Origin of the sequence: Streptomyces sp. NPDC003023, from assembly GCF_042888225.1 — a bacterium.
GTDB lineage: Bacteria > Actinomycetota > Actinomycetes > Streptomycetales > Streptomycetaceae > Streptomyces.
Genome location: NZ_JBIAPL010000002.1, coordinates 280671 through 394386 on the forward strand (window position 1 = coordinate 280671; position 113716 = coordinate 394386).

The 113716-nt window shown below is 70.9% G+C and carries 101 protein-coding genes, 4 pseudogenes and 1 riboswitch (1 of these 106 running past the window's edge); of the genes and pseudogenes, 41 read left to right on the plus strand and 64 right to left on the minus strand.

The genetic code is table 11. From position 1 onward, the window contains the following. Window positions 1-2630, minus strand: partial view of a dsDNA nuclease domain-containing protein gene (locus tag ACFYV1_RS09520; RefSeq protein ID WP_389395272.1) — the 5' portion only. It extends 691 nt beyond the left edge of the window; only the first 2630 of its 3321 coding nucleotides appear in the window; the start codon lies at window positions 2628-2630; its stop codon lies off the left edge, out of view. 559 nt (window positions 2631-3189) lie between these two features. Between ACFYV1_RS09520 and ACFYV1_RS09525 the strand changes: the two are divergent. Continuing rightward, window positions 3190-3276, plus strand: a pseudogene (locus ACFYV1_RS09525) (glutamine synthetase); the annotation flags it as partial. Window positions 3277-3450: 174 nt separating this feature from the next. Here the strand turns inward: ACFYV1_RS09525 and ACFYV1_RS09530 are convergent. Beyond that, window positions 3451-4023: an RICIN domain-containing protein gene (locus ACFYV1_RS09530; RefSeq protein WP_389394853.1), complete on the minus strand. Its 573-nt coding sequence runs from the start codon at window positions 4021-4023 to the stop codon at window positions 3451-3453. A 170-nt stretch (window positions 4024-4193) separates the two neighbouring features. Here ACFYV1_RS09530 and ACFYV1_RS09535 point away from each other — a divergent pair, with 170 nt between their 5' ends. The 3 genes from ACFYV1_RS09535 to ACFYV1_RS09545 all read left to right on the plus strand — a co-directional run bounded on the left by ACFYV1_RS09535 (window position 4194) and on the right by ACFYV1_RS09545 (window position 6324). Further along, window positions 4194-5324 (plus strand): sensor histidine kinase, encoded by a 1131-nt coding sequence (locus tag ACFYV1_RS09535; protein ID WP_389394854.1) that lies wholly within the window; start codon window positions 4194-4196, stop codon window positions 5322-5324. Continuing rightward, entirely contained in the window at window positions 5312-5941 is a 630-nt protein-coding gene (locus ACFYV1_RS09540) for a response regulator (RefSeq protein ID WP_389394855.1), read from the plus strand. Before ACFYV1_RS09535 ends, ACFYV1_RS09540 begins: the two co-directional genes overlap by 13 nt. Before the next feature lie 173 nt (window positions 5942-6114). After that, a complete protein-coding gene (locus ACFYV1_RS09545; protein WP_389394856.1) occupies window positions 6115-6324 on the plus strand; it encodes an antitoxin in 210 nt (69 codons plus the stop codon). A 121-nt stretch (window positions 6325-6445) separates the two neighbouring features. Here ACFYV1_RS09545 and ACFYV1_RS09550 read toward each other — a convergent pair whose 3' ends face one another. After that, a complete protein-coding gene (locus tag ACFYV1_RS09550; protein ID WP_389394857.1) occupies window positions 6446-7333 on the minus strand; it encodes an alpha/beta fold hydrolase in 888 nt (295 codons plus the stop codon). 86 nt (window positions 7334-7419) lie between these two features. On the opposite strand from ACFYV1_RS09550, the gene ACFYV1_RS09555 reads away from it, so the two are divergent. Further along, a complete protein-coding gene (locus ACFYV1_RS09555) occupies window positions 7420-7989 on the plus strand; it encodes a CGNR zinc finger domain-containing protein (RefSeq protein ID WP_389394858.1) in 570 nt (189 codons plus the stop codon). Window positions 7990-8102: 113 nt separating this feature from the next. Here the strand turns inward: ACFYV1_RS09555 and ACFYV1_RS09560 are convergent, their stop codons facing one another. Both ACFYV1_RS09560 and ACFYV1_RS09565 read right to left on the minus strand, forming a co-directional pair. Next, window positions 8103-8297 (minus strand): DUF397 domain-containing protein, encoded by a 195-nt coding sequence (locus tag ACFYV1_RS09560; protein ID WP_389394859.1) that lies wholly within the window; start codon window positions 8295-8297, stop codon window positions 8103-8105. After that, complete coding sequence (locus ACFYV1_RS09565) at window positions 8294-9127, minus strand: helix-turn-helix transcriptional regulator (protein WP_389394860.1); 834 nt, start codon at window positions 9125-9127, stop codon at window positions 8294-8296. Before ACFYV1_RS09565 ends, ACFYV1_RS09560 begins: the two co-directional genes overlap by 4 nt. Window positions 9128-9257: 130 nt before the next feature. Between ACFYV1_RS09565 and ACFYV1_RS09570 the strand changes: the two are divergent. Beyond that, a pseudogene (locus tag ACFYV1_RS09570) lies at window positions 9258-9668 on the plus strand (ATP-binding protein); the annotation flags it as partial. Window positions 9669-9792: 124 nt separating this feature from the next. Here ACFYV1_RS09570 and ACFYV1_RS09575 read toward each other — a convergent pair. The 4 genes and pseudogenes from ACFYV1_RS09575 to ACFYV1_RS09590 form a co-directional block, all read right to left on the minus strand. Further along, window positions 9793-10425 carry an FG-GAP repeat domain-containing protein gene (locus ACFYV1_RS09575; protein ID WP_389394861.1) on the minus strand — a complete coding sequence of 211 codons (633 nt, stop codon included), beginning with the start codon at window positions 10423-10425 and terminating at the stop codon, window positions 9793-9795. Then, on the minus strand, window positions 10418-11464 hold the full coding sequence (locus ACFYV1_RS09580; protein WP_389394862.1) for a DNRLRE domain-containing protein: 1047 nt from the start codon (window positions 11462-11464) through the stop codon (window positions 10418-10420). Before ACFYV1_RS09580 ends, ACFYV1_RS09575 begins: the two co-directional genes overlap by 8 nt. Further along, window positions 11376-12095: a hypothetical protein gene (locus tag ACFYV1_RS09585; protein WP_389394863.1), complete on the minus strand. Its 720-nt coding sequence runs from the start codon at window positions 12093-12095 to the stop codon at window positions 11376-11378. The genes ACFYV1_RS09580 and ACFYV1_RS09585 overlap by 89 nt, the downstream gene beginning before the upstream one ends. Window positions 12096-13011: 916 nt before the next feature. Next, a pseudogene (locus ACFYV1_RS09590) lies at window positions 13012-13260 on the minus strand (tyrosine-type recombinase/integrase); the annotation flags it as partial. A 108-nt stretch (window positions 13261-13368) separates the two neighbouring features. Here ACFYV1_RS09590 and ACFYV1_RS09595 point away from each other — a divergent pair. The 3 genes from ACFYV1_RS09595 to ACFYV1_RS09605 all read left to right on the plus strand — a co-directional run bounded on the left by ACFYV1_RS09595 (window position 13369) and on the right by ACFYV1_RS09605 (window position 15614). Next, the gene (locus ACFYV1_RS09595; protein WP_389394864.1) at window positions 13369-14589 is read left to right on the plus strand and encodes a hypothetical protein; all 1221 of its coding nucleotides are present in this window, start codon (window positions 13369-13371) and stop codon (window positions 14587-14589) included. 215 nt (window positions 14590-14804) lie between these two features. Beyond that, a complete protein-coding gene (locus tag ACFYV1_RS09600) occupies window positions 14805-15230 on the plus strand; it encodes a helix-turn-helix domain-containing protein (protein WP_389394865.1) in 426 nt (141 codons plus the stop codon). A 6-nt stretch (window positions 15231-15236) separates the two neighbouring features. After that, complete coding sequence (locus ACFYV1_RS09605; RefSeq protein ID WP_389394866.1) at window positions 15237-15614, plus strand: DUF4180 domain-containing protein; 378 nt, start codon at window positions 15237-15239, stop codon at window positions 15612-15614. Here ACFYV1_RS09605 and ACFYV1_RS09610 read toward each other — a convergent pair whose 3' ends face one another. The 3 genes from ACFYV1_RS09610 to ACFYV1_RS09620 all read right to left on the minus strand — a co-directional run bounded on the left by ACFYV1_RS09610 (window position 15615) and on the right by ACFYV1_RS09620 (window position 18827). Continuing rightward, window positions 15615-16046, minus strand: coding sequence for a VOC family protein (locus tag ACFYV1_RS09610; RefSeq protein WP_389394867.1), 432 nt, complete (start codon window positions 16044-16046; stop codon window positions 15615-15617). Window positions 16047-16074: 28 nt separating this feature from the next. After that, window positions 16075-16590, minus strand: a complete 516-nt coding sequence (locus tag ACFYV1_RS09615) for a pyridoxamine 5'-phosphate oxidase family protein (RefSeq protein WP_389394868.1) — start codon at window positions 16588-16590, stop codon at window positions 16075-16077. 92 nt (window positions 16591-16682) lie between these two features. Further along, window positions 16683-18827, minus strand: coding sequence for a PIG-L family deacetylase (locus ACFYV1_RS09620; RefSeq protein ID WP_389394869.1), 2145 nt, complete (start codon window positions 18825-18827; stop codon window positions 16683-16685). A gap of 345 nt (window positions 18828-19172) precedes the next feature. Between ACFYV1_RS09620 and ACFYV1_RS09625 the strand changes: the two genes are divergently transcribed. Beyond that, the gene (locus tag ACFYV1_RS09625) at window positions 19173-22160 is read left to right on the plus strand and encodes a bifunctional [glutamine synthetase] adenylyltransferase/[glutamine synthetase]-adenylyl-L-tyrosine phosphorylase (RefSeq protein ID WP_389394870.1); all 2988 of its coding nucleotides are present in this window, start codon (window positions 19173-19175) and stop codon (window positions 22158-22160) included. 426 nt (window positions 22161-22586) lie between these two features. Here the strand turns inward: ACFYV1_RS09625 and ACFYV1_RS09630 are convergent, their stop codons facing one another. The 7 genes from ACFYV1_RS09630 to ACFYV1_RS09660 form a co-directional block, all read right to left on the minus strand. Further along, window positions 22587-23483, minus strand: a complete 897-nt coding sequence (locus ACFYV1_RS09630; protein WP_389394871.1) for a phosphatase PAP2 family protein — start codon at window positions 23481-23483, stop codon at window positions 22587-22589. Between the two features lie 92 nt (window positions 23484-23575). Further along, window positions 23576-24637: a LacI family DNA-binding transcriptional regulator gene (locus ACFYV1_RS09635; RefSeq protein ID WP_389394872.1), complete on the minus strand. Its 1062-nt coding sequence runs from the start codon at window positions 24635-24637 to the stop codon at window positions 23576-23578. A gap of 48 nt (window positions 24638-24685) precedes the next feature. Then, entirely contained in the window at window positions 24686-25228 is a 543-nt protein-coding gene (locus ACFYV1_RS09640) for a GNAT family N-acetyltransferase (protein WP_389394873.1), read from the minus strand. A gap of 69 nt (window positions 25229-25297) precedes the next feature. After that, window positions 25298-26020 carry a TetR/AcrR family transcriptional regulator gene (locus ACFYV1_RS09645; protein WP_389394874.1) on the minus strand — a complete coding sequence of 241 codons (723 nt, stop codon included), beginning with the start codon at window positions 26018-26020 and terminating at the stop codon, window positions 25298-25300. A 117-nt stretch (window positions 26021-26137) separates the two neighbouring features. Beyond that, window positions 26138-28096 (minus strand): hypothetical protein, encoded by a 1959-nt coding sequence (locus ACFYV1_RS09650; RefSeq protein WP_389395273.1) that lies wholly within the window; start codon window positions 28094-28096, stop codon window positions 26138-26140. Between the two features lie 275 nt (window positions 28097-28371). Beyond that, a complete protein-coding gene (locus ACFYV1_RS09655) occupies window positions 28372-29172 on the minus strand; it encodes a tyrosine-protein phosphatase (protein ID WP_389394875.1) in 801 nt (266 codons plus the stop codon). A 93-nt stretch (window positions 29173-29265) separates the two neighbouring features. Beyond that, window positions 29266-32424, minus strand: a complete 3159-nt coding sequence (locus ACFYV1_RS09660) for an alpha-N-acetylglucosaminidase TIM-barrel domain-containing protein (RefSeq protein WP_389394876.1) — start codon at window positions 32422-32424, stop codon at window positions 29266-29268. A 102-nt stretch (window positions 32425-32526) separates the two neighbouring features. On the opposite strand from ACFYV1_RS09660, the gene ACFYV1_RS09665 reads away from it, so the two are divergent. Further along, window positions 32527-33030: a hypothetical protein gene (locus ACFYV1_RS09665; protein ID WP_389394877.1), complete on the plus strand. Its 504-nt coding sequence runs from the start codon at window positions 32527-32529 to the stop codon at window positions 33028-33030. A 227-nt stretch (window positions 33031-33257) separates the two neighbouring features. Here ACFYV1_RS09665 and ACFYV1_RS09670 read toward each other — a convergent pair whose 3' ends face one another. The 4 genes from ACFYV1_RS09670 to ACFYV1_RS09685 all read right to left on the minus strand — a co-directional run bounded on the left by ACFYV1_RS09670 (window position 33258) and on the right by ACFYV1_RS09685 (window position 38084). After that, window positions 33258-34817: a DUF1996 domain-containing protein gene (locus tag ACFYV1_RS09670; protein ID WP_389394878.1), complete on the minus strand. Its 1560-nt coding sequence runs from the start codon at window positions 34815-34817 to the stop codon at window positions 33258-33260. Between the two features lie 203 nt (window positions 34818-35020). Further along, window positions 35021-35683 (minus strand): LuxR C-terminal-related transcriptional regulator, encoded by a 663-nt coding sequence (locus tag ACFYV1_RS09675; protein ID WP_389394879.1) that lies wholly within the window; start codon window positions 35681-35683, stop codon window positions 35021-35023. Continuing rightward, on the minus strand, window positions 35668-36933 hold the full coding sequence (locus ACFYV1_RS09680; protein ID WP_389394880.1) for a sensor histidine kinase: 1266 nt from the start codon (window positions 36931-36933) through the stop codon (window positions 35668-35670). Before ACFYV1_RS09680 ends, ACFYV1_RS09675 begins: the two co-directional genes overlap by 16 nt. Before the next feature lie 158 nt (window positions 36934-37091). Then, window positions 37092-38084: an NAD-dependent epimerase/dehydratase family protein gene (locus ACFYV1_RS09685; protein WP_389394881.1), complete on the minus strand. Its 993-nt coding sequence runs from the start codon at window positions 38082-38084 to the stop codon at window positions 37092-37094. Here ACFYV1_RS09685 and ACFYV1_RS09690 point away from each other — a divergent pair. Both ACFYV1_RS09690 and ACFYV1_RS09695 read left to right on the plus strand, forming a co-directional pair. Beyond that, entirely contained in the window at window positions 38083-38976 is an 894-nt protein-coding gene (locus ACFYV1_RS09690; RefSeq protein ID WP_389394882.1) for a hypothetical protein, read from the plus strand. The genes ACFYV1_RS09685 and ACFYV1_RS09690 overlap by 2 nt on opposite strands. Continuing rightward, window positions 38943-40304 carry a PepSY-associated TM helix domain-containing protein gene (locus ACFYV1_RS09695; RefSeq protein WP_389395274.1) on the plus strand — a complete coding sequence of 454 codons (1362 nt, stop codon included), beginning with the start codon at window positions 38943-38945 and terminating at the stop codon, window positions 40302-40304. Before ACFYV1_RS09690 ends, ACFYV1_RS09695 begins: the two co-directional genes overlap by 34 nt. On the opposite strand, the pseudogene ACFYV1_RS09700 reads toward ACFYV1_RS09695, so the two are convergent. Continuing rightward, window positions 40289-40468 (minus strand): annotated as a pseudogene (locus ACFYV1_RS09700) (helix-turn-helix domain-containing protein); the annotation flags it as partial. The gene ACFYV1_RS09695 and the pseudogene ACFYV1_RS09700 overlap by 16 nt on opposite strands. Before the next feature lie 127 nt (window positions 40469-40595). After that, complete coding sequence (gene glnII / locus ACFYV1_RS09705; RefSeq protein ID WP_389394883.1) at window positions 40596-41627, minus strand: glutamine synthetase; 1032 nt, start codon at window positions 41625-41627, stop codon at window positions 40596-40598. Window positions 41628-42013: 386 nt separating this feature from the next. Here glnII and ACFYV1_RS09710 point away from each other — a divergent pair, with 386 nt between their 5' ends. Further along, the gene (locus ACFYV1_RS09710) at window positions 42014-42934 is read left to right on the plus strand and encodes a Gfo/Idh/MocA family protein (protein WP_389394884.1); all 921 of its coding nucleotides are present in this window, start codon (window positions 42014-42016) and stop codon (window positions 42932-42934) included. A gap of 204 nt (window positions 42935-43138) precedes the next feature. Here ACFYV1_RS09710 and ACFYV1_RS09715 read toward each other — a convergent pair whose 3' ends face one another. Together ACFYV1_RS09715 and ACFYV1_RS09720 are read right to left on the minus strand one after the other, a co-directional pair. Then, window positions 43139-43876 (minus strand): hypothetical protein, encoded by a 738-nt coding sequence (locus ACFYV1_RS09715; RefSeq protein WP_389394885.1) that lies wholly within the window; start codon window positions 43874-43876, stop codon window positions 43139-43141. A gap of 137 nt (window positions 43877-44013) precedes the next feature. Next, window positions 44014-45477, minus strand: coding sequence for a PLP-dependent aminotransferase family protein (locus ACFYV1_RS09720; protein ID WP_389394886.1), 1464 nt, complete (start codon window positions 45475-45477; stop codon window positions 44014-44016). 47 nt (window positions 45478-45524) lie between these two features. Between ACFYV1_RS09720 and ACFYV1_RS09725 the strand changes: the two genes are divergently transcribed. Further along, window positions 45525-46091 carry a carboxymuconolactone decarboxylase family protein gene (locus tag ACFYV1_RS09725; RefSeq protein WP_389394887.1) on the plus strand — a complete coding sequence of 189 codons (567 nt, stop codon included), beginning with the start codon at window positions 45525-45527 and terminating at the stop codon, window positions 46089-46091. Window positions 46092-46125: 34 nt separating this feature from the next. On the opposite strand, the gene ACFYV1_RS09730 is transcribed toward ACFYV1_RS09725, so the two are convergent. Beyond that, window positions 46126-46488, minus strand: coding sequence for an arsenate reductase family protein (locus ACFYV1_RS09730; RefSeq protein ID WP_389394888.1), 363 nt, complete (start codon window positions 46486-46488; stop codon window positions 46126-46128). Between the two features lie 122 nt (window positions 46489-46610). Between ACFYV1_RS09730 and ACFYV1_RS09735 the strand changes: the two genes are divergently transcribed. After that, window positions 46611-46877, plus strand: a complete 267-nt coding sequence (locus ACFYV1_RS09735) for a hypothetical protein (RefSeq protein WP_389394889.1) — start codon at window positions 46611-46613, stop codon at window positions 46875-46877. 10 nt (window positions 46878-46887) lie between these two features. On the opposite strand, the gene ACFYV1_RS09740 is transcribed toward ACFYV1_RS09735, so the two are convergent. The 4 genes from ACFYV1_RS09740 to ACFYV1_RS09755 form a co-directional block, all read right to left on the minus strand. Next, window positions 46888-47754, minus strand: coding sequence for an MOSC domain-containing protein (locus ACFYV1_RS09740; protein WP_389394890.1), 867 nt, complete (start codon window positions 47752-47754; stop codon window positions 46888-46890). 41 nt (window positions 47755-47795) lie between these two features. Next, window positions 47796-48389 carry a GNAT family N-acetyltransferase gene (locus ACFYV1_RS09745; protein WP_389394891.1) on the minus strand — a complete coding sequence of 198 codons (594 nt, stop codon included), beginning with the start codon at window positions 48387-48389 and terminating at the stop codon, window positions 47796-47798. Between the two features lie 76 nt (window positions 48390-48465). After that, on the minus strand, window positions 48466-49098 hold the full coding sequence (locus tag ACFYV1_RS09750; RefSeq protein ID WP_389394892.1) for a class I SAM-dependent methyltransferase: 633 nt from the start codon (window positions 49096-49098) through the stop codon (window positions 48466-48468). A 321-nt stretch (window positions 49099-49419) separates the two neighbouring features. Next, entirely contained in the window at window positions 49420-50406 is a 987-nt protein-coding gene (locus ACFYV1_RS09755) for a TetR/AcrR family transcriptional regulator C-terminal domain-containing protein (RefSeq protein WP_389394893.1), read from the minus strand. Between the two features lie 177 nt (window positions 50407-50583). On the opposite strand from ACFYV1_RS09755, the gene ACFYV1_RS09760 reads away from it, so the two are divergent. Continuing rightward, window positions 50584-51894 (plus strand): FAD-dependent monooxygenase, encoded by a 1311-nt coding sequence (locus ACFYV1_RS09760; RefSeq protein WP_389394894.1) that lies wholly within the window; start codon window positions 50584-50586, stop codon window positions 51892-51894. Window positions 51895-52109: 215 nt separating this feature from the next. On the opposite strand, the gene ACFYV1_RS09765 is transcribed toward ACFYV1_RS09760, so the two are convergent. From ACFYV1_RS09765 to glnA, 4 genes are all read right to left on the minus strand, one after another. Beyond that, a complete protein-coding gene (locus ACFYV1_RS09765; RefSeq protein ID WP_389394895.1) occupies window positions 52110-52310 on the minus strand; it encodes a hypothetical protein in 201 nt (66 codons plus the stop codon). Window positions 52311-52515: 205 nt separating this feature from the next. Then, the gene (locus ACFYV1_RS09770; protein ID WP_389394896.1) at window positions 52516-52992 is read right to left on the minus strand and encodes a hypothetical protein; all 477 of its coding nucleotides are present in this window, start codon (window positions 52990-52992) and stop codon (window positions 52516-52518) included. Window positions 52993-53118: 126 nt separating this feature from the next. Next, entirely contained in the window at window positions 53119-53310 is a 192-nt protein-coding gene (locus ACFYV1_RS09775) for a hypothetical protein (protein ID WP_389394897.1), read from the minus strand. Window positions 53311-53565: 255 nt separating this feature from the next. Then, window positions 53566-54975: a type I glutamate--ammonia ligase gene (gene glnA, locus ACFYV1_RS09780; RefSeq protein WP_389394898.1), complete on the minus strand. Its 1410-nt coding sequence runs from the start codon at window positions 54973-54975 to the stop codon at window positions 53566-53568. 207 nt (window positions 54976-55182) lie between these two features. On the opposite strand from glnA, the gene ACFYV1_RS09785 reads away from it, so the two are divergent. Beyond that, window positions 55183-55650, plus strand: coding sequence for an RDD family protein (locus tag ACFYV1_RS09785; protein ID WP_389394899.1), 468 nt, complete (start codon window positions 55183-55185; stop codon window positions 55648-55650). Between the two features lie 336 nt (window positions 55651-55986). Here the strand turns inward: ACFYV1_RS09785 and ACFYV1_RS09790 are convergent, their stop codons facing one another. From ACFYV1_RS09790 to lipB, 4 genes are all read right to left on the minus strand, one after another. Further along, window positions 55987-56694, minus strand: a complete 708-nt coding sequence (locus tag ACFYV1_RS09790) for a DUF4191 domain-containing protein (protein ID WP_389394900.1) — start codon at window positions 56692-56694, stop codon at window positions 55987-55989. An 18-nt stretch (window positions 56695-56712) separates the two neighbouring features. Continuing rightward, window positions 56713-56922 carry a hypothetical protein gene (locus ACFYV1_RS09795; RefSeq protein ID WP_389394901.1) on the minus strand — a complete coding sequence of 70 codons (210 nt, stop codon included), beginning with the start codon at window positions 56920-56922 and terminating at the stop codon, window positions 56713-56715. A gap of 289 nt (window positions 56923-57211) precedes the next feature. Continuing rightward, the gene (gene lipA, locus ACFYV1_RS09800; protein ID WP_389394902.1) at window positions 57212-58186 is read right to left on the minus strand and encodes a lipoyl synthase; all 975 of its coding nucleotides are present in this window, start codon (window positions 58184-58186) and stop codon (window positions 57212-57214) included. A 120-nt stretch (window positions 58187-58306) separates the two neighbouring features. Further along, a complete protein-coding gene (gene lipB, locus ACFYV1_RS09805) occupies window positions 58307-59128 on the minus strand; it encodes a lipoyl(octanoyl) transferase LipB (protein WP_389394903.1) in 822 nt (273 codons plus the stop codon). Window positions 59129-59421: 293 nt separating this feature from the next. Here lipB and ACFYV1_RS09810 point away from each other — a divergent pair, with 293 nt between their 5' ends. Next, a complete protein-coding gene (locus ACFYV1_RS09810) occupies window positions 59422-60864 on the plus strand; it encodes a regulator (protein ID WP_389394904.1) in 1443 nt (480 codons plus the stop codon). Between the two features lie 121 nt (window positions 60865-60985). On the opposite strand, the gene ACFYV1_RS09815 is transcribed toward ACFYV1_RS09810, so the two are convergent. Both ACFYV1_RS09815 and ACFYV1_RS09820 read right to left on the minus strand, forming a co-directional pair. Continuing rightward, complete coding sequence (locus ACFYV1_RS09815) at window positions 60986-62353, minus strand: NAD(P)/FAD-dependent oxidoreductase (protein ID WP_389394905.1); 1368 nt, start codon at window positions 62351-62353, stop codon at window positions 60986-60988. A gap of 243 nt (window positions 62354-62596) precedes the next feature. Then, window positions 62597-63496, minus strand: coding sequence for a TIGR01777 family oxidoreductase (locus ACFYV1_RS09820; protein WP_389394906.1), 900 nt, complete (start codon window positions 63494-63496; stop codon window positions 62597-62599). Between the two features lie 44 nt (window positions 63497-63540). Between ACFYV1_RS09820 and ACFYV1_RS09825 the strand changes: the two genes are divergently transcribed. Further along, window positions 63541-64044: a GNAT family N-acetyltransferase gene (locus ACFYV1_RS09825; protein WP_389394907.1), complete on the plus strand. Its 504-nt coding sequence runs from the start codon at window positions 63541-63543 to the stop codon at window positions 64042-64044. A gap of 87 nt (window positions 64045-64131) precedes the next feature. Here the strand turns inward: ACFYV1_RS09825 and ACFYV1_RS09830 are convergent, their stop codons facing one another. Beyond that, window positions 64132-64653, minus strand: a complete 522-nt coding sequence (locus tag ACFYV1_RS09830; protein WP_389395275.1) for a DUF4240 domain-containing protein — start codon at window positions 64651-64653, stop codon at window positions 64132-64134. Window positions 64654-64785: 132 nt separating this feature from the next. On the opposite strand from ACFYV1_RS09830, the gene ACFYV1_RS09835 reads away from it, so the two are divergent. Next, window positions 64786-65703, plus strand: a complete 918-nt coding sequence (locus tag ACFYV1_RS09835; protein ID WP_389394908.1) for an SDR family oxidoreductase — start codon at window positions 64786-64788, stop codon at window positions 65701-65703. On the opposite strand, the gene ACFYV1_RS09840 is transcribed toward ACFYV1_RS09835, so the two are convergent. After that, window positions 65694-66740 (minus strand): helix-turn-helix transcriptional regulator, encoded by a 1047-nt coding sequence (locus ACFYV1_RS09840; RefSeq protein ID WP_389394909.1) that lies wholly within the window; start codon window positions 66738-66740, stop codon window positions 65694-65696. The genes ACFYV1_RS09835 and ACFYV1_RS09840 overlap by 10 nt on opposite strands. Window positions 66741-66774: 34 nt before the next feature. Beyond that, a complete protein-coding gene (locus ACFYV1_RS09845) occupies window positions 66775-67605 on the minus strand; it encodes a MerR family transcriptional regulator (protein ID WP_389394910.1) in 831 nt (276 codons plus the stop codon). A 152-nt stretch (window positions 67606-67757) separates the two neighbouring features. Here ACFYV1_RS09845 and ACFYV1_RS09850 point away from each other — a divergent pair, with 152 nt between their 5' ends. Further along, window positions 67758-69302, plus strand: coding sequence for a sodium-dependent transporter (locus ACFYV1_RS09850; RefSeq protein ID WP_389394911.1), 1545 nt, complete (start codon window positions 67758-67760; stop codon window positions 69300-69302). Then, window positions 69302-69439, plus strand: coding sequence for a methionine/alanine import family NSS transporter small subunit (locus ACFYV1_RS09855; RefSeq protein ID WP_389394912.1), 138 nt, complete (start codon window positions 69302-69304; stop codon window positions 69437-69439). Before ACFYV1_RS09850 ends, ACFYV1_RS09855 begins: the two co-directional genes overlap by 1 nt. A gap of 95 nt (window positions 69440-69534) precedes the next feature. On the opposite strand, the gene aceE is transcribed toward ACFYV1_RS09855, so the two are convergent. The 6 genes from aceE to ACFYV1_RS09885 form a co-directional block, all read right to left on the minus strand. Further along, complete coding sequence (aceE, locus tag ACFYV1_RS09860; protein WP_389394913.1) at window positions 69535-72204, minus strand: pyruvate dehydrogenase (acetyl-transferring), homodimeric type; 2670 nt, start codon at window positions 72202-72204, stop codon at window positions 69535-69537. Window positions 72205-73031: 827 nt separating this feature from the next. Continuing rightward, window positions 73032-73658: a GntR family transcriptional regulator gene (locus ACFYV1_RS09865; protein ID WP_389394914.1), complete on the minus strand. Its 627-nt coding sequence runs from the start codon at window positions 73656-73658 to the stop codon at window positions 73032-73034. 116 nt (window positions 73659-73774) lie between these two features. Further along, window positions 73775-75583, minus strand: a complete 1809-nt coding sequence (gene sucB / locus ACFYV1_RS09870; protein WP_389394915.1) for a 2-oxoglutarate dehydrogenase, E2 component, dihydrolipoamide succinyltransferase — start codon at window positions 75581-75583, stop codon at window positions 73775-73777. Window positions 75584-75638: 55 nt separating this feature from the next. Next, window positions 75639-77027: a dihydrolipoyl dehydrogenase gene (gene lpdA / locus ACFYV1_RS09875; RefSeq protein WP_389394916.1), complete on the minus strand. Its 1389-nt coding sequence runs from the start codon at window positions 77025-77027 to the stop codon at window positions 75639-75641. 376 nt (window positions 77028-77403) lie between these two features. Then, window positions 77404-78915, minus strand: coding sequence for a leucyl aminopeptidase (locus ACFYV1_RS09880; protein WP_389394917.1), 1512 nt, complete (start codon window positions 78913-78915; stop codon window positions 77404-77406). A 428-nt stretch (window positions 78916-79343) separates the two neighbouring features. After that, window positions 79344-80138, minus strand: coding sequence for an adenosylcobinamide-GDP ribazoletransferase (locus ACFYV1_RS09885; RefSeq protein ID WP_389394918.1), 795 nt, complete (start codon window positions 80136-80138; stop codon window positions 79344-79346). A gap of 68 nt (window positions 80139-80206) precedes the next feature. Between ACFYV1_RS09885 and ACFYV1_RS09890 the strand changes: the two genes are divergently transcribed. Next, entirely contained in the window at window positions 80207-80962 is a 756-nt protein-coding gene (locus tag ACFYV1_RS09890; RefSeq protein ID WP_389394919.1) for a hypothetical protein, read from the plus strand. A gap of 19 nt (window positions 80963-80981) precedes the next feature. Here the strand turns inward: ACFYV1_RS09890 and cobT are convergent, their stop codons facing one another. Next, a complete protein-coding gene (cobT, locus tag ACFYV1_RS09895; protein WP_389394920.1) occupies window positions 80982-82166 on the minus strand; it encodes a nicotinate-nucleotide--dimethylbenzimidazole phosphoribosyltransferase in 1185 nt (394 codons plus the stop codon). Window positions 82167-82240: 74 nt separating this feature from the next. Continuing rightward, on the minus strand, window positions 82241-83440 hold the full coding sequence (locus ACFYV1_RS09900; protein ID WP_389394921.1) for a bifunctional adenosylcobinamide kinase/adenosylcobinamide-phosphate guanylyltransferase: 1200 nt from the start codon (window positions 83438-83440) through the stop codon (window positions 82241-82243). Between the two features lie 96 nt (window positions 83441-83536). Between ACFYV1_RS09900 and ACFYV1_RS09905 the strand changes: the two genes are divergently transcribed. Continuing rightward, on the plus strand, window positions 83537-83740 hold the full coding sequence (locus ACFYV1_RS09905) for a hypothetical protein (RefSeq protein ID WP_389394922.1): 204 nt from the start codon (window positions 83537-83539) through the stop codon (window positions 83738-83740). Between the two features lie 449 nt (window positions 83741-84189). On the opposite strand, the gene ACFYV1_RS09910 is transcribed toward ACFYV1_RS09905, so the two are convergent. The 4 genes from ACFYV1_RS09910 to ACFYV1_RS09925 all read right to left on the minus strand — a co-directional run bounded on the left by ACFYV1_RS09910 (window position 84190) and on the right by ACFYV1_RS09925 (window position 88613). Then, window positions 84190-85260 carry a S1C family serine protease gene (locus ACFYV1_RS09910; RefSeq protein ID WP_389394923.1) on the minus strand — a complete coding sequence of 357 codons (1071 nt, stop codon included), beginning with the start codon at window positions 85258-85260 and terminating at the stop codon, window positions 84190-84192. A gap of 51 nt (window positions 85261-85311) precedes the next feature. Next, complete coding sequence (locus ACFYV1_RS09915) at window positions 85312-87120, minus strand: ABC transporter ATP-binding protein (protein WP_389394924.1); 1809 nt, start codon at window positions 87118-87120, stop codon at window positions 85312-85314. Window positions 87121-87204: 84 nt separating this feature from the next. After that, window positions 87205-87960 (minus strand): class I SAM-dependent methyltransferase, encoded by a 756-nt coding sequence (locus ACFYV1_RS09920; RefSeq protein ID WP_389395276.1) that lies wholly within the window; start codon window positions 87958-87960, stop codon window positions 87205-87207. Window positions 87961-88013: 53 nt separating this feature from the next. Continuing rightward, complete coding sequence (locus tag ACFYV1_RS09925) at window positions 88014-88613, minus strand: DUF3043 domain-containing protein (RefSeq protein WP_389394925.1); 600 nt, start codon at window positions 88611-88613, stop codon at window positions 88014-88016. 275 nt (window positions 88614-88888) lie between these two features. On the opposite strand from ACFYV1_RS09925, the gene ACFYV1_RS09930 reads away from it, so the two are divergent. The 4 genes from ACFYV1_RS09930 to ACFYV1_RS09945 all read left to right on the plus strand — a co-directional run bounded on the left by ACFYV1_RS09930 (window position 88889) and on the right by ACFYV1_RS09945 (window position 92038). Beyond that, window positions 88889-89686, plus strand: coding sequence for a PspA/IM30 family protein (locus tag ACFYV1_RS09930; RefSeq protein WP_389394926.1), 798 nt, complete (start codon window positions 88889-88891; stop codon window positions 89684-89686). A gap of 13 nt (window positions 89687-89699) precedes the next feature. After that, on the plus strand, window positions 89700-89996 hold the full coding sequence (locus ACFYV1_RS09935) for a hypothetical protein (protein WP_389394927.1): 297 nt from the start codon (window positions 89700-89702) through the stop codon (window positions 89994-89996). Window positions 89997-90110: 114 nt separating this feature from the next. After that, window positions 90111-91352: a sensor histidine kinase gene (locus ACFYV1_RS09940; RefSeq protein ID WP_389394928.1), complete on the plus strand. Its 1242-nt coding sequence runs from the start codon at window positions 90111-90113 to the stop codon at window positions 91350-91352. After that, entirely contained in the window at window positions 91349-92038 is a 690-nt protein-coding gene (locus ACFYV1_RS09945; protein WP_389394929.1) for a response regulator, read from the plus strand. The genes ACFYV1_RS09940 and ACFYV1_RS09945 overlap by 4 nt, the downstream gene beginning before the upstream one ends. Before the next feature lie 60 nt (window positions 92039-92098). On the opposite strand, the gene nadA is transcribed toward ACFYV1_RS09945, so the two are convergent. After that, window positions 92099-93295 carry a quinolinate synthase NadA gene (gene nadA, locus ACFYV1_RS09950; protein WP_389394930.1) on the minus strand — a complete coding sequence of 399 codons (1197 nt, stop codon included), beginning with the start codon at window positions 93293-93295 and terminating at the stop codon, window positions 92099-92101. A 259-nt stretch (window positions 93296-93554) separates the two neighbouring features. On the opposite strand from nadA, the gene ACFYV1_RS09955 reads away from it, so the two are divergent. Continuing rightward, window positions 93555-93911, plus strand: a complete 357-nt coding sequence (locus ACFYV1_RS09955; RefSeq protein WP_005318559.1) for an iron-sulfur cluster assembly accessory protein — start codon at window positions 93555-93557, stop codon at window positions 93909-93911. Between the two features lie 163 nt (window positions 93912-94074). Here the strand turns inward: ACFYV1_RS09955 and ACFYV1_RS09960 are convergent, their stop codons facing one another. Together ACFYV1_RS09960 and ACFYV1_RS09965 are read right to left on the minus strand one after the other, a co-directional pair. Then, window positions 94075-95529, minus strand: coding sequence for a hypothetical protein (locus ACFYV1_RS09960; RefSeq protein ID WP_389394931.1), 1455 nt, complete (start codon window positions 95527-95529; stop codon window positions 94075-94077). A 114-nt stretch (window positions 95530-95643) separates the two neighbouring features. Then, window positions 95644-95868, minus strand: coding sequence for a hypothetical protein (locus ACFYV1_RS09965; protein WP_389394932.1), 225 nt, complete (start codon window positions 95866-95868; stop codon window positions 95644-95646). A 128-nt stretch (window positions 95869-95996) separates the two neighbouring features. On the opposite strand from ACFYV1_RS09965, the gene ACFYV1_RS09970 reads away from it, so the two are divergent. Next, window positions 95997-96971, plus strand: a complete 975-nt coding sequence (locus tag ACFYV1_RS09970) for a carbohydrate kinase family protein (protein ID WP_389394933.1) — start codon at window positions 95997-95999, stop codon at window positions 96969-96971. Window positions 96972-97013: 42 nt separating this feature from the next. Here the strand turns inward: ACFYV1_RS09970 and ACFYV1_RS09975 are convergent, their stop codons facing one another. Continuing rightward, the gene (locus ACFYV1_RS09975) at window positions 97014-98420 is read right to left on the minus strand and encodes a cysteine desulfurase/sulfurtransferase TusA family protein (protein ID WP_389394934.1); all 1407 of its coding nucleotides are present in this window, start codon (window positions 98418-98420) and stop codon (window positions 97014-97016) included. Window positions 98421-98692: 272 nt separating this feature from the next. Between ACFYV1_RS09975 and coxB the strand changes: the two genes are divergently transcribed. The 4 genes from coxB to ACFYV1_RS09995 all read left to right on the plus strand — a co-directional run bounded on the left by coxB (window position 98693) and on the right by ACFYV1_RS09995 (window position 103233). Further along, a complete protein-coding gene (coxB, locus tag ACFYV1_RS09980; protein ID WP_389394935.1) occupies window positions 98693-99694 on the plus strand; it encodes a cytochrome c oxidase subunit II in 1002 nt (333 codons plus the stop codon). Beyond that, window positions 99691-101430, plus strand: a complete 1740-nt coding sequence (gene ctaD / locus ACFYV1_RS09985) for a cytochrome c oxidase subunit I (RefSeq protein ID WP_389394936.1) — start codon at window positions 99691-99693, stop codon at window positions 101428-101430. The genes coxB and ctaD overlap by 4 nt, the downstream gene beginning before the upstream one ends. Beyond that, window positions 101427-101825 carry a cytochrome c oxidase subunit 4 gene (locus tag ACFYV1_RS09990; RefSeq protein ID WP_389394937.1) on the plus strand — a complete coding sequence of 133 codons (399 nt, stop codon included), beginning with the start codon at window positions 101427-101429 and terminating at the stop codon, window positions 101823-101825. Before ctaD ends, ACFYV1_RS09990 begins: the two co-directional genes overlap by 4 nt. A gap of 151 nt (window positions 101826-101976) precedes the next feature. Continuing rightward, window positions 101977-103233 carry an Ig-like domain-containing protein gene (locus tag ACFYV1_RS09995; protein ID WP_389394938.1) on the plus strand — a complete coding sequence of 419 codons (1257 nt, stop codon included), beginning with the start codon at window positions 101977-101979 and terminating at the stop codon, window positions 103231-103233. 27 nt (window positions 103234-103260) lie between these two features. On the opposite strand, the gene ACFYV1_RS10000 is transcribed toward ACFYV1_RS09995, so the two are convergent. Then, window positions 103261-103662: a hypothetical protein gene (locus ACFYV1_RS10000; protein WP_389394939.1), complete on the minus strand. Its 402-nt coding sequence runs from the start codon at window positions 103660-103662 to the stop codon at window positions 103261-103263. Window positions 103663-103844: 182 nt separating this feature from the next. Between ACFYV1_RS10000 and ACFYV1_RS10005 the strand changes: the two genes are divergently transcribed. The 6 genes from ACFYV1_RS10005 (at window position 103845) to ACFYV1_RS10030 (ending at window position 111086) form a co-directional block, all read left to right on the plus strand. Further along, window positions 103845-104465, plus strand: a complete 621-nt coding sequence (locus tag ACFYV1_RS10005) for a heme-copper oxidase subunit III (RefSeq protein WP_100106741.1) — start codon at window positions 103845-103847, stop codon at window positions 104463-104465. Between the two features lie 93 nt (window positions 104466-104558). Next, window positions 104559-105368, plus strand: coding sequence for a c-type cytochrome (locus tag ACFYV1_RS10010; RefSeq protein WP_389394940.1), 810 nt, complete (start codon window positions 104559-104561; stop codon window positions 105366-105368). After that, complete coding sequence (locus ACFYV1_RS10015) at window positions 105365-106441, plus strand: Rieske 2Fe-2S domain-containing protein (protein WP_389394941.1); 1077 nt, start codon at window positions 105365-105367, stop codon at window positions 106439-106441. The genes ACFYV1_RS10010 and ACFYV1_RS10015 overlap by 4 nt, the downstream gene beginning before the upstream one ends. After that, window positions 106438-108063 (plus strand): cytochrome bc complex cytochrome b subunit, encoded by a 1626-nt coding sequence (locus ACFYV1_RS10020; RefSeq protein WP_389394942.1) that lies wholly within the window; start codon window positions 106438-106440, stop codon window positions 108061-108063. Before ACFYV1_RS10015 ends, ACFYV1_RS10020 begins: the two co-directional genes overlap by 4 nt. 154 nt (window positions 108064-108217) lie before the next feature. After that, window positions 108218-109282, plus strand: a complete 1065-nt coding sequence (trpD, locus tag ACFYV1_RS10025; protein WP_389394943.1) for an anthranilate phosphoribosyltransferase — start codon at window positions 108218-108220, stop codon at window positions 109280-109282. Window positions 109283-109357: 75 nt separating this feature from the next. Continuing rightward, window positions 109358-109475: riboswitch (SAM riboswitch) on the plus strand. Between the two features lie 219 nt (window positions 109476-109694). Next, complete coding sequence (locus ACFYV1_RS10030; RefSeq protein ID WP_389394944.1) at window positions 109695-111086, plus strand: aminotransferase class V-fold PLP-dependent enzyme; 1392 nt, start codon at window positions 109695-109697, stop codon at window positions 111084-111086. Between the two features lies 1 nt (window position 111087). Here the strand turns inward: ACFYV1_RS10030 and ACFYV1_RS10035 are convergent, their stop codons facing one another. Continuing rightward, window positions 111088-112248 (minus strand): glycerate kinase, encoded by a 1161-nt coding sequence (locus ACFYV1_RS10035; protein WP_389394945.1) that lies wholly within the window; start codon window positions 112246-112248, stop codon window positions 111088-111090. After that, the gene (locus ACFYV1_RS10040; RefSeq protein ID WP_389394946.1) at window positions 112245-113675 is read right to left on the minus strand and encodes an SLC13 family permease; all 1431 of its coding nucleotides are present in this window, start codon (window positions 113673-113675) and stop codon (window positions 112245-112247) included. The genes ACFYV1_RS10035 and ACFYV1_RS10040 overlap by 4 nt, the downstream gene beginning before the upstream one ends. Window positions 113676-113716 lie beyond the last annotated feature (41 nt).

Consider the following 113716-nt stretch of genomic DNA (forward strand, 5'->3'; position numbering starts at 1 on the left):
TTATTCCAGTCCCTCGCCGCATCTAGATGGATGCCGTCTGAATCCGCAAAGTCAATCTCAAGGGCTTCCTGTGCCGCGGTCAAAGCTCTCGTATAGTCGGTGGCATCTAGGTACGCGAGGCATAGGTTGCTGTAGAGAGTCGCCAATCCGTTCTTAGTGCCATCGGATGGATAATCGGCGATCATGGCTTCATAATCAGCAGCTGCTCCACGAGCGTCTCCGCTTTCCCTGCGAAGGTTGGCTCGATTGGCTTTAATGACCCTTCTGATCACGGTGGTCTCTGAGTTTTCAATTGATTCTATTGCTTCTTCAATCTTGTCAAACTCTTTCAGCGCTTCTTTCAGTTTCCCCTGTAGGTGCAGCACCGCAGCCTTCTTCGAGTGCAACACGGCAATCGAAGTCGTATCCACTGAGGAGCTCGCGGAGAGTTTGATCCCCTCATCAGCTGTTCGCAGCGCCTCGTCCCACCGGTCTGCGCGCGTAAGGGCATCGACGAGGAGGGTGCGCGCGAAGATAGCCGTTTGGATGCTGGCGTCGTCGAGCAATTCAACGGCAGTAACGGCCTTTTTGGCGTTCACGAGACATAGTTCTATGCCTCCTCTCGCGCTCGCGTGCATCGCGATTGCCCCGTAGAACATGAGCCGACTAGCAGGCAGCACGTCCCTCGTCTCAAGATGATCAATGAGGGCTTCGAAGTGCGGCATCATGTATCGATAATGCGGCCAGTACTTTGAATCCAGAGCAGGCAGAATGGCCACTTTATTGAGAAGTGCCGTAGCGACTTCAATGCCGGAGTTTGCCTCCGCATGGTCAAGCGATTGCCGGACGATTCCTTGCGTCAGGGCATGGATAGCAACGTCGTCTGATCGGCAATCTGCGATTGAGAATCTTCTAAGGTCTCCAATCGCGTCGGAAAGTGACAGCTCATCCTTGAGCTTTTCTAGAAGGCTGACAGCTTCAGGAGATATCCCTTCCAGTTCCGCAGCCGCACTCTCGTCGACTTCAAATCTGAGATTGCTGCTTTGGTCTTCCGGGCTTTCAGGATCGAGGGTCGGCGTCATCAGAAACAGGGCTGATGGGAAAAAGTGAGGGGAAAGATATGAAAGCGCGTGGAGCACTTTGAGGGCGTCCGGGTACTTATCCCGTAGCGTTTCGAGTGTGATGGACATTGCCGCACTCAGGCCAATATGTTCTAGTGGTGCCGATCTTCTCATCAGATCTTTGGCCCTTGCCTGCACCATCGCAGAGTATTTTGCCAGAGATATGTTCGAAGTCTTGATGTAGCCGGCAGCCTGCCTAATTGCTAGAGGGAGTCCCTTTAGTGCCTCATTCAGCGGCACAAGCTCATCGGTCGAATGCTCCTGAAGCAGCTCCGAAAGCAGCAGTCCGGCGTCGTCTTTCGACAAGGGGGCGAGTTGCACAGCGGTCAGGTGTGCCGCCCACCCCTGGTCAACACTAGAAACCAGGAAGCGCGTGGCAGCCGTCTTAGGGAGGAAGCCGATAATTCTGGGATCTGCCGGAGCGTTATCCAGAAGGATCAATCCGTGCTTCTCCCGGAAGAATTGCTTGATCCTTCGGATACCCGATTCCGAGTCAGGTGCCGGAATGCCAAGCTCATCGGCGAGGAGGGTCAGGTCAGAGATCATGGATTCCCAAGACTCAGCCCTAATCCACCAGGAAAACTCAAATGAGTCTTTATGCTGCCAAGCGTACTGAGCGACGACTTCGCTCTTCCCTACCCCGCTCATTCCCAGCACGGCCAGTGCGGGACTGCTCGTGGACTCGGCAGCTAGAAAAGATTCGATCTCTTCTAGCTCTTGGTTACGTCCTATGAATACGCTGCTTGGCTCTCGGACCCATAGATTGGTGGGCGCGTCAGGTGCGCGGGTCGGGCTAGAGGGTTCGGTAATGGTGGCGACTACGTCGACGCGGTGGATCGTCCTCCGTAGTACTTTGTTCGAGGTGAGTGTGGCAGTGTCCAGTGCATCTGGCTGTGCGAAGTCTATAGATGAAAATTGGCGATTATCTTGATCCCGTGACTTTGTGGCGACGAGTCCCACTACGGCATCCCAAGCGCGAGCCGGATTAATGTCGGCTAGGTCTGAATTTCGCAACGCGGGCTCTACCGTGTTAATGATCTGATCCGCCCGAAGCGTTACTCTATCGGCAATCCCAAACTCGATGCGAAGTGCAAGAAGGAATTGCTTGGCGATTTCGGCTGTGCACTTCAGCTTCTCGCTGCAGATCTCCACGTAGTCGTCCACGTTCTGTGCGCTCAAGGCGTCACAGAAATCCCGCGCGTTCCCTTTCCCTGTTTTCATGAACCCGTTGGTTACGAGTCGGCATTTTACTTCCGGAGAGACTTGCCAGCGTTCATAAAGAGTGTTCAGGCCCCCTTTCCCCCAAAGTTCCCCTAGCGGCCAGGGCCCCAGGGCTGGCTCGCGATGCTTGACGGAGACAAGATGGGTTTCTCCGTTCTTGTACGTAAGGATGTAATCCACATGCCATTCGCAAATTATGGAAGTCAGAGTTGCATCGTTAAGCATGGCAAAACAGTGTCGTGCTGCACACTGGTGCTGGAAGTTGTATCGCGAAGCTGTATCACTGCCCGAGTCTTCGACCGGTTCCATCGTTAGGGATTTGGCCAGGCTGGATACGTCTCCAGATTGCACGATGCCTCCCAGTGCGCGAGCTGCTACGCAACGTAGAGTCTCACAGCGGGGGCGGGGACCGAAGAGAGGTTGCGAAGTCTCAGGCGGCCATGGAGGCCCGAGGCATCAGCGTGGCCCTTACGCGGGCGATCCTCCGAAAGTTGAGGCCATGCACTACGGGCCTGCGCGGCAGGCAAGCGGCATACCAAGATGCTCCGCGCACCCGCACTGGTCGGCTGATGGGGCAGCGGTGCGTGGGTAGTCTCGTGCGCCAGCGCCAGCGCTTGGGCGTGGGCGCGAGGCGGGTGATCGCTGCGGATAGTCAGCGTCGGTCCTGAGCACGACGCGCTCGTCTGGAATTCCTCCGGCACGTGGGTTGTACATGCGTGCGTCCCACCCGAAAGGGACAGGGCTGGGCCGTCTGTGGGCCGTCCCAGGGCTGCCATCGTTAGCCACAGCTACCCAACAACCACCACGTGGGAGACGATCTCAAGTGCTTGTTTCAACTGGAGCTGAGGTGACCTCAGCGTCTCGTCACTTCCTGCGCAACAAGAAGCAGGAGTGGGAGGAGTACCGCTCCGAGGTCACCGCCTTCGAGCTGCGCAAGTCCCTGCCGGTGCTGTAGCGGGCATCTGAGGGCCGCTGACCTTGCCCATGTACACGCCAGTGCCTCGCGCGTGCGTCGGTACCTCGCCGAGCTTCGGGGTTGCGGCGCCACGGCAGATCCCTTGCGCGCCGAGGCACCGAAAGGGCGGGCCGGAAGAATGTTCCGGCCCGCCCTCGGCACTCTCCTCGTCGGTCAGCCCCAGATGCTGCCGTAGTCGTACTGCCGGTGGTAGCGGGGCGTCCACAGGCTCGGGTACGGCTCGGTGATGTTGCCGCAGGGGCGGAGTTCCACCGGGTTGCGGCGGCCGGTGTCGTGCAGGCAGAGGCCCGACTGCGCCTCGACGATCTCCCAGTGGTTGTTGCCCTGGTCGACCCAGCGGAACAGCTGGCCCGGGCCCTGGCAGTAGCCGGTCACGACCGTCTTGTAGTAGTCGGGGCCGGCCGTGAGGTTGGCGCCGATGCAGTACCGGCCCAGGGTCCCGATGGTGAACAGCCCCGGTGTACCGCTCGGCGTGAAGTAGAAGCGCTGATGAAGCTTGCCGTTGCAGTCGTAGCGCTGAATGATCGCACCCGGGCTGGTGGACCCGCCGCGCACGTCCATGCACTGCCACGAGTAGGAGGCACGCATCTCGTAGATCGAGGCGTTCCTCAGTGAGGTCGTGTAACTGATCGGCGGGTCGGCGGCGTTGGCCGTGCCGGGCATCAGCACGGCCAGCAGGGACGCCAGGGCGGCGACCAGGATTCCTGCGCGAGCGGTTCGAGCCACTGTGGCTTCCTTCTCTGTCCGGATTTCGGCGTGCATGGTGATGCCGGCGATGATCTGATGGCTCGTCGCCGGAGGTGCCGACCTGAAGCTAGCGGGGACGGGTGAGCGGCAGTACCGCCGGTTCAGGGGGGTTGCGTGCGGCTTGACGGCGTGTACTGGGGAGGCGCGCGGTGAGCTTGGGATCGGGGCTTCAGCGGGCACAGCGGTTCATGGTCCTGGCCACGGCGCTGTACCGGGCCAGCCATCTGGCGGCCGGCGTGGTCGCGGTCGCCCAGCACCAGCGGGGACGGCCGTTGGCGTGGGCGGCGCTCGGGGTGGCGCTGGTGGGCAGTGCCGCGGTGTTCGGTGCGGCGAGGCGACGCGGCTGGTTCGAGGCCGGGCCGGCGGTGGCCGACGTCGTCGTGGTCGGCGGGGTGCTGCCGTTCGTCGCGGGTTCCGGTGACGCCACGACCGCAGAGGTCGCGTGGGTGATGATGCTGGGAGGCTCGGCGAGCGCGGTTGCGGCGGTGGCGTTCACCCGTTGGACGGTGGTGGGCATCGTGGTCGGCCTGTGCCTGGTCCATGCGGTCGGCTACCGGCTGACCGGCGCGGAGGCCGGGGTCGTGGCGGGCAACCTCAACTCGATCGTCTTCTCGGCCGTGCTGGCGGCCGTCTTCTGGTGGTATCTGCGTCGCCAGGGCTCCCTGCTGGACGCGGCAACAGCGCAGGCGCTCACGGCTGAGGCCCGCCGGGCCCAGCTTGCCGAGCGGATCGCCCATCACCGGGCGCTGCACGACACTGTGCTTGCCACGCTGACCGCGATCGCGAGCGGCCGGGCGGACCCCGGGGCGGAGCCCCTGCGGGAACGGTGCGCCAGGGAGGCCGCGTATCTGCGGCGGCTCGTCCAGCAGCAGGCCGACGGCGCTCCCGCGCCGGGTACGGCGGCGGCGCTGGAGCGTGCCGTGCGGTCGGCGGAGAGCCTCGGGCTGCGGATCAGCGCCCAGTACCACGCGGTGCCGGAGATACCGGCCCGCGCCGCCGCCGCTCTTGCCGACGCCACCACGGAGGCGCTGAACAACGTGCTGCGCCACTCCGGCACATCGCACGCGTACGTCACCGTGACAGGTCGGCCGAAGGCGCAAGGTCACGCCCTCGTGGTGACCATCGTCGACCGAGGTGCGGGATTCGACCCCGAGGTCGAGGCGAAAGGTTTCGGCCTGCGGTGTTCGGTGCACGGGCGGATGCAGGAGGCGGGTGGTACGGCCGACGTCGACAGCGCGCCCGGGGAGGGCACGCGGGTGGAGCTGCGATGGCCGGCGTGATCGAGGTGGCCGTCGTCGACGACGATCGGATGCTGACAGACGGGCTCCAGGTGTGGCTGGGCAGCACTCCGGGCCTGCGCCTTGGGACGACGTCCGACACGGTGGACGGGCTGCTCGCCGCCGAGGGGCGGTTCGACGTCGTCCTCCTCGACCTGTTGCTACGGGACGAGTCCGTCCCGGCCGACAACATCCGGCGGCTGCGGGAGACGGGCGCACGAGTGCTGGTCATCAGCACGGTGGCGGACCGAAGACAGATCGTCGACGCCATCACGGCCGGCGCGGACGGCTATCTGACCAAGGACCACGATCTGCCGACACTGGTACGGGCTGTCGGTGAGGTCGCCGGGGGTGGCACGGTGCACTCGCCGGAGCTGGCCTTCGCGTGGGCCCACGACGAAGGCCCGGCCCGCCCGCACCTGTCGCCCAAGGAGATCGAGATCCTGCTCGCCTACGCCTCCGGCCTCACCCTCAAAGCCACCGCACGCCGCACGGGGATCAGCCCGCACACGGCCAAGTACTACCTGGACCGGGTCAAGGACAAGTACCAGCAGGCCGGCAGGCCCACCTTCACGAAAATCGACCTGGCACACCGCGTACGCGAGGACGGCTGGGCCTAGGCGAGGTCCTGTCCCCTCGCGGGGCGGGCCGTCGGTGGTCGTGGCGGTGACATGGCGAGATGCCGAACAGGAGCAGGTTGCGTCCTTGGTGAAACGCCCCGTGCGGATGCGAAACGCGCCCAGGGCGGTGACAGTGGAGGGGCGGGGGACCCTGCGTCAAGGAGGACGACCCCATGTCCATGATGGACAAGCTCAAGAACATGCTGAAAGGCCACCCTGATCAGACGAGCCAGGGCATCGAGAAGGCCGGCGACTTCGTGGACGGCAGGACTCAGGGCAAGTACAGCCGCCACGTGGACACCGCCCAGGAAAAGCTGAGGGACCAGTACGGCGGCGGTGGTCGCACCGGTGGGACGGAACGCCGCGACGAGCCGCCCCAGTGACCCGTCCCGTGTGAACGGCCCGGCCCGGCCCGGTGGGCAACGCCCCCGGCCCGGGCCGCCGTATGTCGTGACCTGGTGTGAGCCGGTGCCGACGAGGCGCCGGACCACGCGCGGCACGGCCCTACGCCGTGCCGCGCACCCATGTGCGGTCGAGGAAGCCGGCGATCAGCGGCGCGATCTCCGGCAGGTTCTCCTCCAGGGCGAAGTGTCCCGTGTCGAAGAGATGGAGCTCGGCGTCGGGGAGATCCCGCAGATAGGCGCGGGCGCCGGGCTCGGGGAAGAAGGGGTCGTTGCGACCCCAGGTGATCAGCGTCGGCGGCGTGTGCTTGCGCAGCCAGGCCTGCCACCGCGGGTACTGCTCCACGTTGCTGCGGTAGTCGAAGGCGAGCGCGACCTGGGCGTCCTTGCGGCCCGGCAGGTCCAGGAAGTGCTGGTCCAGGGTCCAGCCGTCGGGGGAGACGAGCTCGGGGCGGGAGGTGCCGCCCTCGTACTGGCTGCGTGTGCCGGCCAGGGTCAGCAGCGCCCTGACGGTGTTCTCGGCGCCGGGGGTTCCGGGGCGCAGACCGATGAAGTCGCGGGCGCCCGCCGACAGGCCCGCTTCGTAGGCATTGCCGTTCTGGACGACCAGGCCGGCCACCCGCTCGGGGTGACGGGCGGCCAGCCGGAAGCCGACGGGGGCGCCGAAATCGAAGACGTACATCACGAACCGGGTCAGGCCGAGCCGCTCGACGAACCCCTCGACGGTCTCGGCGAGGCGGTCGAACGTGAAGCGGAACCCGTCCGGCGCCGTGGTGTGTCCGAACCCCGGATAGTCGGGGGCGATCAGCCGGTACCGCGCACCGAGCGTGTCGATGAGACGCCTGAACTGATGTGACGCCGAAGGGAATCCGTGCAGGAGCAGCAGGACCGGCGCGTCGGGCCGGGTCGGGATCGACTCACGGTAGAAGACCCGCACGCCGTCGACGTCGACTGTGCGGTGGAGGGTTCGGGGTGCAACGGGAATCTGCATGTTCACATGCCTCCTCGACTGAAAGACCCATTAGTTCTAACCCGGCCCTGCCTAATGGGTCAAACAGGGAATGTAGAGTTAGGCCCATGAGCGATTCCGTGCCGCTGACCGGTGAACCGCCGGCCCTCGACCTGGTGAACACCCGCGCACGCGGCGCCGACGGGCCCGTCGACCACCTGGGGGACCTCGCGGGCATGCGCTCCTGGCTGGCACTCCAGGCCGACCGGCTTCCCGAGGCTCAGGCGGCCGCGCGGGCGACACTCGACGAGCAGGACCTGGCCGCAGTGCACGCCGTGCGGGAACACATCGCCGCCGCCGTGCGCGCCGGGATGGAGGGGAAAGAGCTCTCCGCGGGGGACATCGACGGGCTCAACCGGGCGCTGGCCGCCGCACCGGCCGTCCGCCGTCTCGCCCGGGACGGCACCGCGGTCACCGCCGCCTTCCTCCGGACGGGGAGCATCGGTGCGCAATTGGCGGCACGGTTCGCCGAGGACGCCGCCGACCTGCTCGGCGAGGCGAGCAGGATCCGGCAGTGCGAGAACGAGGACTGCGTGATGGTCTTCCTGCCCGCCCACCCTCGTCGGCGCTGGTGCGCGCCCGACCGGTGCGGCAACCGTGCACGCGTCGCCCGCTACTACCAGCGCCACAAGACATGATGACGTCAAGCGACGTGCTTCGGCCGACCCGGCCTACCCGTCCACGAGCGGGCCGAGCGGGCCCGAGCCGCGCTGCTCGAAAGGCAGCCGCCTGTGGCGGCGGAGCCGTACTCTCAGCGCTCGGCCGCGTAGTCGACGAACGCGGTCCAGGCCGCGGGGCCGAGGGCCAGGCCGGGGACGGCCGTGTCCTTGGAGTCGCGGACATGGACGGTGGCGGGGCTCGTCGCGACCTCGACGCAGTCTGAGTCCGGCTCGCCGCTGCTGTGACTGCTCTTGAACCATTCCAGCTTCGTCAGCTGAACGCTCATGTCTCCCTCAGCACCTTCTCGATGAAGTGCATCGACTCCCGTGGGGTGAGAGCCTGCGCCCGGATGCTTCCATAATGCATCTCCAGGAGCTGCACCTCCCTCGGCTCGGAGAAGAGACGAGTGACCTGCAACACCTCTGTGTAGCCAAGGGTGTTGCCGCTGCGCAGTTTGAAGATGCGGAAGCCGCCGCTGAGTCCGGCGTGGTCCTCGAGATCTGTCGGCAGAACCTGCATCTCCACGTTTCTGAACTCCGCGACTGCCTGCAGACGTTCGAGCTGCGCACGGTGCACCGTCCGGCCGCCGAGAGGGCGGCGCAGTGTTGCCTCGTCGTGAACGAAACTGAATACCGGCAGGGTCCTGGTACTGTCCACGATCTCCTGACGCGCCATGCGGGCGGCGACTTCCCGCTCGATCACGTCCTCGGTGAGCAAGGGCCGCCGCGACCGGTAGAGCGCCCGCGCGTATTCCTCGGTCTGCAGCAGGGCGTGCACCGACTGGCTCGTGTACGCCGCGAGTTCCACTGCCTCGGCCTCGAGCTTGGCCAAATTGCGGACATTCTTCGGGTATCTGGCCTCGGCCACGTCCTTCTTCATGGCGGCGACGATCCCGCCTGCGTCGAGGACCTCGTCCGCCTTGTCGAGGAACTCCGGGCTGGGCACGCGCCGACCGCGCTCGACGGAAGAAACCTGTTCCTCCCCGTATCCGATTGCTGCGCCCAACTCGCTCTGGCGCAGCCCGGCCCGCTCGCGCCATGCCTTGACCTGACGGCCGACCATCTTGAGAACAGCGGCGGACTCGTCGTCAGGAACTCGTGATGCTGCATCGTCCATGTGATGTCACCTTCGGGATCGGTGAACGGGGCGGCCGGTCCGGACACCGGCCGACCGCACCCGGACAGAGGTAGCGCGTCCCGGCGGTACCCCTGTTCAGCGTAGGCACCGTCCGGACACGCTGAGTGACGTGAACCAGGAAATCACCCGAAATGGCACCACCGTCCGGCACTTCACCGTCCTGCTCTCCGCGACACGGCGCGGCGCGCGGCTCGCGCGGCGGCTGACTGTCGCGCAACTCGCGGACTGGGGAAGGCCGTACGAGGCCGCCGAGCAGATCGTCGCGGAACTCGCCGCCAACGCCGCGACCCATGGGCGCGTACCCGGCCGGGACTTCCGGCTGAGCGTGCGCCTCGACGCCACCGGCGTCGTACGGATCGAGGTGGCCGACTCGCGCGGCGACCGACTGCCGGTGAGCGGCGGGCGGACCGGGCCCGACGCCGTCTCGGGACGCGGGCTGGTCATCGTGGAGGCGCTGGCCGACCGGTGGGGCGTGGACGCGGGGCCCGTACCCCGTAAGACGGTCTGGGCGGAGATCGACCCATCGGCGCCGGTTGAACCGGAACAGGCTCAGGAAGTCCCCGTCCCGGCCCCTCTCGGCACCGCCGCTGAGACGACGGTGCCCCTGCCGGTGATCGGGAGGGGCACCTCGTGCATCACTGGGTTCAGCCGAGAGTCTTGAGGCTGGTCCACCCGCCTTCACCGACGAGCGTCCGCGTTCCGTGAGTGGTCCGCCCACCCTGGTAGAGCTGGAGTGTCCCGTCGGCCATGACACCCCAGAAGTCGGGTACGCCGTCTCCTGTCACGTGGGGAGTGCCGAGCATCATCGGGAATGCGCTGCGGCCCCACCCGCCGGTGCCGTAGACGACTTCTGCTCCACCGGCACCGGAGGTCGGGTTGGCGAACGAGGTGAAGTCGACGCCTCTCCCTGTGGCGGGCTTGCCCTTGCGGAGCAAGAGGCCCCGGTCCGGGTCGGGTCCGCGTATGAGGAGGTCCACCAGGCCGTCGCCGCTGATGTCACGCACACTGATCACGTCGTAGCTTGCCCAGCCACCGATACCGATGAGCTGCGCCTTGCTGAAGCTGGCGCCCGAATATCCGGTGAATGCCCAGAGTTCCTGGCCGGCCAGGGCAACGGCGTCGGGCTTGCCGTCTCCAGTGACATCTTCCGTGGCCACGATCTGGGTGAGGGCGGCAGGGTCCGGGGCACCCTCCGGAAGCAGTACTTCCAGGCGCGCGGTGACGTCATAGCTGCCGTAGCCGTCGCCCGGATGGAGGTAGAGCTTGCCTTCAGGCATCCGGGCCAGGAGATCGGTTATGCCGTCTCCCGGGTGCCAATCGGTGGCATGGCCGATCAGGGCAGGGCTGCCGCGGGATCAGAGTGGAGGCCGCACCGTTGCTGTTGACGTCGAGCGTCTTGTCGAGCACGACCTTGGTGTTGTCCGTGGCCCATATCTTGAAGTGCAGCGACTGCAGGTCGCCGTCCCTGTCCCGGCCGGTTCCGCTGAACCTGAGATCGCTCTTGCCGACCGTCATGTACGGCTCTTCCACATCGCACACGCCGCCGGGTTCGATCTTCATGGCGTCCCGGCGGGGTTCGTCCGGCGGGTGGTTGTAGACGATCTCGACGTAGGGAGCGCTTTCACCGTTCGCCTGGAACTTCTTCCACGCGTTGGTGTCGCTTTCGTTCGCTGCGCGCAGCCCCAGCGCGAGTATGGTCCATGAACTGGTTGCCGCTCGTTGTGCCACGGATTGGATGTTCAGGCCGATCCACCTGTCCGGGCATGTGACGGATTTGTAGCCGTAGCCGTTGGTTGCGCTGGTCGCGGTTTCGCCCCAAGTCGGCTGGTTGTTCCAGGTGTTGGAACTGGAAACCGGGCTGGTGAGATGCAGATTGTACTGTCGGGACGAGCATCCCCAGGAGTACGTCTGAAGTGCCCGGAAGTAGGCCGAATGAATTTTGGCCCCGTGTATCCCCGAACCTATCTCAAAGTTGAAGACGGACCGTGACAGGCCACCAGAGGTGGATTCGTATCCGACGCGCGCTTCGTTGGTGCCGTCGTTGAAGTTCTGGCCGTTGTGGAAACTGGAGCTCGGGTACTTGCTGTAGAGCAGCGTCCAGTTCAGCTTGCGTCCCCTGAAGGAGGGGTCGATGAAGAGGGGGTAGACGGTATCCGGGTCGTCCAGCCCTTTTCGGTCGACGGTGAGGGCGAGAATTCCCGTCTGGAGGGAGGCGCCCAGTACCTCGTCATGACTGCCGGGCTGTGGACCTGCCAGTCCCGGTAGGCCGAGGGCATTTCCAGGAGAGGAAGAAGGCGTCGGATCGTCCTCGCCCAACGCTCGGCTCGCCTGCCGAGTCCCACAGATAAGGTGTGGGCGCGAAGGTGACTTCCTTGCCGTTGGCGTCGACGGCACTGACGGCCGTCGACGTCTTGTCGAGATGGAAAACCAAGTCGGGCGACGAAAGCCGGTAGTTGAGCGCGCCGAGAAGTGGATCGTTGGCGGCTTCGCGGTTGTGGACGATGAGGACGTGCGAGTAGCCGCCGTAGCGGGCCGTGAGGAGCAGGTCGATACCGGGGCGAACGCCTTCGTAGAGAGCGCGGCTTCCGCTCACCACCGGGGCGGGGAGGGCGCCGGGCCAGCGGACGACGATCTCATGACCGCCGGTGGCCAGGCGGACGAGGTCGCTCCAGCCGTCCTCCGAAGCGCTCAACGGTGCCGCGCCCAGACGTGAGCGAGTGAGGTCGCGGGAGGCGCGTTCGGATCCGGCTGAACCGGCGCTGAACAGAAGCGGGTCGTTGACCGCCTTCGGCGCGTAGCCACCCTCAACACGTCGCAGTGTGGTGTCGATCGGCTTCCAGGCCCCGTCGACCTTGGCGGGAATCGTGTCGCTGTGCTTTCGCATCCGGAACATGCCGTCCGGCCGGGCATAGGTGGTCGAGTCGTCGGTGCGCTCCGCGACGACCACGCCAGTGCTCGTGCACAATGACAGTGGATTCGACTGGGAGGAAGAGCTCGAGAATCTCAAGAAGAACTGGGACTCGGGTGATCTCGATGACGACGGCTACCATGCGCCGCGAGGAAACCAGGAAGAGAACAAGGAATTCAAGGATGCGCTGCGCGAGATCCAACGAAGCCTCGGTCGGGAGATAACGCCCGCAGAGCGTCGATCCCTGCACGATAGAATCACTGGGCAGGGGGTACGGCTATCACCGAATCGTAGAAGAGGGAAAGGGGTTGTTCGGTGGCTGTTAACGATCAGATGGCTGAGATCCAACGACTCCTCCAGGGCGCGAAAGTTCACTCTGTCGGTAGGGCTGCAGACTTGGGTGTGGTTGAGTTTGCCGGGCTTCGTGGCGACGTGATCAATTTCCACATACAGTGTCCTTTCCGGATCTTGCAGGAAGGGAAGGTGATTCTGGGGTCTCGCGACATGAGGTACCCGCAACAGGGAGCGGGTGCGGAATCATTTGAACAGTTCAGGACCGTCTATGATTCACGGGCCGCGACGTTGAATGGGATCTTCGAGCGGCTTCGACCGGCCGTGTCGGAGGTGGCCTTCGGCGACTCCGGACATCTCGCTGTGGGTTGGGAACCTCGTTTTCGAATCGAGGTCTTTCCTGACTGTTCGGGCCGCATGGAAGCCTGGAGAGTTTTTCGGCGGGGAGGTCATCACTACGGGTTTCCCCAGGGCGCCATCTGAGCTGGGGCCGAAGGATTCATCCGAGCTGAATCCTCCAGCCCGAATACTGTCTCGAACAGGGATTCACCGGTTGCGTTCTCGACCGGCGACTCGGAATGGCTGGCGGAAGTCTCGTAGCTGTTGAAACGAGGCCCTCCCGAACTCCTCGGGAGGGCCTCATGCCGTTTGGGTGACGGCAACGTCAGCGGACGCCTGCCGCGGCGAGTGGCCCGTCGGGGTTGTCGTTGACAGGACCGAGGGCGCCGTTCAGGGCGTCGATGGCTTTGCGTTGGAGGCGGAGCCGGACGTGGGTGTAGATGCCGGCGGTGACGCCGATGTGAGCGTGGCCGAGGAGTTCCTTGATCACGACGAGTTCGACGCCTTGTTCCAATAGCAGGGTGGCGGTCGAATGTCGGAGGTCGTGGAAGCGGATGCGGCGGAGGCCGGCCGGCCCGGCCGTACGGCGATGGCCGGGCCGAGCCCCGAGGGGGCCTTCCCCCGTTGAGGTCGGGGGCTCGCTCCATGTCCTGGCCAAGCGGCCGACGGACATGATCCGTGCATGACTTCACCGCGAACAAAGCTCCGGATACTGGCTGCTGCGGCGGCCCTCGGCAGTGTGTCCGCCCTGCAGGCCCCGGCCTCGGCGACGGCCGGTTCCCACGGCGATCGGGCACACGGCGGGGCCGTCGTCTCCGTCGAGCAGGCGGCCGACCTCACCGCGGAGGAAGTGGCCGGGGAACTTCAGGGAAAGATCGACTCGTCCCAGGTGCGCTACGGCGTGACTGCCTATCGGGTCACCTACCGCACCACTGACAGCGCGGGCGCCCCAACGGTCGCGAGCCAGCTCGTCGTCCTTCCCAAGAGTGGGGCGCGCCATCTGTCCACCGTTTCCTGGTTGCACGGCACCACCGTCTACCGCAAGGACGTCGCCTCGGAGAATCCGAAGTCGAACGACCGGCTCGTCGCCCTGTTGTTCGCCTCGACCGGGCGGGCCGTTTCGGCGCCCGACTACATCGGCCTCGGCTCGGGCGAAGGGTTCCACCCCTACGGTGACCCTCGGGCCACCGTCGCGGCCTCGGTGGACGGCCTGCGCGCGGCCCGGACCCTTGCTCACCGGAAGGGCCGGGAGCTGAAGCGGAAGGTTCAAGTCAGCGGGTTCTCGCAGGGCGGGCCGGCGACCATGCTGCTGGGCCGGGAGCTGCAGCAGGAGGGCGGCGAAGGCTACTTCAGGCCGGGGGCACTCGCCCCGGTCAGCGGCCCCTACAACCTCTCGGCCTTCGAGGCCGCCGCGGCCGACGACAAGGTCGCCAAATCCGGTATCTATCTCGCCTACTTCGTTACCGCCTGGAACAAGGCGTATGGCATCTACACGTCACCCGGCGACGTCTTCCGCTCTCCCTACGACAGCAAGGTGGAGGGTCTCTTTGACGGCTATCACACTGCCGGGCAGATCGTCAGCGAACTCCCGGCGGCCTCCAAGGACCTGTTCACCGAGGACTTCCTGAACAAGATCCGCCACCCCGAAGGTGTCCTGAAGGAGAAACTGCGCCCGATGGACAACACGTGCGACTGGCGGCCGAACGTACCGGTGGAGATCTTCCACAGCAGGGGCGACAGGGACGTCGACTTCAGTCACGCGACCTACTGTGCCGACCAGTTGACGAGAAACGGTGCCGCACACCGGCTGACCGACGTCGGCGACTACGACCACAACGGAACGGTGCGGCAAGCCCTGCCGCAGATCGTCAGGTTCTTCGACGAGTCGGCGAAGGGCAGCTGAAGGCGGGCCACCGGCAACGGCTGGTCGAGAGACGGCCGTCGGAGGTCGGGTTGCCACATGCGTGAGGGCGTCGCGGGACACGCGCGTCACGGTGGCGGGAGCCCGGGCTGCGGAGGTAGGCGCAGGCACAGTGTTCCCCATTGTGCCGTAACTGGACCTGAAGCCTGTAGGGTCAGGTGAGGAAAGGGTATTCCAGGGCGGCTACGGGAGCGCGGGTGCAGCAGTTCTACTCGGTGGAGCAGGTGGCGGGGTTGCTGGATCTGCATGTCAGGACCGTGCGGACGTACGTACGGGAAGGGCGGCTCAAGGCGACCCGGATCGGCAAGCAGTACCGGATCGCGCGGGAGGACCTGGAGGCGTTCACCGGCGGTCCGGTGGCCCCGCCCGCGCGGTCGGTCCGGCATGCGGAGGCGTCCACGATCGTGCAGATCGACGCGATCGACCGCGAGGCGACGATCCGCCTGAGCAACACGGTCATGGCCGTGGTCGGCGGCCGGCGCGACGGTGGGGGCGGGGATCCGCTGCGGGTCGAGACGGTCTACGACGAGGAACGGGCCGCCCTGAAGATCATCGTTCTGGGCGGCCTCGACACCACCGCTGACCTGCTGAAGGTCATCGACACTCTGATCAAGGAAGTGTGATCGCACATGCCCGACCGGATCGAGCGCCTCGGCGACACAACCGTTCTCATGTGCGCGGCCGACGGCGCCCCGCTGCGTGACGAGCGGGACGCGACCGACGTCATAGGGGAGGGGATGTACCAGGGCGCCTCCTGGGTCGTGGTCCCCGTCGAGCGGCTCACCGACGACTTCTTCCGGCTGCGCACCCGCGTCGCGGGCGACATCGTCCAGAAGTTCGCCAACTACCGGATGAAACTCGCCGTCGTCGGGGACATTTCCCGCCATCTGGAGTCCGGCACCGCGCTGCGCGACTTCGTCCGTGAGTCCAACCGGGGAACGCAACTGTGCTTCGCCCCCGACATGGACGCGCTGCGCGCGCGGCTCGCGGGGACCCCGTCCGGTTGATCAGCGCTGCGACAGCGGTGCCGGCGCCTCCTGGACGCACCAGCTGTTGCCGTCCGGGTCCTTGAAGAACATGAACGAGTTCCACTCCTCGCCCGTGCCCTCCTCCCAGCCCGTCGCGCCCACGTGCTGGATCGAGGTCACCGGGACTCCGCGCGACATCAGCTCGGAGTGGGCCTTCGCGATGTCCGTGACGCAGAGCTGCAGACCGTGGAGGGTGCCGGGGGCCATCATGGGCTGCTCGGGGTGCTCGGGCATGCCGCTCATCAGGGCGATGGAGCAGCGCGAGCCCGGCGGGGTCAGCTGGATGATTCGCATACCGGGGGCGACCTCCGAGTCGAGGTCGACCTTGAAGCCGCAGGCTTGTGCGTAGAAGGTCTTCGAACGGTCCATGTCCGTGACCGGGACCGGGACGACTTCGAGGGTCAGTTCCACAGGGTGGTTCCTTTCACCGGGTCGTGGCTCAGTGTGTGAAGCGCCAGCGGGTCTGGCCGAACGAGGTGCCCTTCGCGAAGCCGAACGCCGTGCGCGGCGCCACCCGGAATACCAGTGCCTCGCCCGCGTCGTGCACGAACACGCCGCCCCGGACCGCGAATGTCCAGTCCGGACCGTACTTCGCCACGTACTGCTCCGCCAGGGCGCGCAGCGTCGGCTCGTCGGTCACCCTGACGGCCTCGCCCTCGACGACCACGTCCGTCCCCTCGTTCAGCGAGGGGACACCGGTGGTGAGGATCACCTCGCGGTTCTCCCGTAGGTTCTTCGCCTTGCGTTCACCGGCTCCCGTGCAGAAGTGCAGGGCGTCGTCGTGCCAGACGGCGATCAGCGGAGTGACGTGCGGGCGACCGTCCGGTCGCACGGTCGTCAGCCAGAAGACCTCGGCGTCGCGGAGCTGGGCGGCCGCGGCGGACCAGTCGGCCGCCGAAGCCTGTGGGTCGCTGAAGCGGGTGTCGAGTTCGGACAGGGGCTGGGTCTGCCGCATGGCGCGGGTCCTCTCGCATCGCGTGCCGGTCGGCCAATGGGTAGACCGCGCCCGGTGCCCGTAATCATCGGTGCGTACGCGCGGGGCGAAGGTCAGCCGACCGGCTGCCAGCCGCCGCCGTCCGTCGCCGACCAGTACAGGCGGCCGTCGAGGCCGACGGCGCCGACCCCCGTGTCCGCGCCGGCCGGTGCCCCGGCGAACAGAGGTCCCGACGACTCCCAGCGGGGCGGGACGGCCGTGCGGCCGGCCGTGCCCGTGCCGGGGAGGGCCACGCCGGGCGTGCCGGTGCCGGAGCGGACCGCCGGAACCGAGAGGCCCGGTCCGAAGGCGCCGACCGGGCCGAAGCCGGCCGGGCCGCCGAGTTCGGTGACGGGGGAGGCCGACGAGCCGGAGAACAGGGCTGTGCGGACCGCGCCGGAGGCGGGCCTGCGGAACCAGAGACGTACGCCGTCGCCGTCCGGCGCGGCGCTCAACGCCAGCGTGGTCGGCGGCAGGCCGGTCGGCACGGGCCCGCGCAGCGGAGCGCCGGGCCTCGCCTGCGTCCACGTCACCACCGAGCGGGGAGTCCCGACGAACACCTGCTGCCGGCCGTGGGCGTCCGACGCCACGGCCGGGTCGCCGTGCAGGTCGCGGCCGCCCCGCTCCCGCCACGACGGCTCCCAGGTGCCGTCCGTCCGCTGGGCGAGAGAGCTCAGCGAGTGGCGGGCGTTGCGCAGGTAGACCGTGATCCGGCCCGCCCTGTCGACGGCCGCCGCCGGGGCGCTGAAGTCGAACACACCGGAGTCCTCGTCCCGTTCCGGCATGCCCAGCGACTCCCATGGCCCGAAGTCGCCGCCGGGGGCGCTCTGTACGGCGGTGACGACGTCCCTGCGGTAACCGCCGGGGCCGTCGCCGAGCGTCGTACGGGTGGCGAGGACGGCGATCCGCCCGTCGGGCAGCCGGACGGACGAGACACCGCTGTCCAGCCCGGCGCCCGGCAGCAGCTCGGGCCCGCTCCACGTTCCGCCGGCCGGCCGGTGCCAGACCGCCAGGCGGGTGTCGAGAACGGAGAACGCCCAGGTGCCGCCGTCCGCGTCCCGCCGCACCCACGACGTGGACTCGCCGCGGGTGTGGCGGACGGTGTTCGTCCAGCCCCGGCCTTCCGGGCGGGCGGCCACCTTGCGGTCGCCGCAGCCGGCGAGGAGGTCGCCGCAGTGGTACTCGTCGTCCATCCACGCGTACGTGCGCACGATGTCCAGCTTCGCCGCGGCGGTGTGCGGGTCGAGCGTGCCCGGCAGGCCGCTGGTCGCGTAGCCGAGATAACTCTGGACGGAGAAGGCCGGGTGGTCGGGCATCGCCGCGTAACGGGCGAGCGCCGCCTGCGTGAAGCGCGCCGCGTACGTGTGGTCCTGGTGGTCGGAGGGGTGTCCGGTCGAGGGGACGAGCCCCGGTGTGGGGTCCAGGATCCGCACATGGGTCGGTGCGTACCGCTCCAGCAGCCCGGTCACCGTGTCCACGACCTGCTGCCGGCTGTACGCGAAGTCCTCCGCGGCCGGGCTGCCGGAGGCCGGCTGCGAGCGCAGCCTGTCCGTCCGTCCGTCCCACAGACCGTGCAGGCTGTGGGGCCGGTCGCCGTGGATCGAGCCGGCCTCGCGCAGCTGCACCCACACGAGATTGACCGACGGGCGGGCCACGAGGATGTCGACCTCCGCCATGGCACCACCGGCGGTGTGCAGGGCGGTGCGCCGCCAGGGGCTGGTGCGGTCGCCGGTGGCCATCTCCGCGTACGCGGCCCGTATGCCGTTCTGCCGGGCCTCCGCGTAACGCTCCTTGTCCGCGCCGGGCCGCGTGGCCGGGGCCAGCGGGCCGGTGCGGGCGGCATTGACCCCGTCGGACTCGCCGGCGGTGAGGTAGACGGAGGTGAGACGGCTGCCGGACACGACGGACTGATGGGTGTCCGGGTTCATGAAGAACAGGTCGTCGTCCGGGTGCGCGACGATCTGCATCACGGACGTGACCGCCGGACGGGGCGGCCGGACCGGTACGGCCGCGGCCCGCGCACTGTCGAACGCCGTCTGTCGTGCCGTCGGGGGCGGCGGGCCGGGCAGCGCGCCGTCGGACGTGGCGATGCCTGCCCCGAGCACCGAAGCCGCGACGACGAGCGGTGCGGCCACGAGCGGTGCGACGACGAGGACAGCCGCCGTCGGGCCGCGACGGGACAGCAGGGCGAAGCGGCGGCGGAGCCCGTAGGAGCGCATGGGGTGATGCCTTCGGTGTTCTGATCGGTCGGGGTTCTGACCGGCGAGAACGTTCGGGGGCACCGCTGGTCGGCCATGAGGACGGAGATGTCGAGCATGCGGTTCATCAGGTCCGAAGTGCGAGGAACATGGCGTATCTCACGCGCCGGGTACGTCACTTGTGGGGTGGATCACCGCTGCCCGGGCCCGCGGCCGAAGCGTCGACCGCGACGTCGGCCGCGACGTCGGCCGGACGCGCACCGGCGTGGTGCGCCGGGTCGGGTGCCGCGGCCTGCGACTACGCTCGGGCGCACAAGGCGGCACGGCGGCGAGGCGGCGCGGCCGCACGGCAGACAGGAGTCCGGGATGACGGTTCCGGGGCGCAGGAGCAGCACCTTCACGCGGCTGCTGAGGCGTGGCTTCACCGACCCCTCCGCAGCCGGCCGGCTCCTCGACCTCCCCGACATGTCGTCCGTGCGCAGCGACCCCGTCCTGCTCGACGCCCTCGGTGACACGGCGGACCCCGACCTCGCCCTGCGCTCCCTCGTCCGTGTCGTCGAAGCGCACGAAAGCGGTGAAAGGCGAAGGTTCCTGGACAATCTGATCACCGCCAAGCCGCTGCGTGACCGGCTGCTGGGTGTCCTCGGCGCGTCGGAGGCGCTCGGCGACCATCTCGCCCGCCACCCCCGCGACTGGCAGGCCCTCGCCACCTACGAATCGGCCGACCTGCACCCGGGCGTCGCCGACTTCGAACGCGGACTCGCCGACGCCGACGACCCCGTGTCCCTGCGTGTCTCCTACCGCCGCTGCCTGCTCGCCATAGCCGCCCGCGACGTGTGCGGCACCACCGACGTGGCCGAGGCCGCCGCCGAACTCGCCGACCTCGCCACCGCCACCCTGCGCGCCGCCCTCGGTATCGCCCGCGCGGCCGCCCCCGACGATGCCGCGGCCTGCAAGCTCGCCGTGATCGCCATGGGCAAGTGCGGCGGCCACGAACTCAACTACGTCTCCGACGTCGACGTCATCTTCGTCGCGGAACCCGCGAACGGCACCGAGGAGGCCAAGGCGCTGCAGGCCGCGACCCGGCTCGCCTCCCACCTGATGCGCATCTGCTCGGAGACGACCGTCGAGGGCACCATCTGGCCCGTCGACGCCAACCTCCGGCCCGAGGGCCGCAACGGACCACTCGTACGCACCCTCTCCAGCCACCTCGCCTACTACCAGCGATGGGCGAAGACCTGGGAGTTCCAGGCACTCCTCAAGGCCCGTCCGGTCGCCGGCGACACCAAGCTCGGCGAGGCGTACATCGAGGCCGTCGACCCCCTGGTCTGGCAGGCCGCGGAACGCGAGAACTTCGTCGCCGACGTGCAGAAGATGCGCCGCCGCGTCGTCGACAACATTCCCCCCGCCGAGATAGAGCGCGAACTCAAACTCGGCCCCGGCGGCCTGCGCGACGTCGAGTTCGCCGTCCAGCTGCTGCAACTCGTCCACGGACGCAGCGACGCCACCCTGCACAGCGGCAGCACCCTCGAAGCACTCCAGGCCCTCGCCGCCGGGGGATACGTCGGACGGGCCGACGCGGCCCAACTCGACGAGGCGTACCGCTTCCTGCGCGCCATGGAGCACCGCATCCAGCTCCACAAACTGCGGCGCACCCACCTCGTGCCCGAGGACGAGGCCGACCTGCGCCGCCTCGCCCGCTCCCTCGGCCTGCGCACCGACCCCGTCGCCACCCTGGGCCGCGAGTGGAAGCGGCACGCGTCCGTCGTGCGCCGCCTGCACGAGAAGATCTTCTACCGGCCGCTGCTGGACGCCGTCGCCCAGCTCGCCCCCGGCGAGACCCGGCTCAGCCCCAAGGCCGCGGGCCAGCGCCTCGAAGCTCTCGGGTACGCCGACCCCGCGGGCGCGCTGCGCCACCTCGAGGCCCTCGCCTCCGGGGTCAGCCGCAAGGCCGCCATCCAGCGCACCCTGCTGCCGGTGCTGCTCGGCTGGTTCGCCGACTCGGCCGACCCCGACGCGGGCCTCCTCGGCTTCCGCAAGGTCTCCGACGCGCTCGGCAAGACGCCCTGGTACCTGCGGCTCCTGCGCGACGAGGGCGCCGCCGCGGAGAACCTCGCGCGGGTGCTGTCCGCGGGGCGGCTCGCGCCCGACCTGCTGCTGCGCGCGCCCGAGGCCGTCGCCATCCTCGGCGACCCCGAAGGGCTGCGGCCACGCGGCCGCGACCACCTCGAACAGGAGGTTCTCGCCGCCGTCGGCCGCGCCGACACCGCGGAGGGGGCGGTCACCGCCGCCCGCGGCGTACGGCGCCGGGAACTGTTCCGTACCGCCGCCGCGGACCTCATCGGCTCCTACGGCACCGAGGACAGCCCGGCCGAGGGCGATCCGGGCGCCCTGGTCGACCGGGTCGGCGACGCCGTCACCGAACTCACCGCCGCCACCGTCTCGGGCGCGCTGCGCGCCGCCGTACGCGACAAGTGGGGCGACACCCTGCCCACCCGCTTCGCCGTCATCGGCGTCGGCCGCTTCGGCGGGTACGAACTCGGATACGGCTCCGACGCGGACGTCCTGTTCGTCCACGAGCCGCGCGAGGGCGTCGACGAACAGGAAGCGGCCCGCGCCGCGAACGCCGTCGTCGCCGAGATGCGCAGACTGCTGCAGCTGCCGACCGCGGACCCGCCGCTGCTGATCGACGCCGACCTGCGGCCCGAGGGCCGCAACGGTCCGCTGGTGCGCACACTCCCCTCCTACGAGGCGTACTACCGCCGCTGGTCGCGGGTCTGGGAGAGCCAGGCGCTGCTGCGAGCCCTGCCCATGGCGGGCGACGCCGAGCTCGGCGCGGCGTTCATCAGGCTGATCGACCCGCTGCGCTACCCCAGGGAGGGTCTCGGGGACGAGGCCGTGCGCGAGATCCGCCGGCTCAAGGCCCGTATGGAGTCCGAGCGGCTGCCGCGGGGCGCGGACCCGACACTGCACACCAAACTCGGCAGGGGCGGTCTGAGCGACGTCGAATGGACGGTCCAGCTCCTCCAGATGCGGCACGGCGCGGACGAACCGGGCCTGCGGACCACGCGCACCCGCGAGGCCCTCGCGGCGGCGCACTCCGCCGGCTTCGTGTCCGCCGAGGACGCCCAGACCCTGGACGAGGCCTGGGTCCTGGCGACGCGCGTCCGCAACGGCGTGATGCTCGTCCGCGGCCGCGCGGGCGACACGTTCCCGTCGGACGCGCGTGAGCTGGCGGCGGTGGGCCGGTACATGGGGTACGGGCCGGGGCACGTGGGCGACATGCTGGACGACTACCGGCGGGTGACACGGCGGGCGCGGGGCGTGATGGAGTCCCTCTTCTACGGCGCGTAGCCCTGGGGCGGGCGGCGGGTGGGGGCCGCTGCGCGGGGCCGTTTCCCCACCCCGCCCCTTCCCGAACCGGGCTCCGCCCGGACCCGGTGCGGTCAGGACAGATGGCCGCCGCTGCCCACCGGAGCCGGGCTTCGCCCAGAGCCGGGCTTCGCCCTGGCCGGGGGTTGCTTGGACCTGTTCCAGGGCGGCGTGCCGGGCTTCGCGTGAGGGGTGGGGGCCCGGAGCCGGTGTCGTACGGGCAGATGGCTGCCGCTGCCCACCGGAGCCAAGGGTCGCTTGGACCTGTCCCCGGGCGGCGGTGGGGGGCGCTGCGCAGGTGCGGGCTTGTGCGGTGCGGATTCCGTCTTCGCGGAGGAGCGCCCCGCGGCCGTCAGGTCGGAGTGGGAGGTCGCACCCGTGCGGGGCCCGGGGGCGTTTCCGCGGGAGTCAGCCGCGGGCCGCGGGGAGGAAGCGGCGCAGGCCGCCGGTGTCGCCGCCGGCCGCGGTTTCCTCGACCACAAGCCGCGGCAGCTGGTGCGGAAGCGCCCGGTACCACGCGTAGGAGACCGCGAAGCCGAACGCCAGGCAGATCATGCCGCCCACCGCGTCCAGCCAGAAGTGGTTCGCCGTGGCGACGATGACGACCAGTGTCAGGGTCGGGTACAGCAGGCCAAGGATCTTCGCCCACGGCGCGGTCGCCAGCGCGAAGATGATCAGTCCGCACCACACCGACCAGCCGATGTGCATGGACGGCATCGCCGCGTACTGGTTCGACATGTTCTTGAAGTTGCCCGAGGCCATGGAGCCCCAGGTGTCGTGGACCAGCACGGTGTCGATGAAGCTCTGGCCGTTCATCAACCGGGGCGGTGCGAGCGGGTACAGGTAGTAACCGACCAGAGCCACACCGGTTGTGGCGAAAAGGACGAGTCGGGCGGCGGCGTAACGGCCCGGATGCGCACGGTAGAGCCAGACGAGCACACCGATGGTGACGACGAAGTGCAGCGTGGCGTAGTAATAGTTCATCGACACGATGAGCCATGTGACCGAGTTGATCGCGTGGTTGACCGAGTCCTCCACCGCTATGCCGAGGGTGTTCTCCACCTGCCAGATCCAGTCCGCGTTGCGCAGGGCCTGGCTCTTCTGCTCGGGTACGGCGTTGCGGATCAGCGAGTACGTCCAGTAACTCACCGCGATCAGCATGACTTCGAACCAGATGCTGGGGCGAGCGGGTGTCCGTGGCAGCCGGGGCCGGGCGGGCGCGGGCGAACTCGCCCCGTCGCCCTCCACCATGGGTGACGGGGTCGCCGTCCGGCTTTCAAGAGTCTTCACGGTCGATTCACCCATGAGAGAGGAGTTTGCCAGATGAACGGCTCCCTCCGATCATCCCTCCGTCGGGTTCGTACCGCATACTCTCCCCCTCACGGACGAGAGGCGTCTCAGGGGCGGCGTCCGGGGCCGGAAGCCGTCGAACCCCGGACCACCAGCTCGGGCATGAAGACGAACTCGCCGTGCACGGGAGCCCTCGGCCGGTCCGGCGCGGATGCCGAGTGGATGTCCCCGATCTCCTCCAGGAGCGCGCGCACCGATGCCTGCCCCATCGCCTGCACCGGTTTCCGGACGGTGGTCAGCGGCGGATCGGTGAAGGCGATCAGCGCCGAGTCGTCGAATCCCACGACGGAGATGTCGTCCGGTACTTCGAGGCCCCGGTGCCGGGCCGCCCGTATCGCCCCGAGGGCCATCATGTCGCTGGCGCACACCACGGCCGTGCATCCCCGGTCCATCAGCGTCGAGGCCGCGGCCTGGCCGCCCTCCAGGGTGTAGAGGGAGTGCTGGACGAGATCCCCCGAGGCCTCGGGCGTGATGCCCAGCTGTTCCTGCACCGCGCGTCGGAAGCCCTCGATCTTCCGCAGTACGGGTACGAACCGCCGGGGGCCGAGCGCGAGGCCGATCCGGGTGTGACCGAGGGAGACGAGGTGGGTCACGGCGAGTTGCATCGCGCCGCGGTCGTCCGCGGAGATGAACGGCGCGCGCACGTCCGGCGCGAAACCGTCGACGAGGACGAACGGGACGCCCTTGGCGCGGAGCCGGTCGTAGCGCTCCATGCCTGCGGTGGTGTCGGCGTGCAGACCCGAGACGAAGATGATTCCGGAGACGCCCCGGTCGACCAGCATCTCGGTGAGCTCGTCCTCGGTTGAACCGCCGGGCGTCTGCGTGGCCAGCACCGGCGTGTAGCCCTGACGCGTCAGGGCCTGGCCGACGACCTGGGCAAGGGCGGGGAAGATCGGGTTGTCGAGGCCCGGCGTGATCAGTCCCACCAGGCCCGCGCTGCGCCGGCGCAGCCGGACGGGCCGCTCGTAGCCGAGCACGTCGAGGGCGGCGAGCACCGACTGGCGGGTGGTCGCGGCGACGCCTGGCTTTCCGTTGAGGACCCGGCTCACCGTCGCTTCGCTGACCCCCGCCTGGGTCGCGATGTCGGCCAGGCGTGCGGGAGCGGTCACGGATCGGACTGTACCCGTCACGACTTCACCTGCCCACCGGGCCTCGGATCAGGGGGTGTTGCCGGGGTCGGCGCCTGCCCGCCCGAGCGGCTTCTCGAGCAGCAGCACGCCGTAACGGCTGCCGTCCGCGGCGACCTTGGCCGGTTCCTCGCCCACCACCCGGTACCCGGCGGCCTCGTAGTAGGCGCGCAGCCGCGGATTGGAACTGAGGCAGTCCAGCCGGGCCATCTCCCGCCCGGCAGCGGCGATGCGCCGCTCGGCATGGGCGAGCAACGCCAGGCCCGAGCCGGCCGGAGCGTCGTCGCGAGCGGTCATGAGACGGTGCACGTAGCCGGCGACCGGCGGCTGGACTCCCCATGCGGCGGTGTCGTCCCACCACACCTCGTACGCACCGGCAGGCCGTCCACCGCTCTCCCACAGCCACACCTCGCCCTCCGCGATCCGCCGCCGGAAGTGGCCGGCCTCCTTGTCGCCGGGCTTCCACTGGTCGATGCCGTTGCGCAGCATCCAGCGCGCGGCGCCGTCGAAGAGGGCGACGAGGATGTGCACGTCGGAGGCGGTGGCGAGGCGGAAACCGGCAGTGGTGATCATGACCCGATGATGCAGGACCGGGCCGGCCGCCTTCTGCCGAAGGCGCTACCGCAGGCGCCGCCGCAGGCACTAACGCAAACGCTGGGAGGGCACCTTGACGATCGAGGGCACCAGCTCCGTGAGGCGGCCCACGAGGTCGCCGAACGGGCCGTCCATCGGCTCGTCCGCGAGGATGCGGACAAGGAGGTCCGCCATCTCCTCGTCGTAGGCGGCGCTCACCGCGGCCAGCGCCGCGAAGTCGTGCACCAGCTGCAACTCCAGCTCGGCGCGGGGGATCCGCCGGCCGTCGAGCCAGATCAGCGCCGTGGACTCCGCGAGCGACACCCAGGAACGCACGACCAGCTCCAGGCGCGCGGACGGGGAGCCGGCCCCGAGATGCCTGAGGATCTGGTCGTACGCGGCCTGCCGCACCTCGTCGATCACCGCGGTCGCGGTGGACGAGCCGACGGCGGGGCCGCCCCGCATCAACGCGGAGAAACCGGGCCCGTGTTCCTCGACGAAGTCGAAGAACCGTCCCATCACCCGCAGCAGCCGTGCGCCCAGCGGACCGCTCGGCGGCTCCAGGAAACGGGCGGCGAGTTCGTCGGCCGCCCGGCGCAACGCCGCCTCGTACAGGCTCTGCTTCCCGGGGAAGTAGTGGTACACGAGGGGACGCGAGATGCCCGCGGCCGCCGCGATCTCGTCGATGGAGACGTCGTCGGGGGAGCGGTGGCTGAACAACTCCAGCGCCACGCCGATCAGCTGCTGTCTGCGCTCCTCGACGCCCATCCTGCGCCGCACCCCGGTCGTCATGCCCACACCCTACCCATTGGCCTGATCCGCACCGGTACGAGGACCCGCCCTCCCGAGGGGCGGACGTGTTCCAGGGTCGTCAGCCGGGACCGGCCCTCCGACCGCCGGGGCGGGCGTTCAACGCAGTGAGCCCACCCGAGTGCCGTCCGCCAGGCGGCCGTTCAGTTCGGGCCGGGCACCCTCTTGAGCACGTACCGCCACCACATGGTCCGCCGCTCCGCCCTCGACCCCGTCGCCGGAGACCGTGAGTGAGGTGAGCTGCCCGCTGCCGGCCGCCAGCACGTACCACTGCCCGGCCCGCGACTTCCACAGCACACCGGCCAGCACCCGCGGCTCGCGCGCACCGCAGGCCGGGGAGTCCTCGGCCCGTGCCACCACCGTTCCGGGCGTTCCCGGCCGCGGGGCGGGCGGGTGGAACTGGGCCATGACCCTGCTGCCCGTGCCCCGCCAGGTGTCCGCCCGCGTACACATCCAGGTGGCCGTGCCGTTGGCCTCCGGCAGCCGCTGCCGCGCGTACTCCCACGAGTTGACGCTGCGCACACCGTGCGCCCTGACACCCGGCAGCAGACAGGCCGTGCGCGCCCAGGACTCGCGCGCGGCGGCGCTCGTGACCTCCGTGGGAGCGCCGGGCGGGCCGTAGGTGAGGTGCGCGGCGGTCAGCTCCCCGAGGTCCGTCACCACGGTGGTCCCGCTGCCGTCGGTCAGCTCCAGCGCCTGCCAGGCCAGGCACTTCCGCGCGCCGACCGGGCTCGGCAGCCGCTCGGTGAGACCGCTCGCGTCCCGGCGGAGCGGACGCGGCTTCCCGGCCGGGTCGACCAGGTCACGTACCGAGGCCCCGCGCACCCAGGGGGCCGTCAGATAACGGACGCTGTCCCGTGAACGTCCGGCGACGAGCGCACCGGAGGCGGCGGCGTCCGCTCCGTCCGTACGCGCGAAGTCGAGGGACGTACCGCCCGCCGCACCCCGCGATCCGGCCGACTCGGCGTAGCGGACGACGCGCAGCCCGTCGTGCAGGACGACCACGCGCGCGCGGCCGACGTCACCCGCGAACAGCAGCTGCGGCGGCCCCATCGGAGGCCCGGAAGGCGTTCCGGGGGTCGCGGTGACCCGGATCCCGTCCCCGGGCCCGGCCCAGGCCGCCAGCGCCCGGCTCAGCAGTGCCCGGTCGCCGGTGAGCGGCCCCCGGGCGGGCCAGACCGAGAAGTCCCTGCGGGTCGACACCTGCCAGGCGGTGGCGCGGACGCGTACCAGTCTGTCCGGATCGAGCGCCGCCTCGACGGAGGCGTGACGGGTGTACGGCACGGTCGCCGCGCCGCCCTCCCGGCCGTCCGGCAGCGCGAGCAGCGTCCCGCACACCGCGAGCGCCGCCGCTGCCACCAGCGCCGCCGTGGCATGACGGCGGCGGCGCAGCAGATCGGTGGGCCGCACCTGGAGCGAGCAGGCGTCGAACTCGGAGGAGCCGAGCAGTTGCGCACCCCGCCGCCCGCCCGGCACCCCGCGGGCCTCCGACAGCGCCTGCTCCGCCTCCGCGGCCCCGGCCCGCTCCAGCGCCTCGCGCACCTCACGGTCGGACAGCTTCTCCAGACCGCGCAGCACGTACGCGGCCCTGGCCGGGCCGGGCAGCGCGGACAGCCGCTGATCCAGCGCCAGTTCTTCCGCACCGCCCGAGCGGGGAAGGACACGCAGGCCCCACATGTGCGGCAGCAGCGGCGGGAACCGGGTTCGCCGGGGCCACGCCCATGGCCGCACCGGCAGCGACGCCTTCAGCGCCTGGCGCAGCACCCGGTCCCGTACGTAGGTGTAGCCGGGTGTGCACGGAGCCTCGGGCCGGCGGGCGCGCGGCACCGCCGGCGCGGGCGGGGGGAGCCGGGCCGTACTGTCGCCGCGGGGCAGCGAACGCTGCACGACGGCGTGGGCGGTCAGCACGCGGCGGCTCACGCCCAGGGACGACGGCAGCAGCAGGTAGGCGATCCTGACGAGGCGGGGGTAGTGCTCGACGAGCGCCGCCTCGGCCTGACGCACCGCGACCCCGCCTCCTCCGGGCACGGCGTCCGCCTCGGGCAATGCCTCGGACACCTCGGGTACGACCCCGGCCCCGTGGGTCTGGGGCACGGCCCCGTGGGTCTCGGGCACGGCCCCGTGGGTCTGGGGCACGGCCTCGGCATCGGGCGCGGCCTCGGCTCCGGCATCGGGCGCGGCCTCGGCTCCGGCATCGGGCGCGGCTCCGGGCGCGGGTCGGGGCACGGAGGAGCCGGAGGAGTCGGAGGAGGGGACGACGTCGTGTGGGCGCACGTTCAGCAGAACGAGCGAATCGTCCTGTGGTCACCAGGCGCGCACGGTGCCGCCCGTGGTCACGCGGGGACGACGAGCCGCTCGCGGATGCGCTCCACCGCGGCGGCCGTGACGCCCAGGCCCTCGCTCACGTACTTCTCCATCGAGCCGTGGCGCGCGTCGACCTCGTCCAGCGCGGCCCGCAGATAGCCCGGCACCACACCGATCATCGCGAGTGCCGTCTCCGGCTGCCCGCCCTGGAGCGTGTAGCCCTCGACGAGCGGTGCGAACGCCTCGCGCACCGCCGCGTTGACGGACAGGTACTCGGCCTCGACCGTCTTCGGTGCCGCGCCGAGCAGGGTGAGCACGATCGTCGCCGCCCAGCCCGTACGGTCCTTCCCCGCCGTGCAGTGGAACAGCAGCGGCCCGGAGCCGGGGTCCGCCACCTCGTCGAGGAAGGCCCGGTACGCGACGCGCGCCGAATCGGTCGTCACGAACGCGCGGTAGATCTCGCCGAACAACTCCCGGCCTCTGCCGCCGCCGAGTTCCTGCTCGGCGACGGCAGGATCGGCCAGCAGTCGCCGCAGCCGGGCCGCCGCGGGCATCCGGCCGGAGGCGACCTGGTCGGCGAGGACGTCCGCGAGCAGCAGCCGTCCGCCCTCCGGCACCCGGTCGGGGCGGGCGTCGCGTTCGGCCTGCGTACGGAAGTCGACGACGGTACGGATACCGAGGGCGGCGACGGCCGGGTCGGACGCGGCGTCCATCCGGTCCAGTTGCCCGGACCGGAACAGCAGGCCGCCGCGCACCGACCGGCCGCCGGACAGCGGAGTACCGCCCAGATCGCGAAGGTTCGCGACGGTGGTGGAGGGGATCGCGTTCATGAGTGGGACCCTGGGCCCTTTCGTTCGGATCATGCCGGGCTCGACCGGATCATGCCCGGCTCGACCCTGACGAAGACCCTGGACCCACCGGCGTCACCCGGCGGCCGCGACACCTCCCGTCACGGACCAGCCGCTGAACCCGACCGTCCCGCGCGCCCCGCTCCCGCCGTTCGTGGCGCTCATGAAGAACCCGGTGTCCTGTACGGCGGCCGTGCCGGGGACGGACACCGTGGCCACCGTCCGCCAGGTGGTGCCGCCGTCGGTGGAGCACGCGCCGGTGAAGGACGTGCCCGCGTTCCTGGTCAGCCGCAGCAGGACCGGGGCCTTGACACCGGTGATGCGGCGGTAGGTGTCGAGGGTGCCGTCGCCGTTCGTGTCGTACGACATCACGACGCCCTGCCCGGGGGTCACCGCCAGGTTCAGGAAGCCCCTGTCGCCGGGTGCGGCGAGCGAGTTGCGCACCACGATGCCGGCCCGTGCCCAACTGCCCGTGTTCTCCTGCGAGTCCACCCGGAGCAGCACGCTGCCGCCCGAGGCGAGCGCCGCCTCCCGGTACGCGGTGGCGAAGTGCGTGGTGCCCCGCCACAGGTCGTTGCCGGCTCCGTTGATCGCGAGCCGGTCGCCGACCTGCCCGAACACGGCGGCGTTGGAGGTGAACGTGCGCCACCGGGGGTCGAGCGGCGAGGCCAGATACACGCTGCCGGGCCGGGTGACGGCAACCCGCTCCTCACCCCGCGGCCCGTATCGGGTGCTCAGCCGGTAGGGCATGGGGACCAGCGGTTCGGTGAGGGGCTCGGGAGACGCGGTCACCCGCCAGGACACCGAGTCCGTGTCTCCGGCCGCCACGCCGTCCAGGTGTGCGTCGCCCTGCGGTTCGGCGTCGAGTCCGGTCAGCTCGAAGTCGACCCGTCCGGTGGCCCGCAGCCCGTTGAGGTTGCGGAAACCGGCGGTCACCGTGCCGGTGCTGCCCGGTGTGAACGACGGCGGTTCCACGTCCACCGTGACGTGCCCCTGGTACGGGGCGCGGGCCAGGGTGTCGTACACCCGCAGTGCCGTGCGGTGGGCGTCACCCGTCGGGCGGACCGGGTAGGGGCGGCGGTCCTTCGTCCACGCCTCCTCCGCCGGGTACCAGTCGAAGGACCTCGGCGTCCGGCCCTCCGCCATCGCGTCGGCCTGCTCGGTCAGGTACGCCTCCCACTGGGGGAGGTGGACGTCGTTGATGAGCCCCTGCCAGTCCCGGCCGGCGTAGTTGCTGAGGTGGTTCGCGGCGCTCCGGTCGGCCCACGTCGTGACCAGTACACGGGCGGTGCGCTCCAGTTCGACCGCCTCCTCCGGGTCGGTGGCGAGCCGCTTGGCGTCCTCGAGCCAGGGACCGAGCAGGAAGGAACGGTGGCAACCGGCCATGGTGTCGCTCAGCCGCATCAGCTTCAGCCACAGCGCGGTGATCGCCCGGAAGGTCTCGGTGTCCTTGTCGACGTACGCGGCCCGCAGAGGCAACTGCAGCGTGCGGGAGCGGTTGGCGAGTGCCTGGCGGGCCAGGTCGGTCAGATCGTGGCGGTAGGCGTCCGAGTCGCGCAGCGACGGCCGAACGCCGAGCAGCGCGGCGAACGCCCGGTCGAAACCGGCCGGATCGAAGGCCGTGCCGATGGACGTGGTGAGTGACGGACGGCGGCCGAACAGTGAGTGGTGGGGGCGGCCGTCGGTGCTGGTCAGGCTGTACGCGGTCGTGGCGAGCGCGGCGAACGCGGCGCGTGCCGAACGGTCCTCGGCGCCGTAGCGGAAGTCCGCGTACCCGGCGAACCAGGCGTCCCGGTCGGTCTTCTCCTCGCGCCAGGCCAGCTCGCTGAACAGTTCCAGCGCCGCCGGGTCGCGCTCCGCGGCCTCCGGCATGTACGCGGTGCCCACCAGCGCGCTGCCGGGCTTGTCGCGCCAGGCGGTGAACTTCTCCGTCCAACGGTCGGTGTTCGCGCCGATCGTCGTGCGGCCGCCGAAGTTCGGGATGGTGCCGAACGCGTACGGGGTGCCGCCCCACTCCGTCTCCCGGTCGGTGACGGAGTCCAGGTCGGAGAGGCCGTCGACGATGAGCACCTTGGAGGTGTCGATGGCGTTGAGCAGCGCCGGACGCGGGTTGGCCTGCCAGCCGAGGATCACCCAGGTCGCGTCGGGGCGGGCCGCGCGCAGTGAGGTCTCCACCGCGCGGGCGGCGTCCGGCACGGGTACGTCACCGGCCGTGCCGCCCTCGTGCAGCAGGTCCATCTTGAAGTGGTCGATCCCGCCGAACAGCTCCTGCTGGTGCCGGTAGAAGGCGGCGGCGACGTCGGCGAACGCCCGGGTGCGGGGGTCGAGCCAGTCGGGGCGGCGCAGCCCGTTCCAGCCGCCCTGCCCGATCACCCGCGCGTCGCCCGGGTTGCGGGCGACGAAGCCGTCGGGGACGGTTCCGAAATAGCCCGGCAGGACGGGGTGCATGCCCAGTTCGCGCATCCGGTCGGTGATGCGCCGGCCGAGGGCGGTGCGCCGTTCGATCAGGGCGGGCGACAGGGGCCCGCCGTACTCGCTCATGTTCTGGAGCAGCCACCAGGGCTGGTGCGAGGGCGCGGGCAGCCAGGTGCGGGCCTCGGTGTCCGAGTAGCCGAAGTCCATGAGAAGCCGGTGGTAGACAGCTTCCTGGCCGGGCGTCACCAGGATCTCGTTGCAGCCGTGCAGGGCGAGGACGTCGATGTGCCGTTCCCAGCGCGGCCAGTCGGCGTAGGGGGCGGTGTAGCCGTCGTGGGTGTCGTTGTACGCGAACCGGTGCGGGACGGTCGCGCTCCGCTCCAGCGGACGGCGGGGAGCGGGCAGCCGGTGCGGCAGGTCGAGCTGCGAGCCGGACCACGAGATGTGGGCCCGGCAGACGTACTTGAGGTACCAGTGCACCCCTGTCAGCAGGGCCACCGGGCCGGTGCCGGCGACCTCGATGCGGCCGGTGGAGCCGGATACGCGGAAACGTTCGGCGCCGGTGACCAGGGTGAGGCGGAACTGGTCCGCGTGGTCGGGCAGCAGGCGGCGCAGGGCTGCGAGGGCGGGTCCGGTGGCGGGTCCGGTGACGGGTCCTGTGGCGGATCCGCCGGAGGGTTCGGCGGGTTCGGTGCGCGTGCCCCCGGGCGGCCGGGCCGGGGCGGGCAGGGCGACCGCGGGGCTCTGCCCGGCGACCAGCGCCCCGGCTCCCAACGCTCCGGCGGTTCCCAGGAGAGTACGTCTCGACAGCTCGTGCATCAGCGCTCCTCCATGTTGCTGGGGCGACAACGGCTGCGTGCGGAGCGCACGTTACCCGTGGTTCGGCCGCGCGCAGAGGGGCCGGGAAGGCACCATGGCCGGATGCGGACGAGTACGAGTACGAGCACGTGGCGGGCGGCCCGGACAGGACTGGCAGTTGTGGTCCTCGCCCTGGCGGCGGCCTGCGGCTTCGGTGACGACGGCGACGGGCGTGTCGCGGCCGACAAGGGCGCGAAGGCGCCGAGAACGGCGACCGGCAGCCTGGAGGACCTCGCGCGGCGGGCCGACTGTGAACCGAACATCCAGACGGACGCGGAGGAACTGCGCCAGGCGAATTGCCGTACCGACGACGGCAGGTACGTCCTGGCGACGTTCGCCACCGACCGCGGTCAGCGCGAGTGGATCAACGAGGCCAACGACTACGGCGGCACGTATTTGGTCGGGCGCAAGTGGGTCGCGGTCGGCGACGAGAGGGTGGTGGAGGCACTGCGCGGCCGGCTCGGCGGCGAGGTGGAGACCGGGGCGCGGCACGGATCCGGCGAGGGCAACGGCGAGGACACCGGTCGCGAAGGCCACGAAAGCCACGGCGGCCACGAAGGGCATTGAGGAGCCGGCCCGCCACGAGTAGCACGGCGCGCGGAACGGGAACCGGCCCACCCCCGCGCCGGCACCACCGTCACGACCACCACCACCGTCACGACCACCACCGGTCCGGTCCGGGCGCTCCCCGGACCGGACCGCGAGAGGCAGCGCCGCTCCGTCCGCAGACACGAGCAGGCCGGGCCGGCCCGGGGGACTCCCCGGGCCGGCCCGGCCTCTCGCGGTTCAGCGGGTCACTGACAACGGCGGCCGTCGTTGATGCAGTCCACCATCCGGTCCATCAGGTTGTCGTCGAAGACGTTGATGAAGTCACCGTGGTCCGTGATCGGCTTGTGCAGCTGCTCCGGGAACGAGTCGACCGCGAAGGTCGAGGCGTTGTCCCCCTCGAAGACCGGCGGCGGCACGTCGTAGACGATCCGCTGCACGAGCTGCGGGATGGCCCGGAAGCCGTTCGGGCAGCTGCCGTCCTCCTCGGCGAAGGAGACATGGGTGCGGTGGTTCGCGCTGTCGGTGTTCTGTCCGTCCCAGCAGCTCTGGAATTTGAAGCTCCGTACCACCTGGCTGCCCTCGGGGCAGATCGGGTACTTGTCCTTCAGCTGCCGGTCCTCGAATCCGGTGCAGCTCCAGGACGCGTTGGCGTTCGCGTCACCGTTGGTGAACGACTTGGCGTCACCGGTGATGATGCGGAGGAACTTCGGCATCGCGGTGACCTTGCTCCGCGGATTGCCCTCGAACCTCAGCGTGACCTCGGTAGGCGTCTGGATCTCACCGACGTTCTGGTCGTTGCCGCCGCCGTCCGCGCCGGCGTCGAACTCGTTCTGGCCGTTCTGCACGCGCAGCACGGGCCAGTAGTAGGTCGACTTGTCGCCCTGGTTGTTGCAGGTGGTGTCTCCGTTCGCGAGGTCGTCGTCGGCGGCGAAGGCGTTGTTGGCCTGGTTGCCCACGTAGTCGTGCATGTGGTGGGCGCCGTTGCTCACGCCGGGGGCGGCGATGACGTTGTCGGAGTTGAACAGGCCGTTCTCGTTCACGCCGCAGTTGGTGGTGAAGGTGCCGCGCGAGGCGCCTCGCCGCTTGCGCGGCCTGTCGACGTTCGGCTGGACGGACTCGATCTCGACGAAGTCGTCGGCCACGGGGCCGTTGCCGGCCTGGCCTCCGTTGTTCCCGTTCCCGCCGTTGCCGTCGCCCTGGTCCCCGCCGTCCTGGCCCTGGCCCTGGTCCTGGCCGCCGTCGTTGTTCCGGCCGTCGTCCTGACCACCGTCCTGGCCGTCGTTCTGACCGTCGCCGTTCTGGCCGCCGTCGTTGTTCTGATCGTTGTCGTCGCCGCGCAGCGTGCACGGCGCCGTCTCCTCCAGCCCCTGGGGGCGTGCGGCAGAGCGGTCGATCAGCGCGACGATCCGCTGGATGATCACCAGTCGTTCGTTCTTCAAAGGGTTCAGCAGCTGGTTCTGCGCGAAGCCGCGGTCGTTCTGGACCCGCTCCCTGTTGTCGGCGAACCGCTGGTAGTACGTGGTGATCTGGTTGTCCAGAGTGGCAAGTTCGCGGTCGACGGCGTACCGCTGGTCGTCGGGTATGTCCTTGATGGAATTGACGACCTCCGGACAGTCGATGGTGGAGACCGGCTGCCCGGCGCTCTGGGTTCTCGGCCGGCTCCGTTCACCGTCGCCGCCCCATCCTTCATGGGCGGAAGCGTAGAAATTGGCTGCCACCAGCCCACCCCCGCCCAGAAGAAGGGCAGCCGAGGCAGCGATCGCCCGGTTTGCCAGCGTTGAGCGTTTTCTCGATGTGCGTCCCATGGAACTCCAATCCCGGGGGAGGGAAGTACGCGCCGTTCCATACGGACACCGTCTCTCAGGTGTTCAGTCATGTGCGGAAGTCACGGCAGTCACGGAAGTCACGGAAGTCACGGCAGTCACGGAAGTCACGGGAGTCGCGTGAATCGCAGAGGACTTCGGGCGCCGAACCTTCTCGGACCCCGACGGAGACGGGCCCCCGTCGCTCAGGCCCGCGTAGCCCGCCCGTGGTCGAGGTAGGCGAGCACCGCGAGCACCCGGCGGTTGTCGTCGTCGGAGACCGGCAGGTCCAGCTTGGCGAAGATGTTCGAGGTGTGCTTGGCCACCGCCCGCTCGGTCACCACCAGCCGCTCCGCGATCGCCGCGTTCGAGCGCCCCTCGGCCACCAGTTCCATGACCTCCAGCTCACGCGGTGTCAGGCCGTCCATCGGCTTGTCCTGCGAACGCCGCGACAGGAGCTGCGAGATCACCTGCGGGTCCATGGCCGTGCCGCCCGCCGCCACCCTGCGCACCGCGTCGACGAACTGCTCCGCGTCGAAGACCCGGTCCTTCAGCAGATAGCCGACCCCGCCGCGCCCGTCGGCCAGCAACTCCCGTGCGTACAACTGCTCCACGTGCTGCGACAGCACCAGCACCGGCAGGCCGGGTCTCGCCCGCCGCGCCGCGAGCGCGCACTGCAGACCCTCGTCCGTGTGCGACGGCGGGAGCCGGACGTCGACGACGGCGACGTCCGGATCCAACTCGGCCAGTGCCCGGCTGAGTTCGGGACCGCTCTCCACGGCGGCCAGGATCTCGCAGCCGAACGCCTCGAGCATGCGGACCAGGCCGTCCCGCAGCAGGAACAGGTCCTCGGCTAGTACAACTCGCAAGGGATCTCCATGGTGACCATGGTGGGACCGCCCGCGGGGCTGCCGACGGCCAGGACTCCGTCGAATGTACCGAGCCGCCGTTCGACACCGCTCAGGCCGGACCCCGCCCCGATCACCGCCCCGCCCCTGCCGTTGTCGGTCACCGCGATGCGCAGCGAGCCCTCCGCGTACGTGATGTCCACCCAGACGCGGTCGGCACCCGAGTGCTTGACCGCGTTGGTGAGCGACTCGCTCACCGCGAAGTACGCCGCCGACTCCACCGGCGCGTCGACCCGGCCCGGCAGCTCCACCTCCACCTCGGCCGGCACGGGCAGCCGCAGCGCCAGCGCCTTCACCGCGTCGCCCAGGCCGCGCTCGGCCAGTACCGGCGGATGGATCCCCCGCACCAGGTCCCGCAGTTCCGTCAGCGCCTCCGCGGACGACTCGCGGGCCTTGGCGATCAGCTCCTTCGCCTGTGCGGGGTCCTTCTCGATCAGCGCCTCCACGGTTCCGAGGCTCATCCCCACCGCGACCAGCCGCGCCTGGGCCCCGTCGTGCAGGTCCCGTTCGATGCGGCGTAGTTCGGCCGCCGACGAGTCCACCGCGTCGTGCCGGGTCTCTGTCAGCCGGTCGATGCGCTGCTCCAGCTCCTCCTGCCGGTTCGGGGCGAGGACCGCGCCGGCGAGCCTGAAGTGGCCGCGTACGAGGGCGGGGTTGACGTGCAGCGCCACGATCATCCAGGCGGCGCCGAGCAGGGCGGCCAGACGGGCCGAGCCGCCGTCCGTGACCGGCAGGAACGTGTACCAGTAGGTGCCCTGTGCCTCGACGATCGGCTTCCACAGCCCCGCCGCGAGCAGCAGCCCGAAGACGCCCTCCAGGATCAGCGCCGGAGCGAGGATCGCGAGGACCGCGCCACCCGTCATGTCCGTGAGCAGCCACTGCATGTCCCGCCAGGTCGCCGGGTCCTTCAGCATCCGGGAACAGCGCTCGACCCGGCCGGCGACCCCCGTGAGGGGCCGTCCGGGGAAGTGCCGGTAGCGGACCGGGATGCGGACCTCGGACCACCGCGCCGCCAGCAGCCGTCTGCGGCCCGCATGCGCCCGCACCAGCGTCATCACCCAGGGGGTGGTGAACACGCCGACGCCGACCGGTATCAGGGCGATCGACACCGTCGCCAGGGTGAAGAGCACGACGGATCCGATCAGTCCCATCAGGGCCAGCCCCAGCCCCCGCGCGCCGGCCACCACCGCGCCGTGAACCTTCTCGATCATCTACAAGTCCCCCTCGTCCTCCGGTCTCGATCACCAGTGTCTCGGGCGTCGCCCGCGAAACGCACTGGTGCCCGGCACCGGACCAGGGGTGTATCTGAGTACACCCGCCGCCGCCCGCGGCACGGAACCGACGGCTGGGCGCGGGGCGTCAGCCCGTGTCACCCCTTGCCGAGCAACCGCTCCTCCACCTCCGGTGACAGCCCCACCTTCGCGCGATCGGGCCGCTGCGGCGCCGCGCCGCCCAGCGCCGTGAGCCAGGCCCACGTGTCGCGGACCGTGTCCCCGACGGGGCGGCACCGCAGGCCGGCCGCCAGCGCGCGCTCCACGCCCACCCCGTGCAGTGCGCCGTACCCCTCCTGCGTCGGCGGCACCCAGATCGGCAGATCGGACCACGGCTCCACCCCCGCCGCCAGGATGGTTTCGGCAGGCGTCCACCTCAGCCGCGCCGACGAACCCGTCACCGCGACGCAGGCGTCGAGGAGTTCACCCGTCGTCGTGTGACCCGGCTCGCTCACTACGTTGTACGGGCCGCCGCGCCCGGCCTCCGCCGCGTCGAGCATCCACTCGGCGAGATCGCGGACGTCGACGTACTGCAGCGGCGTCTCCCGCTGTCCCGGCGCGAGTACGTCACCGCCGCGGGCGATCCGCCCGAGCCACCACGGCAGCCGTCCGATGTTCTCCCACGGCCCGAGGATCAGTCCCGAGCGCACCAGCAGGGAACGCGCGTCCCCGAACGCGTCCAGCACCGCGAGCTCACCGCCCCGTTTGGCCTCGGCGTACGGCACCTCCCCGGCGTCCGGCGAACTGGGCACGGTGGCCGTGCTCTCGTCGTACCCGGCCGCCGGCGGCCACACGTACACCGAGCAGCTGGAGACGTAGACGTACCGTCCGGCCCGGCCCGCGAGAAGCCGTGCCGTGTCCCGCACCGCCGACGGGGCGCCCGACCAGGTGTCGACGACGACGTCCCACTCGCCCTCGGCCAGCGCCGCCAGCCCGCCTTCCGCGGTGCGGTCGCCGGTCCGTACGGCCACGCCGGCCGGTGCCGCGTGCCGTCCCCTGTGGAAGACCGTCACGTCCCACCCGCGGGCGAGCGCCGCCTCCGTGACCGCGCGCCCCGCGAACTCCGTACCGCCCAGAATCAGAAGTTTCATGATCACGACTCTGCCCCACGGGCTCGCGCCGACGACAGCGGTTCTGCTGCCGGGAGAACGTCCCGTACCCGCGGTCACTCTCCCGGACCCGGCCCCGAGCTGGCAGCATGTGCCGACGATGACGGATGCCCGGTCGCCGATGCGCGCCCTGCGGGCCGCACTCTTCGCGGCGGTTTCGGTCACCCTTGCCGCTATGGGGCATTCGTCCCTGTCCGCGCATCACATACCTCCCACGGCCCTGCTCACCGCGCTCGGAGTGACCGCGGGCGCGGGCTGGCTCGCGGCGGGCCGCCGCTGCGGCGCCCGTTCCATCGGCGCCGGAATGCTCGCCGTACAAGGAGCCCTGCATCTGATCTTCGCGGGCGGCGGACAGAGCGCCGCCCACCACGGACACCAGCAGACGCCCCCGGACGCCGTCACCGACACCGGCATGCTCACCGTGCACCTCGCCGCCGCCGCAGGCTGCGCGCTGTGGCTGGCGCACGGCGAGGCCGCGTTCTTCCGCCTCGCGCGCAGCGCGCTCTCCTTCGCGTTCACCCCACTGCGACTGCTGCTCACCACCGTCGTACGCCTTCCGGAGACGGTCCCCGCACCCCGCCCGGCCACCCGGCCGCACTTCGCGCCCGGCGTACCGCTCGCCCACACCGTCGTCCGCCGCGGGCCGCCCGCGCCGGCCCTCCACCGCGCCATGGTCCCCGGAGCCGCTGCTGTCCGACCGGGGGCCGCCTTCCCCATGTCGACACACCAACTCCGAGGACCCCCATGTCCATCGACGCCCCCGACCAGGGCACGGCGGAGAAGACCGCCGCCACCGCCCCGGCCGAACCCGCCGCAACCCGCGGCGCGCTGCGCCCGCTCGTGCTGCGGCTCCACTTCTACGCGGGGCTGCTGATCGCCCCGCTGCTCCTCGTCGCCGCCGTCAGCGGTCTGCTCTACTCGCTGTCGTTCCAGGCGGAGAAGTTCGTCTACCGCCATCAACTCACCGCTCCCGTCTCCGGTCCCGCCCTCCCGCTCGAATGGCAGGTCGACGCCGCCCGCGCGGCGAACCCCGACGGCACCGTCACCGCCGTGTGGCCGTCGTACGAGGACGGGGCGACCACCCGCGTCCTGATGAGCGACCCCGGCGTGGCGCAGGACAGATCCCTCGCCGTCTTCGTCGACCCGTACACCGCCGACATACGGGGGCAGCTCCCCTCGTACGGCAGCTCCGGCGCACTCCCGCTGCGGGCGTGGCTCGACGAACTCCACCGCGACCTGCATCTCGGCGACTTCGGGCGGCACTACAGCGAACTGGCCGCCAGCTGGCTGTGGGTCGTCGCACTCGGCGGACTCATGCTCTGGGCCGGACGCCGACGGCGTACCAAGCGGGCCCTGTTCCTACCCGAGCGCGGCACGAAGGGCCGCCGCAGGACCCTGTCGTGGCACGGCACCGTCGGCCTGTGGACGGTCACCGGCCTGGTCCTGCTCTCGGCCACCGGCCTGACCTGGTCCCGCTACGCGGGCGAGAACATCGGCGCCGTGCAGGACCAGCTCGGCGGAGCCACCCCCACCGTCTCCGCCGCGCTCGGGGCGGACGCCGGCGGCGGGGACGAACACGAGGGCCACGGCGGCAGCGGCCACGGCACGGAGCACCGGGGCACGGACGTCGGCATCGACGCCGCCGTGGCCGCCGCCCGCGGCTCAGGCGTGGACGGCAGACTCGCCGTGACCCTGCCGGCCGACGGCAAGGGATACGTCGTCCAGGAGACCGACACCCAGTACCCGGTCCACCTCGACTCGGTCGCCGTCGATCCCGCCGACGGCCGCGTTGTCGACGAACTGCGCTTCGACGACTACCCGTTGCTCGCCAAACTGACCCGTTACGGCATCGACGGCCACATGGGTGTGCTCTTCGGCCTGCCCAACCAGCTCGCGCTGGCCGCCCTGACGGCCGCCCTGATCCTGCTCGTCGTGTGGGGCTACCGGATGTGGTGGCTGCGCCGCCCGACGAAGGAACACAGGCTCGGCCCGGGCCGACCGGTGCCGCGCGGAGCGTGGCGGAAGGTGCCGGTGACCGTACTGCTGCCGGTCGCCGCGGCGACGGCCTTGGCCGGCTGGTTCGTACCGATGCTCGGCATCAGTCTGCTGGTGTTCCTGGCCTTCGACATCGCGCTCGGCGCCGCGTCGAAGGCCAGGTCACGCTCCCTGCCCGAACGGCACGGCCAGGGCGTGTACTTGTAGCCGACCCGCCGCACGGTCCGGATCGTGCGGCGGTGCTCGCCGCCCAGCTTGCGGCGCAGCCGCGCCACATGGACGTCGACGGTGCGGCCGTCGCCCACATGCCCGTGACCCCACACCGTGGTGACCAGCTGGTCACGGGTGTGGACCCGGTGCGGATGCGCCATGATCCCCACGACGCCGCCACCGCCACCCGCACGTGCACGTCGGCCGCCCCCACGGGGGTCGTGACCCGGAGCGACAGGAGGGCGCCCGCCGTCACGGCGGACGCCCTCCTGATCAGGACCGGTGCGCTCAGACCTGGCCGGCCTTCTCCAGCGCCGAGCAGCAGGTGTCCACCAGCAGGCGGGTCACCACGTACGGGTCGACGTTGGCGTTGGGGCGGCGGTCCTCGATGTAGCCCTTGCCGTCCTGCTCGACCTGCCACGGGATACGGACGGAGGCGCCGCGGTCGGAGACGCCGTAGCTGTACTCGTTCCACGGGGCGGTCTCGTGCAGACCGGTCAGACGGTCGTCGATGCCCGCGCCGTAGTTCTTGACGTGGTCGAGCGGCTTGGAGCCCTCGCCGAGCGACTCGCACGCGGTGATGATCGCCTCGTAGCCCTCGCGCATCGCCCGCGTGGAGAAGTTGGTGTGCGCGCCCGCGCCGTTCCAGTCGCCCTTCACCGGCTTCGGGTCCAGCGTCGCGGAGATCTCGAAGTCCTCCGCGGTGCGGTAGAGCAGCCAGCGGGCCACCCACAGCTGGTCCGCGACCTCGAGCGGCGCGAGCGGGCCGACCTGGAACTCCCACTGACCGGGCATGACCTCGGCGTTGATGCCGGAGATCCCGAGGCCCGCCTGGAGGCAGTTCTCGAGGTGCGCCTCCACGACGTCACGGCCGAAGATCTCGTCGGCGCCGACACCGCAGTAGTAGCCGCCCTGCGCTGCCGGGAAGCCACCTTCGGGGAAGCCGAGCGGGCGGGAACCCTTGAAGAAGGTGTACTCCTGCTCGATGCCGAAGATCGGCTCCTGCGCGGCGAACCGCCCGTACACCTCGGCCAGCTCGGCACGCGTGTTGGAGTCGTGCGGGGTCATGTCCGTGTTGAGGACCTCGCACAGCACCAGGATGTCGTCGCCGCCGCGGATCGGGTCGGGGCAGGTGAAGACCGGCTTGAGGACACGGTCGGAGGCGTGGCCCTTCGCCTGGTTGGTGCTGGACCCGTCGAAGCCCCAGATGGGCAGGTCGGCGAGGGCGGCGGCGGAGCCCGTCATGATCTTCGTCTTCGAGCGAAGCTTGGCGGTCGGCTCGGTGCCGTCGATCCAGATGTACTCAGCCTTGAAGGTCACGGGGTCTCATCCTTTGCGGGTGCAGCGGTATGCCGCGCAGCTTGGCAATCCGCGATTTCCCGGCCGTTGCCCATTTGTGAACCCCGCGTTACGCGCCATACCGGCCGGTCACGACCCGGCCCGCCGGTCGAGCCCCGCGGGCCGCCCCCCGCGCGCCCGGCCACGCGGCGAAGCCGGCGGTCCCGGCCACGGCCGGCGGCCCGTAACCGCTGGTGGCGAGCGCTCTGGCGGTGCCCGCCGAGTCCCGGTCCCGCTCGTGCCGCAGGCTCGACGGATGCCCTCGCAGGGGCCCGTGCACCGGAGTGCCGGGACGTCCCGAGACATGCGACACATCCTTGTGCCGCGACGCGTTCTCCCCGTTCTCGCCGCCGTGCACACTGGTGCGCATGAAGAAGCAGACGCAGCAGCCGCGTATCGGGCTCCTCGGCGCCGGGCCGTGGGCCGGGATGACGCAGGCACCGGCGCTGGCCGGGCACCCGGATGTCGTGTTCAGCGGGGTGTGGGGGAGGCGGCCGGAGGCGGCCGCGGCGCTGGCCGACGCGCATGGCACGGCCGCGTTCACCGGGGACGAGGGCATCGACGCCCTGTTCGCGGTCAGCGACGCGGTCGCCTTCGCGCTGCCGCCGGACGTCCAGGCCCCGCTGGCGGCCAGGGCCGCGGCGGCGGGATGTCATCTTCTGCTGGACAAGCCGGTGGCCACGAGCGTCGCCGCGGCGCGGGCGGGCGCCGACGCCGCCCACGACGCGGCGGTGGCCTCCGTGGTCTTCTGCACGTTGCGGTTCGCCGCGGACACGGCCCCGTGGGTGGCGGAACAGGCCGCGTCGGGCGGATGGTTCACGGGGCACGCGCAGTGGCTCGGTTCGCTGTACGCGGATGACTCGGACAGCCCGTTCGCGGCGTCGCCGTGGCGTCGTGAGAAGGGTGGCCTCTGGGACGTCGGCCCGCACGCGCTCTCGGCCCTGATCCCGGTCCTCGGCGATGTGACAACGCTGTCGGCCGGGCGGGGCCCGGCGGGCACCGTGCACCTGGTGCTGCGTCACGACTCCGGCGCGTCGAGCACGGTGACGCTCGGGCTGGGCGCGCCGGGCAAGGCGGCGGGCACCAGCCTCGTGCTGCTGGGCGAGCACGGGAGGGCAGAGCTGCCGGAGGGCTGGGGCGACCCCGTCGACTCGTTCCGCAGGGCGGTGGACGCGCTGCTCGAGGCGGTACGCACGGGGCAGCCGCACGACTGCGACATCCGCTTCGGGGTGCGGCTCACGGAGATCCTCGCGGAGGCGGAGCAGGTGCTGGCGGGCACGGCCCCGTAGCGGGACGGTCGGGAAGGGGCCGTAGCCGCAGGGCCGGCGGGGGCATCACGGCTGTCTGCGGCTACGGCGTCCGGGGGCGGCCGTCCGGGCGGGACGACGGCGTGGCCGCCGCCGGGTGTGCGGCCCGGCGGCGAATGCTCCTCCTGGGACAGTGGAAGGGGAGCGGCCACGGCGTCCGTTCCGGGATCCGGCGGCCGGGGCCGGTCAGCCGACGCGCTCGATGCGCGCGTTGCGGATCAGGAACTTGCCCGCCTCGCGGACCTGCTCGAAGGCCGCGTTGTTCAGCAGGGCGCAACTGCCGGAGACCGAGGTGACCTCGACGGTCGTGGACTTGTCGTTGTCCAGGTTGGTGACCTTGAGCTGCGTTCCGACGGGGAACTCGCTGCTGGAGGCGGCAGGGGCGCCGCCCTCCCCGGAGAGCGTCACGGTCGAACCGGCGCAGACGACCTCGCCCGCGGCGCCGCCGCCACCCGCGCCCTGACCGGCTTCGTCTCCCTGACCGGCCTCTTCGCCCCGGCCCGCGTCGCCCGTACCCTGGCCCGCACCCGCACCCGCACCCGCACCCGCACCCGCGTCCTCGCCGGCCTGGTCGCCGGTCTCGCCGCCCACCTGGTCGCCCGCCGGGGGCGCGGCCGCCTGGCCGCCGTCACCGCCGCCGCCTCCGTCCCCGCCCGCGTCACAGCCGGCCGCCTTCTGCTGGACCCTGATCTGCGTGATCACCGCCTCCCGGTTGGCGATGCGGGCCGCCGACTGGGCGTCCGGGGACGCCTGTTGACCGGCGATGAAGTTCTCGTTGTTGCGGACCGCCTGGGCGAGCCCGTCGCAGGCGACAGACGCATTGCTCGTCCCGGTCATGGCGATCGCGGTGCCGCCGGCCATGGCCGCGGCGCCGACGAGGAGAGCGATCTTCTTCCTGCCGCTGAGGGTCTTCTTGCGTGACACGTAAGGGCTCCTGTCCCCGGCCGCGGGGGCGGCCGGATGGTTCCTTGTGCCTCTACATACGAGTGGCCGCGGCCCACTGCTCATCCGCCCCGCCGCCTTCTTCCTCAACGTTCGTCAAGGTGCCGGGCTTTCCGGCCTCACGGCTTCGTGCTGTCGGAGGAGGGAGCGGAAGTGGGAGCGGGGGACGGGGCTCCGGGACTGTCGGGAGCGGGCAGCGCCCGGCACAGCGCGTCCAGCGCGTCCCCGTACAGATGCTCCGGCGGCGTCGCGTACCCGACCACCAGACCGTCCCCGCCCCGGCCGCCCGCCGCCGGATGCCGGTAGCCGGCCAGCCCCTCCAGCGCGAGCCCCTGCCACGCCGCCGCCTTGACCACGGTCCGCTCGGTCCCCGCCGGAAGCTCCAGAACGGCGTGCAGCCCCGCCGCGATGCCCGACACCTTTACCTGCGGCGCACGTTGTGCGAGCACGGAGGCCAGCCGGTCGCGTCGCCGCCGGTACCGCTGCCGCATCCCGCGCACATGCCGGTCGTACCCGCCGCAGGCGATGAAGTCCGCGAGCGTCAGCTGCTCCGTGGCGCTCGAGAACTGCTCCCGTTCGCCCTTCGCCGCCACCACGTCGTCCACCAGCCGTCCCGGCAGCACCATCCAGCCGATCCGCAGCGCGGGGGACAGGCTCTTGCTCACCGACCCCATGAACACCACGCTGTCCGGGTCCAGGCCCTGTACGGCGCCGACCGGCTGCCGGTCGTAACGGAACTCGCCGTCGTAGTCGTCCTCCAGCACCGTGCCACCCGTCGACCGCGCCCAGTCCACCACGGCGGCACGCCTGGACGGGCTCAGCGGTCCGCCCGTGGGGAACTGGTGCGCGGGAGTGAGGAGTACGGCGGCCTCCCGGCCCAGCCCGCCCGTGTCCGCGCCCTCCTCGTCGACGGTCAGCGGCACGGAGCTCACCCCCGCGTCCGCGAGCAGACCGCGGTGGAAGGGCAGGCCGTACGCCTCCACCGCCCACCGCCCGCCCACGACCGCCGCCAGCAGGCGCAGCGCGTGCGCGGTCCCCGAGCAGAGCACGATCCGGCTCGGCTCGGTCCGCACCCCGCGCGCCCGTGCCAGATAGCCGGCCAGCGCCTCCCGCAACTCCGGCCGCCCGCGTGGATCCCCGGGCCCGAACGCGTCGTGCGGTGCGGCGGTCAACGCCCGGCGCGCCGAGGCCAGCCACGCCGCGCGCGGAAAGGCGGACGGGTCCGGCTGTCCCTGCACCAGGTCGTGCAGGGGCCGGACCGGCTTCGCGGGCGGGCGCCTCGTGGGGGCGGACGCCACCGGCGCGGCCCGCTCGGCGACGCGGGTCCCCGAGCCCTGACGCGCGGTGAGCCAGCCCTCGGCGACCAGCTCTGCGTACGCGTCGGCGACGGTGTTCCGGGCGATCCCGAGGTCGGCCGCCAGTGAACGGTACGGCGGCAGCCGAGCACCGGGAGCCAGCCGCCCGCTCCGTACGGCCTCACGCAGTGCCCGTATCAGTGCGGCCCGCCGGCCACCGGTTCCGGTCAGCTCCAGATGCAGATCGGAACCCAGTCGCTCCGCGAAATTGACCCATGATTCCGCCACGGAAATGCACCCTACAACCGGTCGCTCCGGCTCCTAGATTTTTTTCCATGACGACGACGCAGACACCGCACGAGACCGTGACACCCCACGAGACCGGAACCCCCCACGAGACCGGAACCCCGCACGAGACCGGAACCCCGCACGAGACCGGAACCCCGCACCGGGCCCCCGCCCGCATCGACTTCGCCAAGGCCGCCCCGAAGGCGTTCCGGGCCGTGATCGGTCTCGACGCGGCGGCCCGCGAGGGCCTGGACCCGGTACTCGTCGAACTGGTCCAGATCCGCTCCTCACAGCTCAACCGCTGCGCCTACTGCCTCCATATGCACACGGCCGACGCCCGCAAGGCGGGGGAGAGCGAGGAGCGCCTGCACATGACGGCGGTCTGGCGCGAGGCCCCCCACTTCTTCACGGAGAAGGAACAGGCCGCCCTCGCCCTGACCGAGTCGGTGACGCTGATCGCCGACGGCGGTCTGACGGACGACGTCTACGCGCAGGCCGCCCGCCACTTCGACGACCGTGAACTGGCCCGGCTCCTGGCTCTGATCCTCACCATCAACACCTGGAACCGGATCGCGCTCGCGACGACCAAGCGGGCCGGCACGGACGGGCGCTGACGTCCTCCCGGAGCGCGAAGCGTGCCGTGGCCGGTCAGCGGCGCGTCATCGCGTCCCGGACCGCCTCGTCCGTACGAGCCACCACGGCGGTGCCGTCCTCCGCCGTGATGATCGGGCGCTGGATGAGCTTCGGGTGCTGTGAGAGCGCGGCGATCCACCTGTCGCGCGAACCGGCCTCCCGCGGCCAGTCCCCCAGGCCCAGCTCCTTCGCCACGGCCTCGCCCGTGCGCGTGATGTCCCACGGCTCGAGGCCGAGGCGCTCGAGGACCGCGCGGATCTCGTCCTCGGTCGGCACGTCCTCGAGGTAGCGGCGCACGGTGTACTCGGTGCCCTCCGCGTCGAGCAGTTCGAGCGCGCCGCGGCACTTGGAACAGGCGGGGTTGATCCAGATCTCCATGCGCTCCACGGTACCGCTCGCGGACTGCTCAAACACCGTCTGGCCAGGGGAAATTGTCAGTGCCCCCCGGTAGAATGAACAGTAGTTCGGGATGGTCCCGCCACCGCGCCAGGAGGTTGCCGATGGCCGTTGCCACACTCACGACGAAGCCCTTGACCCCGCCCAGGAAGAAGCCGCTCCCGGCCGGACAGCCGCGCGAGTGGTACGTGTCCCACAACCGCCGGCTGAAGGCCATGCGCCTGACGATCGCCCTGCTCGACTCGGGCGTCTACCACCCGGCCACCGCCGACAACCGCCGGATACGGGCGACCGCCGAGCGCATCGGCGTCCACGCCCCGTCCGACACCACATGCCGGATGGTCAGGGCGCTGATCCGCTACGGCCGCTGAGCCGGCCGGTTCACGGGGAGGCGGGGCGCCGGGGATCCGGCGCCCCGTTCCCGTACCGGTCCACACTCACCCTGTCCCCGACCGCCACCGTGCCCGTGCGGACCACGGCCGTCTTCGCGCCGAAGCTCACCTTGTTGTCGTACGAGGGCTCCCGCCGGTACGTCGCGAGCGTGCGCACCGGCTCCGGACCGGCCCGCGACCCCGTGCGCTGGTCCACCAGCACCACCGAGCAGCGCAGCGCCCGCACGGAGTGGGCGAGTTGCATGCTCCCGGCCTCCAGCCGCCGCATGAGGTCCTCCTCGTGGGGCTCCGTGCACCCGTCCAGCACGATGTTGGCGCGGAAGCGGTCCATCGGCACCGGCTTCCCGCCGGCGGCCTCGATCCGCGCGTTCAGCCCGTCCAGCGACGCCTGCGACACGACGAGCACGGCGTGCGCGTCCGCGAAAGCGATCTTCCCCGGGGTCTCGCCCCAGCCGTTCCGGTCGAAGCCCCGGGGCACCCGCACCAGCCGCGACTTGCTGCCGAGAACGTCGGAGAACCACTCGGCGGCCTCCTCGCCCTGATCCGGGACCTGACCGATCGCCCTGTCGAACAGGGTCACCGGCCGGGGTTCGCCCTCCGGGTCGACCGGTACGACCAGGCTCTCGACCCCTTGTGCGCTCAGCCGCAACGCCCGCCCGCCGTCGAGGACCTCCGGCCGGATCGCTGCCAGGGCGGGTGTCTTCCGCTGGCTCCGGAAGGTCCCGTCGACGGCGTCGACGACCATGAACGTCCGGTCGTGCTCCAGCCCCATGACGCCGACACGCGCCGACGCCACGGGCGTTCCGGCGCAGCCCTTGACGGGGAAGTACGTCAATGCCTGAACGGTGATCTTCATACTTCCCGATCGTACGTGGGCGTCCGCCCGTGGTCCGCCGGTCACAGCCTGGCCTCCAGTCGTTTCCTGGTGTCCTGCCACTCGTCGGCGAGGAGCGAGAAGTAGACACTGTCGCGCCACGTCCCGTCCGGCCGCCGCCGGTGCCGCCGCAGCACACCCTCCCGCCGCGCCCCGAGCCGCGCGATGGCGTCCTGCGAGCGCCGGTTCATGTGGTCGGTCTTCAACTGGACGCGTTCCATGCCGAGTTCGTCGAAGGCGTGGGACAGCAGCAGCAGCTTCGCCTCGGTGTTCACCGCCGTCCGCCAGTACGCCCGCCCGTACCAGGTCCAGCCGATCTCGAGGTGTTCGTCCTCCTCGCTGACGTCCAGGTACGCGGTCCAGCCGGCGGCCCGGCCGGATCCGAGGTGGATCACGGCGAACGGCACGTACCGGCCCTGCCGCGCCCCCTCCAGCACCTCGCGGAGTGTCTCCCCGAGCTCAGCCTCGGTCCGCGGGGCGGGCCTGCCCAGCCAGCGCCACACCTCCTCGTCGTTACCGCCCGCGAGGAAGAGGTCCGGGAGATGGTCCACGGTGAGCGGCTCGAGCCGTACATGGCGGCCGGTGAGGGTGGTGGGGGAGGGGGCCTTGGCAGTCATGCCGCCAAATCTAACCGCCGTATGCACTACTGACAACAGCTTTATGTACTAGTGCAATTCACGTTCGGTTCATCGTTCAGTTCATCGTGGTCGCGGAAGACGAGCAGGAGAAGACGAGCAGGAAACGCCAGAAGAGCAGCCTCCGGACACGTGCTCCGGGGAGCAGGTCCGCCGCCTGGCGGCGGATGTCGGCCAGGGCCGTCACGGGCGGCCGCACCGGAGCTCCGGTCCGCCCGGTCGCGTCAGCCGGGCGGAACCTTTCGGCCACGGCGACACCGAGCCGGGCGCCGGCGTTGACCGGAACGGCCGCCAGGCTCCAGGCCCAGTCGACCGGTGTCCTTTCCGGATAGCACCCGAGGACCACCAGTACGCCCCCTGGTGCGAGCGATTCCCGCAGCGCGGTGACGGTGTCGAACGGCATGTGGTGCAGGCTCGCCAGGCACGAGACGAAGTCGTAGTGCCCCTTGGGCAGTTCCATCTCCCTGATGTCCGCCCGCGCGAACCGCGGGCTCCTGGCGTCCGGGGACAGCGCGCGTGCCTCCGCGATGACCTCGGCGGACGGATCGACGGCATCGACGTCCATCCCGAGGCCGGCCAGCCGCCGCGCGAACCGTCCCGTCCCGCACCCCACGTCCAGAGCCGCGACGGCGTTCCGCGGCACATGGCGCAACAGCAGGCGGTGATAGTGGTCGTTGTGATCGAAGGGCATGCCGCGACCCTGCCACAGCACCGGACGCCGGTGTCCGCGGCGGAGGCCGGCCCACCGGAGACACCCGCCGGGTGTGACGATCCACGGCAGCTGCGACTCGGCCGTCGATGAGGCCGAACTGCCGGTGTGTCCCAAGGTGCGTGTTGTGGACCGATGGGGCCGACCACGCGACGCGGTCGTCCCGGCGTGAACGCCGGTGCCTTTTGCGGGAGTCCCGGTCGCTTCGCCGGCTCCGAAGCCGGGACGAGAGCCCGGGGCGGACGTGGCGTCACGGCCCCGAGGCGCGGACCGATCCGGAGGCCGCTTCCTCCGGCGCCCCGGTCAGTCGGCCTCTCGGGTTGTCCGTCCGGCCGGCGGAAGCTCGTCGAGGAGTGCGGCGAGACCGTCGAGGAGACGCTGGAGGCCGAACTCGAAGAGGGCGTCGCGGTCGAGGTCGTAACCGACCTCGGAGAGGCGGGAGAGTGCGGGGAACCGGCCGGTTGCCAGAACCGCCAGGAGCGCGGGCACCTGGGTGTCCATCCACTCCTCGGTGTCGAGGCCGCTTTGCGCCTCGGCCTCCCGCTCCGCCTCCAGGTTGACGGCGACCCCGCGGACGTAGTTGAGCAGCGTGAGATGCGCGGTGAAGGCGCTCTGCAGATCGAGTCCGTGCGCGTGCAGGGTGGAGACAGTCCACTCGCTGTACGGCAGTCCCGACGCGATCATGTGAGGGCGGGTCACCGACAGGGCCGGAGCGACCCACAGGTGGTGGCGGAACACACCCCAGAGCTGCCGGGCTGCGAACTCGATCGTCTCCCGCCAGCCTGCCGGCGGGTCGGCTGGCAACGGACGCTCCCCGATCGCCGCGTCCATCATCCGCGTCAGCAGATCCTCCTTGTCGGCCACATGTCGGTACAGCGACATGGTCGCCACCCCGAGCTCGGCGGCGACCCTGCGCATCGAGACCGCGGCCAGCCCTTCCGCATCGGCGACCGTGACACCGGCGGTGACGATCCGTTCCAGCGTCAGCGCCCCCTGGACCGACGGCGCTTCGAGCGGCCTGACCGGCCGCGGGGCGGTCGCGGGGCGGGCGGTGCGTCCCGGGCGGCTGGGGGCCTCGACGACCGTCCCGACCCCTGGGACGGCGCGGACCAGGCCCTCGCGGCGCAACTCGGCGAGCACTTTGGTCGCGGTCGCCATTGCGACGCCCCACTGCCTGGTGATCTCACGGGTCGAGGGCACGCGATCGCCCGGCGTGAGTTCGCCCGTGTCGATCCGTTGCCGCAGTTCAGCGACGATCTGGCTGTAGCGCGGTACCGCCTGTCCGCCCACGACACCCTCCGCACTAGTGCACCTGGATGGACGCCATCCTAGCCGCCAACTCGGGCATTGCGCGTTCCCGAGTGCCTCCGGAACGCCAGTGCACTAGTGCGTCTATGGCCAAGCAGGCTTATTGGGCAAGGGTCTAGTGCTTGCGAAGCACGATGCGTACGGCGTATTTTCACGCTCATGACCAACAAGGAGATACTCGTCTGCGGTGCCGGCATCGCAGGTCCCGCGCTGGCGTACTGGCTACGCATGGGGGGCTTCTCGGTCACCGTCGTGGAACGCGCGCGGGGACCCCGGCCGGGCGGACAGACCGTGGATCTGCGCGGCGCCGGCCGCACCGTGATCGAGCGGATGGGGTTGATGGACCGAGCCAGGGCGGAGAGCGTGGACCAGCGCGGCCTCGCCTTCGTCGACAACGCCGGCCGGACCACCGCGCGGATGCCGGCCGACAGCTTCGGCGGTGAGGGGATCGTCTCCGAGATCGAGATCCTGCGCGGCGACCTCGCCCGTCTGCTGTACGAGGCCACCCTGCCGGACACGGAATACCTCTTCGACGACACCATCACCGGGATCGATCAGGACGCGGACGCGGTCACCGTCACCTTCGAGAAGGCCGCGCCGCGCCGGTTCGCGCTCGTCGTCGGCGCGGACGGGCCGCACTCCGTGGTGCGTGCGCTGGCCTTCGGCCCGGAGCGGGACTTCGTCCACCCGATCGACGTCTACACGACGTGGTTCACCGTCCACGACGACCTGGACCTCGACGGCTGGTACCTGATGCACAACGCGCCCGGTGGGCTGGTCGTCTCCGCACGGCCCGGCCGCCTCCCCGGCGAGATCAAGGCGGGATTGAGCTTCCGCTCGCCACCGCTCGCCTACGACCGCCGGGACGTCGCCGGCCAACAGGAGCTCGTGGAAAGGCGTTTCGCACACGTCGGCTGGGAGACCCCACGCCTGCTGCGGGCGATGCGCACCGCGCCGGACTTCTTCTTCGACTCCGTCGGCCAGGTCCGCCTCGACAGCTGGTCGCGCGGCCGCGTGGCGCTGCTCGGTGACGCCGGATACTGCGCGACACCGCTGACCGGCCTCGGGACCAGCCTCGCTCTGGTCGGAGCCTACGTCCTGGCCGGTGAGATCGCCGCCGCCGAGGGCGACCCCTATGTCGCCTTCCGCCGCTACGACGCGGTGATGCGCCCGTACGTGAGCCAGGCCCAGCAACTCCCTCCGGGCGGCGCCAGGATGCTTGCGCCCATGGGCCCTTCCGGTATCCGGCTGCGAGACCTCTTCATGCGGCAGATGACCCGCTGGCCGGTGCGGAACCTGCTCGCCGCACAGTTCGCCAGGGCCGGGAACATCGCACTGCCGGACTACGGTCTCGCCGCGGACATGCGGAATCGGCCCCGGCCACGGGTCAGCGAAGCCGCCGACAGGATCGAGGGCACACCGGACGGCCTCGGCTCACACCACCGGACGAGTGTCAGGACACAGGACTGATCGAAGGCCTGCCGTCACCCTGCCCCAGCACGGGGCGGGGTGGTGCACCGCTGATCCTGGCCGGTGCTCCTGTACCGCAGGCCCTCGCGCTCATCCCGGCGGCGGCCGAGCGGACGTGGCGCTCCGCCGGAAGGGCAGTCGTCAGGCGCGCACAGCGCGTCGAGCCCGCCACCGCGAGGTGGGCAGGAATCTCCCGGCTTCAACCGGGAGAGCGATCAACGGTCGTAGTAGACGGTCATGGTCGGCTGACCGTCGCCCGGGTCCGGCCGGAACACGATGTCGAAGACCTCGGCCCCGTCGATCGACTCGATGCTGTCCGCCACCCGCCGCAGCAGCGCCGGAACATCCGTGCTGCCCGGTCCGGCCGGGTTGGCCTGAGAGAAGTGGTACATCGAGTACTCGGGTATCTCTGCCATGTCCGCTCCGTCCCGCCGCGGCGGGTGGGCCGCCGCCGCTTCTCGTCACCCGACGGCTCTCCGGCTCCGGTCGGCGACCGGGCTCGCCCGGATGGCGAAGATCATGGCACCTGACAGCGGCCCCGGACCCGCACCGCGGGGCGCGGCCGCGACGGCATGGGCGGATGGGCGAGCCGGCCCGCCGTAGCCCCCCGTCAGCGGACCCCTAGCGTCGCCCGCTGCCAGCGGGGCGCCCTCGTGAGGCTCCGGAGGCCAGAACGATCCCCGCCGACACGGCGGCACAGGCCGCCGAAGCCGCCGCCGTCGCCCGGACGCCCGGTGACACGTCCGCCACCTCCCTGCGGCTGCCGTCCTCCATGACGCACACGGTGCGCAGGGTGAGGAACTGGACCTCGTAGTCCACCGCACCATCCAACTGGGCTCTGCACGGGTGGTCGTAGGGAAAGGGAGCCGAGTCCGCGCCGCCGTCCTGTGCCACGGCCACGGTCGATATCAGAGCCATGGCTCCCAGTGCGTAGGCGGCCGTGGCCGTGGCCGCGCAGGCGAAGGCGGCGGCGACCACCGCACGGCGCCATCCGGTCCAGTGCCTGTCACCCGGCAAGGCGGCTCCGACACTCCGGACCAGGAGGAACAGGACCAAGGCGACGGCAGCGAGGAACACCACCGGTATGAGGAGGATCAAAGCGGCCCCTTCTCCTGGAATTCGCCGTCACGGTCATCAGCGACAGCGGACGAGGTCCGCCCGGCGAGGAGGCTCGACCCCCCGTGCCGGGCGCTGCGTTCGTCCAGGACGGCGCAGCGGTGCGGTTCACCGATCGCCCGGCAGCCGTCCGGGTCTGTAGACCAATTCGACCACGAACGCGGCGGCCATCAGCCATCCGCCGATTCCGAGAACCCAGACCGCGTTGAAGACGGAGCCGCAGAGGATCAGTACCGAAGCGGCAAGGCCCAGCGTGTAGACGGCCCGACGGATGCCGCGATCGGCCTCAGTGACCCTCACGTCCGTAGCCCTGGGCCACCGTGCTGCCGGAGGGTGCGTCCTGTGGGAGCGAAGTCGTCATGAGGACACGGTAGGGGCGGCGTCGACCGCGGCGCCGGTCTCGCGCGTCAGGGCTGCGTATGGGTGTGCGGCGCGCGCGTCAGAGGTGCGTGTCGAACGGCCGTCGGCCGTGCCTTCCGGTGAGGGAAGAGCACGGCCGACGGCCTGCGCACGGGGCCCGGGGGAGCGGAGACCCGCTCCGGCCCGCGGTGATCTCTAGAGGTCGAAGTACAGCTCGAACTCGTGCGGGTGCGGGCGCAGCTGGATCGGGGCGATCTCGTGGGTGCGCTTGTAGTCGATCCACGTCTCGATCAGGTCCGAGGTGAAGACGCCGCCCGCCTGCAGGTACTCGTTGTCCGCCTCGAGGGCGTCGAGGACCGCCGGAAGGGAGGTCGGGACCTGGGCGACGCCCGCGTGCTCCTCGGGGGCCAGCTCGTAGAGGTCCTTGTCGATCGGCTCGGCCGGCTCGATCTTGTTCTTCACGCCGTCGAGCCCGGCGAGCAGCAGTGCGGAGAAGGCCAGGTACGGGTTGGACGACGGGTCCGGCGCGCGGAACTCGACGCGCTTGGCCTTCGGGTTCGAGCCCGTGATCGGGATGCGCATCGCGGCGGAGCGGTTGCGCTGCGAGTAGACCAGGTTGACCGGGGCCTCGAAGCCGGGCACCAGGCGGTGGTACGAGTTCACCGTCGGGTTGGTGAAGGCCAGCAGCGACGGTGCGTGCTTGAGGATGCCGCCGATGTAGTAGCGGGCCATGTCGGAGAGGCCCGCGTAGCCCTGCTCGTCGTAGAACAGCGGGACGCCGCCCTGCCACAGCGACTGGTGGACGTGCATGCCCGAGCCGTTGTCGCCGAAGATCGGCTTCGGCATGAAGGTCGCGGTCTTGCCGTTGCGCCAGGCGACGTTCTTCACGATGTACTTGAAGAGCATCAGGTCGTCGGCCGCGGCGAGCAGCGTGTTGAACTTGTAGTTGATCTCGGCCTGACCGGCAGTGCCCACCTCGTGGTGCTGGCGCTCGACCTGGAGGCCGTTCCGCTCGAGCTCCAGGGACATCTCGGCGCGCAGGTCGGCGAAGTGGTCGACCGGCGGGGCCGGGAAGTAGCCGCCCTTGTAGCGGACCTTGTAGCCGCGGTTGTTCTCCACGGCGCCGGTGTTCCAGGCGCCCGCTTCGGAGTCGATGTGGTAGAAGGACTCGTTCGCCGAGGTCTGGAAGCGCACGTTGTCGAAGACGTAGAACTCGGCCTCGGGGCCGAAGTACGCGGTGTCGGCGATGCCGGTGGAGGCGAGGTACGCCTCGGCCTTCTTGGCCACGTTCCGCGGGTCACGGCTGTACTGCTCGCCGGTGATCGGGTCGTGGATGAAGAAGTTGATGTTGACCGTCTTGTCGCGGCGGAAGGGGTCGACACGGGCCGTCGACAGGTCGGCCCGCAGTGCCATGTCGGACTCGTGGATCGCCTGGAAGCCGCGGATCGAGGAGCCGTCGAAGGCGAGCTCCTCGGTCGGGTCGAACGCCGACGCCGGGATCGTCAGGTGCTGCATCACGCCCGGAAGGTCGCAGAAGCGCACGTCGATGAACTTGACGTCCTCGTCCGCGATGAACTTCTTGGCGTCATCGGCGTTCTGGAACATCCAACTCCTCCTACTCCCACCCGGGAGGGGCGGGGTTGCAGCTCGTCCGTGAGGCCAGTGCGGTGGCACACGCTGGTATCGACCGTAGGCGGACGGGATTTCTCCAGCATGACCCATTTGTTTCGACGAAGTTAACCGGACGAGGGTCACAGCGTGGGAACGGCCCCGCAAGCAGGAGGGTGAAACAGGGCGCAGTACCGTGGACGGGTGGACAACAGGCAAGCAATCGGATCGTGGCTCTCCGGGCCCCGCGCGGCCGCAGAGGACATGGGCGTGGACCTCGGGTACAGGGGGCAGCGGCTGGGTCTGCCGGAGCAGGGACCGGGCTCCGTCGCACCCCTCGGGCGCCGCTTCGGAGCACTCTTCGTCGACTGGGGACTTTGTTTCCTGATCGCATACCAACTGTTCGCGGGCCGTGACCAGCAGGCAGCCGGGAACTGGGCCCTCGGCATCTTCCTCGTGCTCAGTCTGCTGACCGTGGGCACCATCGGGTTCACGCCCGGTAAGCGGCTCCTCGGCCTTCGGGTGATCTCCGAGAGCGGCGACCGCCTCGGCTTCGGGTGGGCCCTGGTCCGCAGTGTGCTGCTCTGCCTCGCGATCCCCGCTCTCATCTGGGACCGGGACGGCCGCGGACTGCACGACCGCCTCGCCCGCGCGGTGCAGGTACGCATCTGACCATCGGCCGCGCCCACGGGACCGGCCGCGCCCACGGGACAGCCGGCCACGGGACAGCCGGCCACGGCGACGGGCGGCAGCCGGCACACGGCATCGAGTCGGCGCGGCAGCGAGCCGCCGCACAGCGGTAATGGGGCGGGGGCCCCCCCCCCCCCCGGGCCCCCCCCCCAAACCCCCGGGGGGGGGGCGCCCCCCCTGGCCCCCCCCGCCCCACCCCCCCCCCGGGGGCGCCGGCCCCCCGGCTGGTGGGCGGCGGGGCCGGGGGCCCCCCCACCGGGTTATGGGGGGGGGGCCGGCACACGGCCGGGCCCCCGCCCCATTACCGCTGTGCGTGCGTCAGCGCATCTTGCCGCCGCGCGGCATCCGCATGCCCTTGGGCATCGGCCCCTTGGGCAGCGGCATGTTGCTCATCAGGTCGCCCATCGCACGCAGTCGGTCGTTGGCCGACGTGACCTGCGGGCCGCTGAGCACGCGGGGCAGCTTGAGCATCGTGGTGCGCACCTTCTTCAGAGGCACCTGGCCCTCGCCGTTGCCGACCATGATGTCGTGCACGGGGACGTCCACCACGATGCGGTTCATCTTCTTCTTCTCGGCCGCGATCAGGGTCTTCAGCCGGTTCGGGTTGCCCTCGGCCACGAGCACGATGCCGGCCTTGCCGACCGCCCGGTGCACGACGTCCTGGTTGCGGTTCATCGCCACGGCCGGAGTCGTGGTCCAGCCGCGTCCCACGTTCTGCAGGACCGCGGCGGCCGCGCCCGGCTGGCCTTCCATCTGTCCGAAGGCGGCCCGCTCCGCGCGTCGCCCGAAGATGATCGCCATCGCCAGGAAAGCCAGCACGAAGCCGAGGATGCCCAGATAGATGGGGTGACCGATCAGGAAGCCGATCCCGAGGAAGACACCGAAGGTGACGATTCCCACACCCGCGACGACAAGACCGACCTTCGGGTCTGCCTTCCGGGTCATCTTGTACGTCAGGGCGATCTGCTTCAGTCGCCCCGGGTTCGCAGCAGCGTCAGCGCTGTCTGAATTTGCCTTCCTCGCCATACCGGAAGTTTACGTGCCCTACGAGCTTCGGGTAGCCACGGCCTCGAGCACGTGCTGAGCCTCGACCCGGTCCTTGGCGCGGCGGCGGTCCTCGAGGACCGCGGTCCACGCGTTGCGGCGGGCGGTGCGCTGGCCGCCGCCGAGCAGAAGGGACTCCACGGCGCGCAGGGCACCGGTGACGGACGGGATCGGGTTGGCACTTACACGGCGTACCGGCGCGGCCTGCATGGTGGCGGTTCCCCCTCGGGGTGAGCGGTGATGAGCGGGAGCTGTGCGTGAATCGAGCGTCACTGATTGGTGTTACCAGGGCGTGACCGGCCGGTCAAACGCTGATGAAAGGCGGATTCGCGCGTCGCGGACCCCGAGGAACGAGGACGCGGCCCGCACCACGCCCCCGACCTGCGGGGGGAGTGCGGACCGCGTCCAATGGGCCGTTACTGCCCGGTAGTTGCTTGTGCTCGAGTTCACACAGTCATGGGGCGGGCCGGTGGTCGGGCGTTCGCCCGGCGGACCGGGGTCACACGGCCTGGGCGGCCGCGGTGTCGGCCGCGGCTCCGCGGGCCTCCATGGCCTGCTGGAACAGCCGGCCGGCGCGGTACGAGGAACGGACCAGCGGGCCGGACATCACGCCGGAGTAGCCGATCTCGTCGGCCTCGTCCTTCAGTTCCACGAACTCCTGTGGCTTCACCCAGCGCTCCACGGGGTGGTGGCGCACGGACGGACGCAGGTACTGCGTGATGGTGATCAGCTCACAGCCGGCGTCGTACAGGTGCCGAAGCGCCTCGCTGACCTCCTCACGGGTCTCGCCCATGCCGAGGATCAGGTTCGACTTCGTCACCAGACCGGCCTCGCGGGCCCGTGTGATGACCTCGAGCGACCGCTCGTAACGGAAGCCGGGGCGGATCCGCTTGAAGATCCGCGGCACCGTCTCGACGTTGTGCGCGAGCACCTCGGGGCGGGAGGAGAAGACCTCGGCCAGCTGCTCCGGCACCGCGTTGAAGTCGGGGATCAGCAGCTCGACCTTGGTGCGGCCGGCCTCACGGTCCGCCGTCTGCGCGTGGATCTGGCGCACGGTCTCCGCGTACAGCCAGGCGCCGCCGTCCTCCAGGTCGTCGCGGGCGACGCCGGTGATCGTGGCGTAGTTCAGGTCCATCGTGACGACCGACTCGCCGACGCGGCGCGGCTCGTCACGGTCGAGGGCCTGCGGCTTGCCGGTGTCGATCTGGCAGAAGTCGCAGCGCCGGGTGCACTGGTCGCCACCGATGAGGAAGGTCGCCTCGCGGTCCTCCCAGCACTCGAAGATGTTGGGACAGCCCGCCTCCTGGCAGACCGTGTGCAGACCCTCGCTCTTGACCAGTTTCTGCAGCTGGTTGTACTCGGGGCCCATCTTCGCCCGGGTCTTGATCCACTCGGGCTTGCGCTCGATGGGGGTCTGGCTGTTGCGGACCTCCAGGCGCAGCATCTTGCGTCCGTCGGGTGCGACTGCGGACACGACCGGCTCCCTACAGCTTCGATTCTTCGGCGGACACCAGGGTACGCCCGTTAAAAGTGCGGCCTTACGTTCGGCCAACCTGTGGCCCGAGGTACGCATTCCCCGGGGCTCCGGCATGTGTCAGACGGGCGCCTTCTCGGTGGCTGCCTTCTCGGTCCTCTCGATCTTCCGGGGCCGTGGCTCGGCGTTCTCCAGCACGTCGCGCAGATGCTTCTCCAGAACCGGGAGCACCTCCTCGATCGTGATGTCCCTGCCCAGCTCGTTCGCGAGGGAGGCGACGCCCGCGTCCCGGATGCCGCACGGCACGATCCTGTCGAACCAGGTGTTGTCCGGGTTCACGTTCAGTGCGAAGCCGTGCATCGAGACGCCCTTGGCGATGCGGATGCCGATCGCGGCGAGCTTGCGGTCCTCGCGGCGCTGACCGGCGTTGGACGGGGCGTACTCGGGACCGTTCAGCCGCGGGTCGAACTCGTCGTCGTGCAGACGCGGGTCGAAGTCCAGCGAGAGACCGCCGAGCGACGGACGCTCGTCCACCGGGTCGCCGAGCACCCACACGCCACTCCGCCCCTCGAGCCGGCTCGTCTCCACGCCGAACTCGGCGCAGGTGCGGATCAGCGCGTCCTCGAGACGGCGTACGTGGGCGATGACGTCCACGGGGCGCGGCAGCTTGAGGATCGGATAACCCACCAGCTGGCCGGGACCGTGCCAGGTGATCTTGCCACCGCGGTCGACGTCGACGACGGGTGTCCCGTCCAGGGGGCGTTCACTGTCCTCGGTGCGCCGCCCCGCCGTGTAGACGGGCAGGTGCTCCAGCAGCAGACATGTGTCCGGGATCTCGTCGGCGAAGCGGGCGGCGTGGACGTCGCGCTGCTTCTGCCATGCCTCCTGGTACTCGACGGCGTCGTCGCCGAACCCCAGTCGGACGAACCGCAGCTCACTCACGGCTGTGCCTCCCTAGAACCTGCCCGGAGGTGAACCGGGCCCCAGCCACTGTACGGCGGGTGGAAAAGGGGCTGCCGAGCAGGTCGTGCCCGTCAGCCCCGTGGTCACTGCTGCCGCCAATCCTCACACGATCGGATGAATGTGGGGCGAAGGCGGCGGAATGGCCGAGGGAGGGAGTTAAATTCGCGCCGTTCCTCCCCCAGGGCTTCTCCCCCAGAGCTACGCCTGAAGGACCCCCAGGAGGTACCCCCATGGGCTGCTCCCGGCCCGGAAGGCAGGAGACGCCACAACCGATGACGGAACGGACCGCCCAGCGCACCCCCAACCGGCAGCTCGCCGCGCTCATCGCGGAGGCCGGCTTCTCCCACGCCGGTCTCGCCCGCCGGGTGGACCAGCTGGGCCTCGAACACGGCCTCGACCTCCGCTACGACAAGACCTCCGTGACCCGCTGGCTGCGCGGCCAGCAGCCTCGCGGCACGACCCCCGCGCTGATCGCCGAGGTGTTCACCCGCAGACTGGGCCGCCGCCTCTCCGCCCAGGACCTGGGGCTCGACGCATGCGCCCCCGTCTACGCGGGGCTCGAGTTCGCCGCGACCCCGGAGGAGGCCGTCGACATCGTCAGCGGCCTGTGGCGCAAGGACTCCGGCAGCCACGCCGAACTCCGCAAGATCGCCTTCACTCCGGCCGGACTGGTCGTCCCCAGCCGCGACTGGCTGATCGGCCGGGCCGACGAGCGCGTGGGCCGCGGCGACGCCGCGGCGCCGCGGGTCCCCCCGCAGGGCACCAGAGCCGCCGTCCCGCGGCAGCGCGCGGCCACCGACCGGGGGCCCGGCCAGAAGGTCTCGGGCGGCGACATCGCCGCGCTGCGCTCGGTCGGCGACCTGTTCCGTGCCCTCGACAACGCGTACGGCGGCGGACACGCCCGGCAGGCGCTCGTGCGCTACCTCGAGCACGAGGCCGAGCCGATGCTGCGCGGCACGTACGGCGAGACGACCGGGCGGCGGCTGTTCGCCGCGGCCGCCGACCTCACCAGGCTGGCGGGCTGGACCTCGTACGACATCGCGGCCCACGGCCTCGCCCAGCGCTACTTCGTCCAGGCCCTGCGCCTCTCCCAGGCGGCAGGGGACCGGGCGTACGGCTCCTACGTGCTGGTCACCATGAGCCGCCAGGCCGTCTACCTCGGGCACGGCCGCGAGGCCGTGCAGCTGACGCGGGTGGCCCAGCAGGGCGTGGGCTCGTCCGCCCCGCCCCTCGTGCAGGCGCTGCTGCACTGCGCGGAGGCCCGCGGGCACGGCGTGCTCGGCGAGGCGCGGGCCTGCACGGCCGCTCTGTCGAGGGCGGAGCGCGCGCTGGAGGCGGCGCGGCCGGGGGACGACGTGCCGCACTGGGCACGCTTCTTCGACGAGGCCCAGCTCGCGGACGAGTTCGGCCACTGCCACCGGGACCTGCGGCAGTACCGGAGCGCGGTGCAGCACGCGGAACGCTCCCTCCAGCTGCGTGCCCCCGCGTTCGCCCGCAGCCGGCTCTTCTGCCGGGTCGTCCTGGCGTCGGCGAGGCTGGGCCTGGGGGAGCTCGACCAGGCGTGCGCGCTGGGAGCGGAGGCGGCGCTCCAGGCATCGGAGATGCGGTCGGTGCGGGCGGCGGAGTACGTGCGCGAGTTCGAACGCCGGCTGGAGCCGTACCGGGACGCGCCCCCGGTCCGCACCTATCGCGACCGGGTGGCCGCGTTGCGGTGACCTCGCGCCCGGGGGATGTCCCCGAGCCCCCCGCGCCTTTGCGGCCGCCAGGGCCGGACGCGGCCCCGTCCGCAGGGGCGCAGGGGGTGGGCGGGGTGGCGGCCCCGCCCGCGGCCGGGGCTCACGCCGCCGCGGTCAGCGGCTCGGCCGCACGATCCGGCCGGACCCCGAGGTCGTTCAGGATCGCGAGCGCGGCCCTCCGGCCCGAGAACAGCGCACCCTGCACCGTCCCCGTGTCCCGGTGGCCGCCGCAGACGTACAGGCCGGACAGGACCCGCACCGGCCGCCGCAGATCGTGCGGCGCGGGCATCGCGGGTACGGCCTCCGGGTCGTGGTGGACGGCGAGCAGTTCCCAGCGGTCCGTGCGCGTCCCGTACAGCGCCGCCAGTTGCCCGCGCACACGGCGGTCCAGATCCTTCGGCGGCTGCCCGAGCACCGTCGACGAGATCAGGACACGGCCGTCCGACGCCCGCGACGGGTCGACCTCGCTCATCACCGCGGTGTGCGACACCGGTCCGCTCCGCTCGGCGTCCAGGATCAACGACGGTTCCCTGAGCGGCGGTTCGGGCGCCGTGTGGTGCACCACCGTCACCGGGTGGAACGACGGCACCCGCAGGCCCGGCAGAAGCACGGCCGCGGCCCGCGCCCCCGTGGCCAGCAGTACGGAGCGGCAGCGGATCTCGCCGACTTCCTCCGTGGTCACGGAGGTCGTCGACATGTCCGTCACCCGAAGTCCGGTCCGTACGGTCCCGGCGGGCAGCCCGGCCGCCATGAGCTCGGGCAGCGTCGCCGCGCCGCCCGCCGGTACGCACAGACGGCCGAGGGCGTAGCCCCGCAGCGCCAGGTCCGCGCAGCGGCTGGAGGTGGCGGTCAGGTCCGGGTCGCTCAGGAGCGCGGACAGCAGCGGGCGCAGGAAGCCGTGCACCGTGCGCGAGGGCAGGCCGCGCCCGTACAGCGCCTCCGCGGCGGACCGTTCCGGCCTGGCGAGGAGGCGGTCCACGGGGGTGGCGGCGAGCCGGGCGAGACAGGCCCCGAGCCGTGCCTGGTCGAGTTGCCGGGGGCGAGGGGCGCTCGCGAGAGCGCGCGCGACGGTGAAGGCGACCCCTGCTCCCGCCGGCGTGTGCGGAGCCGCCCGTCCACCTGCCCTGCGGGCGTGCGAGGAGATCCACCGGGGGCTCGAGACCTCGCCGGTCCGCTGCAGCCGGCCCCCGCTGTGGACCAGCACACCGGGCGAGAACATCCGCAGGTCGGCATCCCTGAGCACCGCCGTGCGGCGCAGTTCCGGATACGAACTGCAGAGCAACTGGCCCGTCCGGTCGAGCCGGAAGCCGTCGAGTTGATCGGTCGCCGTTCTGCCGCCCACGACGGGGGCGGCCTCCACGACGCAGACCGTGATTCCCGCACTGGTCAGCCGGTGTGCCGCCGAAAGCCCGGCGATCCCGGCCCCGACGATGACGACATCCGCATCATGAGCGGTGCTGCTGAGCACGTGCCCCTCCCCGAGGTCGGCGCGGCCGGTGGGGAGCTCATGCCCCCAACAGGCTCGAGGAATACCCGAGTTCGGTTCGAGACTAAAGAGATTCACGGGCGGCGGAGGTAGCGCACATCGCGGAGCACCGGAGCGCGGGGGCGCACAGCTTCTTTGCGCACGCCCTCCGTGCGCGCTCTGCGCACGCCCTCCGTCCGTCCGACGCGCACGCCCGCGCGCACGTCCCTCCGCGGCCCCGCGCCGTTACCGCAGTGCCGCCCGGATCGCGTCGTCGACGCGCGGAAAAGCGAACGGGAAACCCGACTCGAGCAGCGCCGCGGGCAGCACCCGTCCGCTGCTCAGCACGTCCTCCGCGAGTCCGCCGAGCGCCAGCCGCAGCGCCGGCGCGGGCACCGCGAACGGTGTGGGGCGGCCCAGCACCCGGCCCATCGCCGCCGTCGCCTCCCGGTTGGTCACCGGCTCCGGGGCGGTCAGGTTCACCGGCCCCGACAGGGACTCGGTGGCCACGATGTGCCGCAGCGCCGCCACTGTGTCGTGCAGCGCGATGAAGCTCCAGTACTGCCGGCCGCTGCCCAGTCGGCCGCCGAGCCCCGCCCTGAACAGTGGGAACATCCGCCCCCACGCGCCCCCGTGCCTCGCCACCACAAGTCCTGTCCGGGCCATGGCCGTTCGTACCCCTGCCTCGCGTGCCGGGGCCGTTGCCTCCTCCCACTCGACGCACACCCCGGCGAGGAACCCGTCCCCGGGCGGCGCGCTCTCGTCGACGGCCCTGCCCCCGGTGTCGCCGTAGTAGCCGACCGCGCTGCCGCTCACCAGCACCCGCGGCGGCACGTCGAGCGAGGCGACCGCCTCGGCGATCGCGGTCGTCCCGAGGACTCTGCTGTCGCGGATCTCCTTGCGGTACGCGTTTGTCCAGCGGTGGTCGCCCACCCCCGCCCCCGCCAGGTGCACGACGGCCTCGCAGCCGACCAGACCGGCCACGTCGACGTGCTGACGCACGGGATCCCACTGGACCTCGTCCCCGGCCCCCGCCGCCCGCCGGACCAGGCGCACCACCTCGTGCCCGTCCGCGCGCAGCGAGTGCACCAGCGCCCTGCCGATGAGTCCGGAGGCACCGGTCACGGCGATTCGAGATCTCTGCATGCGCCCCATCCTGCCCCCGCCACCCGTCATGACACAGTGACCCCATGCCCGAGTCGCACATACGTCCTGCCCGGAGCGCCGACGAGGCGCAGCTCGGCGAACTCGACCGCGCCGCCTGGTCGCCGCTGCACGCCGTGACGCCCCGGCCGCAGCCGCCGTACGACCCCTTCTTCGACCGCAACCACCGGCCGGAGCAGTTCCTTGTCGCCCAGGACGCCGACGGCTCGGTCGTCGGCTACATCCGGCTGGCCCCACCGACCCCGCTGGCCTGCAACGAGCACGTCCGCCAGGTCCAGGGCCTCGCCGTGGCCGAACGGGCCCGCGGGCGCGGTGTGGGGCGGGCCCTGCTGCGGGCGGCGTGCGCACAGGCCCGGCGTCAGGGCGCGCTGCGCATCACCCTGCGGGTGCTCGCCCACAACGCCCCGGCGCGAGCGCTCTACGAGGCGGAGGGCTTCGTCGTGGAGGGGGTGCTCCCCGGCGAGTTCCTTCTCGAGGGGCGTTACGTGGACGACGTACTGATGGGCCGGTCCCTCACGGACGCCGAGTAGTCACCCGCACCGGGTTCGGTGTCCCGGCCGGCGGAACGGGCCGGCGCACCGGTCCACCCGCCGGCCCCGGGGCGCACCGTCGCCCCGTCACAGACCGCCGAACCGTTCCCACAGCTTCGGGAAACGTGCCGCCGGCGCCATGTCGTCGTCGAAGTCGAACGGCGTACCGGCCGGCTCGGCCGACTGGACGGGGATGCCGAGGTCGGGGGCGTCGGCGCCGGTCAGCTGCTCGTACGCCTCGTCCGCCGCGTACCCGAGCTCCTCGCCGTCGCCGTCGATGTCCTCGTCGAACTCGTCCAGCAGTTCGGCCAGCGTGTCCGGTTCGTGCACCCCGCCCTCGAAGATCTCCCGGCCCTGCCCGATCAGCCAGCAGCGGAAGTAGTCGAACGCGTCGTCGCTCGCCCCGCCCAGCAGGATCGCGGCGGCCCCCCACAGATCCCAGGTGTACGCGCGGTTGTACCGGGCCTCGAAGTGCCGGGCGAAGTCGAGCACGGAGTCGGGGTCGAGCTGCAGCAGCCGCTCGACGAGCAGCTCCGCATGGTCCTCGGGGTCGCCTTCCGCGGCCTCGCGAGTGCTGTCGATGATCTCCCAGAACTCCGTTTCGTCCATCACGGGTCCAGCATCGTGGCTGGCACCCGCCCGCGCACGCGGAGCCGCCGAAAAGCGGCTGTTTCGCAATCGGGGGATCCGCCCCGCTCAAGCCGGACAGTAGATGTCCGGTTTACGTGCGACGGTCGGCCCATGACGACGAACAAGCCGCTCGACGGCAGAATCGCATTGGTCGCCGGTGCCACCCGGGGCGCGGGACGCGCCATCGCCGTACAACTCGGTACCGCGGGTGCGACGGTGTACGTGACCGGGCGGACCACCCGCGCACATGTCAGCGAGGTCGGCCGCCCCACGGAGACCATCGAGGAGACCGCCGAACTGGTCACCGCGGCCGGCGGTGAGGGCATCGCCGTGCCCACCGACCATCTGGACGTCGAGCGGGTACGGGCGCTGGTGGAACGCATCGACCGCGACCACGGCCGGCTGGACTTCCTCGTCAACGACGTCTGGGGCGGGAACTTCCTGCTCGACTTCGACACCAGGATGTGGGACGTCGACCTGGACCGCGGACTGCGGATGCTCGATCTGGGCGTGCGGACCCACATCATCACCAGCAGCGTCGCGCTGCCGCTGCTGGTGCGCGAGCCCGGCGGTCTGGTGATCGAGGTGACCGACGGAACGGCGGAGACGAACAAGGAGTACCGCGAGAACTTCTACTACGACCTCGCCAAGAACGGCCCCATCCGGATGGCGTTCGTCCTCGGTGAGGAGCTGAAGTCAGTCGGCTGCACCGCGGTCGCGGTCACCCCCGGTTTCCTCCGCTCCGAGGAGATGCTCGACATCTTCGGGCTCACGGAGGAGACCTGGCGCGACGGCATCGAGAAGCAGAAGCACTGGGACCTCTCGGAGTCCCCGACGTACATCGGCAGGGGCGTCGCGGCCCTCGCGGCCGATCCGGAACGGGCCCGCTGGAACGGTCTTTCGCTCGACAGCGGCAGGCTGGCCAGGGAGTACGGCGTCACCGACGCGGACGGCAGCAGGCCGGACGTGTGGGGGTTCATGCTGGCGGAGAAGGCCGGCCGGACACCACGGCCCGAGGACTACCGCTGAGAGGCGGCCACGTCCGGGCCCGGTGACCGGTCCGGCACCTCGCTCCGGTCCGGGTCCTGCCCCGGACCGGAGCCGGCGTACAGCTCACCCATCAGCGCCGCCGCCCCGGCGAACCGCTGCCTCAGCTCCTCGGGAGCGAGCACCTCCACTTCGGGCCCCAGCACCAGGAGTTGGCTGTACGCCACCTCCAGTGACTCCACCGGCAGGGTGCAGGTGACCCGCCCGGCGCCGTCCGGCGCGTCCGCCCCCGCGAGCGCCTCCTCGGCGGCCGCCCGGTCGGTGACGCCCGGCAGCCGCCGCGCGCCGGTCTCCGACACACGGATCACGACCTGCCCGCGCAGGATGGACCGCGCGAACTGCGCCGCGCGCTCCTCCCAGAACGCGGGCAGGTCGAACTCCGGTGCCCGCTCGAAGAGTTCGGTCATCGGGGTGACGGAGGAGAAGCGGTCGATCCGGTACACCCGGAAGTCCCCCTCCGACCGCGCGCACAGGTACCAGACGCCCGCCTTGAGCACGAGCCCGTACGGCTCCAGCTCCCGTTCCACCTCCGTGTCCCGGCGGATGTACGTCGCCCGTACGCGGCGGTCGTCCCACACGGCCTCCGCGATCGCCGGCAGCAGGGCCGGCGTCCTGGGCTCCTGGTACCAGCCGGGCGCGTCCAGGTGGAACCTCTGCGCCGCCGAGTCGGACGCGTCACGCAGCGAGGGGAGCAGCGCCGCGGACACCTTCAGACGTGCCGCGGACGCCGCGTCCTCCAGGCCCATGTCGCGCAGCGCGCCCGGCAGCCCGGACAGGAACAGGGCCGCCGCCTCGTCGCGCGCCAGTCCGGTGAGCCGGGTGCGGTAGCCGCCCACGAGCCGGTAGCCGCCGGCCCTGCCCCGGTCCGCGTAGACCGGGATCCCGGCCTCCGACAGCGCGAGCGCGTCCCGGGTGACCGTGCGCTCGGAGACCTCCAGCTCCTGAGCGAGCTCCGCCCCGGTCATCGAGGGCCGGGCCTGCAGCAGGAGCACCATCTTGATCAGCCGGGCAGCACGCATGTCCTCATCATGGCGCAGCCCGCCACGGCACTGCTCAGGCCAGCGGGACCTGGAGCTCCGTCACCCACTTGTCCTGGTCCGGCGGGCACTCCAGGCCGACCTCGCGGGCGTAGCCGACCGCGCGGTGGCCGCCCGCGTCGATCCAGCGGGCCAGGGCCTGCTCCGTGGGCATGACCGTGTCCATCGGCCCGCGGTGCACGATCGTCGCCGCGCGCTCGACCGCGGGCAGCTCGACGATCTCGAAGTCAGGGCCGGGGACCCGGCCGGGCTGCCGGTCGGCCGCGACGGTGCACCCCGCGTGCACCAGGACCGCGCCGCCGCCCTCCGGCGCGTCCTCGTACCAGGCGATGCCGGGACCCGCCGGGGTGACCCCGGCGGCCTTCAGCCGGGTGAACAGCTGGTCGTACAGCGGGCTGATCACCGGCCCGATGTCCTCGGGGGCGTAACCGGCCGCGACGGCGGACAGCACGGCGACCCGTACCGCCGGGATGCTTTTGATCATGACGTCCTGGGTGGGCATGTGCCCCTCGCTCTCGATCGACCGGAGCCTGGCCTCGACATGCGCGAGCCTCGCGGCAGCCGCGGCCATCGCCTGCTCCAGCTCCGCCCGCCGCAGTTCGAGCATCCCGCGCAGCTCGTCGGTCCCCAGCCGTTCCTCGAGGATCTCGCGCACCTGCTGGAGCGTGAACCCCAGGTCCTTGAGGGCGACGACACGGTTGAGCGTGGCGAGCTGTGCGGCGGAGTAGTGGCGGTAGCCGGTGGACGGGTCGACGTGCTGCGGCCGCAGCAGCCCGATCGCGTCGTAGTGACGCAGCATCCGGGCGGACACACGGCCATGCCTGGCGAAGTCTCCGATGGTGAACATGATTCCTCCACTGAACGGCCTCACACGATGTCAAGGTCAAGTCCGGCGACCCGTTGGTTCATACGGCACAACGCCGCCGCGCCGAGGCGCGCACTTCGCGTTAGCGTGCCTCAGGTCGGTTCTGGACAACCGCGAGAACCCGAGGACGGACGATGACGCACCAGCTGACGGAACCGCCACGTGAACAATGGTCGAGTCGTACCGGCTTCCTGCTGGCCGCGATCGGCTCGGCCGTCGGGCTCGGCAACATCTGGCGGTTCCCCGCCATCGCGTACGAGAACGGTGGCGGCGCCTTCCTGCTGCCGTATCTCATCGCGCTGCTCACCGCGGGCATCCCTCTGCTGATCATGGAGTACGCGATCGGGCGGAAGTACCGGAGGTCGCCCCCGGTCGCCCTTCGGCGGATGGCGCGGCCGGCGGAGGCCATCGGATGGTGGCAGGTGGCCATCTCGTTCGTGATCGCCACCTATTACGCCGTCATCATCGCCTGGGCGGTGCGGTACGTGGGCTTCTCGTTCGGACAGCAGTGGGGTGACGACCCGGAGGCGTTCCTCTTCGGGGACTTCCTGCGAGCACCCGAGACGCCGGGTTTCCTGGACGGCTTCGTGTCCGGTGTCCTGGTACCGCTCGTCATCGTGTGGGTGGTCGTACTGGTCATCCTGGCGCTCGGCGTCCGGCGCGGCATCGAACGCGCCAACAAGGTCTTCATCCCGCTGCTCGGCGTCCTGTTCGCGGCGCTGGTGATCCGGGCGCTCACCCTGGACGGCGCGGCCGCAGGGCTCGACGCGCTCTTCTCGCCGAACTGGTCCGAGCTCGGCAACGGCAGTGTCTGGGTCGCCGCGTACGGACAGATCTTCTTCTCGCTGTCGATCGGCTTCGGCATCATGGTCACGTACGCGTCGTACCTGGGCCGGCGGTCCGACCTGACCGGGTCCGCGATGGTGGCGGGCTTCGCCAACAGCTCCTTCGAGATCCTCGCCGGTATCGGCGTGTTCGCCACTCTCGGCTATCTTGCGACCGCCGCCGGGGTCGGGGTCGACGAGGTCGCCAGTGCGGGCATCGGGCTGGCGTTCGTCGCCTTCCCGGCCGTGATCTCGGAGATGCCGCTCGGCGGCCTGTTCGGGGTGCTGTTCTTCAGCTCGCTGGTGATCGCGGGACTCACCTCGCTGATCTCCATCGTGCAGGTCGTCGTCTCCGCGATCCAGGACCGCACCGGAATGGGTCGCATGCCGGCCGTTCTCGGTGTCGGCGGACTGATCGCGCTGGTCTCGATCCTGCTCTTCCCGACCGAGTCCGGCATCTTCCTGCTCGACGCCTCCGACCACTTCATCAACCAGTACGGCATCGTGCTGGCCGCGCTCGTGGCGCTGGTCGTCATCGTCTGGGTGCTGCGGCGGCTCCCGTCGCTGCAGCAGAACGCGAACGCGACCTCGGCGGTTCGGCTCGGCATGTGGTGGCGGATCTGTCTCGGGATCATCACACCGCTCGTGCTCGCCTGGATGCTGGTCGACAGCCTGCGGGCCGAGTTCGACGCGAACTACGAGGGCTACTCCACCGAATTCCTGCTCGCCGCGGGCTGGAGCGTCGCCGTCGGAGCGCTTCTCGTCGGGGTGATCCTCACCTTCGTGCCGTGGCCGGCCGGCGGTGAGCTCCCGGATCCCGACACGGAGCCGTCGGCAGAACGGAAGGATCACTGATGTCCGCCAGCGCCATCGTCATGATGACTATCGCCATGATCATCATCTGGGGCGGCCTGCTCGCCGCCATCCTCCGGCTGCGCAAGCATCCGCACGAGACGGACCCGTCGTCCCCGGGAGCGCACACGGCCGATTGACCGTCCCCGCGTGCCCCCGGGGCAGATACGCAGGGCCGTCGGTCCGCTGCCATCGAGCAGCGGACCGACGGCCCTTCTCACACCCTGTGCCGGCCTTACAGGCCGTAGCGCTCGCGCGCCTCCTTCACAGCGGAGGCCGGGACCTCGCCGCGGCGGGCCAGCTGGGCCAGCGCGGCGACCGTGATCGACTGGGCGTCGACGCCGAAGTGGCGGCGCGCCGCGTCACGGGTGTCGGACAGGCCGAAGCCGTCCGTACCGAGCGAGGACCAGTCCTGCTGGACCCACTGGCTGATCTGGTCCGGCACCTGGCGCATCCAGTCGGAGACGGCCAGCACCGGGCCCGGCGCACCGTCCAGCGCCTGGGTGACGTACGGCGTGCGCTCCTCGCCGCGCAGCAGGGCCTCGTCGGCCTCCAGCGCGTCGCGGCGCAGCTCGCCCCACGAGGTCGCGGACCACACGTCGGCGGCCACGTTCCAGTCGGTGGCCAGCAGCCGCTGGGCCTCGAGCGCCCAGTGGATGGCCGTGCCGGAGGCGAGGAGCTGCATCCGCGGCGCGTCGGCGCCGGCCGAGCCCTCGTTGAAGCGGTAGAGGCCCTTGACGATGCCTTCCTCGACACCTTCCGGCATCGCGGGCTGCGGCTTGGGCTCGTTGTAGACCGTGAGGTAGTAGAAGACGTCCTCGGCGTCGGGGCCGTACATCCGGCGCAGACCGTCCTTGACTATCACCGCGATCTCGTAGGCGAACGCCGGGTCGTAGTTCAGCGACGCGGGGTTCGTGGCCGCGATCAGGTGCGAGTGGCCGTCGGCGTGCTGCAGGCCCTCACCGGTGAGCGTCGTACGGCCCGCGGTCGCGCCGACGATGAAGCCCTTGCCGAGCTGGTCGGCGAGCTGCCACATCTGGTCGCCGGTGCGCTGCCAGCCGAACATCGAGTAGAAGATGTAGAACGGGATCATCGTCTCGCCGTGCGTCGAGTACGACGTCGCGGCGGCGATGAAGTCGGCCATGGCGCCGGCCTCGGTGATCCCCTCGTTGAGGATCTGGCCGTCCTTGGCCTCCTTGTAGTACATCAGCTGGTCGCGGTCGACCGGCTCGTACGTCTGGCCCAGCGGCGAGTAGATGCCGGCCGACGGGAACAGCGACTCCATACCGAAGGTGCGGGCCTCGTCGGGGACGATGGGGACCCAGCGCCTGCCGGTCTCCTTGTCCCGCATCAGGTCCTTGACCAGGCGGACGAACGCCATGGTCGTGGCCATCTCCTGCTTGCCGGAGCCCTTCTTCAGAGCCGCGAACGCGCGCTCCTCGGGCTGCGGCAGCGGCGCCACCGGGTGCACCCGGCGGGCCGGGGCGGGCCCGCCGAGCGCGGCACGGCGCTCCTGGAGGTAGCGCACCTCCGGGGAGTCGGCGCCCGGGTGGCCGTACGGCACGAGGCCGTCGGCGAAGGCGCTGTCCGCGATCGGGAGTCCGAGCAGGTCACGCATGCCCTTGAACTCGTCGACCGTCAGTTTCTTCATCTGGTGGTTGGCGTTCTTGGACTCGAAGCCCTTGCCGAGGGTGTAGCCCTTCACCGTCTGCGCGAGGATCACGGTCGGCGCGCCCTTGTGGGCGAGTGCCGCGCGGTACGCCGCGTACACCTTGCGGGCCTCGTGGCCGCCGCGGGAGGTGTAGAAGCACTCGCCGATCTTCGCGTCGGAGAGCAGCTTGGCCAGCTCGACGAGCGCGGGCTCCGCGCCGAAGAAGTGCTCACGGATGTACGCCACGTCGCGCGTCGCGTACGTCTGGAACTGGGCGTCCGGCACCTCGCGCAGCCGGCGCACCAGCGCGCCCGTGGTGTCCAGCTGGAACAGCTCGTCCCAGGCGGAGCCCCACAGAGACTTGACGACGTTCCAGCCGGCGCCGCGGAACTGGGCCTCCAGCTCCTGCACGATCTTGAAGTTGGCGCGGACCGGGCCGTCGAGGCGCTGCAGATTGCAGTTGATCACGAAGGTCAGGTTGTCGAGCCGCTCGCGGGAGGCGAGCGCGAGCGCGGCGGTCGACTCCGGCTCGTCCATCTCGCCGTCGCCGAGGAACGCCCATACGTGGGAGTTGGCCGTGTCCTTGATCCCGCGGTTGTGCAGGTAGCGGTTGAAACGCGCCTGGTAGATCGCGGAGAGCGGGCCGAGGCCCATGGAGACGGTCGGGAACTCCCAGAGCCAGGGCAGCCGGCGCGGGTGCGGGTACGACGGCAGACCGTTGCCACCCGCCTCCTGCCGGAAGTTGTCGAGGTGCGCCTCGGAGAGGCGGCCGTCGAGGAAGGCGCGGGCGTAGATGCCCGGCGAGGCGTGGCCCTGGATGTAGAGCTGGTCGCCGGAGCCGTCGCCCTCCTTCCCGCGGAAGAAGTGGTTGAAGCCGGTCTCGTACAGCCAGGCCGCCGACGCGAACGTGGCGATGTGGCCGCCGACGCCGTGGCGGGCGCCGCGGGTGACCATGGCGGCCGCGTTCCAGCGGTTCCAGGCCGTGATGCGCTGTTCCATCGCCTCGTCGCCGTCGAAGGCGGGTTCGGCGGAGGTCGGGATGGTGTTGACGTAGTCCGTCTCCAGCAGGCGGGGCAGGGCCACGCCCGCCTTCTCGGCGTGCTGGAGGGTGCGGCGCATCAGATACGCGGCGCGGTGCGGGCCTGCGTGCTCCGCGACAGCGTCGAGGGACGCCGCCCACTCGGCGGTTTCCTCGGCGTCACGGTCCGGGAGCTGGTCGAGCTCGCTCGGAAGCTTGCCTACGGGGTCGGTCATGATCGCCGCCTTCCGGACAGGAGGGGGGTGGAGATGGGGGTGCCGTGTCTGGCAGGACAGGGCGACGGGTGGGTGAACCCACCTGGGACTGTATGTCGCTGATCGATGATCGATCAAAGTCTGGGGAGAAATTGGCATCCGGTGCCGCAAAAGTGGGCACGCGGTGCCGGGTCAAACCGGCTGTTTACGGACGCGGTGCGTTCCTCGCGGGGGCGCGGTTGTTCCGGGTTGTGGGTGGGTGCGGGGGTCGGTGGCTGCGGAGGGGGGATCGCGGACTGCTTTCCCGAGCCTGCGTTTGCCTAGGCTTACGACGCTCTACGTCCGCTCACCCCCCTCCTCCGCCCCCGCCCCCCTCCCGCCGGTGGGCCCGTGCCAGTCCTGGTCGTTCCCAAGGCCCGTGCGGGGTATCGGGGAGTGGTCCCTTTCCGGCTCTTCGGCTCCCGTCCCGAGCGAGGTAGCGATTTCGTCGCTGGGGATACGGGGCGCGCGCCCTCACCGAGCCACGGGCGGGGGCTCAGGGGGCCGCCCGGGCGCAATAGGCTGACGGTCCCGTCACCGGGGGCCGGCCCGCCCGCAGGGGCAGATCCGCTGCCGGGGGGTATGGGGCAGGCGCCTGCACCGGCGCTCCGGCGGGGGCGAGGGGTGCGGGCCGGGGGAGGGGGACGCGCAGGGGGCGTGTTCGGGACGTAAGGCGTCGTGAGCCTAGGGGGAGGCAGGTTCGGGAAAGCAGTCCCGGACATGCCCCCGGAGCGGCACCCGGACACCACACGACATGGACCGGGCCAAGCCCGAGACGCGAACAACCGGGCCACGCCCGGCAGCCGCGCTCAAGCGCTGCGCGGGGCGCAGCCCAGGACGTGCGCCTTCACCAGGGCGCCGATCTCCGGGTCGCGTCGGCGGAAGGCCTCCACCAGGTCCTGGTGCTCCTCCGCATACGACTTCTGCACCGTCCCCAGCCAGCGGATCGACAGCGCCGTGAAGACCTCGATGCCCAGGCCCTCCCAGGTGTGCAGCAGTACGCCGTTGCCTGCCGCACGGACCAGCTCGCGGTGGAAGGCCACGGTGTGGCGGACCTGGCCCGCGGAGTCCCTGGACGCGTCCGCTTCGTAGAGCGCCGTCACATGTGGTTCCAGCGCCGAGCAGTCGTCCGCCAGGCGGCTCGCCGCGAGTTCCGCCGCGATCTGCTCGAGGCCCGCCCGGACCGGGTAGCTCTCCTCCAGGTCCGCGGCGGTGAGATTCCGTACCCGCACCCCCTTGTTGGGGGCCGACTCGATCAGCCGCAGCGACTCGAGCTCGCGCAGCGCCTCGCGCACCGGGGTCTGGGAGACCTCGAGTTCGGTGGCGATCCGGCGCTCGACGATGCGTTCCCCGGGCTTCCAGCGGCCGCTGACGATCCCCTCCACGATGTGCTCGCGGATCTGATCGCGCAGCGAGTGGACGACGGGGATGGTCATGGAGCGCTCCTTAAAGCCGCGTCGACCTGTGGCCCTTAGACAATACGGCTGCGCCCCCGCCGGGATGTACTCCCGAGCGGGGGCGCAGCAGGTGAGGCTGGTTACAGCCGAGCAGCTCAGAGGCCGAGCTCGACCTCGAACTCACCGGCCTCGAGGATCGCCTTGACCGTCGTCAGGTAGCGGGCGGCGTCGGCGCCGTCCACCAGACGGTGGTCGTAGGAGAGCGCGACGTACGTCATGTCGCGGATCGCGATCGTCTCGCCGAGGTCCGGGTGGTTGACGACCACCGGGCGGCGGACCGTGGCACCGATGCCCAGGATGGCGACCTGGTTCGGCGGCACGATGATCGTGTCGAACAGCGCACCGCGCGAGCCGGTGTTGCTGATGGTGAAGGTCGCACCGGCGAGGTCGTCCGGCGTGATCTTGCTGGCGCGCACGGCGCCGGCGAGCTCGGCGGTCTTCTTGGCGATGCCGGCGAGGTTGAGGTCGCCCGCGCCCTTGATGACCGGCGTCATCAGACCCTTCTCGGAGTCCACGGCGATGCCGATGTTCTCCGAGTCGAAGTACGTGATGGTGCCCTCGTCGCCGTTGATCCGGGCGTTGACGACCGGGTGGGCCTTCAGCGCCTGGGCGGCCGCCTTGACGAAGAACGGCATCGGGGAGAGCTTGACGCCCTCACGGGCCGCGAACGAGTCCTTCGCACGGGCGCGCAGCTTCATCAGCTTGGTGATGTCGACCTCGACGACCGAGGTCAGCTGCGCCTGGTCGTGCAGCGCCTTCATCATGTTGTCGCCGATGACCTTGCGCATGCGGGTCATCTTGACCGTCTGACCGCGCAGCGGGGACGTCTCGAGGGCCGGGGCCTTCGCGGCGGGGGCCGGAGCCGCAGCCGGCGCCGGAGCGGCGGCCTTGGCGGCCTCCGCGGCGGCGATGACGTCCTGCTTGCGGATACGGCCGCCGACGCCGGTGCCCTTGACCGAACCGAGGTCGACGCCGTTCTCGGCGGCGAGCTTGCGGACCAGCGGGGTCACGTACGCGTCGCTCGACTCGACCGCGGCGGGCGCTGCCGGGGCGGCGGGAGCCACCGCGGCGGGAGCCGGGGTCGGGGCGGGGGCAGGCGCCGGAGCCGCCGGGGCGGGAGCCGGAGCCGGGGCCGGGGCGGCGGGCGCGGGAGCCGGTGCCGCCGGCGCGGGGGCCGGAGCAGCGGCCGGGGCGGGAGCCGGAGCCGGGGCGGGGGCGGGGGCGGGCGCGGCCGGAGCGGGGGCGGCGGCCGGAGCCGCACCCTTCGCACCGATGACGGCCAGCTTGGCGCCGACCTCCGCCGTCTCGTCCTCGGCGACCACGATCTCCAGCAGCACGCCGGAGGCGGGGGCCGGGATCTCGGTGTCGACCTTGTCGGTGGAGACCTCGAGCAGCGGCTCGTCCTCCGTGACCTCCTCGCCGACCTCCTTGAGCCAGCGGGTGACGGTGCCCTCGGTGACGCTCTCGCCGAGCGCGGGAAGGACGACGTCGGTGCCCTCGGCGGAGCCACCGCCGGAGGCGGCCTCCGCGGTCGGGGCGGGGGCCGGGGCAGCGGCCTCGGTGGACGGCGCGGCCTGCGGCGCCTCCTGGGCCGGAGCCGGGGCGGCGGGCGCCTCGGCGGGGGCCGCGGCGGCGGCCGGGGCCTCAGCCGCGGCAGGTGCGCCGGAGCCGTCGTCGATGACGGCCAGCTCGGCGCCGACCTCAACGGTCTCGTCCTCTGCGACCTTGATGGACGCCAGCACGCCGGAGGCAGGGGCGGGGATCTCGGTGTCGACCTTGTCGGTCGACACCTCGAGCAGCGGCTCGTCGGCCTCGACGCGCTCTCCCTCGGCCTTCAGCCAGCGGGTGACAGTGCCCTCGGTGACGCTCTCGCCGAGCGCCGGAAGGGTTACGGAAACCGCCATGGTTTCAGTTGCTCCTTAACGATGTGCGGAAGTGGTCTGTCGCGCCCGTGACTGACTAGTCGTGGGAGTGCAGAGGCTTGCCGGCCAGCGCCAGGTGCGCCTCGCCGAGAGCCTCGTTCTGCGTCGGGTGCGCGTGGATGAGCTGCGCGACCTCGGCCGGCAGAGCTTCCCAGTTGTAGATCAGCTGAGCTTCGCCGACCTGCTCGCCCATACGGTCACCGACCATGTGGACGCCGACCACGGCGCCATCCTTGACCTGGACGAGCTTGATCTCGCCCGCGGTCTTGAGGATCTTGCTCTTGCCGTTGCCCGCGAGGTTGTACTTCAGGGCGACGACCTTGTCCGCACCGTAGATCTCCTTGGCCTTGGCCTCGGTGATACCGACGGAGGCGACCTCGGGGTGGCAGTACGTCACCTTGGGGACACCGTCGTAGTCGATCGGGACGGTCTTCAGACCGGCCAGCCGCTCCGCCACCAGGATGCCCTCGGCGAAGCCGACGTGCGCGAGCTGGAGGGTCGGGACCAGGTCACCGACGGCGGAGACGGTGGGCACGTTGGTCTGCATGTACTCGTCGACCAGGACGTAGCCGCGGTCCATCGCGACGCCCTGCTCCTCGTAGCCGAGGCCCTGGGAGACCGGGCCGCGGCCGATGGCGACCAGGAGGACCTCGGCCTCGAAGGTCTTGCCGTCGGCGAGGGTGACGCGCACGCCGTCCTGGGTGTACTCGGCCTTCTCGAAGAAGGTGCCCAGGTTGAACTTGATGCCGCGCTTGCGGAACGCACGCTCGAGCAGCTTGGAGCTGTTCTCGTCCTCGACCGGGACCAGGTGCTTGAGACCCTCGACGACGGTGACGTCGGTGCCGAAGGACTTCCACGCGGACGCGAACTCGACGCCGATGACGCCGCCGCCCAGGATGATCGCGGACTGCGGGACGCGGTCCAGCGTCAGGGCGTGGTCCGAGGAGATGATGCGGTTGCCGTCGATGTCCAGACCCGGCAGGGACTTCGGCACGGAGCCGGTCGCCAGCAGGACGTGACGGCCCTGCACGCGCCGACCGTTGACGTCGACGGAGGTCGGGGAGGACAGACGGCCCTCACCCTCGATGTAGGTCACCTTGCGGGAGGCGACCAGACCCTGCAGACCCTTGTAGAGGCCGGAGACGACCTCGTCCTTGTACTTGTGGACACCCGCGATGTCGATGCCCTCGAACGAGGTCTTGACACCGAACTGGTCGGCCTCGCGAGCCTGGTCCGCGATCTCGCCGGCGTGCAGCAGAGCCTTCGTGGGAATGCAACCGTTGTGCAGGCAGGTGCCGCCCAGCTTGTTCTTCTCGATCAGTGCGACGTCCAGGCCCAGCTGAGCTCCGCGCAGCGCCGCAGCGTAACCGCCGCTACCACCGCCGAGGATCACTAGGTCGAAAACGGTGCTGGCGTCGTTCGCCACGTCACGTCCTCCATGCATGTGCGCCGTTCGCCGGGCCCCCGTCTGGGAGATGACCGGCCGGTCGGCTGGTGTTCGGCCGCTGGTTTCTTCGGCCCTGTGGTGGGGGCCCTGTCCTGCCGGGAACCCATCTTCGCATTTGTTGACGGAAGGCGGGACGCGGGGCCGTGCCTTGAGATGGTGACCTTGACCGCGTTTCGGTGTTACCCGGTGGTAGGCAACGCGCTCGGTGCGGGCCTTGTTCCCGGCGGGGTGTGCTCACGCCGCCGGGCGCCGGGGACCGGTGCCGCGGGGGTCGGGGGTGAAGCCCCCGAACCGGGTCCGGGCGGACCCGGTTCGGGAAGGGCCGGGGGCGGGTCCGCGCGGCGGACCCGCCCCGTCAGCCCAGGTCGCCGTCGGCCGTGCGCTCCGCCAGCCTCACCAGCGTGCGGACGGCGGAACCGGTGCCGCCCTTGGGCGTGTAGCCGAACGGCGCGCCCTCGTGGAACGCCGGGCCCGCGATGTCCAGGTGCGCCCAGGTGATGCCCTCGCCCACGAACTCCTTCAGGAACAGGCCGGCCACCAGGCCACCGCCCATCCGCTCACCCATGTTCGCGATGTCGGCGGTCGGCGAGTCCATGCCCTTGCGCAGGTCAGAGGGGAGCGGCATCGGCCAGGACGCCTCGCCGACCTCCTCCGCGATCTCGTGGATCGAGGTACGGAACGCGTCGTCGTTCGCCATGATGCCGAACGTACGGTTGCCCAGCGCCAGCACCATCGCACCGGTCAGGGTGGCGACGTCGACGATCGCGTCGGGGTTCTCCTCCGACGCCTTCGTCAGCGCGTCGGCGAGCACCAGACGGCCCTCGGCGTCGGTGTTGAGCACCTCGACCGTCTTGCCGCTGTACATGCGCAGCACGTCACCCGGGCGGGTGGCGCTGCCGGACGGCATGTTCTCGGCGAGCGCCAGCCAGCCGGTGACGTTGACGGCAAGGCCGAGGCGCGCGGCCGCGACGACCGCGGCGAACACCGCGGCCGCGCCGCTCATGTCGCACTTCATCGTCTCGTTGTGGCCGGCCGGCTTCAGGGAGATGCCGCCCGAGTCGTAGGTGATGCCCTTGCCGACCAGCGCGAGCGTCTTGGCGCCCTTGGAGTGGGTGTAGGACAGCTTCACCAGGCGCGGCGGGTTCTGCGAACCCTGACCGACGCCGAGGATGCCGCCGAAGCCGCCCTTGAGGAGCGCCTTCTCGTCCAGCACCTGCACCTTGATGCCGTGCTCCTTGCCGGCGGCGGTGGCCACGGCGGCGAAGGCCTCGGGGGTGAGGTCGTTCGGCGGGGTGTTGATCAGGTCGCGCGCGCGGTTGATCTCCTCGGCGACGGCGACGGCGCGCTCCGCACCGGCCTTGAACGCCTTGTCGCGGGGCTTGGTGCCCAGCAGGGCGACCTCGGCCAGCGGCTTCTTCGCGTCCTTCCCGTTCTCCTGGTACGCGGTGAAGGCGTACGCGCCGAGCAGCGCGCCCTCCGCGATGGCCTCCGCGTCCTCGACGGACTCTATGGGCAGCGCGAAGGCGGCCTTCTTCGCACCGGCGAGCGCACGCGCGGCGGCACCGGCCGCACGGCGCAGAGCCTCGGTGCCGTAGGCCTCGTCGTCGTCGGGCGCCGCACCCAGACCGACCGCGAGCACGACCGGGGCCTTGAGACCGGAGGGCGCGGGCAGCTTGGTGATCTCGCCCTCGGCACCGCCGGCGCCGAGGGTCTCCAGGACGGAGGCGAGCTTGCCGTCGAACGCCTTGTCCACGGCCTCGGCGCCCGGCGCGACGACCGGGCCCTTGGCGCCCTTCGCCACACCGACGACGAGGGCGTCGGCGCGCAGCGTCGCAGCGCCTGCAGTGCTGAGAGTGAGAGCAGTCACGGTGGTGAAATCTCGCTTCCGTTGAGTTCCGAGGGTCCGGCGAGGCGGATCGACACCTCGCACGGGAGGAGAGCCTACGCGCGGCGGTGTGCGACGCTCACGGCGGCAGCGGCGTCCCGGGCCCGTGAAGCGCCGGGGGAACACCGCGTCGGCGTCCGCCGGCGACGGCGTAGCCGCTGGCCACAGGCTTGACGCCGCGGCTCCGTCCGCCCTCCGCGGGCCAGGTGACCGGTACGGGTCGCCCTTGACGGAATCGAGGCCCCGGGTGTCCGGTGCCGAACGCTGTGGGCGAACACCGCGGCGTCGTGGGGCCGTTCGCACGGCACCGCCGCGGCGTCCGTGACCCACGGTGACGAGAGCGGACGAGAGCGGGCGATCACGCCGGTCCGGGCCCCTGCCGCCCCGCCCGCCGGTCACGGACCGGGACGTCAGCCCAGCACCAGCGCCACCAGCGTCACCGTCGCCGCCGTCTCGGCCAGGGCACCGAACACGTCGCCCGTCACGCCGCCGAAGCGCCGTACGCAGTGCCGCAGCACGAACTGGGCCGCCAGCAGACCCGCCACCACCGCGAGCCCGTGCCGCGCCGCGTCGTACGGGCCGAAGAGCGCGCCCGCGCCCGCCGTGCCGGCCGTCACGACGAGGGCGGTGACGATCCCCGCGCCTGCCGGGACGGCTCCCGCGACCGCCGCTCCCAGACCCTCGGGACGGGCCGCCGGTACGGAGGGGCGGCAGGCGAGGGTGAGCGCCAGACGGGCGGTGACGGCGGAGACCGCCGCGGCCGCCGCACCGAGCGCCCAGCTCTGCGCGTACAGCTCCGCGAGCGCCGCCACCTGGCCGAGCAGCACGAACAGCAGGGTGATCACACCGAACGGCCCGATGTCGGCCTGCTTCATGATCCGCAGCGCGTCCTCCGCGGGCTTGCCGCTGCCGAGCCCGTCGGCGGTGTCGGCCAGCCCGTCCAGGTGCAGCCCCCGCGTGAGGGTCGCGGGCACCGCCGCGGTGGCCGCCGCGGCGAGCAGCGGACCGGCGCCCAGCAGCGTCAGGGCCCCGCCCACCGCCGCGGCGAACAGTCCCACGACCAGCCCGGCGAGCGGCGCGCAGAGCATGCCGGCGCGTGCGGCGTCGCGGTCCCACCGGGTGACGCGGACGGGGAGCACGGTCAGGGTGCCGAAGGCGAAACGTATGCCGTGCGCGAAGCCCGGAGCAGCAGTCGGAGGAGTCATCGCGCGAAGGGTAGCGGGGAGCTCCGGACGGTAAATTGCGCATAACGCGCGAATCGGGAGCGGGTGGCATGGGTCACTGGTGGTACCGCAACATCGTCGAGCCGGGAAAGCTCCCGATGCTCCTCGCCCTTGCCGCCTTCGTGGCCACGTTCCTGGCCACCCGCGTCATCACCCGGATGATCCGGGCGGGGAAGGGTCCCTTCCGGAACGTCTCACCCGGCGGACTCCATATCCATCATGTGGTCCCCGGCGTGATCCTCACCGTCATCGGCGGATTCGGCGCGGTCGCCGGCAGCCGGAACGGCGCCACCCTCGCGGTCTGCGCCGTCGTCTTCGGCATCGGCGCGGGCCTCGTGCTGGACGAGTTCGCGCTGATCCTCCATCTCGCCGACGTCTACTGGACCGAGCAGGGCCGCCAGAGCGTCGAGGCCGTCGTCATCGCCGCGGCCCTCGCGCTGCTGGTCCTCGGCGGCTCCACGCCGCTCGGCGTCGACGAACTGACCCCCGACGAACGTCAGGACCGCACCACGCTGGTCCTCACGCTGGTCGCCAACTTCCTCTTCGTGCTCGTCGCCCTGTTGAAGGGCAAGCTGCGGATGGCGCTCATCGGTACCTTCGTCCCGCCGGTGGCACTCTTCGGCGCACTTCGCCTCGCCCGTCCCGGCTCACCCTGGGCCAGGCGCTTCTACCGCGACAGACCCCGGGCCCGCGCCAGGTCCGCGCTGCGCGGGATCCGGCACGACCGGCGCTGGGGCCGGCCGCGCCGCGCGTTCCAGGACCTGATCGGCGGCGCGCCGGACCGGCCGCCGCCCCGCGAACCGTGAGCCCGGCGCGGAGCCCGCGTCACCCCGCGTCGGACCCCGCCGCCGCGTCGGACGCCGTCGCCGTCCGGGTCTCGGCCGTCGTGTCCGACCCGGTCACCGTCGTGTCCGACCCGGCCACCGGCTCGTCCGCCCCGGTGGGCTCGGGCGCCGCCGCCGGATCGGGCCGCTCCGGGAGTTGTGCCGCCAGCGCCGACGCCGCCCGGACGATCGGCAGCGCGAGCAGCGCGCCCGTTCCCTCGCCCACCGTCACACCGTGATCGAGCACCGGCGTGAGGGCCATGCGGTCGAGCGCCTTCGTCTGCGCCGGCTCACCGCTGACCTGCCCCGCGATCCACCAGTCCGGTGCCCGGAACGCCGCCCGCTGCCCCACGAGGGCGCAGGCCGCCGAGACCACCCCGTCCAGGATCACCGGCATCCGGCGCACCGCGCTCTGCAGCAGGAACCCGGTCGTCGCCGCCAGATCCGCACCGCCCACCGCCGCCAGCAGCTCCAACTGGTCACCCAGCACCGGCCGGGCCCGCCGCAGGGCGTCCCGGACCGCCGCGCACTTGCGCATCCAGGCCAGATCGTCGATGCCCGCGCCGCCGCGCCCGGTCACCACGGAGGCGTCCGTGCCGCACAGCGCCGCGATCAGCGTCGCCGCCACGGTCGTACCACCGACGCTCAGATCGCCGAGCACCACGAGGTCGGTCCCCGCGTCGGCCTCCTCGTCGGCGATCGCCATGCCGAGACGTACCGCCTGCTCCGCCTCCTCGACGGTGAGCGCGTCCTCGATGTCGATACGGCCGCTGCCGCGCCTCACCCGGTGCCGCGTCACGTCCTTCGGCAGCAGCTCCGGATCGCAGTCCAGGCCGGCGTCGACGACCCGCACCGGTACGCCCGCGAGCCTGGCCAGCACGGCCACCGGACTCGCGCCCTCGAGCACGTCCCGCACCAGCCGGTGGGTACTGCCCGACTCCCGGGCGGAGACGCCCAGTTCGGCGACCCCGTGGTCACCCGCGAACAGCACCACGCGCGGTTGCCCGATCAACCTGACCGGGACGGACCCCTGCGCGGCGGCCAGCCACTCGGCCAGCTCGTCGAGACGGCCCAGCGCACCGGGCGGCACGGTCAGCCGCTCCCGGCGTTCCTCGGCGTCACGCCGCGTTCCGCTGTCCGGGCGCTCGATCAGATCGGAGAAGTCGTCGAGATTCAGCCTGCTCATTCGCCGAACAGTACCGGCACGGGTGCCGGCCGGTCCGCCCCCGGTGCCGGTACGGTCCGCGACCGTCCGCAGGCTCAGCCGCGCAGTACGAGGGCCTGGCCCGCGACCACCAGCAGCACGTGTTCGCACTCGTCGGCGAAGGCGGCGTTCAACCGGCCGAGCTCGTCGCGGAACCGCCGTCCGGACGCGGTGGCCGGTACGACCCCGGAGCCCACCTCGTTCGTCACGGCCACGACCGTACGCGCCGTCTCCCGCACCGCCGCGACGAGTTCACCGACCCGTTCGCGCAGTGCCCGCTCGCCCTCGGCCGCCCACCGCTCGTCGTCCCAGGCGCCCGCCTTGTCCATCGCGTCCGTGAGCCACAGCGACAGGCAGTCGATCAGGACCGGCGGACCGTCCTCCGCCAGGACCGGCACCAGATCGCACGTCTCCGCCGTACGCCACGACCCGGGCCGGCGCTCGCGGTGCGCCGCGACCCTGGCCGCCCACTCCGGGTCGTCGCCCCGGCCACCGCCCGTCGCCACGTAGAGCACGTCGGGGAACGCGTCCAGCCGCCGCTCGGCCTCCAGGGACTTCCCGGACCGCGCCCCGCCCGTGACCAGCGTCCGCCGGGGCACGTCCGGCACCGCGTGGTACTCGCCGACGATCAGCGTCGTCCCGTCCGACACGGCCCGGGCGCCCGCCGCCGCCAGACGCCGGCTCAGTTCACGGCCACCGGCGACATCGTGGTCGAGGTGCACGGCGATCACGTCCGTCGTCGCCCCGATCGCCCCCGACGCCCGCAGCCGGGCGATCGCGTCCGGGCGGCCCACGACGTCGGCCACGACCATCTCGTACGCGGCCAGCCCCTCCGCGAGACCGGCGGGCGCCGCGCCCGGCGGCAGGTAGAGCAGCCGCTCGCCCTCAGGGGACGTCACCTCGTAGCCCGTGCCGAGGTGGTCCACCGACACGGCCCGTACGCGGTGCCCGCTGATCAGCGTCAACTCCCGCCCGTCCGGCACCCTCCCCGCCGTCGGCAGTCCGGCCGGCAGATCCACCGCGGGCCCGTCATGGGGGTGCGTCAGCAGCACCTGCCGCACACCCGCGAGCGAATGCCCGGCGCGTGCCGCGGCGAACGCGGCGCCCGGTGTCAGGTCGAGGAGCAGCGCCCCGTCCACGAGCAACGCGGTCGCGGCCCGTGCCTCGGGCCCTCGAGCGGTGGCGCACACGGCGCAGGGGCAGTCGGGCCGGGGGAGGCCGGCGGGGGCGCCGGTGCCGAGCAGAGTCAGTTCCACGCCTCTGATCCTGCCGTCTCCCCGCGGGCGGTGCGCGCCCGGCTACGCTGCGGACAGCAAACTGATCAGCTTGCCCTAGGGACGTGGGAGGCGCACATGGCGTGGACGTGGCGGTTCGAGAAGTCCGACGGTACGGAGGTCCGGCCGGCGGTGGAGCCGGAGGAGTTCACGACGCAGGGTGACGCGGAGTCGTGGATCGGTGAGTACTGGAAGCAGCTTCAGGAAGGCGGCGCGGACCAGGTCGTCCTCTCGGAGGACGACACGAAGATCTACGGCCCGATGAGCCTCCACGAGTCCTGACGGTCGCCCCTGACGGGGTGTTCTCCGTGGCCGGGGCGCCGGGCGCGCGCCCCGGCCCCCCGTTCCCGTCAGTGCGGACGGCCGGATGCCACCGGCGGTGGGGGCGTGTTCCGTGACGTGAAGCGTCGCAGCTCGCGCGAAGCCCGGTGAGGACGGCGGTCCCTGACCCGCGCCGGTCGGGTCGGCGCATCGATCGGTCCCTGCCCGGTGACCGTGCCTCGGTCGGGTGGGCGAATCGGATGCGGCCACGCCCAGGAGCGTGTCCCGAACGCCTGGACGGCGCGAGGCGCATGTGCTTCCACCGGCGTCCGGCGCGCGACGCGCACCAGCCCGCCGGGGCCCGTTCCGCATCGGACCGGGCTACGCCCGTGAGTGCGACCCCCGTTCCGCATCGGACGGGGCCACGCCCGAGAGCCTGCCCCCGGGTCCGCCGCCCGCCCGAGGGCCCGTCAGATCTCGCCGAGCGTTACCTGCACCGTCCGCTCCGCACCCGCCCGTTCCACCGTCACCCGGACCTTCTCGCCCGGGCTCCGGGACGCCAGAGCCTCCGCCAGCGACGTGATCGTCGTGATCTCCGTGTCGCCGATCCTCGTGATGATGTCCCCCGCCCGCAGGCCCGCCTTCTCGGCGGCCCCGCCTCTGGCCACGGAGACCACCGCCACGCCGGACGGCCGGTAGTCGTCGTCGAGGACGGTGCGGGCCGTGATGCCGAGGGCGGCCCGGCCGGAGTCCCGTACCTCCCCGTACTTGATGATCTGGTCGGCCACCGTCCGCACCATCGAGACGGGGATCGCGAAACCGATGCCGGGTGCCGCGCTGCCCTCGAGGCCGGGATCGGACGCGGCCAGCGTCGGGATGCCGATGACCTCGCTGCTCAGGTTCACCAGCGCTCCGCCGCTGTTGCCGGGGTTGATCGCCGCCGAGGTCTGCACCATGTTCCCCAGCGTCGCCCCGGTCCCGCCGCGGTCGTTGCTCTCGCTGACGGTGCGGCCGACGGCGGAGACGATGCCCTGGGTGACGCTGCTCGAGAGGCCGAGCGGCGAGCCCATGGCGAGGACGATCTGGCCGACCGCGACCTCGGAGGAGTCACCGAAGCGCGCCGCCCGGAGGCCGGGCGGGACCGGGTCGAGCCTGATGACCGCGAGGTCCTGCTCCGGGAAGGTGGACACCAGCGTGGCGGTCAGCGGCTGCTCGCCCGTGGCGACGGTGACCCGGAAGCGCCGTCCGTCACCCACCACGTGCGCGTTGGTGACGATGTGCCCCTTGTCGTCGTAGACGATGCCGGAGCCCAGGCTCTCGCCCGCCTCGATCTGCACGACGGAGGGCAGTACGTTCGCGATGACCTCGCGGTAGTCGTCCTCGAGTTCACTGGCGGCGGCGGGGGCGGCGGCGCGCGCAGCGGGCCGCGACGAGGACTGCGTTCCGGGCCCGGCGACCGGCGTGCAGCCGCTCGCCAGGGCGATCGCGCAGAGCACGGCCGTCGCGGGCAGCGGCAACCGGTGGCGGGAGGATGCGTACATGCCCGGAGTATCCCTTTTGTCGCCATGTCGGTGCCTGCGGTACGCCGCCGATCAGGGGGCCTCCGCCGCCGCGCCGGGAGCGGACGCCAGGAACTGGGTCGCCGCGAGTTCCCCGTACAGGGGATCCGCCGCCACCAGTTCCTGGTGCGTGCCCACCGCCCGTACCCTCCCGCCGTCCATCACCACGATCCGGTCCGCCAGCGTCACGGTCGACAGCCGGTGCGCCACCACGAGGACCGTCACCTCGCGCGACACCTCCGCGACCACGTCCCGCAGCGCCATCTCGTTGACCGCGTCGAGCTGCGAGGTCGCCTCGTCGAGCAGCAGCAGACGCGGTCTGCGCAGCAGCGCACGGGCGATGGCCACCCGCTGGCGCTCCCCGCCGGACAGCTTCGAACCGCGGTGTCCGACCAGGGTTTCCAGCCCGTCGGGAAGCCGCTCGACCAGGGCGTCCAGCCTGGCCCTCACGAGCACCTGCCCGATCTGCTCGTCGTCGGCGTCCGGCGCGCCGAAGACGAGGTTCTCGCGCAGGGTGCCGGCGAGCACCGGGGCGTCCTGCTCGACGTAGCCGATGGAGGCGCGCAGATCGGCCAGAGGCCAGTCGCGTACGTCCTTGCCGTCGACCAGGACCCGGCCGCCGGTCGCCTCGTAGAACCGCTCGATCAGGCCGAAAACCGTCGTCTTGCCCGCACCGGACGGCCCGACGAAGGCGGTCATCCCGGCGCCCGGCACCGTGAACGAGACACCGTGGTGGACATGGGGGAGCTCGTCCCGGTAGCGGAAGGTGACGTCCTCGAAGGTGACGGCCGCCGGCCCGCCGGGCGCGAAGGCCGCCGAACCGGCCCCGGAGTCCGGCGCTGTCAGCGGCTCCGTCTCCAGCCGCTCCGCCTCCTGGATCCGCGCGATCGCCGCCGCGCCGATCTGATACTGCGTCGCCGCCTCCATCAGCCGGGAGATCGGCTCGATCAGATAGAAGAGGAACAGCAGGAACGCCACCAGCGTGGAGACCGGGATCGTGCCGGAGGCGACCCGGGCCCCGCCGATGCCCAGCACGGCCAGGAACGACACCTGCACCGCCAGCCCCACGGACGACCAGGCGACGGCCTCCCACTTCGCGGACCGCAGACCGTGCCGCCACGCCCGCTCCGCGGCGTCGTCCACGACCGCGGTCTCGCGGTCCTCCGCACCCGACGCCTTGACCGTACGGAACGCCCCGAACGCCCGCTCCAGCACGGTCGAGATCTCGGCGACCGCCTCCTGGGAGCGCTTCGTGGCCTGGGCGATCCGGGGCATCACCAGCGCGACCGCCCCGCCGATCAGCACGATCACGCCCAGCGTCACACCGAGCAGGACCGGGTCCATCACGCCCATCAGCGCGATGGTGGCCAGGAAGGACAGCCCGCCCGTGGCCGCGGACACGACGGACTGGGTGGTGACGGAGCGCAGCAGGGTGGTGTCGGAGGTGACCCGCGACATCAGGTCGCCGGGCTGGGTGCGTTCCATCTCCGGCAGCCGCAGCCGGAGCAGCCGCCCGATCAGGGTGCGTCTGGCGGCCAGGACCACCGACTCCGCGGTGCGGGCCAGGATGTACGCCCCGGCCGACTCGATGGCCGTACCCAGCACCACCAGCGCCGTCAGCAGCATCAGGATCCCGGTGATCGACCCGTCGTCGCCGAGCCGGTCGACCAGCGCCTTGGTCGCCAGCGGCTGGGCCAACGCGCTCGCCGCGCCGACGAGCGCGAACGCGGCTCCCAGTGCCACGAACCGGCGGTGCGGCCGGAAGTGCCGGTACAGCGCCCGCCACGTCTCCCCGGTGGACAGCCGTGGGGCGTCCGCCCCGGCGATCTCTGCTGTGGTCATGCCCCCAAGGACGCCGAACGCCCCCGGTCGCCTGACCGGGGGCGTCGTACAGCGGGCGGTGTGGCGTGATCTCGCCGTAGGCGGTCAGATCCGCCGTACTCCGCACAGGTGCAGCAGCGCGGCCACACCGCGGTACGGGTCCGAGCGGCCGGCGCGTTCCTCCAGCGCCAGCACCTGCTGCAGTTCCTCGGCGGCGGGGAGCTCGACGTCGTTGCCGACGTTGTCCGTGAAGATCCGCACCCCGTACCAGGCGTGCAGCGGTGCTGCGATGCCCGCGAGCGTCGCGGTCAGCGCCTCGAGCCGGTCGGCACGGACCTTCAGTCCGAGCCGGTTGGTGTACGTGTCGGTGTCGAAGGCGTCCAGCGCGGTCTGCCAGTCCCCGGCCGCGCCGGGCCGCATGGCCAGGGCGTCCCCGTTGCGGACGAGCAGCGAGAGCAGCCCGCCGGGCGCCAGCATCCTGGCCAGGCCGGCGAGCAGCGCGTCCGGCTCCTCGACGTACATCAGCACGCCGTGGCACAGCACGACGTCGAAGCTGCCCGGGAGGAAGTGCACACCGGTGTCCCGGCCGTCTCCCTCGACCAGCCGGACCCGCTCGCGGATACCGGCGGGCTCGCCCGCCAGTGCCTCACGGGCGGCCTTGAGCATCACGGCGTCGGACTCCAGGCCGGTGACCGTGTGGCCACCGCGGGCCAGCCGCAGGGCCTGGGTGCCCTGGCCCATGCCGACGTCGAGCACCCGCAGACGCTGGCCGACGGGGTACCGCGCGGCTATCTGCTCCTCGAGCTGACGGGCGACGAGCTCCTGGCGGACGGTGTTGCGCAGACCGCCGGCACCGGCCAGCCAGTTCGCAGACGCCTCCGGAGTGAAACCGGAGGGTTGCGACGAATCGCTGCTCAGGGTCGCTCTCCGCGCTTGACCTGCGGCTTGGGCAGACGCAGTCGACGCATCTGAAGCGTACGCATCAGGCCATAGGCCACCGCGCCGCGCTTGGGCTCGTTCGGGAAGCGCTCGCGGAGCTGCTTCTTCAGGCGGATCGCCAGGCCGATCGAGTCGACGACGATCAGCACGATCACACCGAGCCAGAGCAGCAGCGCGACGTTCTGCAACTGGGCGACCCGGATCATGCTCAGCACCAGGATCACCACCGCGAGCGGCAGGAAGAACTCGGCGATGCAGAAGCGGGAGTCGACGAAGTCGCGGACGAAACGCCGCACGGGGCCCTTGTCGCGCGCCGGCAGGTAACGCTCGTCGCCGCTGGCGAGGGCCTCACGCTGCTTGGCAAGGTCCGCACGGCGGGCCTCGCGCTGGCGCTTCATCGCCTCCTTGCGGTCCATCGGCGCACCGCTGGACGCACGACGGCGCTGGCCCTGTGCCTCACTGCGCTTCGGCGTCGGGCGGCCCTTGGGGGCCTCGGGGTCGCGGGGCTGCTTGGAGAGGTCCGCCGTCACCTTAGAGGTGGGGGCCTTCTCTTCCTTGGAACGGCTACGGAACACAAAACCCAAGGGTACGGGTTGCCGGGCATGGACCCCACCCCGGTGGGGAACGATCCCGCAACGGCGTGCGTCCCACAGGGGGACAGAACGGGACGGCGAGCACGGTTCCCCTGACGGCCACCTACTCCTTGCGCCGGATCGGAGCCGTCGGCAGTCGTCCTTGGGGATGAGCACATCCGCGCCTGAACAGTGCGGTAATGGATGCAGGGCCCGTACGCTGGGTTCTAGTTGGAGTGCCGAAGCCGTAGTCCGTCAGAAGGGGGCGCGCGAAGCCCATGAGCGGTGTCATGAAGCGTATGGGGATGATCTTCCGCGCGAAGGCGAACAAGGCCCTCGACCGGGCCGAGGATCCGCGCGAGACCCTCGATTACTCGTACCAGAAGCAGCTGGAACTGCTGCAGAAGGTCCGCCGCGGAGTGGCCGACGTGGCGACTTCCCGCAAGCGCCTCGAGCTGCAGCTGAACCAGCTCCAGGGCCAGTCCTCCAAGCTCGAGGACCAGGGCCGCAAGGCGCTGGCGCTCGGCCGTGAGGACCTCGCCCGCGAGGCACTCTCCCGCCGTGCCGCGCTGCAGCAGCAGGTCACCGACCTCGAGACGCAGCACCAGACCCTCCAGGGCGAGGAGGAGAAGCTGACGCTGGCGGCGCAGCGGCTGCAGGCCAAGGTGGACGCCTTCCGTACGAAGAAGGAGACCATCAAGGCCACCTACACCGCGGCCCAGGCGCAGACCCGGATCGCCGAGTCGTTCTCCGGCATCTCCGAGGAGATGAGCGACGTCGGCGTCGCGATCCAGCGGGCGGAGGACAAGACCGCGCAGCTCCAGGCACGGGCCGGCGCGATCGACGAGCTGCTGGCCTCCGGCGCTCTCGACGACCAGTCGGGACTGGCGAAGGACGACATCCAGGCCGAGCTGGACCGCCTCTCCGGTGGAACGGACGTCGAGCTGGAGCTCCAGCGCATGAAGGCGGAGCTGGCCGGCGGCCCGGCGCCGCAGCAGGCGATCGAGGGCGGTGCGGGCGGTTCGACGGACGCCGCACAGCGGCAGAACAGCCCGCACAAGTTCGACAAGCAGTGAGGACTGACTCGTCATGATCGTACGGATCATGGGGGAGGGCCAGCTGGAGGTGGCCGAGCGCCACCTCCCCGAGCTGAACAAGCTCGACGACGAACTGCTCGCGGAGATCGAGAGCGGTGACGGTTCCGGCTTCCGCCGGACCCTGCACGCGCTGCTGGAGAAGATCCGCGACCTGGGGGAGCCACTGCCGGACGCCTCGCTGGAGCCGTCCGAACTGATCCTCCCGGCGGCGGAGGCGACGCTCGAGGAGGTCCGTGAGCTCCTCGGCGACAACGGACTGATCCCGGCCCCGGACGCGGCCGCGGACTGAGCACCGGCTGATCCCCTCCCGTCCCCCGCGGTCCTATGGCCGTGGGGGAAGTCCCGAGCGGCGAACGGTCCCGCGCTGCGGCCCGGCTCCCGCGGCGCGGCCCCACGCGTAACGTTGCCCGACGTGACCTCACTCGCCGCCCGGTACGACCGCACCCGTGACTGGCTGCGCGCGCACCCGCTGGCCTTCGACGGGGCCATCGCCCTGGCCGCCCTCGTCTGCATGGTCGCCGGCTCCTTCGCCGACCCCCATGGCCCGCACGGTCCCAGCTTCGGAACCCGCACCCCCGACCCGCGCAGCACGGTGCTGATAATCGTCGCCGCCGGGGCGCTCGTGCTCCGCCGTCGTGAGCCCATGGGCGTGCTGCTGATCACCGGTGCGGTGTCCCTGGTCGAGCTGGTGGCCGGCGATCCGCCCGCCCCGGTCGCGATGAGCGCCGTGATCGCCCTCTACACCGTCGCGTCGCACACCGACCGGCCCACCACCTGGCGGGTCGGCCTGCCCACGATGGCCGTGCTGACCGGCTCCGCGATGTTCTTCGGGTCGAGCCCCTGGTACACGCAGGAGAACCTGGGGATCTTCGCCTGGACGGGCATGGCCGCCGCCGCCGGTGACGCCGTACGCAGCCGCCGCGCCTTCGTCGACGCCATCCGGGAGCGGGCGGAGCGCGCGGAGCGGACCCGCGAGGAGGAGGCCGGGCGCCGGGTCGCGGAGGAGCGGCTGCGGATCGCCCGCGATCTGCACGACGTGGTCGCGCACCACATCGCGCTGGTGAACGTGCAGGCCGGGGTCGCCGCCCACGTCATGGACAAACGTCCGGACCAGGCCAAGGAGGCCCTCGCCCACGTACGGGAGGCCAGCCGTTCCGCCCTGAACGAGCTGCGCGCCACCGTCGGGCTGCTGCGCCAGTCGGGCGATCCGGAGGCGCCCACCGAACCCGCGCCCGGTCTGGCGGTCCTCGACGAGCTGGTCACCACCTTCCGCCAGGCCGGCCTCCCCGTGGAGGTCGCACGCGCCGACGCCGGTGCGGAGCCGCCCGCGGCCGTCGACCTCGCCGCGTACCGGATCGTCCAGGAGGCGCTGACCAATGTGCGCAAGCACGCCGGCCCGGACGCCAGGGCGGAGGTCAGCGTCGTACGGGTGGGCTCCACGCTGGAGGTCACCGTCATCGACAACGGACACGCCGACCCCGAGGGCACCGCGGACGGGGGCGGCCACGGGCTGCTCGGCATGCGCGAACGCGTCACCGCGCTCGGCGGCACCCTCACCGCGGGCAGCCGCTACGGCGGCGGATTCCGCGTCCACGCGATACTGCCGCTCAAGACGCGGACATCCCGCGCGGGGAGGGACCGATGACGATCAGGGTGCTGCTCGCCGACGACCAGACGCTGCTGCGCAGCGCGTTCAGGGTCCTGGTGGACTCGGAGCCGGACATGGAGGTCGTCGGTGAGGCGGCCGACGGTGCGCAGGCGGTGGAGCTGGCCCGCTCGGAGCGGGCCGACGTGGTCCTGATGGACATCCGGATGCCCGGCACGGACGGCCTCGCCGCCACCCGGATGATCAGCGCGGACCCGGAACTGTCGCACGTACGGATCGTCATGCTGACCACCTTCGAGGTGGACGAGTACGTGGTGCGGTCGCTGCGGGCCGGTGCTTCGGGCTTCCTCGGCAAGGGCGCGGAGCCGGACGAACTGCTGAACGCCATCCGTGTCGCGGCCGCGGGCGAGGCGCTGCTGTCGCCGGCGGCCACCAAGGGCCTCATCGCCACGTTCCTGGCGCAGGGCGGCGACCACGAGCAGGACGGGCGTCAGGCGGGGGACCACCAGGAACGGCTCTCGGCGCTCACCGGGCGTGAACGCGAGGTACTCGTGCTCGTGGGCGGCGGGCACTCCAACGACGAGATCGCAGAACGGCTCTCGGTCAGCCCGCTCACGGTCAAGACGCACGTGAACCGCGCCATGGCCAAGCTGGGGGCCCGTGACCGGGCCCAACTGGTGGTCACCGCGTACGAGTCGGGACTGGTACGCCCAAGGGCGGAGTGAGGCGATGCGAAGGGGCGCCCCGCCTTCCGGCGGGGCGCCCCTGTCATGCGCACGGCTCTGCTACGGCAGCGCCAGCATCCGCTCCAGCGCGAGCTTCGCGAAGCTCTCGGTCTCCTTGTCGACCTCGATGCGGTTGACCAGATTCCCCTCGGCCAGCGACTCCAGCGCCCACACCAGGTGCGGCAGGTCGATGCGGTTCATCGTCGAGCAGAAGCAGACCGTCTTGTCGAGGAAGACGATCTCCTTGCCCTCGTCGGCGAACCGGTTCGCCAGGCGCCGGACCAGGTTCAGCTCCGTGCCGATGGCCCACTTCGAGCCGGCCGGGGCCGCCTCCAGCGTGTTGATGATGTACTCGGTCGAGCCCACGTGGTCCGCCGCGGCGACGACCTCGTGCCGGCACTCCGGGTGCACCAGGACGTTCACTCCGGGGATGCGCTCACGCACGTCGTTGACCGAGTCCAGCGAGAACCGGCCGTGCACCGAGCAGTGGCCGCGCCACAGGATCATCTTGGCGGCGCGCAGTTCCTCCGCCGTGAGCCCGCCGTTCGGCTTGTGCGGGTTGTAGAGGACGCAGTCCTCGAGAGACATCCCCATGTCACGGACGGCGGTGTTGCGGCCCAGGTGCTGGTCCGGCAGGAACAGGACCTTCTCGCCCTGCTCGAAGGCCCAGTCCAGCGCGCGCTTCGCGTTCGACGACGTGCAGATCGTGCCGCCGTGCTTGCCGGTGAAGGCCTTGATGTCCGCGGAGGAGTTCATGTACGAGACGGGCACGACCTGCTCGGCGACGCCCGCTTCCGTCAGCACGTCCCAGCACTCGGCGACCTGCTCGGCCGTGGCCATGTCGGCCATCGAGCAGCCGGCCGCCAGGTCGGGCAGCACGACCTTCTGGTCGTCCGAGGTCAGGATGTCGGCGGACTCGGCCATGAAGTGCACACCGCAGAAGACGATGTACTCGGCCTCCGGCCGGGCCGCGGCGTCCTTCGCCAGCTTGAAGGAGTCGCCGGTGACGTCCGCGAACTGGATGACTTCGTCGCGCTGGTAGTGGTGGCCGAGGACGAAGACCTTTTCCCCGAGCTTCTCCTTGGCCGCGCGGGCGCGCTCCACCAGGTCCGGGTCGGACGGCGAGGGCAGGTCGCCGGGGCACTCCACGCCGCGCTCGCTCCGCGGGTCGGCCTCGCGGCCGAGCAGCAGGAGGGCGAGCGGACTCGGCGATACGTCGAGGTCGGGGCGGGTTTGGGCGGTGGTCACGACACGCACCCTTTCTTCGTCTGGCAGAGGGTTCTCGTCTATTTGACGCTATCTATCATAACCGCTTCACGTCACTTTGACGATGGCCATAGCGTCTATGTGACGCACCCCCCGTCCACAGGCCGGTGCCTCGATTCGGCCCGGTGTGCGAGCATGAAGAGACACAACAGAGGCATGCGAACCACAGACGGGCCGGCCCGGAATGAATCCGCGGCCACGCCGGTTTGCACCGTCGGCAAGCAGTCCGCACAACCCGGGAGAGAAGCAGATGTCCGTATCGGACGAGACCACCACCGTGAGCGACGGCATCCTCCTGTCCGACGCCGCCGCGGCCAAGGTCAAGGCCCTGCTGGACCAGGAAGGCCGGGACGACCTGGCGCTGCGCGTCGCGGTTCAGCCCGGCGGCTGCTCCGGCCTGCGTTACCAGCTGTTCTTCGACGAGCGCTCGCTCGACGGCGACGTCGTGAAGGACTTCGACGGCGTCAAGGTCGTCACCGACCGCATGAGCGCCCCGTACCTGGGCGGCGCCTCCATCGACTTCGTCGACACCATCGAGAAGCAGGGCTTCACGATCGACAACCCGAACGCCACGGGTTCCTGCGCCTGCGGCGACTCCTTCAGCTAGTGCCCCTCCCGGCAAGCTTTGCCCTGTCGCGCAAACATTGCCGGTCACGGCACTAGGAGTTCGGCTGTTCATGCCGAAGGCGGCGGACCGGGACCGGTCCGCCGCCTTCGGCATGAACAGGGGCCGCGCCCCGATCAGCGGTGCGCGGCCGAAGCGGAAGAGGTCACCCCTTGCGCGGCAGCGGCTTGCCCTCGGCGTCGACGACCTTCCGGCCGTCGAGCGGCTCGGCCAGCGTCACGGACTCCGTGAGCTCCTTCGCCATCATGATGCAGACCCGCTTCGGGTCCGGATTCGACTCCACGATCCGCACCTTCACCTGGTCCGCGCTCTCCGTCGCCTTCGCCTCGTACGTGCTGCAGACGCCGCCCCAGAAGGTGACCTTCAGGGTCCGGCCCTCGACGCTGTACGAGATCTGAGCCGGACCGGGCTCGTCCGCCGGGTCCTTGGGCTCCGTGGGAGTGACGTCCCGGGCCGGCGGCTCGGCGCTCTTGAGGAACCGCTCCTCCACCGCTGTGTGCGTCATCGTGAACGGCCGGCCGCCGCCCTCGGCGGTCACCTCGAACAGCCATGAAGGCACCAGTGCCTGCCGCCCGTCCACGTGCTGCGCGGCGAGCCCGAAGACCGCCTTGCCGATCGTCAGCCGCTCCGGTGCCGCGGTGGAGCCCTCGGGCTCGCACGGGGTCTCGGCCGTGAAGTCGTCCTGGTGCGGCACCGGCGTGGCGCATCCGCCGATCCCGATGCGGCCGCTGTCCTTGCCGGCCTCGTTGAGCTGCCGGACCGCCTCGTCGGCGGAGATCACGGGATACGTGTCGCTCTTCGCCGGCTTCTTCAACTGGCCGCTGCCGCCGACCACGGTGCCGTCCGGGCCCACCTGCACGCCCGTCGACCAGCCGTACGTCGGAAGGCCGCTCACGACCGGGTTCGCGTTCACCACCCGTACCGCGCCCATCAGCTGGTTCGCGGTCAGCCCCGCGTCGCTCTGGCCCACCGCCTCGAGCACGGGGGCCGCCGCCTTCTTCGCCTCGGCCTCGCCGACGGCCGGGCCGGGCTCGGCGGAGCCGCCGGACGGGCACGCCTTGCCCTTCAGGCAGTTGTCACCGCCGGGGGAGGCCGTGAACCTGGCGAACGTCCATGTGCCCGGCGCGTCCTTGTTGACCTGCAGCGTCGGGCCCTGGCCGTCCTTGGACGGACCGACCTTCCAGGCCGGGCCCTCGAGACGTGGCCCACCCTGCAGGCCGAGTGCCTTCGCCAGACGCGCCACCTCGGCCTCCGTGACCGTGCCCGTGGCCCGGTACACGGCCGCGCTGTCGGGCCCCTCCGGCAGATCGCCCTTCGCCCGGTACACGATCCCGCCCCCGGTCGGGTCGGGCTCGCCCGGTGCGATGCCGTTCCCGGCACCCGGTGCGCCGGCGTCGAGGGCGAGCACCGGGGGCGTCCTGTCGCTCGCCGCACCGCCCTTGGCGTCAGCGGCGCCCGAGTTGTCGCCGCCCTCGAAGCCGGACGTCGCGAAGTACGCACCGCCACCGCCCGAGATCAGCACCGCGGCCGCCACGGAGGCGACGACCAGCGGGGAACGCCGACGGCGCGGACTCTCGTGCGTGTTCTCCGTGCTGCTCACCGCATCGCTCCTTGTCTCGTGCCTCCTGCTGCGGAGGACACGGGTGGGACGGAGCGGGGTCGCGCACGGTTCCCTTCGCCCCTTCCCCGGTGACGGAGCCCGCGGTGTCCGGCGTCAGTCGCCGTAGTCGGACATCGCGTCCACCAGCCGGGCGGAGGCGGGCGGCACCACGACACCGTGGATGAGGGACGGGTGCACGGGCGCGGTCGCCGCAGCCGCCGGTACCACCCAGTGTGGTGCCATTCGGGCGCAGTCGCCGCGAAGCTGGGCCAGACTGATCTCGAATTCACGCGGATCCCGCTGCTCACGAGGCTCGAGCGCGGCGATGTGCTTCGTCATGACCGCACCGTATGCACCTGGGAGTCAAGGAAAAAAGCCCTACTATCGGGTAGTTTCCGCACTTGGCAGGTGCTCACGACCCGGTAGCGTGAACTGTCACTGCCAAACCGCCTCAGGAGCGCCTCACCGTGCGTATCGCAGTCACCGGTTCCATCGCCACCGACCACCTCATGACCTTCCCCGGCCGCTTCGCCGACCAGTTGGTCGCGGACCAGCTGCACACGGTCTCCCTCTCCTTCCTCGTCGACACGCTCGACGTGCGCAGGGGCGGAGTCGGAGCGAACATCTGCTTCGGCATGGGCCAGCTGGGCACCGGCCCGATCCTGGTCGGCGCGGCGGGCTCCGACTTCGACGAGTACCGCGCCTGGCTCGAGCGCCACGGTGTGGACACGTCCTCCGTCCGTATCTCCGAGGTCCTGCACACCGCCCGCTTCGTGTGCACCACGGACTCCGACCACAACCAGATCGGCTCCTTCTACACGGGCGCCATGAGCGAGGCCCGCCAGATCGAGCTCAAGTCGGTGGCGGACCGCGTCGGCGGCCTCGACCTCGTCCTGATCGGCGCGGACGACCCCGAGGCGATGCTGCGCCACACCGAGGAGTGCCGCTCGCGGGGCATCCCGTTCGCCGCGGACTTCTCGCAGCAGATCGCCCGTATGAGCGGCGACGAGATCCGCATACTGCTGGACGGCGCCGCCTACCTGTTCTCGAACGAGTACGAGAAGGGCCTCATCGAGTCCAAGACCGGCTGGGGCGACGCGGAGATCCTCGGCAAGGTCGGCCACCGCGTCACGACCCTCGGCTCGCGCGGCGTCCGGATCGAGTCCGCGGGCGCGGACCCGATCGAGGTCGGCTGCCCCGACGAGGAGGCCAAGGTCGACCCGACCGGCGTCGGCGACGCGTTCCGCGCGGGCTTCCTCTCCGGCCTGTCGTGGGGCGTCGGCCTGGAGCGTGCGGCCCAGGTGGGCTGCATGCTGGCGACACTGGTGATCGAGACGCTGGGCACGCAGGAGTACACCCTGCGGCGGGCGCACTTCATGGACCGCTTCACCAAGGCGTACGGCGACGAGGCGGCGACAGAGGTCCGCGCCCACCTCTCCTGACGCAGAGGGCGGAGCGGGGGAGGCAGGCGCCCGCCGCGGATGTCACCGTGTGCGGCGCACGAGGTACGCCACGCCCCGCTCCGCCCCGCGTTCCCCCACGTACTCCTGTCCCCGCATCCCGCACCACGCCGGGATGTCCAGTCGCGCCGCCTCGTCGTCGGAGAGCACCGTCACCGTGCCGCCGACCGGCACGTCGTCGATGACCTTCGCCAGCTCGATCACCGGGATCGGGCAGCGCCGGCCGAGCGCGTCCACGACGAGGGACCCGGGCTCCGCGGTGGGAACAGCGGGCTCGGCCGGGGGCGTGGACGCGGCCGTGGGAGCCCCGAACCGCTCCCGTACGCCCGCCACCAGTCCGGGCAGCACGTCGAGGAACCGGTCCACGTCCTCCTCCGGCGTGGCGAACGGCGGCAGCGACACCCGCACGTTGCCCTCCGACAGCACCCCCATCGCCTTCAGGACATGGCTGGGAACGAGCGTGCTGCTCGTGCACGAGGAGCCGGAGGAGACGGAGAAGCCGACCCGGTCCAGCTCGTGGAGCAGGGTCTCCCCGTCGACATAGAGACAGGAGAACGTCACCACATGCGGCAGCCGCCGTACCGGATCGCCCACCACCTCCACATCGGGCACCAGCTCCGGCACCCGTGCCCGGATCCGGTCCACGAGGGCCCGCAGCCGTACCGCCTCGGCCGTCGCCTCCGCCCGTACCGCGCGCAGGGAAGCCGCCGCCGCCACGATCGCCGGGATGTTCTCGAAACCGGCGGCCCGGCCCGACTCCCGTTCGCCGGCCGGGCCTTGCGGGGCGAATCGGACACCCTTGCGTACGGCGAGGAGCCCGACGCCCGCCGGGCCGCCCCACTTGTGCGCGCTCGCGGTCAGCAGCGACCAGTCCGCGTCCACCGGACCCCAGGCCAGGGACTGCGCCGCGTCCACCAGGAGCGGTACGCCGACGGCGCGGCACGCCTCGGCGACCTCGCGCACGGGCTGCTCGGTGCCGACCTCGTGGTTGGCGGACTGCAGACAGGCGAGCGCGGTGCTGCCGCCGAGCTCGGCGGCGTACGCCTCCGGTGCCACCGCCCCGAGCCGGTCGACGCCGACCTCGGTCACCGAGCCACCGGCCGACTCCCAGGCAGCCGCCGCGTGGAGGACCGCGGAGTGCTCGACGGCCGAGACGACGAGGCGCCGGCCGACGCGCCGGCGGCCCGCGAGGGCTCCGGAGATTCCGGAGTGGATCGCGTGCGTCCCCGAAGGGGTGAAGACGAGCTCGTCCGCGCGGCACCCCACGGCCTCCGCCGCGGCTTCCCTGGCGGCGTCGAGGAGCAGTCGGGCCCGGCGGCCCTCGCGGTGGAGCCGGGCGGGGTCGGCCCAGCCCTCGTCGAGGGAGGCCTGCAGAGCCTGGCGGGCGACGGGGTGCAGGGGAGCGGAGGAGGCGGCATCGAAATAGGGCACGTCGTCACGCTAACCCCGGCCAGGAGAAGGAGCGTCAGCCGGCAGCCGGAAGCGGGCATTCCAGGGCGCTCCGTACCTCCCCCGAAGGGGCCGGCCACCCCTTCGGGGTGTCGGACGGCGCGTTGGGCACCCTCCCCGCGCGACCCCAAATTGCGTCCAGTAGGGTTTGGTCCGCATAAACATCCAAACCCCTGCCCGCGTCAGGGCCGGCGACCGACCAGCTAGACGGCCGCAGCCGGTCGCGCGGGCCGAGACTCTCGGGAAGGCGCTACGTGAGTCCCAACGGCTCCGACCTCCCCCGCAGCCATGGCGCGGGTGGTACCCCCGCGTCGCGGCGCCCGATGCGGCGGAAGCTGCCGCAGGTGCTGACTGCGGGCCTGATCCTGGCTACCGCCTCCGGTTGTTCGTACAACTGGGAGGATTTCCCCCGCCTCGGAATGCCCACTCCCGTCACGGAGGAGGCGCCGCGGATCCTCTCCCTCTGGCAGGGCTCGTGGGCGGCCGCGCTCGCCACGGGCGTGCTGGTGTGGGGTCTGATCCTGTGGAGCGTGTTCTTCCACAGGCGCAGCCGCACCAAGGTGGAGATCCCTCCGCAGACGCGGTACAACATGCCCATCGAGGCGCTGTACACCGTGGTTCCGATCATCATCGTGTCGGTGTTCTTCTACTTCACCGCACGGGACGAGTCGAAGCTCCTCGAGCTCTCCGACAAGCCCGCCCACACCGTCAACGTGGTCGGCTACCAGTGGAGCTGGGGCTTCAACTACGTCGAGGACGTGGACGGGAACCCGGCCACCGGAGACGCGTCCGCGGACAAGCAGCTGAACGCGATCCCGGACAAGTACAGCGACAGCTTCCCGGCTGGTGCGGAGGGCGTCTACGACGCCGGTATCCCCGGCACCACGAACCCCCAGACCGGCAACCCGGGCCCCACGCTCTGGCTGCCCAAGGGGGAGAGGGTCAGGTTCGTCCTGACCTCGCGTGACGTCATCCACTCCTTCTGGGTGGTCCCCTTCCTGATGAAGCAGGACGTCATCCCCGGCCACACCAACGTGTTCGAGGTGACTCCGAACCAGGAGGGAACCTTCCTGGGCAAGTGCGCCGAGCTCTGCGGCGTCGACCACTCCCGGATGCTCTTCAATGTCAAGGTCGTCTCCCCGGAGCGCTACCAGCAGCACCTGAAGGAGCTTGCCGAGAAGGGGCAGACCGGCTTCATCCCGTCGGGCATTGAGCAGACGGACCCGGCCAGGAATGCGGAGAAGAACCAACTGTGAGCATCCTCAACGAACCCCAGGGTGCCGCCGCGGCAGATGAAGACTCGTACGAGAACGAGCTGCCACTGCGGCGCAAGCAGCCGGGCAACGTCGTGGTCAAGTGGCTGACGACCACCGACCACAAGACGATCGGCACGCTGTACCTCGTCACGTCGTTCGCGTTCTTCTGCATCGGTGGCCTGATGGCGCTCTTCATGCGCGCCGAGCTGGCCCGGCCGGGCACGCAGATCATGTCGAACGAGCAGTTCAACCAGGCGTTCACGATGCACGGCACGATCATGCTGCTGATGTTCGCGACGCCGCTGTTCGCCGGTTTCGCGAACTGGATCATGCCGCTGCAGATCGGCGCGCCGGACGTGGCGTTCCCGCGGCTGAACATGTTCGCGTACTGGCTGTACCTCTTCGGCTCGCTGATCGCGGTGGCCGGCTTCCTCACCCCGCAGGGTGCGGCCGACTTCGGCTGGTTCGCCTACTCCCCGCTGTCGGACGCCGTCCGCTCGCCGGGTGTCGGCGCCGACATGTGGATCATGGGTCTGGCCTTCTCCGGCTTCGGCACGATCCTCGGCTCGGTCAACTTCATCACCACGATCATCTGCATGCGCGCTCCCGGCATGACGATGTTCCGGATGCCGATCTTCACCTGGAACGTGCTGCTGACCGGTGTGCTGGTCCTGCTCGCCTTCCCGGTGCTGGCGGCGGCGCTGTTCGCCCTGGAGGCGGACCGCAAGTTCGGCTCGCACATCTTCGACGCGTCCAACGGTGGCGCGCTGTTGTGGCAGCACCTCTTCTGGTTCTTCGGCCATCCAGAGGTGTACATCATCGCCCTGCCGTTCTTCGGCATCGTCTCGGAGATCATCCCGGTCTTCTCCCGCAAGCCGATGTTCGGTTACATCGGTCTGATCGGTGCGACGATCGCGATCGCCGGTCTGTCCGTCACGGTGTGGGCACACCACATGTACGTCACAGGCGGCGTGTTGTTGCCGTTCTTCTCGTTCATGACGTTCCTCATCGCCGTACCGACGGGCGTGAAGTTCTTCAACTGGCTCGGCACGATGTGGAAGGGCTCGTTGTCCTTCGAGACGCCGATGCTCTGGACCATCGGCTTCCTGGTCACCTTCACCTTCGGTGGCCTGACCGGCGTCATCCTGGCGTCGCCGCCGCTGGACTTCCACGTCTCCGACTCGTACTTCGTCGTCGCGCACTTCCACTACGTCGTCTTCGGCACCGTGGTCTTCGCGATGTTCGCCGGCTTCCACTTCTGGTGGCCGAAGTTCACCGGCAAGATGCTGGACGAGCGGCTGGGCAAGATCACCTTCTGGACGCTGTTCATCGGCTTCCACGGCACGTTCCTGGTGCAGCACTGGCTGGGCGCGGAGGGCATGCCGCGGCGTTACGCGGACTACCTCGCCGCCGACGGGTTCACCGCCCTGAACACCATCTCGACGATCGCCTCCTTCCTGCTCGGTATGTCGGTCCTGCCGTTCATGTACAACGTCTGGAAGACGGCGAAGTACGGCAAGAAGATCGAGGTCGACGACCCGTGGGGCTACGGCCGCTCGCTCGAGTGGGCCACGTCCTGCCCGCCGCCGCGGCACAACTTCCTCACGCTGCCGCGCATCCGCAGTGAATCGCCGGCGTTCGACCTGCACCACCCGGAGATCGCTGCTCTCGACCAGCTCGAGCAGGGTGGCCACGGCGCCGGCGTGCTGGCCGGTGGCAAGGAGGAGAGCAAGTGAAGATCCAGGGCAAGATGTTCCTCTGGCTGAGCGTCTTCATCCTGGCCGTCGCCATCCTGTACGGCGTCTGGTCCAAGGAGCCGGCCGGAACCACCGCGCTCTTCCTGGCCTTCGGCCTGAGCGTCATGATCGGCTACTACCTGGCCTTCACGGCCCGGCGAGTGGACGCCATGGCCCAGGACAACAAGGAGGCCGATGTCTCCGACGAGGCCGGCGAGGTGGGGTTCTTCTCCCCGCACAGCTGGCAGCCGCTCTCGCTGGCCGTCGGTGGCGCCCTCGCCTTCCTCGGCGTGGCGATCGGCTGGTGGCTGCTGTACTTCTCGCTTCCGCTCCTCCTGGTCGGCCTCTTCGGCTGGGTGTTCGAGTACTACCGCGGTGAGAGCCAGAACCAGTAGTACCGCCTGAGCACGCGGAACAGCAGAACTCCGCGGGGCGGCGGAACGAACGAACGGGCCCGGATCACCTCACTCCAGTGAGGTGATCCGGGCTCACTCGTTCGGAGTCACCCGGCGCGCCGCGGCTGACGAATCTTCATACCGTGTGCTCATGAACCACACGCCTCGTATCCGTGCCGTCAGCTGCATCGCGCTGGTCGTGTCCCTCGGCGTGGTCGCGACCGCCTGCGGCGAGCCGGACCGGCACCCCCTGTCCGCCGCGCCGTACGACGCCGCACGGCAGGTGAGCTTCAACGCCGGGTCGGGAAGTTCGAAGGTGAACCCCGACAAGCCCCTGGAGGTCACCTCCAAGGGCGACGGCGGCCGGATCACGGACGTCACCGTCATGGACGAGGCGGGCCACTACCTCGCCGGCGAACTCGCCGCGGACGGCGCCCGCTGGCGCTCCACCGCCCCGCTGGCGGCCGGCGCCAAGTACACCGTCAGGGTCTCCACGGAGGACGACGAAGGCGCTCCGGGGCAGCGCACCCTGTTCTTCGAGACGGCGCCCGCCAAGAAGTTCCTCACCGCGGAGTTCGGTCCGCAGGCGGGAACGTACGGTGTGGGGCAGCCCATCACGGCCAAGCTCAGCCTCGCCGTCGGCGAGGGCAAGGGCAGGGCGGTCGTCGAACGCGCCCTGAAGGTCACCTCGAAGCCCGCCGTGGAGGGCGCCTGGTACTGGGTCGACGACAAGACCCTGCACTACCGCCCCAAGGAGTACTGGCCCACCGGCGCGATCGTGAACGCCACCAGCAACCTCTCGGGCGTCAAGGTCGCGGGCAAGCTCTACGGAGGCGCCTCCAAGCCGCTGAAGATCACCATCGGCGACCGTCTGGAAGCGGTCACGGACGCCGCCACCCACACCATGACGGTGCTGCGCAACGGAGACGTGATCAAGACCATGCCGGTGACCACCGGCAAGCCCGGCTTCGAGACCCGCAACGGCATCAAGGTGGTGCTGGCCAAGGAGTACTTCGTACGGATGCGCAGCACCAGCATCGGCATCGCGGAGGGCAGCTCCGAGTCCTACGACCTCCCCGTCTACTACGCGACCCGCGTCACCTGGAGCGGCGAGTACGTCCACGCGGCACCCTGGTCGGTCGGCTCGCAGGGCTCCGCGAACGTCAGCCACGGCTGCACGGGGATGTCCATGGAGAACGCCGAGTGGTTCTACGAGACCGTTCGGACGGGGGACATCGTCAAGGTCGTCAACAGCTACGGCGACATGATGGACACGTTCGGCAACGGATTCGGCGACTGGAACCTGTCCTGGGACAAGTGGCGCGAGGGCAGCGCGCTGGTCCCCGGGTCCGAAGCCTCGAACGGCAACGTCACCGCGGTCTCCGCGCGGCTGCGGCCCAGGGTCTGAGGACCGGGCCCCCGGGCCGCCCTCCCGTCACGCCTCGATGGAGAGCCGGCTGCGCAGCAGCGATGCGAGGGACGCCGCGAACTCCACCGGGTCCACCGGCAGGGTCACCGCGGCCTCGGCGCGGCTCCAGGTGGCCAGCCAGGCGTCCTGCGGGCGGCCGATCAGCAGCAGCACGGGCGGGCAGTCGAAGACCTCGTCCTTGATCTGCCGGCACACGCCCATACCGCCCGCCGGGACCGTCTCACCGTCCAGTACGCAGACGTCGATGCCGCCCTCGTCGAGGGCCGACAGGACCGCGGGCAGGGTCGCGCACTCCACGAACCGCACCGGGGGTACATCGGCCGCGGGCCTGCGACCCGCCGCGAGCCTGACCTGCTCGCGGGTGTTCGCGTCGTCGCTGTAGACCAGGACCGTGGCGCTCGACTGCATGGTTCCTCCGCACTCGTTCGATCAGGCTCGTTGCGCCGGATGCTACTCCGTCCCACTGCCTGTCAACACCGGTTCGGACATGGCTTCGATGGGCCGTTCGGCTCCGCCGGAAGGCCCCGCGGGGAGTGGGAACACTCCGAACGGCACCCCCCGGAGTGAGGGCGGGATAAGCGACCGACATAATGTCGGTCGTGGCGACAGCAACGACAGTAGAAACCGGGCACGCGCACCCGTCGGTCAATCGGCCGAACCTCACCAGCGTCGGAACCATCATCTGGTTGAGTTCCGAGCTGATGTTCTTCGCGGCCCTCTTCGCGATGTACTTCACCCTGCGATCGGTGACGGGTGCCGAGTTCTGGGCAGAGAAAGCCGATGCGCTGAACTTCCCGTTCTCGGCGACGAACACCACGATCCTGGTGCTCTCCTCCCTCACCTGCCAGCTCGGCGTCTTCGCCGCCGAGCGGGGTGATGTGAAGAAGCTCCGCACCTGGTTCATCATCACGTTCGTGATGGGTGCCATCTTCATCGGCGGTCAGGTCTTCGAGTACACGGAGCTGGTCAAGCACGAGGGGCTCTCCCTCTCGTCCGACCCGTACGGCTCCGTGTTCTACCTGACCACCGGTTTCCACGGCCTGCACGTGACGGGCGGTCTCATCGCCTTCCTGCTGGTCCTCGGAAGGACCTACGCGGCCAGGAGATTCACCCACGAGCAGGCAACCGCCGCCATCGTCGTGTCCTACTACTGGCACTTCGTCGATGTCGTCTGGATCGGCCTCTTCGCCACGATCTACATGATCAAGTAATCGGCGCGGGCGGCTCGCCCGCGAGCGGGCACCGCCTGAAGCAGACATAGTCCAGAAGCACCGACGCAGAAGATCCTGACACCGGGGTAATCCGTGAAAAAGCTCTCCGCACGACGACGCCATCCGCTGGCGGCGGTCGTCGTCCTACTCCTCGCGCTGGCGGCCACTGGGGGGCTGTACGCCGCGTTCGCACCCGCGGACAAGGCGCAGGCCGATGAAACCGCCCAGTCCCTCGCCATCAAGGAGGGGCAGAAGCTCTACACCGTGGGCTGCGCAAGCTGCCACGGAACCGGCGGTCAGGGCACCTCAGACGGCCCGTCCCTGGTCGGCGTCGGCTCCGCAGCCGTAGACTTCCAGGTCGCCACCGGCCGTATGCCCGCCCAGCAGCCCGGCGCGCAGGTACCCAAGAAGAAGAACATCTACTCGCAGGCCGAGATCGACCAGCTCGCGGCGTACGTCGCCTCCCTGGGCGCCGGTCCGATCACGCCGACCGAGAAGCAGTACAGCCCGGAGGGCGCGGACATCGCCAAGGGTGGCGAGCTGTTCCGCAACAACTGCGCCCAGTGCCACAACTTCACCGGCGAGGGCGGCGCGCTGACCGAGGGCAAGTACGCCCCGAGCCTGGAGGGCGTCAGCCCCAAGCACCTCTACGAGGCCATGCAGACCGGCCCGCAGAACATGCCCTCCTTCCCCGACACCACGATGCCCGAGCAGCAGAAGCGGGACATCATCGCGTACGTCAAGACCGTGAACGGCGAGGAGACGCCGACCCCCGGCGGCTTCGCGCTGGGTGGCCTGGGCCCCGTCAGTGAGGGTCTGTTCGGCTGGATCTTCGGTCTCGGCTCGCTGATCGCTGTTGCCATCTGGGTCGCGGCCCACACCGCTAAGGCCAAGAAGTCATGAGTAGCCAAGACATTCCAGAAGAGAACCTGCCGGCAGAGCAGGGCGCCGCGCACGACGCGACCCACGGTGGCACCACCGCCGTCGCACAGCGCCACGACGATCCGTTGGCCGACCCGGGACTGCCGGCCCACAAGCCGCGCATCCAGGACATCGACGAGCGGGCCGCCAAGCGCTCCGAGCGCGCAGTGGCCTTCCTGTTCACGCTGTCGATGCTCGCGACGGTCGGCTTCATCGCCGCGTTCGTGATCTTCCCGGTCGACAAGATCGTCTACATCTGGCCGTTCGGGCACATCAGCGCCCTGAACTTCTCGCTGGGTACGACGCTGGGTCTCGCCCTGTTCTGCATCGGCGCGGGCGCGGTCCACTGGGCACGCACCCTGATGTCCGACGTGGAGGTCGCCGACGAGCGTCACGCGATCGAGGCGACGCCCGAGGTCAAGGCCAAGGTCATGGCCGACTTCGCGGACGGTGCCAGGGAGTCCGCGATCGGACGGCGCAAGCTGATCCGCAACACCATGTTTGGCGCGCTGGCCATGGTGCCGCTCTCCGGTGTGGTGCTGCTGCGCGAGCTCGGCCCGCTGCCGGAGAACAAGCTCCGCAAGACCCTGTGGGCCAAGGGCAAGCAGCTCATCAACATGAACACGAACGAGCCGCTGCGTCCCGAGGACGTCGTGGTCGGGTCGCTGACCTTCGCCATGCCCGAGGGCCTGGAGGAGAGCGACCACAACTTCAACACCGAGATCGCCAAGGCGGCCCTGATGATCGTCCGGCTCCAGCCGGACGACATCAAGGACAAGCGTGAGCTCGAGTGGTCCCACGAGGGCATCGTGGCCTACTCGAAGATCTGCACCCACGTCGGTTGCCCGATCAGCCTGTACGAGCAGCAGACGCACCACGTCCTCTGCCCGTGCCACCAGTCCACCTTCGACCTCTCCGACGGCGCCCGCGTCATCTTCGGTCCGGCCGGTCACCCGCTTCCGCAGCTGCGGATCGGTGTGAACGCCGAGGGCAACCTCGAGGCGCTCGGCGACTTCGAAGAGCCCGTCGGTCCTGCCTTCTGGGAGCGCGGATGAGTACTGCAACAGACACGAAGCGGAAGGCTCCGGCCGGCGAGAAGGTCGCCGACTGGGCCGACGGCCGGCTCGGGATCTACTCGTTGGCCAAGGCCAACATGCGCAAGATCTTCCCGGACCACTGGTCCTTCATGCTCGGCGAGATCGCGCTCTACAGCTTCATCATCATCATCCTCACGGGTGTGTACCTGACGCTGTTCTTCCACCCGAGCATGAACGAGATCGAGTACCACGGCTCGTACGTGCCGATGCAGGGCATCCGGATGACCGAGGCGTACGCCTCGACGCTGGACATCAGCTTCGACGTCCGCGGTGGTCTGCTCATCCGGCAGATCCACCACTGGGCCGCGCTGATCTTCCTCGCCGCGATGTTCGTGCACATGATGCGCGTCTTCTTCACGGGCGCGTTCCGCAAGCCGCGTGAGATCAACTGGCTGTTCGGCTTCCTGCTGTTCGTCCTCGGCATGTTCACCGGGTTCACCGGTTACTCGCTCCCGGACGACCTGCTCTCCGGCACCGGTGTCCGCTTCACCCAGGGCGCGATCCTGTCGATGCCGATCGTCGGCACCTACATCTCGATGTTCCTGTTCGGCGGGGAGTTCCCGGGCCACGACATGGTGGCGCGGTTCTACTCGATCCACATCCTGCTGCTGCCGGGCATCATGCTCGGCCTCGTGGTGGCGCACCTGATCCTGGTCTTCTACCACAAGCACACCCAGTTCGCGGGCCCCGGCCGTACGAACAAGAACGTCGTCGGCATGCCGCTGCTGCCGGTGTACATGGCCAAGGCCGGAGGCTTCTTCTTCCTGGTCTTCGGTGTCATCGCGCTGATCGCCGGCATGTTCACCATCAACCCGGTGTGGGCCCTCGGCCCGTACCGGCCGGACATGGTGTCCACCGGCGCCCAGCCCGACTGGTACATGGGCTTCGCCGAGGGTCTCGTCCGAGTGATGCCCGGCTGGGAGATCAACCTGTGGGGCCACACGCTCGTCCTGGGCGTGTTCATCCCGCTGATGCTCTTCGGTGTGGTCCTCGCGGCGCTGGCGGTGTACCCGTTCATCGAGTCGTGGATCACCGGCGACAAGCGTGAGCACCACATCCTGGACCGTCCGCGCAACGCCCCGACGCGTACCGCCCTGGGTGTCGCCTGGGTCACCGGCTACGTGATCATGCTGCTCGGCGGCGGAAACGACATCTTCGCGACGCAGTTCCACATGTCGATCAACGCGATCACCTGGTTCGTCCGGATCACGTACTTCGTCGGACCGGTCCTGGCGTTCATCATCACCAAGCGGATCTGCCTGGGTCTGCAGCGGCGCGACAAGGAGAAGGTGCTGCACGGACGCGAGTCCGGCATCATCAAGCGCCTGCCGCACGGTGAGTTCGTCGAGGTCCACGAGCCGCTGTCGCAGGGCGACCTGTACAAGCTGACCGCGCACGAGCAGTACGCGCCCGCCGAGATCGGCCCCACGGTCGACGAGAACGGCGTGCGCCGCAAGGTCAAGCTCACCGAGAAGCTGCGCGTCAAGCTCAGCAAGGGCTACTACGGCGGGGACAACCAGATCCCCAAGCCGACGACCGAGGAGTACAAGGAGATCACCAGCGGCCACGGCCACCACTGATCACCTGACTGAAGCGTCGCCACAGCGCGGGCCCCGTCCACTCGATGGACGGGGCCCTTCGCTGTCCCCGCAGCCTCGATAGGGTGGACCCTGCCCGCCCCCTACGGCCTGGCGGCCGGTGGGGGGAACCAGCATGTGGACCCAGGAGCGGACCATGAACGTATGGACCCCGGTTGGCGGCGACAGCGCGGCGGCCTACTCCTGGCCCGGCGTGCTGAACGCCCTCCTCGACAACCGCGACCAGAGCGCCGACGCCACCGCCTGGGCCATGGACCGCATCCTGAGCGGCGAGGCCACCAACGCCCAGATCGCGGGCTTCGTCACCGCGCTGCGCGCCAAGGGCGAGACCGTCGAGGAGATCTCCGGTCTGGTGCGGACGATGTACGAGCACGCCAACCTGATCGAGGTGCCCGGTCAAAGCGTCGACATCGTCGGCACCGGCGGCGACGGCGCGAAGACCGTCAACATCTCCACCATGTCCGCGATCGTCGTCGCGGGCACCGGTGCCAAGGTCGTCAAGCACGGCAACCGCGCCGCGTCCTCCGCGAGCGGCGCGTCAGACGTACTGGAGAAGCTTGGCGTCAACCTGGAACTGACCCCGCAGCGCGTCGTCGAGGTCGCCGCGGAGGCGGGCATCACCTTCTGCTTCGCGGTCAGGTTCCACCCGGCGCTGCGGCACGTCGCCGTCGCCCGCAAGGAACTCGGCATCCGCACGGTCTTCAACTTCCTCGGACCACTCACCAACCCCGCGAAGGTCAGGGCACAGGCCACCGGTGTGGCCGACGCCAGGATGGCGCCGATCGTGGCGGGGGTGCTCGCGGAGCGCGGTTCGTCCGCCCTGGTCTTCCGCGGCGACGACGGTCTCGACGAGCTGACGACGACGGCCACGTCCCGTGTGTGGGTCGTCCGGGACGGCGCCGTGCGGGAGGAGACGTTCGACCCGCGTGACATCGGCATCGACCTCGTACCCGTGGAGGCGCTTCGGGGAGCGGACGCGTCGTACAACGCGGACGTGGCACGCCGGCTGCTGGGCGGCGAGACCGGCCCCGTACGGGACGCGGTGCTGCTCAACTCGGCGGCGGCGCTGACCGCGCTGGAGCCGACGGACGGCACGCTGAACGAGCGACTGGCGGCCGGCATGGCCCTGGCGGCACGGTCGATCGACTCCGGCGCGGCCAGGGCGGCGCTGGAGCGCTGGGTGGCGGCCAGCAACTCCTGACTGTGACGAGGGCGCGGTCCGCATCGCGGACCGCGCCCTTGCGCTGTGCGGAACGTGTGGCAGGATGCTTCCCAAGGTCATGAGTGACAGCGATTACGGCCCCGGCCCGCTGTCCGGCAACCCTCCGTCCGTGGCGGGGTGCCCCGGGTGAAGACCAGGCCGCAGGCAGCGAGGTCTGTGGCAAGCGCGGACCCCCGCGGCATCGTCGAATGCCGCGTCCCTGGGGTCCTGGTCCTCAAGGGAGCAGTCTCGTGAGCAAGCGAATGCGATAGGGCGTTCCAGCCCCTTCTTCATCACGCCCTCGCACGGCGACGTCCGTGCGCAGAGGCACACCCGTATCCGGGTTTCCGAAGCCGATTCGCCTTTCTCCCCCCCACCTTCGGTGGGGGTACCCCAGCTGGGAGACACCGCCATGTCCGCGTACCCGAACACCGCCGAGACCGCTGTCGCCGACACCGCCGCCGACCCCTCCCACTGTGCCCCGCTGCCGGTCCTCGGCCGGGACGTCACCGTCCCGCTCGTCACCGGCGGCGAAGTCACCTACGCGGCCCTCGACTACGCGGCCAGCGCCCCCGCCCTCCAGCGCGTCTGGGACGACGTCGCCGCGTACGCCCCGTACTACGGCAGCGTGCACCGGGGTGCCGGGTACCTCTCGCAGCTGTCCACGGACCTGTTCGAGAACAGCCGGGTCCAGGTCCACGAGTTCCTCGACTGCCGGGAGGGCGACCAGGTCGTCTTCACCCGCTCCACCACCGACTCGCTGGGGCTGCTCGCCGCGGCGCTCCCGGCCGGCTGCGAGGTGTTCGTCTTCGAGACCGAGCACCACGCGTCGCTGCTCCCGTGGAGGGGCGCCCGCGTGACCTACCTGAACGCGCCCCGCACGCCGGACGAGGCCGTGCGCACGCTCGAGAGCGCGCTCGCCGCCCGCGACCCCCACGGGCCCGCGCTGGTGTGCGTCACCGGCGCCTCGAACGTCACCGGTGAGCTGTGGCCGGTGAGGGAACTGGCGGCCGCGGCCCACGCGCACGGCGCCCGCATCGTGCTCGACGCCGCCCAGCTGGCACCCCACCACCCGGTGTCCGTCCGGGAACTCGGCGTCGACTGGGTGGCTTTCTCCGGGCACAAGCTGTACGCGCCGTTCGGTTCCGGAGTGCTTGCCGGGCGGGCCGACTGGCTGCGGGAGGCGGAGCCGTACCTGGCGGGCGGCGGGGCGTCGCGCACGGTCGCGCGGCGGGCCGACGGCGGCGTCGACGTCGAATGGCACACCACTGCCGCACGGCACGAGGCGGGCTCCCCGAACGTGATCGGTGTCTACTCGATCGCCTCCGCGTGCAAGGCGCTCACGGAGGCGGGCTTCGAGGCACTGGTCGCCCGCGAGCAGCACCTGATCGCGAAGGTCCGGGCGGGTCTGGCCGAGGTGCCGGAGGTCAGGGTGCTCTCGCTGTTCGGTGACGACGCCCCCCGGGTCGGCGTGATCTCCTTCGTCGTGGACGGCTGGAACAGCTCGCACTTCGCCGCGGCGCTGTCCGCCGAGTACGGCATCGGTGTACGGGACGGCCTGTTCTGCGCGCACCCGCTGGTGCGCACCCTGCTGGGCAGCGACCCGCAGGACGTCGGCGAGTGCGGCGCGCCGGAGGCGGTGCCGGGGGAGAGGTCCCTCAACGCCATCCGCGTCAGCTTCGGCGCGGGCACGCCGGACGAGCACGTGGAGCGGTTCGTGCGCGCCGTGAGGGAACTGGTCCGCGACGGCGCGCAGTGGAAGTACCGCACGGAGGACGGCCGCTGCGTCCCCGACCGGGGCTGAGTCAGGCCGCGAGACGGGTGCCGACCAGCACCATCCGCAGCGCCCGCTCGGCGGCGTCGGCGAGGAACTCGCCTGCCCGGTCCAGGGCCTCTGGCAGCGCCACGGGCGCCGGCACGATCGAGCCGTAGGCGTCCACGCCCGCGGCGGTGATCTCGCGGACGCCGGCGCCGAGCGTCCCGGCGAGCGCCAGTACGGGCTTTTCGGCGGCGCGCGCCCGGTGCGCCACCTCGGCAGGGACCTTGCCGCGCACGGTCTGCTGGTCCAGGGCGCCCTCCGCGGTGATCACCAGATCGGCGCGGGCCAGCCGGGCGTCCAGATCCACATGGTCCAGCAGCACGTCGAAGCGTGGCAGCAGCCGGGCGCCGAGCGCGGCGAGCCCCGCGCCCAGACCGCCCGACGCCCCGGTGCCGGGGGCCGTCCGCAGATCGACCGGGACCGGCAGCGTGTCGGTGAGCAGCGCCGCCCACCGTTCGAGGGCCGCCGACAGCATCTCGACCTGCGCCGGTGTCGCGCCCTTCTGGGGGCCGAAGACCCGGGCGACACCGTGCCGTCCGCACAGGACGTTGTACGGGTTGCACGCCACCAGGATCTCCGCACCGGCGACCCGCGCATCGAGGCCGGCGGTGTCGATGCGGTCCAGGCGCCGCAACTCCCGCCCCCCTCGGGGCAACTCGACTCCCTCGGCGTCCAGGAGCCGGACGCCGAGGGCCTGAAGCGCGCCCGCCCCGCCGTCGGACGTGCCGGAGTCGCCGCAGCCGACCAGGATCCTGCGCGCACCGGTGTCCAGCGCGGCACGGACCAGCTCTCCCACGCCGTAGGTGGTGGTGGCGCACGGGTCGCGGCGGTCCGGCGGCACCAGAGCAAGCCCGGCGACGGCGGCCATCTCCACGACGGCGGTGCCGTCGCCCAGCAGCGCGAAGTGCGTGTGCACGGGGCTGCCGAGCGGCCCGGTCGCGATGCGTGGCACGAGCCTGCCGCCGGTCGCGGCCGCCAGCGCCTCCGCCGTACCCTCACCGCCGTCCACCAGCGGGATCAGATCGATGACGGCGTCGGGTACCACCCTGCGCAGGCCCCGCGCGATCGACTCGGCGGCCTCATGGGCGGTCAGCGACTCCTTGAAGCCGCTCGGTGCGACGGCGATGCGGTAGGGGGTACGGCTCATGGCTGGGTCTCCAGAAGGACGGGCACGCCGAACAGCGGCCAGACGGCGAGGGCGAACAGCAGCACCACGGCGGCGCTGAGCGGGGCGAGCAGGGCGGACAGCCGCAGCAGATCGCGGGAGGTGAACGTGGGCACACCGTCCGGCGGGTCGAAGAAGAGCGTGACCGGCTTGGCGGAGGCGGGCAGCGTGTGACAGAAACCGGCCGCGGCGGTGGACGCGAGCGCCGCCGCGACCGGATTGACCCCGGCGCCGACGGCCGCGGCCACCACCAGCGGGACAAGGACGGAGGAGCGGGCGGAGCGCGACTGCAGGACGAGATGCGCGGCCGTACTGACCAGCACGATCACGGTGAGGAACAGCCAGGCGGGCAGCCCGTCCGGCAGCCGGCCCACCAGCCACCCCGCCGCGCCGGAGTCGGACAGCGCCACCCCCATCGCGGTCGTCGCCGCCATGAAGAGCAGCAACGGCCACGGCACCGTTCGCAGCCCGTCCTTCAGACGTACGGTCCCCAGAGCGGGCGAGGCCGCCACGACCGCGCCGATCAGTGCGACCAGGGCCGGCGGCACCCCGTGCAGCGGTTCACTGCACCACAGGGCCACCACCGTGCCCAGCAGCATCACGCACCGGGCCTCCGGGGTGGTCAGCGGACCTGTCACGGGGGTGGGGGAGTGTTCCTGGAGCGACTCGGCCGTGATCTTCACCGGCCCGCGCCGCTCCGCCCGCGAGGTCGTCGTCAACAGGACCGTCTCAGCGGCCAGATGGGACGAGACGACCGCCAGCGGCAGACCCAGCAGCAGCCACTCGACGAACCCGAGCCGCTCACCGGTCTGCTCCCACAGCACGCTGACGGTGATCAGGTGCGCACCCGCTCCGATGAGGGTCGCGACCGCGGAGAGCAGAACGACCGTGGGGAAGAGCAGCGCCAGCATCACCACCAGCCGCCGCCGGTCGGCCAGCACCTTGGCCAGCGCGAGGAACACCGGCATGGCCAGTGCGGCACGCCCCGAGGTGGCCGGTACGGCGAAAGCCGTGACCACCAGCGCGGCAGTCGTCAGATGCACCAACTGCCGTACCGTGCGCGCCCCACTGACCAGGAAGGCCGCCGCACGGCCGGCGAGCCCGGTCCTCGCGACCGCGGCGGCGAGGACGAACGCGCAGATCAGCAGCCAGATCGTCTCGTCACCGAGGGTGGCGAACAGCGTGTCGGCGCTGATCACCCCGGTCGCGGTGAGAGCCAGCCCCGCCCCGAGCGCCGTGTAGGTGTCGTCGACGGGAGCGGCGATCCAGGCGCAGGTGGCGAGGGCGAACACGACGAGCGTGAGCCGGGCTTCACCGTTCAGCGAGGGGAGGGCGGAGGGGACGGCGAGCAGCCCGCAGACGCTGAGCGCCGCGCACAGCCAGACCGCCTGGCGGAGGGAGAGGGTCACGACGATCAGTCTGCGAGCGGGCCGTGAGCCGCCGATGAGGC

Coding starts and splice junctions, on each gene's coding strand:
- ACFYV1_RS09540 (WP_389394855.1), top strand. CDS start 5,312: ATGGCCGGCGTGATCGAGGTGGCCGTCGTCGACGACGATCGGATGCTG.
- ACFYV1_RS09545 (WP_389394856.1), top strand. CDS start 6,115: ATGTCCATGATGGACAAGCTCAAGAACATGCTGAAAGGCCACCCTGAT.
- ACFYV1_RS09550 (WP_389394857.1), bottom strand. CDS start 7,333: ATGCAGATTCCCGTTGCACCCCGAACCCTCCACCGCACAGTCGACGTC.
- ACFYV1_RS09555 (WP_389394858.1), top strand. CDS start 7,420: ATGAGCGATTCCGTGCCGCTGACCGGTGAACCGCCGGCCCTCGACCTG.
- ACFYV1_RS09560 (WP_389394859.1), bottom strand. CDS start 8,297: ATGAGCGTTCAGCTGACGAAGCTGGAATGGTTCAAGAGCAGTCACAGC.
- ACFYV1_RS09565 (WP_389394860.1), bottom strand. CDS start 9,127: ATGGACGATGCAGCATCACGAGTTCCTGACGACGAGTCCGCCGCTGTT.
- ACFYV1_RS09575 (WP_389394861.1), bottom strand. CDS start 10,425: ATGCCTGAAGGCAAGCTCTACCTCCATCCGGGCGACGGCTACGGCAGC.
- ACFYV1_RS09595 (WP_389394864.1), top strand. CDS start 13,369: ATGACTTCACCGCGAACAAAGCTCCGGATACTGGCTGCTGCGGCGGCC.
- ACFYV1_RS09605 (WP_389394866.1), top strand. CDS start 15,237: ATGCCCGACCGGATCGAGCGCCTCGGCGACACAACCGTTCTCATGTGC.
- ACFYV1_RS09615 (WP_389394868.1), bottom strand. CDS start 16,590: ATGCGGCAGACCCAGCCCCTGTCCGAACTCGACACCCGCTTCAGCGAC.
- ACFYV1_RS09620 (WP_389394869.1), bottom strand. CDS start 18,827: ATGCGCTCCTACGGGCTCCGCCGCCGCTTCGCCCTGCTGTCCCGTCGC.
- ACFYV1_RS09625 (WP_389394870.1), top strand. CDS start 19,173: ATGACGGTTCCGGGGCGCAGGAGCAGCACCTTCACGCGGCTGCTGAGG.
- ACFYV1_RS09630 (WP_389394871.1), bottom strand. CDS start 23,483: ATGGGTGAATCGACCGTGAAGACTCTTGAAAGCCGGACGGCGACCCCG.
- ACFYV1_RS09640 (WP_389394873.1), bottom strand. CDS start 25,228: ATGATCACCACTGCCGGTTTCCGCCTCGCCACCGCCTCCGACGTGCAC.
- ACFYV1_RS09645 (WP_389394874.1), bottom strand. CDS start 26,020: ATGACGACCGGGGTGCGGCGCAGGATGGGCGTCGAGGAGCGCAGACAG.
- ACFYV1_RS09655 (WP_389394875.1), bottom strand. CDS start 29,172: ATGAACGCGATCCCCTCCACCACCGTCGCGAACCTTCGCGATCTGGGC.
- ACFYV1_RS09660 (WP_389394876.1), bottom strand. CDS start 32,424: ATGCACGAGCTGTCGAGACGTACTCTCCTGGGAACCGCCGGAGCGTTG.
- ACFYV1_RS09665 (WP_389394877.1), top strand. CDS start 32,527: ATGCGGACGAGTACGAGTACGAGCACGTGGCGGGCGGCCCGGACAGGA.
- ACFYV1_RS09670 (WP_389394878.1), bottom strand. CDS start 34,817: ATGGGACGCACATCGAGAAAACGCTCAACGCTGGCAAACCGGGCGATC.
- ACFYV1_RS09680 (WP_389394880.1), bottom strand. CDS start 36,933: ATGATCGAGAAGGTTCACGGCGCGGTGGTGGCCGGCGCGCGGGGGCTG.
- ACFYV1_RS09690 (WP_389394882.1), top strand. CDS start 38,083: ATGATCACGACTCTGCCCCACGGGCTCGCGCCGACGACAGCGGTTCTG.
- ACFYV1_RS09685 (WP_389394881.1), bottom strand. CDS start 38,084: ATGAAACTTCTGATTCTGGGCGGTACGGAGTTCGCGGGGCGCGCGGTC.
- ACFYV1_RS09710 (WP_389394884.1), top strand. CDS start 42,014: ATGAAGAAGCAGACGCAGCAGCCGCGTATCGGGCTCCTCGGCGCCGGG.
- ACFYV1_RS09725 (WP_389394887.1), top strand. CDS start 45,525: ATGACGACGACGCAGACACCGCACGAGACCGTGACACCCCACGAGACC.
- ACFYV1_RS09730 (WP_389394888.1), bottom strand. CDS start 46,488: ATGGAGATCTGGATCAACCCCGCCTGTTCCAAGTGCCGCGGCGCGCTC.
- ACFYV1_RS09735 (WP_389394889.1), top strand. CDS start 46,611: ATGGCCGTTGCCACACTCACGACGAAGCCCTTGACCCCGCCCAGGAAG.
- ACFYV1_RS09740 (WP_389394890.1), bottom strand. CDS start 47,754: ATGAAGATCACCGTTCAGGCATTGACGTACTTCCCCGTCAAGGGCTGC.
- ACFYV1_RS09745 (WP_389394891.1), bottom strand. CDS start 48,389: ATGACTGCCAAGGCCCCCTCCCCCACCACCCTCACCGGCCGCCATGTA.
- ACFYV1_RS09750 (WP_389394892.1), bottom strand. CDS start 49,098: ATGCCCTTCGATCACAACGACCACTATCACCGCCTGCTGTTGCGCCAT.
- ACFYV1_RS09760 (WP_389394894.1), top strand. CDS start 50,584: ATGACCAACAAGGAGATACTCGTCTGCGGTGCCGGCATCGCAGGTCCC.
- ACFYV1_RS09765 (WP_389394895.1), bottom strand. CDS start 52,310: ATGGCAGAGATACCCGAGTACTCGATGTACCACTTCTCTCAGGCCAAC.
- glnA (WP_389394898.1), bottom strand. CDS start 54,975: ATGTTCCAGAACGCCGATGACGCCAAGAAGTTCATCGCGGACGAGGAC.
- ACFYV1_RS09790 (WP_389394900.1), bottom strand. CDS start 56,694: ATGGCGAGGAAGGCAAATTCAGACAGCGCTGACGCTGCTGCGAACCCG.
- ACFYV1_RS09795 (WP_389394901.1), bottom strand. CDS start 56,922: ATGCAGGCCGCGCCGGTACGCCGTGTAAGTGCCAACCCGATCCCGTCC.
- ACFYV1_RS09810 (WP_389394904.1), top strand. CDS start 59,422: ATGACGGAACGGACCGCCCAGCGCACCCCCAACCGGCAGCTCGCCGCG.
- ACFYV1_RS09820 (WP_389394906.1), bottom strand. CDS start 63,496: ATGCAGAGATCTCGAATCGCCGTGACCGGTGCCTCCGGACTCATCGGC.
- ACFYV1_RS09825 (WP_389394907.1), top strand. CDS start 63,541: ATGCCCGAGTCGCACATACGTCCTGCCCGGAGCGCCGACGAGGCGCAG.
- ACFYV1_RS09830 (WP_389395275.1), bottom strand. CDS start 64,653: ATGGACGAAACGGAGTTCTGGGAGATCATCGACAGCACTCGCGAGGCC.
- ACFYV1_RS09835 (WP_389394908.1), top strand. CDS start 64,786: ATGACGACGAACAAGCCGCTCGACGGCAGAATCGCATTGGTCGCCGGT.
- ACFYV1_RS09840 (WP_389394909.1), bottom strand. CDS start 66,740: ATGCGTGCTGCCCGGCTGATCAAGATGGTGCTCCTGCTGCAGGCCCGG.
- ACFYV1_RS09845 (WP_389394910.1), bottom strand. CDS start 67,605: ATGTTCACCATCGGAGACTTCGCCAGGCATGGCCGTGTGTCCGCCCGG.
- ACFYV1_RS09850 (WP_389394911.1), top strand. CDS start 67,758: ATGACGCACCAGCTGACGGAACCGCCACGTGAACAATGGTCGAGTCGT.
- ACFYV1_RS09855 (WP_389394912.1), top strand. CDS start 69,302: ATGTCCGCCAGCGCCATCGTCATGATGACTATCGCCATGATCATCATC.
- aceE (WP_389394913.1), bottom strand. CDS start 72,204: ATGACCGACCCCGTAGGCAAGCTTCCGAGCGAGCTCGACCAGCTCCCG.
- ACFYV1_RS09865 (WP_389394914.1), bottom strand. CDS start 73,658: ATGACCATCCCCGTCGTCCACTCGCTGCGCGATCAGATCCGCGAGCAC.
- sucB (WP_389394915.1), bottom strand. CDS start 75,583: ATGGCGGTTTCCGTAACCCTTCCGGCGCTCGGCGAGAGCGTCACCGAG.
- ACFYV1_RS09885 (WP_389394918.1), bottom strand. CDS start 80,138: ATGACTCCTCCGACTGCTGCTCCGGGCTTCGCGCACGGCATACGTTTC.
- ACFYV1_RS09890 (WP_389394919.1), top strand. CDS start 80,207: ATGGGTCACTGGTGGTACCGCAACATCGTCGAGCCGGGAAAGCTCCCG.
- cobT (WP_389394920.1), bottom strand. CDS start 82,166: ATGAGCAGGCTGAATCTCGACGACTTCTCCGATCTGATCGAGCGCCCG.
- ACFYV1_RS09905 (WP_389394922.1), top strand. CDS start 83,537: ATGGCGTGGACGTGGCGGTTCGAGAAGTCCGACGGTACGGAGGTCCGG.
- ACFYV1_RS09910 (WP_389394923.1), bottom strand. CDS start 85,260: ATGTACGCATCCTCCCGCCACCGGTTGCCGCTGCCCGCGACGGCCGTG.
- ACFYV1_RS09915 (WP_389394924.1), bottom strand. CDS start 87,120: ATGACCACAGCAGAGATCGCCGGGGCGGACGCCCCACGGCTGTCCACC.
- ACFYV1_RS09930 (WP_389394926.1), top strand. CDS start 88,889: ATGAGCGGTGTCATGAAGCGTATGGGGATGATCTTCCGCGCGAAGGCG.
- ACFYV1_RS09935 (WP_389394927.1), top strand. CDS start 89,700: ATGATCGTACGGATCATGGGGGAGGGCCAGCTGGAGGTGGCCGAGCGC.
- ACFYV1_RS09945 (WP_389394929.1), top strand. CDS start 91,349: ATGACGATCAGGGTGCTGCTCGCCGACGACCAGACGCTGCTGCGCAGC.
- ACFYV1_RS09955 (WP_005318559.1), top strand. CDS start 93,555: ATGTCCGTATCGGACGAGACCACCACCGTGAGCGACGGCATCCTCCTG.
- ACFYV1_RS09965 (WP_389394932.1), bottom strand. CDS start 95,868: ATGACGAAGCACATCGCCGCGCTCGAGCCTCGTGAGCAGCGGGATCCG.
- ACFYV1_RS09995 (WP_389394938.1), top strand. CDS start 101,977: ATGAACCACACGCCTCGTATCCGTGCCGTCAGCTGCATCGCGCTGGTC.
- ACFYV1_RS10000 (WP_389394939.1), bottom strand. CDS start 103,662: ATGCAGTCGAGCGCCACGGTCCTGGTCTACAGCGACGACGCGAACACC.
- ACFYV1_RS10005 (WP_100106741.1), top strand. CDS start 103,845: ATGTCGGTCGTGGCGACAGCAACGACAGTAGAAACCGGGCACGCGCAC.
- ACFYV1_RS10015 (WP_389394941.1), top strand. CDS start 105,365: ATGAGTAGCCAAGACATTCCAGAAGAGAACCTGCCGGCAGAGCAGGGC.
- ACFYV1_RS10020 (WP_389394942.1), top strand. CDS start 106,438: ATGAGTACTGCAACAGACACGAAGCGGAAGGCTCCGGCCGGCGAGAAG.
- trpD (WP_389394943.1), top strand. CDS start 108,218: ATGAACGTATGGACCCCGGTTGGCGGCGACAGCGCGGCGGCCTACTCC.
- ACFYV1_RS10030 (WP_389394944.1), top strand. CDS start 109,695: ATGTCCGCGTACCCGAACACCGCCGAGACCGCTGTCGCCGACACCGCC.
- ACFYV1_RS10035 (WP_389394945.1), bottom strand. CDS start 112,248: ATGAGCCGTACCCCCTACCGCATCGCCGTCGCACCGAGCGGCTTCAAG.